Below are 112,855 nucleotides of genomic sequence, written 5' to 3'. Positions count from 1 at the left end.
CTTGGCGAGGCTCTTGCCGACGGCCGGCAGCTCCACGAACACGACGTCGCCGAGCTGCTGCTGGGCGTAGTCGCTGATCCCCACCGTGCCGATGTCGCCTTCGACCCGGATGTATTCGTGGTCCTTGGTGAACTTGATGGTCATGGGCGGCTCCTGAGGGTGGCGGTGGGTGCGGGATCTCGGGTCGTCAGGGACGGGTAGCTGGGCGCGAACTCTCTCCCGCGCAGCGGGGGAGATGTCGGCGCAGCCGACAGAGGGGGCGGTCGTGCGTCACGATGGACGTCGAAGCGCTCGGCCGCCCCCTCCCTGCCCTCCCCCGCTGCGCGGGAGAGGGTTCCGGATCGCGGAATGGGGCAGGCGCCCGTCCTCACGACGCGGCCTTGCGCACGTAGCGGTGCGGCACGAAGGGCAGCGCGACGACGGTGGCGGGGAGCGCCTGGCCGCGCACCATCAGGGCCAGCGCGGTGCCGGGCGCGGCGTGGGCGGGCGCGACATACCCCATCGCGATCGGGCCGCCGACCGTGGGGCCGAAGCCGCCGGAGGTGACCTTGCCGACGGGCTGGCCCTCCGGCGTCACGATCTCGGCGCCCTCGCGGGCCGGAGCGCGGCCTTCCGGCAGGAGGCCGACGCGGATGCGGGACGGGCCGTCCGCCAGCTCGCGGCTGATGCGCTCGAAGCCCGGGAAGCCGCCGTCCTGGCGCCGGCGCTTGCCCATGGACCACACGAGGGCGGCCTCCACCGGCGAGGTGGTTGGGTCTATGTCGTGGCCATAGAGGCAGAGCCCGGCCTCGAGCCGCAGCGAATCGCGGGCGCCGAGGCCGATCGGTTTCACCAGCGGGTCGGCGAGCAGCGCGCTCGCGACAGCGTCGAGCTTTTTCGCGGACACCGAGATTTCGTAGCCGTCCTCGCCCGTGTAGCCCGAGCGCGAGACCTGCACCGGAATGCCGTCGAAGCTGGTCGAGATGGCGGTCATGAACGCCATCTCGGCGACGCCGCGGGCGTGGCGGTCCAGCGCCTCGGCGGCCTTGGGCCCCTGCAGGGCCAGGAGCCCGCGCCCGTCGGCGCGCAGCAGGCGAACGCCGGCGGGCAGGTTGCGCTCCAGATGGGCCCAGTCCTGCGCCTTGCCGGCGGCGTTGACGACCAGCATCAGCACGCCGTCCTCGTCCGGGTCGGCCGGGCGGGTGATCATGAAGTCGTCGAGGATGCCGCCATCGTCGGCCAGGAACTGCGAATAGCGCTGCTGGCCGGGCTTGAGGCCCAGCACGTCTGCCGGGCACAGCGCCTCGAGTGCGCGGGCGGTGGTCTCGTGGTCGGGGCCGATCAGGAAGCCCTGGCCCATGTGCGACACGTCGAACAGGCCGGCGCTTTCGCGCGTCCAGGCGTGCTCGGCCAGGATGCCGGTCGGGTATTGCACCGGCATCTCGTAACCGGCGAACGGCACCATGCGGGCGCCGAGCGCACGGTGGCGCGCATGAAGAGGGGTGACGGCGATCGGGGCATCGGAGTCGGCGCTGGGCTCGGCCATTCGGGTCTCCCGGACAGGATTGCGCGGCCGGGCCCCATCGGCCCGGTTCGCGCCCCCTCTGTCCGAAGACCTGAGAGATTTCCCCCGGCCGCTATCGAAGGGCCGAGGTTACCCCCGTCGGTGGGCGTTTCGCTCGCGCGAACGCCGCTTTCCAGAGCGCCAGCTCTCCGCGGTCCATTGGGCCTGAGCGTTTCCGGGGCGGTTGCGCCTTCGGCGCCGACCGGGTGCAAAGACGACCCTGCCGGACTCTTCCGCGGAGATCAGAAGCACCACTTTGGTAGGCGAGCCGCGGGGGTGAGTCAACGCGGGCGGACCGGCTCCGGCCAAGGGCCGCTTCAGCAGGCCGTGACCTCAAGATCCTCGGGCCCCACGCTCCTCGCCTCCAACCGCAAATCCAGCGCGCGGAGCACGCAAAGGACGGTCGAAAGACGCGGGTCGCCCTCGCTGAGCTCCCTTGCGAGCTTGTCGACGGCTAAGCCAGCCTTCTCGGCGAGTTCCGCAATTCCTTGCGCCTGGGCCACGACGCTGAGCGCGGCGGAAATGTACGCCGCATCGCCAATTATAAATGAGGCGCTGACCAGATCGCGCTGATAAGCGGCAGTCACCGACGTAGTCGGCGGGATTGAAGGAAAATTCCACCAGCATCGTCGAAACTCGGGTTCAGGCTCGCAGAAGCGACCCGCCCTCACCCCCGCTTGCGCTTCTTCACCGGGGCGCCGCGCCCCTGGGGATCGAAGCCGATATAGATCTCGAGGTCGCCGGGGCCATCCTTGGGAGCCGTCAGGCCATCCTGCACCATCACGAAGCTGGCGCGCACGTCGCCTTGCGGGATGGTGACGCTGCCGCGCTGGAGCACCGACGAGACCACCTTGTCGCCCTTCTTCACCACGAAGCGGATGGGCGCCACATAGGTCCCCGGCGATCCGCCGGCGCCGAGCACGGCCGCGCCTTCCAGCCCGACCTTGATGGAGATCTGGTTGCCGACAACCCGGCACTCGCGCGCCGTCTGGCCGATGGAGAGCTGGCTGCGGACGTCGCCGCCGGCTTCCTGGCGCAACGCCGCCGCGCCGTCGAGGATCTGCACGGAGGGGCAGTCCACCTCTTCCTCGGGCGGGTTCATGGACGGCGGAACCGTGGTGCCGCCATAGCGAAAGATGTTCATGAAGCTGGAGCCGCCCGACGCCGAGGCCGCCTGCGGCTCAGCCGATCCGCCGAAGGTGTTGCAGCCGGCCAGCAGGCCCGCGGAGCCCAAAAGGGCGGCCAGACGGAGAACGCGCGATACGGACCGGATCATCGAACACTCCAAGCAAGCGCAACCGTGGCGGTGCGGCGGCAGGTGCTTAACACACGAGACCCCGACGGGGCGAGGATGGCGCGAGACGGAAGGCGAGTCGCCGCAACCGTCAAGGCAGGGATTCGAAGGCCTTCGGGAAGCCGTTGAGCGACACCGGGATGCCGATGCCCTCCTCGGGCGTCTGGAACACGATGAAGGTGGCGGCCTTGCCGCTCTTCAGCTTGCCCAGGAGCTCGTCCTCCATGATGACCTCGGCGACGCAGCCGGTGGGCAGGCAGCGCACGAAGCCGGCGCGGCCGACATCCGCCTGGTCGATCTTGAGGCCGAGCCCGGCGGGCAGCAGCACGCCGAGGGGCGCGATGACGCGCAGGAGGCGGCTCTTGCCGTCGGCGGTCTTCAGCACGATCACCACCAGGGTGACGTTCGGCTTGTCCTCGGCCTGGACGCTCTGCACGAGAGCGCACTGTTCGACCTTGGCGCCGGCCGGCGTCTCGCACCGCATCTGCCAGTCGCCGAAGCTGTTCTTCACGGGACCCTGCGCGGCCGCCGGGGCGATAAACGCCAGCGCGGCGACAAGGCCCGCCGCGAGGCTCGCGGAAAGGCGGGGCGCCATCCGGGCCAGCATGTCGGTCAAGACCTTCGGCATGGGGACCGCTCCTGTTCTCGGGCCAAGCAAAAAGTTCGCCCGCGCCTCATATGATGAGACATTGCGGGGGCACGCGATGGTGGGACCATGGCCGCAAACGCGTGTCAAGGCGCGGTCCCCGATCCGACTTTGGTTTATAGGATGGGCGAAAGCGCCATTCTCGCGTGCTTATGACGCACAAAAAACGCGGACCGCTGCGGTTGCGGTGGTGGCGCCTTCGTGGTCTTTGCGCTAGATCAAGCTGCGCGAGGTTCAGGTCTGCGCGTCCAAAGCGGCTCCGTTCTCCCCCTCCCCCGTGGGGAACGCCGCCTTCGGAAAGACGCGACGCGCCGATGGGCCGGGCACATTCAGGTCAGGAGATTCGCAGGTGACGATTCGTTTCTGGAACCGTTCAGCGCTCACGGCGCTCGGTCTCAGCATCCCCGGCCACGCCTTCGCGGCGGCCGGACATCCCGAACCCTGGCAAATGGGTTTCCAGGACGCCGTGTCTCCCGTCGCGGAGTTCGTCCACGACTTCCACACCGCGCTGGTCTGGATCATCACGATCATCACGCTGTTCGTGCTGGGCCTGCTGATCGCCGTGGTGGTGAAGTTCAACGAGAAGGCCAATCCGGTCCCCTCGCGGACGACGCATCACACCGGCCTCGAGATCGCCTGGACGATCATTCCGGTGCTGATCCTGGTTGGCATCGCGATCCCGTCCTTCAGGCTGCTGAAGTACCAGATCGAGCTGCCCAAGGCCGACATCACCGTGAAGGCGATCGGCAACCAGTGGTACTGGTCCTACGAGTACCCGCAGGACCAGGGCGGCGGCTTCAAGTTCGACAGCTACATGCTGACGCGCGAGGACGCCCAGAAGGCCGGCCAGCCGGCGCTGCTGGCGGTGGACAACGAGGTCGTGCTCCCGGCCGGCAAGACGGTGGTCTTCCAGGTGGTGGGCGCGGACGTGATCCATTCCTTCTCGGTGCCGTCTCTGGCCTTCCGCATGGACGCCATTCCGGGCCGCATGAACCAGACCTGGTTTAAGACGGACCGCGAGGGCGTTTATTACGGCCAGTGCTCGCGCCTGTGCGGCCAGAACCACGCCTACATGCCCATCGCCATCCGGGTGGTGAGCCAGGACAAGTACACGGCGTGGCTCGCGGACGCGAAAAAGAAGTTCGCCTCCAACGACGCCGGCGCGGCCGTGAAGGTCGCCTCGCGCTCGGCTCCGGTCGAGTGACGGCCTGAGGCCTTTCGAAGCTTAAACTGCGAACAGGACAGCGGAAGCTTGGCTTCCAGCGATCTGGGACACGACACAATGGCAACTGCTGCGGCACACGCGCACGACGACGCGCACGCACATCACCCGACCGGCTGGCGCCGCTGGGTGCTGTCGACGAACCACAAAGACATCGGGACGATGTACCTGATCTTCGGCCTCATGGCCGGCCTGATCGGCGGCGCGCTCTCGATCGCGATGCGCCTCGAGCTCCAGGAGCCCGGGCTGCAGTACTTCACCAATCCGCAGACCTACAATGTGTTCGTGACGGGTCACGGCCTCATCATGGTGTTCTTCCTGGTGATGCCCACCCTGATCGGCGGGTTCGGGAACTGGTTCGTGCCGCTCATGATAGGCGCGCCCGACATGGCGTTCCCGCGCATGAACAATATCTCGTTCTGGCTGCTGCCCTCCTCCTTCGCGCTGCTGCTGATCTCGCTGTTCGTGGAAGGCGCGCCCGGCTCCAACGGCTTCGGCGGCGGCTGGACGGTGTATCCGCCGCTGTCGACCTCGGGCCACCCGGGCCCGGCGCTGGACTTCGGCATCCTGTCGCTGCATCTGGCCGGCGCTTCGTCGATCCTGGGCGCGATCAACTTCATCACCACCATCCTGAACATGCGCGCGCCGGGCATGACCCTGCACAAGATGCCGCTGTTCGCCTGGGCGATGCTGGTGACCGCGTTCCTGCTGCTGCTGTCGCTGCCGGTGCTCGCGGGCGCCATCACGATGCTGCTGACGGACCGCAACTTCGGCACGACCTTCTTCGACCCGGCCGGCGGCGGCGACCCGATCCTGTACCAGCACCTGTTCTGGTTCTTCGGTCACCCCGAAGTGTACATCATGATCCTGCCGGCCTTCGGCATCGTCAGCCACATCATCTCGACCTTCTCGCGCAAGCCCATCTTCGGCTATCTCGGAATGGCCTACGCGATGGTGGCGATCGGCGCGGTGGGCTTCGTGGTGTGGGCTCACCACATGTACACGGCCGGCCTGTCGCTCGACACGCAGCGCTACTTCGTGTTCGCCACCATGGTGATCGCGGTGCCGACGGGCGTGAAGGTGTTCTCCTGGATCGCCACGATGTGGGGCGGCTCGCTGCGTTTCCCCGCGCCGATGATCTGGGCGATGGGCTTCATCTTCCTGTTCACGGTCGGCGGCGTCACGGGCGTCGTGCTGGCGAACGCTGGCGTCGACCGGCAGCTGCACAACACCTACTACGTGGTGGCGCACTTCCATTACGTGCTGTCGCTGGGCGCGGTGTTCGGCATCTTCGCGGCCTGGTACTACTGGTTCCCGAAGATCTCCGGCTACGTGATCCCGGACTGGATCGGCCGCCTCCACTTCTGGATCGCCTTCGTGGGCGCGAACCTGCTGTTCTTCCCGATGCACTTCACGGGTCTGGCCGGCATGCCGCGTCACTACGTGGACTATCCGGACGCCTTCGCGGGCTGGAACCGCATCTCGTCCTTCGGCTCGTACATCTTCGCGCTCGGCCTGATCGTGTTCTTCTACGGCGTGTTCACGGCCTTCAGCCGCAAGGAAAAGGCCGGCGACAACCCGTGGGGCGAAGGCGCGACCACGCTGGAGTGGACGCTCTCGTCGCCCCCGCCCTTCCATCAGTTCGAGACGCTGCCGCGCATCACCGGCTCGGATCACTGATCGAGGCGAGACGTTTTCACCGGAGCCGGCTTCGGCCGGCTCCGGACTTTGTTGAAAAGCCCGATCCTTCGCCTGTCCGCCCCGCCGGGACGGAGACGCCGAGGACCGGTTCGCACCCGAACCGACCACCCACACGGAGCCTTTGACGCGTACATGTCAGCGGTCAGCGACAGCATCGTTCAAGACAGCATCGGGCAGAGCCAGTCCGGCCTCTCCAACGGCATGGCGGGCGATTTCTTCGCCCTGCTGAAGCCGCGGGTGATGTCGCTCGTGGTGTTCACCGCGCTGGTCGGCATGATGCTGGCCCCGCACGTGAACCCGGTGATCGGCTTTGCGGCCCTGCTCGCCATCGCGGTGGGCGCCGGCGCGTCCGGCTGCCTCAACATGTGGTACGACGCCGACATCGACGCCCTGATGCGGCGCACCGCCAAGCGGCCGATCCCGGCCGGCAAGGTGACGCGCGACGAGGCGCTGGGCTTCGGCCTGACGCTGTCGATCGGCTCGGTGGTCACGCTCGGGCTGATCACCAACTGGGTCGCGGCCGGCTTGCTGGCCTTCACGATCTTCTTCTACGTCGTGATCTATTCGATGTGGCTGAAGCGGGCGACCGCGCAGAACATCGTGATCGGCGGCGCGGCCGGCGCCTTCCCGCCCATGATCGGCTACGCGGCCGTCACCGGCACGGTGTCGATCGAGACGGTCGTGCTGTTCGCCATCATCTTCCTGTGGACGCCGCCGCACTTCTGGGCGCTCGCGCTGGTGAAGTCCGACGACTACCGCCGCGCCGGCATCCCGATGCTGCCCGTGGTGGCGGGCGACGACCACACCCGCCTGCAGATCCTCATCTACACGCTGATCGTCGTCCCGGTCGCGATGCTGCCCTTCGTGATGGGCTTCGCGGGGCTGCCCTATGCGCTCACGGCCGGCGTCACCGGCGTGATAATGCTCGTGCTCGCCTGGCGCATCTTCACGCGCCGCGAGGGCGAGGCGGCCCGCAAGGCCGCGTTCGGGATGTTCGGCTTCTCGATCCTCTACCTGTTCCTGCTCTACGCCGTGCTGCTGGGCGAGTTCATGGTCGGCCATGACCGCGTCGCCGCGCTGGGCTCCTTCGCAGCCCGCCTCCTTTCGGGAGCCGCGTCGTGATCGAGCAGAAGCCCGGCATCGTGCTGACCGCCGAGGAGGCCAAGCGCCGCCGCTCGCGTTCGGTCGCGCTCGGGCTCGTGCTGGGCGGCCTCGTGCTGTTGTTCTTCGTCGTCACCGTCGCCAAGCTGGGCGGCAACGTCCTCAACAGGCCGATGTGATGGAACAGGATCGCCCCTCCCCACCCTCTCCTGCCACGTCGCGTGCGACGCGCCGCACGCTGTTTGCGTGCGTGTTCACGGTGGTGGGCATGGTCGGGCTTTCCTATGCGGCCGTGCCGCTCTACCGCATGTTCTGCCAGGCCACGGGCTTTGGCGGCACGCCGCTGATCGCCACGCAGGCGTCCAAGACCACGGGCGAGCGCGTGTTCAAGGTGCGGTTCGACTCCAACGTGTCGACTGGCCTTGGCTGGCGCTTCGAGCCGGAGCAGCCGAGCATCGACGTGAAGGTCGGCGAGACCGCGACCGTGTTCTACAAGCTCATCAACGGCAGCACGAAGCCCGGGACCGCGATCGCGTCCTTCAACGTCGCGCCCGAGATGACCGGAGCCTATTTCAACAAGCTCCAGTGCTTCTGCTTCAACGAAATCACGCTGGCGGCGGGCGAGACGCTCGAAGCGCCGGTGGTGTTCTATGTCGACCCCGAGATCGTGAAGAACCGCGATCTGGCGAGCGCGACCGAGATCACCCTGAGCTACACCATCTTCCCGACCAAGGGCTCCGCAAAGCCCCTGGCCGAAAATGCCGACCCCACACGCAAACCTAAGCTATAAGCGGCACGCGGGCGCCAGAATCGCCCGTGGATCGTATCGGAGAGCGACCCTGATGGCCGACGTCCACGCCAAGAACCACGACTACCACCTCGTCGACCCGAGCCCCTGGCCGTTCGTCGGATCGATCAGCGCCTTCGTGATGGCGCTGGGCGCGATCATGTGGATGAAGAACATGGCGCTCGGCGGCCTGCATGCAGGCCCGGTGCTGTTCGGCGCCGGCTTCATCGGCGTGCTCTACACCATGCTGGCCTGGTGGTCGGACGTCATCAACGAGGCCGAGCACAAGGGCGACCACACCCGCGTGGTGCAGATCAGCCACCGCTACGGCATGATCATGTTCATCGCCTCCGAGGTGATGTTCTTCGTGGCGTGGTTCTGGGCCTATTTCGACGCCAGCCTGTTCGCCAACGAGGCCAAGCAGTTCGCCCGCTTCGAGCTGACGGGCGGTCACTGGCCGCCGAAGGGCATCGAGGTGTTCGATCCCTTCCACCTGCCGCTGCTGAACACCCTGATCCTGCTGACCTCCGGCACCACGGTGACCTGGGCCCACCATGCCCTGCTGCACAATGACCGCCAGGGCCTGAAGTGGGGCCTGATCCTCACCGTGATCCTGGGCGCGCTGTTCTCGGTCGTGCAGGTCTACGAGTATTCGCACGCCCACTTCGCCTTCAAGGGCTCGATCTACGGCGCCACCTTCTTCATGGCGACGGGCTTCCACGGCTTCCACGTGCTGATCGGCACCATCTTCCTGCTGGTCTGCCTGATCCGCGCCCTGAAGGGCCACTTCACCCCGCAGCGTCACCTCGGCTTCGAGTTCGCGGCCTGGTACTGGCACTTCGTGGACGTGGTGTGGCTGTTCCTGTTCGTCGCCATCTACCTGAAGGGCTCCAACTGGGGCGCCGCCGTAGGCGCCGCCGCCGCGCACTGACGGGAGAGGGTCTCTCTTCACCCTCCCCTTGAGGGGGAGGGTCGACGGCCGCAGGCCGGCGGGGTGGGGTGAAGCCGGGGACGAGCTCCGACTCCGGCAACCACCTGAGCAGACAACCCAGGTTCCGTACAACGCCCGGCAGCACCCCACCCCGCCGCTTCGCGGCGACCCGCCCCCTCAAGGGGAGGGTGGGAGCTGCGGCCTCGAATTCCGGATCAGGCGGCCCCCGGGCCGCCTTTTCGCTTTCAGAGAAAGTTTGCATCCTTGGATCGTCGCCTCACCCGTCTCATCGCGCCGGCCATCGCCACGCTGGTCGGCTTCGCCATCCTGGTCGGGCTCGGCTTCTGGCAGATCGAGCGCCTGGGCGCGAAGCAGCGGCTGCTGGCGCGGGTCGAGGCGCGGATGCACGCCGAGCCCGGGCCCCTGCCGCCCGAGGCCGACTGGGCGGGGCTCAACTCCAAGAACGTCGACTACCAACGGGTGCGCGTCACCGGGCGCTTCCTGCATGACAAGGAAGCCCACCTCAACGGCTTCATCGCGTTGCCGACCACCGGCCCGGCCCCGGCCAACACGCTGATGGGCTTCTTCATCCTCACTCCGTTGCAGCTCGCCGATGGCTCGGTCGTGATCGTCAACCGCGGCATCGTGCCGACCGAGCTGCGCGATCCGGCCAAGCGGGCCGAAGGGCAGCCGGCGGGGGACGTCACCGTGACGGGGCTGCTGCGGATGCCCGAGCACCCCGGCGTGTTCGTGCCCAACAACGACCCTGCCAGGAACAACTGGTTCTCGCGCGATCCGGTCGCGATCGGCCAGGCCAAGGGCCTCACGCGCGTCGCCCCCTTCGTGGTGGACGCGGACGCGACGCCCGTTCCGGGCGGCTGGCCCCGGGGCGGCAACACGGTCGTGAGCTTCCCCAACAACCACCTGCAATACGCCTTCACGTGGTTCGCGCTGGCGCTGTGCATCCTGGGGGTGTTCGGCTTCTGGGCACGTCAGCAGTTGAAGGACGGCTCTGCGTGAACCTGCGCTTGTCAGGCCCCGACCGGGCTCCTACCCTCGCGTCGCACTGAAGAGGTCACCCGTGATCCATGTTTCCACCCGGGGCGAAGCGCCCGCCCTCGGTTTTTCCGACGCGCTGCTGACCGGCCTCGCCCGAGACGGCGGCCTCTACATGCCGGAAACCTGGCCGACTCTTACGCATGACGCGATCGCGGATCTCGCCGGCCTCTCCTACCCGGAGGTCGCGCGGCGCATCATCGGTCCCTTCGCGTCGGACATCGATCCCGCCGCTTTCTCGGCCATGGTGGACGCCGCCTATGCGACGTTCCGGCACCCGGCCGTGTGCCCGCTGGTGCAGCTCGGCGACAACCTCTTCGTTCTGGAGCTCTTTCACGGCCCGACGCTGGCGTTCAAGGACGTGGCCATGCAGCTCCTCGGCCGCATGATGGATCACGTGCTGGAACAGCGCGGCCAGCGCGCCACCATCGTGGGTGCCACGTCGGGCGACACCGGCGGCGCGGCCATCGACGCCTTCAAGGGCCTTAAGCGGGTCGACGTGTTCATCCTCTACCCGCAGGGCCGGGTGAGCGAGGTACAGCGCCGGCAGATGACCACCGTGGACGCCGAGAACGTCCACGCGGTCGCGGTGGAGGGCGACTTCGACGACTGCCAGGCGCTCGTGAAGGCGCTGTTCAACAACCACGCGTTCCGCGACGAGCTGATGCTGTCCGGCGTCAACTCCATCAACTGGGCCCGCATCGTCGCCCAGGTGGTCTACTATTTCACGGCCGCCGTGAGCCTCGGCGCGCCACACCGGCCGGTGAACTTCTCCGTGCCGACCGGCAATTTCGGCGACGTGCTGGCCGGCTGGGTGGCCAAGCGCATGGGCCTGCCGATCGGCGGTCTCAATGTCGCCACCAACGCCAACGACATCCTGGCCCGCGCCATCGCGACCGGCCGTTACGAGGCGACCGGCGTGGTGCCGACCTCGTCGCCCTCCATGGACATCCAGGTCTCGTCCAATTTCGAGCGCCTCCTGTTCGAGGCGCATGGCCGCGACGGCGCTACCGTCCGGCGGCTCATGCAGGGCCTTTCGCAGAGCAAGTCCTTCACGATCGAGCCCGCCGCGCTCGACCAGATCCGGGCCGAGTTCTCGGCCAGCCGGGTCGACGAGGCCGGCGTCCGGGCCGAGATGGCCGGCACGTTCCAAAGCAGCGGCTACACGCTCGATCCGCACACGGCCGTGGGCGTCGCCAGCGCCCGCACGGTGCTGGCGCGCGAGCCCAAGACTCCGATGGTGGTGCTCGGCACCGCCCATCCGGCCAAGTTCCCGGACGCCGTGGAAGCCGCCACGGGACAGAGGCCGGCCTTGCCGGCGCATCTCGCGGATCTTCTCCAGCGTCCCGAGCATTTCACCGTGCTGCCCAATGATCAGGCAGCGATCGAGACATTCGTCCGTCACAAGGCCAGGGCCGCCGGGTCCCGGCAGGGAGCCGCCGCATGAATGCGCCCCCGCGCAACAAGGACCTGAAATTCGGCGCGCCGCGGCAGGAGGCGGTGCGCATCACCACGCTGCCGAACGGGTTGCGCGTCGTCACCGAAACCATCCCGCAACTCGCCACCGCGTCGCTCGGCGTCTGGATCGGCGCGGGCGCGCGGCACGAGCGCGACGGCGAGCAGGGCCTCGCGCACCTGCTGGAGCATATGGCCTTCAAGGGCACGCGCCGGCGCTCGGCGCTCGAGATCGTGGCCGAGATCGAGGCCGTGGGCGGCGACCTCAACGCCGAGACCAGCGTGGAGCGCACCTCCTACTACGTGCGCCTGCTGGGCGAGGACGTGCCGCTGGCGCTCGATATCCTGTCCGATATCCTCACCGAGCCGGCCTTCGACAAAGGCGAGCTCCGGCGCGAGAAGGGCGTCGTGCTGCAGGAGATCGGCGCCTGCGAGGACACGCCGGACGAGATCGTCTTCGACATGTTCATGGAGACCGCCTATGGGGGCGCGCCTATCGGGCGGCGCATCCTGGGCACGCCCAAAACCGTGCGGGCGCAGACGCCCGAGAGCATGAGCGGCTTCCTGGAGCGGCAATATCGCGGCCCCGACATGGTGGTGGCGGCCGCCGGCGCGGTGGACCACGACGCCGTGGTGGACGAGGTCTCGCGTCGCTTCGCGAAGTTCGGAGCCGAAGTCGCGCCCGAGCCCGTGGCGGGCGTCTACACGGGCGGCGACCAGCGCAAGATCCGCAAGCTCGAGCAGGCCCACATGGTGGTGGGCTTCGCGGGCGCCTCCTTCAACCATCCCGATCACTACGCCCTGCATGTGTTCTCGAACCTGCTGGGCGGCGGCATGTCGTCCCGCCTGTTCCAGGAAATCCGGGAGAAGCGCGGCCTCTGCTACGAGATCTACTCGTTCCACCAGCCCTTCTCGGACACCGGCACCTTTGCGGTGTATGGCGGCACCGGCGAGGACAAGCTGGCCGAGTTCATGCCCGTGATGCTCGACTGCCTGCGCGAGGCGGCGGAGCGGCCCACCGAGGAGGAGGTCGTCCGCGCCAAGCAGCAGATCAAGGTCTCGCTGCTGATGGGGCTCGAGTCCTCCGCCCGCCGGGCCGAACAGATGGCCCGCCACGTGCTCGCCTTCGGGCGCGTGATGCCGCGCGAGGAGATCGTGGCCGCCATCGAGGCGATCACGCTGGACGACGTGAAGCGCGTCGCCGCCGCCACGCTGGCGAGCGCGCCCACGGTCACGGCCGTCGGGCCCGTGCGCAAGCTCATGGACACGTCGCGGATCGCCGCCCATCTGGGCTCGGCGAAGCCGGCGGCGTAAGGCCGCCCCGGTGGCGTTCTTCCGCCTGCCCATCGCCGCCGAGGAGCCCCCCGGCATCCGCGGCAAGGGGCTCGCGCTGCGCCCGCCCCGGCTGGAGGATTTTGACGCCTGGGCGGCGCTGCGCGAGGCGAGCCGCGACTTCCTGAAGCCGTGGGAGCCCGTGTGGCCTTCGGACGACCTGACCAAGCCGGCCTTTCGCCGCCGGCTGAAGCGCTACGCGCGCGAGATCGAGGACGATTCGGCCTACCCGTTCTTTCTGTTCCGCGAAGCCGACGGCGCGCTGCTGGGCGGCCTGACGCTCGGCATGGTGCGCCGCGGCGTGTCGCAGGCGGCGACGCTGGGCTACTGGATGGGCCAGCCGCATGCGGGCGCCGGCGCGATGACGACCGGCGTGCGCCTCGCCTGCACGTATGCGTTCGAGACGCTGCGGCTGCGGCGCATCGAGGCGGCCTGCGTGCCCTACAACATCGCGTCGACGCGGGTTCTCGAGAAGGTCGGCTTCCAGCGCGAGGGCTACGCCCGGCAATATCTGTGCATCGACGGGCTGTGGCAGGACCACCTGCTCTTCGCCCTGCTGCGGGCCGAGTTTGCGGCGGACACACCCTCGCCTTGATGGGCGGCGAGAACCACGCCGTGTTCCTCCCGATGGGGCGAGCCCGCCTTGCCCTCCTCCCTTCCGACAGCTACCACTGCTGACGCTTCGCCGCCCGCCCGGGAGGTTCGGCGCCGATTCCCCAGGACGTCCTCGTTGCGTTTTCTCAGGTTCATTTTCGCCTTGGCCGGGCTCGTCCTCGCGCTGGCGGCCGTCCCCGGGACGGCCCTGGCGCTCGATCCCGTGTCGGTGCGGACCGGCAGCGCGGCTGTGGACCTGCTGCCCTTCGTGGAGCGCTCGCGCTCCGACGGCGACCTGATCCAGATTTCCACAGCTCCCGGCGCGGACGGCATCGTCCGGCGCATCGCCATCAAGGCGAAGGAGGCCGGCACGCGGCCGGACTGGATCGTCTTCGCGCTCAAGAACGACACCAACGAGCAGCTCACCCGCTGGCTCGTGGCCCCGCATTTCCGGCTGGTGAACTCCGGCGTGGTGTCGCCCGACCTCGGCGCGACGCGCATCACGGCCGTGACGGCGAGCCAGGGCGAAAGCCCGGACCGCGAGGACAACGCCGAGGCCGACATCTTCGAGATCGTGCTCGATCCCGGCTCGACGGTGACGTACATCGCCGAGCTCGCCAATCCGAAGCTGCCGCAGCTCTATCTGTGGAACCCGGACGATTACAAGGAGAAGGCCAACGGCCTGACCCTCTACCGCGGCATCGTGATCGGCATCGCGGGGCTGCTGGCGCTGTTTCTCACCATCGTGTTCGTCGTGAAGGGCGCGGTGATCTTCCCGGCCGCCGCGGCGCTTGCCTGGGCGGTGCTGGCCTATATCTGCATCGATTTCGGCTTCTGGCAGAAGATCGTCCCCACCACGCCGCAGGGCGAGCAGGTCTACCGATCGGCCGCTGAGGCCGTGCTGGCCGCCACCCTGCTGGTGTTCCTGTTCGCCTACCTCAACCTCAACCGCTGGCACGTGCGCTACAGCCACGTGACGGCCGGCTGGCTGGTGTTCCTCACTGCCCTGATCGGGCTCGCGGTGTTCGACCCCGTGATGGCGGCCGGCGTGGCGCGCATCTCGATCGCGGCCGTGGCGGCCGTGGGCTTCCTGCTGGTCGTCTACCTTTCCACCCACAATTACGACCGCGCCGTGATGCTGGCGCCGACCTGGTTCCTGCTGCTGGTGTGGGTGATCGCCACCGCGTTCGCGATCTCGGGCCAGCTCACCAACGACTTCGTGTCCCCGGCCCTGCTGGGCGGCCTGGTGCTGATCGTGATGCTGATCGGCTTCACGGTGATGCAGCACGCCTTTGCGGGCGGCGCGCTGGCGCAGGGGCTGGTCAGCGACGCCGAGCGCAAGGCGCTGGCGCTGGCGGGCTCCGGCGACACCGTGTTCGACTGGGACGTGACGGCCGACCGCGTGTTCGTGAGCCCCGAGGTGGAGGCGCAGCTCGGCCTGAAGCGCGGCGCGCTGGAGGGGCCCGCCGCGAACTGGCTGGAGGTGATGCACCCCTTCGACCGCGACCGCTTCCGGGCCACGCTGGACGCCGTGCTGGAGCAGCGCCGCGGGCGCGTCTCGCTGGACTTCAGGTTGAAGACCTCGGACGGCCACTACTACTGGTACGCGCTGCGCGCCCGCCCGGTGGTGGGCTCCGACGGCGAAGTGGTGCGCGTGGTCGGCACCCTCGGCGACGTCACCGAGATGAAGACCGCCGAGGAGCGCATCCTCCACGACGCCGTCCACGACAATCTCACCGGCCTGCCGAACCGCCGCCTGTTCCTGGACCGGCTCGACAACGCCCTGACGCTGGCACGCACCGACGACGACGTGCGCCCCACCGTGATCGTGCTCGACCTCGACCGGTTCAAGCAGATCAACGAATCGGTGGGCCTGCCGGCCGGGGACTCGATCCTGCTCGCGGTGGCGCGCCGGCTCGGGCGGCTCCTGAAGCCGCAGGACACGCTCGCGCGCGTCACCGGCGACCAGTTCGGCCTGCTGCTTTTGTCCGAGCGCGAGCCCGACCGGATCACCATGCTGGCCGACACCATTCGGCGCGTCGTCACCACCCCGGTTGTGTTCGGCGACCGCGAGATATTCCTCACCGCGTCCACCGGAATCGCGCTGCCGGATCCGAGCTCCCAGTCGCGCGGCGAGGACGTCTTGCGCTCGGCCGAGATCGCGATGATGCACGCCAAGAAGCTCGGCGGCGACCGCATCGAGGTGTTCCGCCCCGCCATGCGGGCGCAGCGCACCGACCGTCTGGCGCTGGAGATGGACCTGCGTCGCGCCGTCGAGCGCAACGAGATCAAGATGCTGTTCCAGCCCATCGTCCGGCTGGAGGATCGCACCGTCGCGGGTTTCGAGGCGCTGATGCGCTGGGACCATCCCAAGCATGGCCGCCTCGCCCCGGCGGAGTTCATCTCCATCGCGGAGGAGAGCGGGCTCATCATCGAACTTGGCGTCTTCGCGCTCGATCGCACCGCCCAGGAGCTCGCCGCCTGGCAGCGCGCGCTGGAGGTGGACCCGCCCATCTTCGCCAGCGTCAACGTGTCGAGCCGCCAGCTTTTGCGCCACGACCTCCTGCAGGACGTCAAGATGGTGCTGTCGCGCTACCCGGTGCAGCGCGGCACGCTGAAGCTCGAAATCACCGAGAGCCTGGTGATGGAGAACCCGGAATACGCCACCCAGATCCTGACCCGCATCGCCGATCTCGGCGCCGGGCTGTCGCTGGACGATTTCGGCACCGGCTACTCGTCGCTCTCCTACCTGCAGCGCTTCCCGTTCGACACCATCAAGATCGACCGCTCCTTCGTGAAGCCGGACGGCAAGGGCGCCCGCCCGGTGATCCTGCGCTCGATCATCACGCTGGCGCACGACCTCGGCATGGAAGTGGTCGCCGAGGGCGCGGAAACCGAGTCCGACGCCATCGAACTCTACCAGCTCGGCTGCGAGCACGCGCAGGGCTACGCCTTCGGCCCGCCCATGACGGCGCTGGAAGCGCGCAAGCTGGTCGGGGCGGCGGCGGAGGCGGCGTGAGCTAGCGGGGGCGGTTCTGGGCGTTGTGGTAGACGGCGACAATCTCGATCCAGCGTGTTGCTGGGCTCGCGCGATACACCGCGACGTAAGGCAAGCCGGGGATGATCCACTCCCGCAGACCGGGTGTAACGCTGCGACGGCCAATCTCGGGAAAACTAATCAGAAGCGTTAACGTTGCATAGATGTCGTCAATAACTTTGATCGCTGCGGTTGCATCGTTTGCAGCGATGTAGTCGTGGATGCGGTCCAGTTGGCGGAGGGCCCGCCTTCCGAACCTGAGCCTCACGATTTGTACTTGGCCCGGAAGCGCTCGACCTCGTCGTCAGTGGCGAATTCGAGGGTCCCGGCCTCGAGCTGCGCGGCCAGTTCCTCAACTTCGGCGCGCTGCTCAGCAGACAGCAAATCGCCTTGTGGCAGCCGCTGATTGTAGATGATCGCCTCGAACGCGTCCTTCTCGGACTCGTCCAGATCTTCCCAAGCGCGGAGAGCAGCGTCGATTTTTCCCATGCGGGTCATCTTAGCATATATCACGCAGCTGTCTAACGCTCACGCGTGCCCGGCCTCGGTCGACAGCATCGCGGGATCGACGCCGATCTTCCGCAGCGCGCGGTCGTATTTCGTCTCGAAACCGCCGTCGAACAGCAGTTGCGGGTCGGCCTCGCAGTGCAGCCAGCCGTTCTCGTTGATCTCGGTTTCGAGCTGGCCCGCGCCCCAGCCGGCGTAGCCCAGCGCCAGGATGGCGTCGCGCGGGCCGCCGCCTGTCGCGATGGCGCGCAGGATGTCGACGGTCGCGGTGAGGCAGATGCCGTCGTCGATCGGCAGGGTCGACTTGTCGATGAAGAAATCGGACGAGTGCAGCACGAAGCCGCGGCCGGTCTCCACCGGGCCGCCCTTCAGCACCTTGAAGCGCTCGGCGCGTTCCGGCAGCTTGATGCCGCTGTCGGCCGTGATGATCTCGAGCTGCTCGAGAAGATGCGGGAATTCGATGTTCGGCGCCGGCTGGTTGATCACCAGCCCCATCGCGCCCTCGGGCGAGTGCGCGCAGACATAGATCACCGTGCGGGCGAAGCGCTCGTCCGGCATGCCCGGCATTGCGATCAGCATCTGCCCGTCCAGGAAGCCGCGGGACGTCATCGCGACGGAATTCTCGATGGTTTCAAGGAACATGATCGTATGCCCATTTGCCTCCGAAGCCAACGCGGGCCCGGGCGCGCCGTTCCAAGGGCCCATCACCGTCTCGTCACTTTGCGAGCGCGGGCGGCTCTGGCATGAGAGGCGGATGACGCTTTTTCGCTCCGCCTCCGCCCTGCTGCTCGCCTGCGCATGCGCGGCTGCTCCGTCGCTGGCCGCCTCGCCGGGCGCGTCGGACTGGCAGTCTGGCTTCCACGCCTCGTTCCGTCTCGTGGACGGCGGCGCGGGCGACAAGCCCGGCCAGCGCCTCGCCGGCGTCGAGATCCGGCTCGATCCCCACTTCAAGACCTATTGGCGCATGCCGGGCGACTCCGGCCTGCCGCCGAGCTTCGACTGGGCGCGCTCGGAGAACGTGAAGCACGTCGAGGTGCTCTGGCCCGCGCCGACGCGTTTTCAGGACGTCGCCGGGTCGTCGATCGGCTACAAGGACAACGCGCTCCTGCCCGTGCGGGTGACGCTGACCGATCCCGCCAAACCCGCGAAGCTCGACCTCAAGCTCGACTATGCGGTCTGCGAGCAGATCTGCATTCCGGTGAACGGCGAGGCCACGCTGCCGCTGGGCGGCCTGCTCGCCCCCTTCGCGTCGAGCGTCCGCGACGCCGTCGCGCGCACGCCCAAGCCCGGCAAAATCGGCGACCGCGAGGCCCCGGCGATCGCCGGCCTTGAGCCGACGCCGGACGACAAGGCAGTGCTGGCCACCACGCTGACGCCCGCCGGCGCGGCCACGGACATCTTCGTCGAGGGCCCCACGGCCGACTGGCTGTTCGGCGTTCCGGCGCTCACAACCGAGACAGTCGAAGGCGATGTCCGTCGCGCCACGTGGCGGCTTTCCGTGGAGGCGCGGCCGGCGGACGCCAGGCTGGCGGGCCAGCCGCTCACCGTTACGCTGACGGCGAGCGACAAGGCCGTGGAAGCCCATCTCGACGCCACGATCAAGCCGCACTAGATCTAGGCCGTCATGACGCAGGGCGGGTTCCCCGCCCGGCCCCTGCGCTGAGCATCATGTCCGGGCCGCGCCCGAGATCCCCAGGAGAGTTTTCGATGAGCATCGCAGTCGGCGATACCCTGCCCCAGGCCACGTTCCGCGTCATGACCGAGAACGGCCCGGCCGCCAAGACCACCGAGGAGATCTTCTCGGGCCGCAAGGTCGTGCTCTTCGCCGTGCCGGGCGCCTTCACACCTACCTGCCACAAGAACCACCTGCCGGGCTTCATCGAGAAGGCCGACGAGATCCTCGCCAAGGGCGTGGACGCCATCGCGGTGACGGGCGTGAACGATGTGTTCGTGATGGACGCCTGGGCCAAGTCCACCGGCGGCTCCGGCAAGATCGAGTTCCTGTCCGACGGCAACGGCGACTTCGCCAAGGCCCTCGGCCTCGCCCTCGACGGCACGGGCTTTGGCCTCGGCACTCGCTCGCAGCGCTACTCCATGATCGTCGACGACGGCATCGTGCGCGCCGTCAACGTCGAGGACTCGCCCTCCAAGGCGGACGTCTCGGGCGCCGAGAACCTGCTGAAGCAGCTCTGAGCTGAGTGTCCGGCCCAACTCTCTCCCGCGGGGCGGGAGAGAGTTGTACGCACGACAACTAGGCCACAGCGCGGAACACGATAGCTTTAGCGCTGCGACGATCGCTCAATCCACACTCGCCGGCCACGACAGCACGGGACGGAGTTTCGCATTACGGGCTTCGAGAAAGTGGGCTCATAAAAACCTTCGGAGCATGCGTGACTGTGTCTGCTGAGCCGAACGTGGAACTGCCAATCTGAAATTTGTTCACAGATTTTGATACATGCTAGCTTTAAAGTTGTTCTTTTTAAATATTTCAGTGTTATCATATGGTAGTCAATTGTGAGGACCTAGTTTTGCTGGAAACTGTTCATAGCCAAGTTGCCAAATTTGGGGCCGTTGCAGCGATGATGTTGTTAACCGCATGCGAGACGGTGAAAGAGCCGCCGCCGCCACTAACGCCCTGCGAGGCAGGCGCTCGGTTGCTATCCAATAGGTACGCGACGCTTGCACAGCAAATGGCAGTGCTGGAGATAATGCGTAATCGTGGATGCCTCGGACAGCGTCAGACGACGAGCATTGACCTTAATATTAGAACCCAGCCCTAAGTTTGCACTGGCAGATTGTAAACGAACGAGCCGGAGGCGAAGCAATCCAGTCTAGCTGCCCCGCCTCTAGACTGGATTGCTTCGCTGTCGCTCGCAATGACGGGAGGGCGGCCCCGCCGTCGCAAGTCCTTGCTCCCGCTATGGGCCGTCATCCCCGGCGACCTGCGCAGCAGGTCGGGAAGGGGATCCAGAGCAAAGGCGCGGCTGCCCTGGATCCCCTTCCCGGCGCTTCGCGCCGCCGGGGATGACGGAAAGAGTTGAGCGTAATGCGATTGAACCGATGACGGCCCCGGCCGGCACGGCCTCAGCCGCCTGCCGCGCCGCGTTTCTTCGGCAAAAACGGCGCCATGCCCTCGCGCGCCAAGCCGTCGACCATCTCGTTCTCGGTGTGGCCGGCGTGGCCCTTCACCCAGTGGAACTGCACGGTGTGCTTGCCCCGCGCGGCGTCGAGTTGTTGCCAGAGCTCGGCGTTTTTCACGGGCTTCTTGTCGGCGGTTTTCCAGCCGTTGCGCTTCCAGCCGTGGATCCAGGTGGTGACGCCCTGGCGGACATATTGGCTGTCGGTCCAGAGGTCGACCACGCAGGGGCGCTTCAGGGCTTCCAGCGCCATGATGGCGGCCATCAGCTCCATGCGGTTGTTGGTGGTGAGCGGCTCGCCGCCCTTCATCACCTTCTTCTTGTCGCCCGCGACCAGCAGTGCGCCCCAGCCGCCGGGGCCGGGGTTTCCGCTGCAGGCGCCGTCCGTGTAGATGGTGACGCGGTCCGGGGTGGCGGCGGCGTCCGTCATGGCGTGCGCCCGTAGTCGGTCGCGCAGGCGGCGCGCTCGTGGAAGCGGAGCTTGCGGTAGTATTCCAGCGGGTCCTTGGGGCGCACCAGCGCGCCGGGCGGCACGTTGAGCCAGTCCACCAGCCGGGTGAGCATGAAGCGCAGCGCGGCGCCGCGGCAGAGCGTCGGCAGCGCCTCGACCTCGGCGGGCTCCAGGCGGCGGATGCGCTCGTAGCCGGTGATCATCGCGCGGCCCTTGGTCATGTTGTAGGAGCCGTCATTCTCGAAACACCAGGCGTTGAGGCCGATCGCGAGGTCGTAGGCCAGCGCGTCCGTGCAGGCGAAGTAGAAGTCGATCAGGCCGGACAGCTGCGGGCCGAGAAAGAACACGTTGTCGGGAAAGAGATCCGCGTGGATCACGCCCTCCGGCAGGCCAGTGGGCCAATCGCGCTCAAGCGCGGCCAGCGCGGCGGCGGTGTGCTCGCGCAGGCCAGGGGTCACCGTGTCGGCGCGCGCCTCGGCGGCCTCGAACAACGGCCGCCAGCCGCCCACCGAGAGCGCATTGGCGCGGCGCATGGGGAAGTCGGCGCCTGCGAGATGCAGGCGGGCCAGCGCCTCGCCCACCGCCATGCAGTGGCCGACGCCGGGGCGGCGCACGCCCATGCCGTCCAGGAAGGTGACGATGCAGGCGGGGCGGCCGGCGAGCCGGCCCAGCGCCTCGCCGTCACGATTGCGCACCGGCACCGGGCAATTGAGGCCGCCCGCCGCCAGGTGCTGCATCAGGCCGACGAAAAAGGGCAGGTCCTCCTCGCGCACGCGCTTCTCGTAGAGCGTGAGGATGTAGAAGCCCTTCTGCGTGTGCAGCAGGTAGTTGGAGTTCTCGACGCCCTCGGCGATGCCCTTGGCGGCCAGGAGGCCGCCGATGTCGTACTTCGCCACGAAGGCCGAGAGTTCCTCGTCCGAGACGTCGGTGTAGACCGCCACCAGCCTACTCCGCGGCTGCGCCGCGCAACTCGCGCGGCAGGGGAAAGAACACGCTCTCGTCGGCCGTCGAGACGGTCTCGACCGTGACGTCGTAGCGCTCCGCGAAGGCGTCGATGATCTCCTCCACCAGCACCTCGGGGGCGGAGGCGCCAGCCGTGACGCCCAGCGCGCCGATGGCGCCGAAGAGTGTCCAGTCGATGTCCTCGGCGCGCAGCACGAGGCGCGACACCGGGCAGCCGGCCCGCTCGGCGACTTCCTTGAGGCGCTGCGAGTTGGAGGAGTTGGGCGAGCCGACCACCAGCATGGCGTCGACCTTGGGGGCCACCACCTTCACGGCTTCCTGCCGGTTCGTGGTCGCGTAGCAGATGTCTTCCTTGTGGGGTGCGACAATGGCCGGGAAGCGGGCGCGCAGCGCGTCCACGATCTCGCGGGTGTCGTCCACCGACAGCGTGGTCTGCGTCACATAGGCGAGCGTCTGCGGGTCGGGCGGCGCCAGGCTGGCGACGTCCGCGACGGTTTCCACCAGCAGCACCGCGCCGGGCGGCAACTGCCCCATGGTGCCGACCACCTCGGGGTGGCCCGAATGGCCGACCAGCACCACGGTGCGGCCGCGCTTCCAGTGCACCTCGGCCTCGCGGTGCACCTTGGTGACCAGCGGGCAGGTGGCGTCCACGGCGAAGAAGCGGCGCTCGGCGGCCTCGGCCGGCACCGCCTTGGCGACGCCGTGGGCGGAGAAGATCACGGGCGCGGTCGTCTCGGGAATTTCGGAGAGCTCGTCCACGAACACCGCGCCTTTGCGGCGCAGGCCCTCCACCACATATTTGTTGTGCACGATCTCGTGGCGCACATAGACGGGCGGGCCATAGAGCCGCAGCGCCTGCTCCACCGCGTCGATGGCCCGCACCACGCCGGCGCAGAAGCCGCGCGGGGCGCAGAGCAGCACCGTGAGGGGCGGCTTGGGGGACAGGCTGGTCAGGGGCGGGGTGTCGGCGGCCATGGGGCTCTTGTGGGGGCGAGGCGGGGCGAGGTCAAGGCGGGACGCTAGCGCGCGCGCCAGCGCCGGGCGGCTGCGTCGAGCGCCAGCGCCAAGAGGCCGGCCGCGAGGCCCCAGAAGGCCGAGCCGATGCTGAACGCCGCGTAGCCGGAGGCCGTCACCACCAGGGTCAGCACGGCCGCGAAGCGGCGCTGCTCGTCGCCCAGCGCGGCCGCGAGCGCGCCCATCAGCGGACCCAGCAAGGCGAGGCCCGCGACGGTCTTCACGAGATCGCCCGGCAGGGCCGCGAAGATCGCCACCAGCGAGGCACCGAAGGCCGCGAAGACGAGGTAGGTCGCGCCGTAGAACGGCCCCGTCATCCAGCGCTTGTCGGGATCGGGATGCGCGTCCGGGCCGGTGCAGAGCGCGGCCGTGATGGCGGCGAGGTTGCTGGTGTGCGCGCCGAGCGACGCGGTCAGCACCGAGGCGAGGCCGGTGACGCCCAGGATGGAGCGGGCCGGCGCGGCGTAGCCGGCGGCCTTCAGCACCGCGAAGCCCGGCAAGTTCTGCGACGCCATGGTGACGATGAAGAGCGGCAGGCCGAGCCCGACCAGCACGGCGGGCTCGAAGCTGGGCGCGATCCAGGTCACGCTGGTGAAGCCGAGCCCGGCCGGCATCGGCCCGGTGAGGCCGAGCACGTAGCTCAGCGCTCCGCCCGCCGCCAGCACGGCCAGCACCGCCCAGGAGGGGTTCACCAGCCGGGCGACCAGGAACAGCCCGACCAGCGGCCACACCAGCGCGGGCGCGTGGCCGGCGCTCTCGAACACGGCGAGCACGAAGCGGATCAGCACGCCGGCCAGCATGGCGGCCGCCACCGCGGTGGGGATGCGGCCTATGAGATCGCCCAGCGGCCGGAACGCCGACGTGAGCAGGATCAACCCGCCCGCCAGCAGGAAAGCCCCCACGGCCGCGTTCATGCCGACCGGAACCGTGGAGGCCGCGATCAGCGCCGCGCCGGGCGTCGACCAGGCGGTGATGATCGGGATGCGGTGGCGGATGCTCAGAAACGCGCTGGTCGCCGCCATGGCGAGGCATAGCCCCGTCACCCAGGACGACGTCTGCGCGGCGTCCGCGCCCGCCGCCCGGGCGGCCTGCACGACGATCGCGAGCGTGCCGCCAAAGCCCACCAGAGCCGCCACGACGGCCGAGATCACGACGGAAGGGCGCATCTCAGGCGGTCAGAAACGGCAGCAGCGCCGCGAGAGCGCCCTGCGGGTTCTCCTCGGCTAGGAAGTGCCCGGCGTCCACGGCCTCGCCCACGGCCTTCGGCGCGAAGGTCTCGCGCCAGGCGTCCAGCGGGCTCGCGCCGGCGGCCGGGATGCCTGCGGCCCCCCAGATCACCGCGACCGGGCAATCGATGGTCTTGCCCGCCGCCCTGTCCTCGCGGTCCTGCGCGAGATCGGTGGTGGCGCCGGCGCGGTAGTCCTCGCAGCAGGCGTGGATGCGGTCGGGATTGTTGAAGAAGGCCCGGTAATTCGCCAGTGCGCGCGGGTCGAAGCCGTCCAGCGACTTGGATTTGGTCCAGCTCGCCAGCGTGTGGTCGAGCCAATGGATCGGATCGCCGCCGATCGCCTTTTCGGGCACCGGCTCGGGCTGGGCCAGGAAGGTCCAATGGTACACCTGCATGGCGCTCTTGGCGTCCATGCGGTCCCACATCAGCAGCGTCGGGATGATGTCGAGCAGCGCCAGCCGCTCAACCCGGCCCGGATGGTCCAGCGCCAGCCGGTAGCCGACGCGCGCGCCGCGGTCGTGCCCCACGGCGGCGAAGCGCACATGGCCGAGCTCCTGCATCACCGCCACCACGTCGCCCGCCATGGCGCGCTTGGAGTAGACGTCCCGCCCGCCATCGCCCCGCGGCGCGGTGGACCAGCCATAGCCGCGCAGGTCCATCGCCACCACGGTGAAGCGCTTGGCCAGCTCCGGCGCGATGCGATGCCACATCACATGCGTCTCCGGGAACCCATGGATCAGCGCCAGCGGCGGCCCCTCGCCACCCACCCGGGCGAAGATCTTGCCCGCCTCCGTGTTGATCCACTTGGAGGCGAAGCCGGGGAAGAGATCGGCGAGATCGGACATTGGGGGCCTCCGGTGGACCGCGAGCCTCCGGCTCGCTTCGGACGACGGAAAGGATGCGAGCCAGGAGGCTCGCGGTCCAGCGCCTACACGGCGCGCCAGCCGATATCGGTGCGGTTGAAGCCGCCGGGCCAGTCGATCCGGGCGACGCCCTCATAGGCGCGGGCCTTCGCCTCCGCCACCGTGGCGCCCAGCGCCGTGACGGCGAGCACGCGCCCGCCGGCGGCGACCAGCGAACCGTCCGGCTGCGCCTTCGTGCCGGCGTGAAACACGCGCACGCCCTCCAGCGCTTCGGCGGCCTCGATCCCACGGATCGGCGTGCCGGTCTCGGGCTTGGCTGGATAGCCCTTCGCGGCCATCACGACGGTCAGCGCCGCGTCCTTGCTCCAGCCGACGCTCACGTCGCCCAGGCGCCCCTCCGCGGTGGCGAGCAGCAGCTCCACGAGGTCGCCCTCGAGGCGCGGCATCAGCACCTCGCATTCGGGGTCGCCGAAGCGGCAGTTGTATTCGATCAGCTTCGGCCCCTCGGCGGTGATCATCAGCCCGGCGAACAGCACGCCGCGAAACGGCGCGCCGCGGCGCTTCATGGTCGCCACCGTGGGCTCGATGATCTCGGCCATCACGCGCGCCGCCACGGCGTCCGTCACCACGGGCGCGGGCGAATAGGCGCCCATGCCGCCCGTGTTGGGGCCCGTGTCGCCGTCGCCGACGCGCTTGTGGTCCTGCGCAGAGGCCAGCGCCAGCGCGCGCTCGCCGTCCACCAGGGCGAAGAAGCTCGCCTCCTCGCCCACCATGCATTCCTCGATCACGACCTCCTCGCCGGCGGCCCCGAGGCCACCCGAGAACATCATGTCGATCGCGCCCTCGGCCTCCGCGACGGTGGCGGCCACCACCACGCCCTTGCCGGCCGCCAGCCCGTCCGCCTTCACGACGATGGGCGCGCCCTGGGCGCGGATGTAGTCCTTGGCGGGCCCCGGCTGGGTGAAGCGCGCGAAGGTGGCCGTCGGCACCCCGGCCTCGCGGCACATCTCCTTGGTGTAGCTCTTGGAGCCTTCGAGCTGCGCGGCCACGCGCTCCGGCCCGAAAGCCGTGATCCCGGCCGCCTTGAGGTCGTCCACGATCCCGGCCACCAGCGGCGCCTCGGGCCCCACCACCACGAAGCCGACGCCCATCAGCCGGCAGAAATCCACCACGGCCTTGTGGTCAGCGACGTCCACCACAACGTTCTCGCCGCATTGCGCCGTGCCGGGGTTGCCGGGCGCGATGAACAGTTTCTCGCAACGGGGGCTCTGGGCCAGCTTCCACGCCAGCGCATGCTCGCGACCGCCGGAGCCGATGAGCAGGATTTTCATGAGGGCCTCCGCCGGGTTGGATCGTGCCGATGCTTTAGAGCAAGCCGCCCGGGAGGGGAAAGAGCGCAAAAGCAATGAGAGGCCAATAAGCGCAAGTTCCCCGCCGTCATCCCCGGCGGCGCGCAGCGCCGGGAAGGGGGATCCAGGCGACTGGGCGCCATCGACGGCGGTGGCCCTGGATCCCCTTCCCCTCCGCGGCTGTGCCGCTCCGGCCGGGGATGACGGAGAGAGTTGCGGCTTTTCTTTCGCCCCGGAACGGGGAGGCGGCAGCCGAGCTGAGGGAGGTCGAATCAGGGGACCGGCCGGGCCGTCCCCCATTCCGCAACCGGCGACTCTCTCCCGCGCAGCGGGGGAGATGTCGGCGTTAGCCGACAGAGGGGGCGCTGGGGGCGCACTCAGAATGCGACCAATGCGGCGCGGCGCCGCCCCCTCCCTGCCCTCCCCCGCTACGCGGGAGAGGGGGCGCATCGCGGCGCGGGGCCGCCGCCCCCTTCTCCCCCCGGGAGAAGGTGTCTGCGCAGCTGACGGATGAGGGCCTAAAAGCCAGCCGATAAGCACTGGCGAGGAGCAGCAATCCCCGCCGCTAGTCCCTCATCCGGCCCTTCGGGCCACCTTCTCCCGGGGGGGAAGGACCGCGGCTGCGCCCGCACTGCCCCCACCCTACCCGCCCGCTGATTCGCCCCTTATGCTCCCGCGCATGAGCGAACCCGTCTCCAATGTCCCCGAATGGTCCGTCAGCGAGCTCTCCGGCGCCCTCAGGCGCACGCTGGAGGATGCCTATGGCCATGTCCGCGTGCGGGCCGAGCTCGGCAAGGTCACGGTGCATGGGAGCGGCCATGTCTATCTCGACCTCAAGGACGACAAGTCCTGCCTCGCGGGCGTGATCTGGCGCGGCGCGGCGGGCAAGATGCGGTTCAGGCCCGAGATGGGCATGGAGGTGATCGCCACCGGCAAGATCACGACCTTTCCGGGCCAGTCCAAGTACCAGCTCATCATCGACACGCTGGAGCCCGCCGGTGTCGGCGCGCTGCTGGCGCAGATCGAGGAGCGCAAGAAGCGGCTCGCCGCCGAGGGGCTGTTCGACGAGGCGCGCAAGCAGCTGCTGCCCTATCTGCCGGGCGTGATCGGCGTCGTCACGTCGCCCACCGGCGCGGTGATCCGCGACATCCTGCATCGCTTGGCGGACCGCTTTCCGCGCCACGTGGTGGTGTGGCCCGTGCGCGTGCAGGGCGAGACCAGCGCGGCCGAGGTCACGGCAGCCATCCGGGGCTTCAACGCCTTGCCGGAGGGCGGCCCGATCGCGCGGCCGGACCTGCTGATCGTGGCGCGCGGCGGCGGCTCCATCGAGGATCTCTGGGGCTTCAACGACGAAGCCGTGGTGCGCGCCGCCGCCGACAGCATGATCCCGCTGATCTCGGCCGTGGGCCACGAGACCGACTGGACGCTGATCGACTACGCGTCGGACCGGCGCGCGCCGACGCCGACCGGCGCGGCCGAAATGGCGGTTCCGGTTCGCGCCGAGCTCATGGCCAATGTCGGCGATCTCGGCCGTCGCGTGCTGGCCGCGCTGCTGCGCCATCTCGACCGGCGAAAGGCGGATTTGCGCTCCGCGTCCCGCGCTCTGCCCGGCCCCGAGGACCTGCTGGCCCTCCCCCGCCAGCGGCTCGACCTCGCCGGCGGCAAGCTCGCGCATGCGCTCGCCGCCAACGCCCGCCGGCACGAGGCGCGGCTGTCTGACGCCGCCCGGCGGCTGGCCGGCCTCTCGCCGCAAGCCCGCCTCGCCGGCATGCGGGCCAAGCTGGACGGGCTGGAGAAGCGCCTCGCGGCCGCCCGCGACGCCAACCTCCGCGCCGAAAAGCAACGCCTGGCGCAGCGGCTGGAGCGCATCGCCGCCCTGGGCCAACGCGCCGACCGCGCCCTGCTGGTGCTCGTCGCCCGCCGCCGCGAGCGGCTGGAGCGCCTTGACGGCCGGCCCGGCCGCGCCGTGGCGGCCACCGTGGAGCGCCGCCGCGAAACCCTCGGGCGCGTCGTGCAGCTCCTCGACAGCTACGACTACAAACAGGTCCTGCGCCGCGGCTACGCGCTGGTGCACGGCCCGGACGGTCTGGTCCACGAAGCCGCCCACCTTGCAGGCGGAACCGCCGTAGAGCTCGAATTCGCCGATGGCCGAATCAAGGCCGTCACGGGCGACAACCCGCGCCCCCGCGCCGCCAAGCCCAAGACGCCCGAACCCGCCGGCCAAGGCAGCCTGTTCGGCGGTTAGAGGGCGCTAATCCTTCAAGGGTTGATGGGCTCCCCACCTTCTCACCACCGCCTCGCTGTCATTGCGAGCGCAGCGAAGCAATCCAGACCTAAAGGCCAGGCTTTTAGACTGGATTGCTTCGCCTCCGGCTCGCAATGACGGCAGGGAACGGCAGGCAGGGCAGTCTTCTCGGCGGTTGATCGCAGTCCAGTGAGCTGGCCAAAACAACAATCCCCTCATCCTGAGGAGCATCGCCCCTTGGCGATGCGTCTCGAAGGACGAGGGACTCCCGCAAGCTCAATCTCGGTGCGCTCTGGATCTCCCTCGTCCTTCGAGACGCAGCCTTCCTGCGGGGAAGGCGCGCGCCGAGCTAAGCTCACGCCTGCGAGGTCATCTCGCGATTGCGGTGAACCACCGGGCGGTCGGGGAGGCAGGTGGTTTTGCGGCGCTGGAGGAAGCGCGGGCGGCGGTTGCGCAGCAGGGCGGTGCGGCGGCGGTAGCGGAAGAGGCCCATCGCGACGGGGCCGCAATGTTCGTAGGGCTGCAGCACCGAGCCGTCCTGGCGCTGCACCATCAGGGGCAGGCCGAGATCCAGCGCGGTGCGGCGCCACAGCGCCACCACGGCGGCGTCGTCCTGCGCCGAATAGAGGATCTGCATCGGCCTGCCGTCAGCGTAGCAGAGGTGGATGTCGTAGAAATCGCCCGGCACGTCGCTTTGCGCCAGCAGCACGCCCGAGGCGTCCCGCGCGACCGTGCGGCTGCGCGCCGCCGGGCCGTTGAGCGGCGCCATGCCGGCGAGCGGACCCTTGACGAGGCAGCGCACCGGGCGTGTTTCGTCGGGGCCTGTCCCTGCGAGCCGCACGCGGCGGCCCGCAGGGCTGGCCTGCTCCTGCATCCATGTCATCGACGTCTCCCAAGACGCTGGCGGCCCATTGTTTTTCGGGTCCGACCACTTGCCGACGATCATGCTCCCCAGCGTCTCGGAATCGCTTAAAAGGGGTGGTTAACGGGGTTCTGCGAGCCGGTTAACGGCCGTTTTCCCTACCGGTCCCTTGCAGCGTGGCCTGAGCTTGCCGCATTGCAGCATCGGGGCTAGAAGACAGCGCTCCCCCGAACTGGAAACCAGCATGGCCCCCAAGCCGAGCCACATCCCGGAAGGCGCGCTCGAAGCCGCCCGCGCGGCCGCGATCGAGGGCGGGAAACTCGCCCTTTCGTTTTTCCGCCACGGCGCCAAGACGTCGGCCGACGTCAGCTACAAGGACGGCGGCTCGCCCGTCACGGAGGCCGACCTCGCGGTCGACCGCTTCCTGAAGGAGCGCCTGATGGATCTCGCGCCCCATTTCGGCTGGCTGTCGGAGGAGACCGCCGACGATCCGTCGCGCCTCGAGCGCCGGCATGTCTGGGTGGTGGACCCCATCGACGGCACTCGTTCCTTCGCGCGCGGCGACACGGACTGGACGATCGCGCTCGGCCTCGTCGAGGACGGGATCGCGGTGGCGGGCTTTGTGTACGCCCCTGTGCAGGACGTGATGTACGAGGCGCTGCCCGGCGGGCCGGCGCTGCGCAACGGCGCGCCGATCCGGGCCTCCGGCCACGGCGCGATCGCGCAGGCCCGCATCGCCGGGCCGGGGCCGATCCTGGACGCCATGGAGGCAGCGCGGACGCCGTTCCGGCGCATGCCGCGGATCCATTCGCTGGCCTACCGGCTCGTGCACGTCGCCGACGGCTCGGTGGACGGCGCACTGGCGAGCGGCAGGGCGCATGACTGGGACCTGGCGGCCGCGCACGCGATCGTCACCGCCGCCGGGGCCGTGATCGAGACGCCGTCCGGCGCCACGCCGACCTATAATCGCGCCAGCACCATGCACGAGCCCATCGCGGTCGCGGGCGCGGCGCTCGCGGGCGATCTCGCGCGGCTCCTGTCGGGCGGCCCCATCGCCAAGGCGGCCGGCCACAAGGACGCCATCGCGGGGCTTTGAGCACCGTCTGGAAACCGTTTGGCGGGCAAAGATGATGCTCTAGAAACGAGAGCGGTCGGTCTGGGAGCATCAGCTCGACGGCGCTCGCCGCCCCGTGCGACCGACAACCAGTCCGACACCCCGTTCCCTGCAGCGCAACCAGCGTCGAGGACCCGACCGATGACCGATACGCCCGCCAAGCAACTGCCGCATCTCGTGTTCGGCGGCGAACTCGTGACCCTGGACGGAACCGAGTTCCGGGATCTTACCAAGCTCGACATCGTGGGCGTTTTCCCGAACTATGCGTCGGCGCACGCGGCCTGGAAGGCCAAGGCCCAATCCACGGTCGACAATGCCCACATGCGCTACTTCATCGTGCACCTGCACCGGTTGCTCGATCCGTCGGAGACGGCTGCGGCGCGCTGAGGCGGGCCGGCGCCAGACACGCCCATGTTGAAGTCGATCGGACGATCGCCGGCCGTGCAGGGCGCCATCGGGCGCATGCTCGCCGGCTATCTGCGCCTCGTGAAGCGCACGAACCGGTTCACCGTGGACCCGCCGGACCTGTACGGCCGGCTCGACGCCGAGGCGCCCTACATCTGCGCGCTCTGGCATGGGCAGCATTTCATGATCCCGCTCGGCAAGCGGCCGCAGGACCGCTACGCGGTGCTGATCTCGCGCCACGGCGACGGCGGCATCAACGCGGCCGCGTGCGAGAGCTTCGGCATCCGGCCGATCAGGGCTTCCGGCGGCAATCCCTCCAAGATGCACAAGCGCGGCGGCGTCTACGGCCTGCGCGAGATGCTGCGGGCGCTGGCGGGCGGCGACAGCGTCACGCTCACGGCCGACGTCCCCAAGACGGCCCGCGTGGCCGGGCTCGGCGTCGTCACGCTGGCGCGCATGTCGGGCCGGCCCATCATCCCGGCCGCCGTTGTCACCAGCCGCCGCCTCACCCTCGCCAACTGGGATCGGACTTCGATTGGGTTGCCGTTCGGGCGCGGGGTGGTGGCCGTGGGCGAGCCCATCCGGGTGGCCGCGGACGCGGATGCGGCGGCGCTGGAGGCCGCGCGGGCGCGGCTGCAGCGCGCGCTCGACGACTTGCACGCCCGCGCCTACGCGCTGGTGGGCGGACACGACCCCGGGGCCGCGCTGCGCCCGCAGGAGCACGCCGCGTGAGCACGCCCCTGAGCCTGCGCGCCTACATGGCCGGCACGCGCCTGCTGGGCCCGTTCACGCGCCTGCTGCTGCAGGCCCGCGCCCGCCGGGGCAAGGAGGAGCGCACCCGCGTGGGCGAGCGCCGGGGCGAGCCCTCCCTCGCGCGCCCGCGCGGGCGCGTCGCCTGGCTGCACGGCGCGAGCGTGGGCGAGACGCTCTCGCTCCTGCCCGTGGTGGAGCGCCTGACGCAGCGCGGGCTCGCCGTGCTGGTGACCTCGGGCACGGTCACGTCCGCGCGCCTGCTGGAGCGCCGCCTGCCCGCCGGCGCCTTCCACCAGTTCGCGCCCCTGGACGTGCCCGCCTACGTCCGCCGCTTCCTCGACCACTGGCAGCCCGACCTGGTGCTGATCGCGGAGTCGGAGATCTGGCCCAACATGCTGGTGGACGTGGACCGCCGCGGCATTCCGCTGGTGCTCGTGAACGCCCGCATGTCGGAGCGCAGCTTCCGGCGCTGGCAGCGCATGGGCGGGATGATCGAGGCCGTGCTGGGGCGCTTCGACCTGTGCCTGGCGCAGTCGCCCGGCGACGCCGACAGGCTCGCGCGGCTGGGCGCGCCGCGCGTCGGCGTGGTCGGCAACCTGAAATTCGACGTGCCGCCGCCCCCCGCCGATCCGCTGCGGGTGTCGGCCCTGAGCGGGCTGATCGCGGGCCGGCCGTGCTGGATCGCGGCCTCCACGCATCCGGGCGAGGACGAGATCGTCGCGGCCGTGCACCGCGCCATCGCGCCGCATTTTCCCGGCCTCCTCACCATCATCGCGCCCCGCCATCCGCAGCGCGGCGACGAGATCGCGGCCGTGGCGGGGGATTTCGAGCTGCGCGCCGCCCAGCGCTCCAGGGGGCTGGAGCCCGACAGCAGCGTCGACCTCTACATCGCCGATACCATGGGCGAGCTCGGGCTATTCTACCGCGTGGCCCCGGTGGTGTTCGTCGGCAAGTCGCTGGTGGGCGACGGCGGCCAGAACCCGATCGAGCCGGCCAAGCTCGGCGCCGCCATCCTGCACGGCCCGCACGTGCAGAACTTCGCGGACGTCTATGCGGCGCTGGACCGCGACGGCGGCGCGCTGGCGGTTCCGGACGCGCAGCAGCTCGCCAACACGCTGATGCGCCTGCTCGGCGACGGCATGCGGATGCGCAAGATGGCGCGCGCCGCCTCCGCCACGGTGGATTCGTTCGGCGGCGGCGTGGACCGCACCATGGCGGCGGTGGAGCCCTACCTCATGCAGATGCACCTGGAGGAGCGCTGATGCGCGCTCCCGCCTTCTGGCGGGACCGGGGGCCGGCCGCGCGCCTGCTCGCCCCGCTCGGGTGGATATACGGCGCGGCGACCGTGGCCCGGATGAAGCGCCCCGGCGAACGCGTCGGCGTTCCGGTGGTTTGCGTCGGCAATTTCACGGCCGGCGGCGCCGGCAAGACCCCGACCGCGCTCGCGGCGGCGGACCGCCTCGCGGCTCTCGGCCGGAGCCCCGCCTTTCTGTCGCGCGGCTATGGCGGCAAGGTGCGCGAGCCGACCCGGGTCGACCTCGCCCGGCACCGTCACGATTTCACCGGCGACGAGCCGTTGCTGCTGGCGCGCCGCTCCCCCACGGTGGTGTCGCCGGACCGCGTCGCCGGCGCCCGGCTCGCCGCGGCGCTGGGCGACGTCGTGATCATGGACGACGGGCTGCAGAACCCCTCGCTCGCCAAGGACCTCCGGATCGCCGTGGTGGACGGCGCGGCGGGGGTCGGCAACGGGTTGTGCCTGCCGGCCGGGCCGTTGCGGGCGCCGCTCGCCGCGCAGCTGGGCCAGGTGGACGCCGTGCTGGTGATCGGGCCGGGCGCGCCCGGCGAGGCCGTCGCGGCCGAGGCCGCGGCGCGCGACGTGCCCGTGCTGTTTGCCGATCTCGCGCCCGATCCGCGGGCGGTCGCGGCCCTGAAGCGCAAGAAGGTGCTCGCCTTCGCGGGCATCGGCCGGCCGGAGAAGATGTTCGCGACGTTGCGCGACGCCGGCGTGCGGGTGGTGGAGGAACAGCCGTTTCCCGATCACCACGCCTTCACGCGCGGCGAAGTGGCGCGGCTGCTCTCACGGGCGCGCCGCAAGGACTTTCTGGTCGTGACCACCGCCAAGGACGAGGTGCGCCTCGCGGGCCTGCTCGCGCCCGGCGAGGAACGCGAGATCCACGTCCTGCCGGTGACGCTTCGGTTTCGCGATCCCGCGGCGGCCGACCGGCTGTTCGCCACGGCCCTGGAGCGCTGGGCGCTCAGCTCTTCCGGGTGACGCCGAGCCGCTCCAGCGCGGCCTCGCGGGTGGCGTAGGCCTCCTGCAGGTCGACATCCCAGTAGCGGAGCTCGTCCACGGGGATCTGCTGGCGCGTGACGGCGCAGCGCACGAAGGCGCCCGGCTTCACGACGCGGAAGTCCCCGTCGAGATATTCCACGACCGCCTCGCCCTGCACGGGCCCACGGCGTTCGAAACGGTTCAGCACAGGCATCACTCCTGCTCGATCTTGCGGACGCCGCCGGGACCGGCGATGCTGGCGTCAAGGGTCCGCGCTGTGTACCGCAGCGCGAGGTCCCATCCAAGCCTCCCGTCCGAAACCCGGTGTTCGTTGATGCGTCTCGCCGCCCTGCTCCCGGCGCTGTTGTGGATCACGGCCGCGGCGGCCCACCCGGCGACGGTCCGTGCGGCGGCGCCGGAGCGCATCCGCCTGGCGGGATCTGACGTGGTGCTGGCCGCCGCCCTCTACAAGCCCGCCGGCCTGGGGCCGTTCCCGGCCGTGGTGGCCCTGCACGGTTGCGGCGGGCTCTTCCTGCGCAACGGCGCTATCGCGCCGCGCGACGCCGACTGGGCCGAGCGGCTTGTCGGCCTCGGCTTCGTGGTGCTGATGCCCGACAGCTACGGCCCGCGCGCGCAGGGGCCGCAGTGCCGCAACCGCGAGCGCGTCGTGCGTCCCAACCACCAGCGGCAAAGCGACGCCCATGCGGCCCGCCGCTGGCTGCAGGCGCAGCCCTACGTGAAGCCGGAGGCCGTCAACATCCTCGGCTGGTCCAACGGCGCCTCGACCACGCTCTACGCCATCCGGGACGCCAAGACGGACCGCGCCGCCATGGGGGACGGCCCGGACTTCGCCCGCGCGGTGGCGTTCTATCCCGGCTGCCGCACGCTGGCGGCGACCGGCCACTACAAGCCGCGCCTGCCGTTGCTGATCCTGGTCGGCGAGGACGACGACTGGACGCCCCCGGACGCCTGCCGCCGCCTGGTCGAACAGGCCAAGGCGGCCGGCCGCAACGCCGCCCTGGTCACCTACCCGGACGCCGTGCACGATTTCGACCACCCCGACCTCGCCGTCGTCACCCGCCGCGGCCTCGCCTACACGGCCTCCGACAGCGGCGAAGCGCGCGCCGGCACCAACCCGGCCGGCCGCGAAGACGCCATCCGGCGCGTCCCGGCGTTTCTGGCGAGGTGACCGGGGGCTTCGGCGTTTTGACGTGAATGGCGGCCTCCCCTCCCGTCATTGCGAGCGCAGCGAAGCAATCCAGTCTAGCGCTGGGCCTTTAGGCTGGATTGCTTCGCCTCCGGCTCGCAATGACGGCGAGGAGAACCGCGCCGCTTCGAGCCGTCGCGACGGTTGACGAGACCTCTCCGCCGTCATCCCCGGCGACCTGCGCAGCAGGTCGGGAAGGGGATCCAGGGGCAAAGGCGCTCACTCCTGGATCCCCTTCCCGGCGCTGCGCGCCGCCGGGGATGACGGAGAGAGTTGAGCGACTTCCGGTTTTCGCGCTTTTCCCCGGCTGCGCATGACCCCGCCGGGCTGCGCCTGGGTGAGTGGCGGGACAGCGGCTGAACCTGGACCGCGAGCCTTCAGGCTCGCAGGCTCTCCATTGTCGCGAAGATGCGAGCCTGGAGGCTCGCGGTCCGGCAGCGTTCTCCGCCGTCGCTCGAGGCGCTCAGAGGGTGCGGAAGGCAGCGTCCAGGGCGAGGCCGGCGAAGAGGAGGAGGCCGGCGTCGCGGTTGGAGCGGAAGAGGCGGAGGGCGACGGCGCCGTCGGCTTTGCGCAGGACGCGGACTTGCCAGAAGAGGTGCATGGCGAAGGCCATGAGGCCCAGATAGGCCCAGACGCCCAGATGGGCGCTGCGGATGGCGGCGGCAGCGAACACGATGGCAAAGAGATAGAGCGCCCCGATGGCCTCGCGCGCATGGGCGCCGAACATGCGGGCCGTGGACTTGATGCCCGCGATGACGTCGTCTTCGAGATCCTGGATGGCGTAGACCGTGTCGTAGCCCATCGTCCACGCGATGGCGGCCGCATACAGAAACACCGCCGGCCAGCCCAGCGCGCCGTAATGCGCGGCCCAGCCCATGAGACCGCCCCACGCGAAGGCGAGGCCCAGCACGGCCTGCGGCCATGAGGTGATGCGCTTCATGAAGGGGTAGATCAGCACGAAAACGAGCGACGCGAAGCCGGTCGCGATCGCGAAGCGGTTGAACTGAAGCAGAACCGCGAGGCCGACGCCGCATTGGGCGAGAAGAAACCACGCCGCCTGCCGGGCCGTGACCTGCCCGGATGGGATGGGTCGGTTGCGGGTGCGCTCAACCTGGCGATCGAGGTCGCGGTCGACGATGTCGTTGTAGGTGGAGCCGGCGCCGCGCATCGCCACGGCGCCGATCCAGAACAGCGCCAGCGTGAGAATGGACGGCGGGCCGGAGCCGTCGGCGCTCGCCGCCGCTGCTGCGGACCACCAGCAGGGCAGCAGCAGCAGCCACCAGCCGATGGGCCGGTCAATGCGGGCGAGACGCAGATAGGGCCGCCACGCGGCCGGCGCGTAGTTGTCGACGAGGTTGCCGCGCGGCGCGTCCGGGAGGACCGGGCCGGCCGCGGACGGGCTGCCTGTCACAGAGCGCCCTGGGGCATCTTGATGGGACCGCCGACCACGTCGTCGCCGCCGCCGAAGAGGCCGGGCGCCTGCGGTCCGCCGCCGCCGCGCTTGGCCTGGGCTTCCATCTTCTTCTGCATGGCGGCCGCCTGGCAGGCGTTGGCCTTGGCCTTGTTCACCTGGGCCGACTGCTGGCTGATCGTCTCGGTGACCTGCGGGGGCACCTGGCACCAGTCCGCGTTGGTCTTCAGCCAGGGCAGCACCTTGGCGCCATTGGCCGCGAGGCTCGTGAACACGCTGCAGGCTTCGGCCGCGGTCGGCTTCTTCTTGGCGAAGTTGGTGGCGCGCTGCAGGAGCGCCCCGCGCTGCTGGAGCAGCGGGCCGATCGACGCGCAATCGGACGCGGCCGCCTGCGCGTGAGCCTGCGAGCCGAACGACGCCAGCGCGGCGCCGCCCATCATCGCGGCGAGCGCGAACCTGACCGCCAACCGCGCACGCACATCCGCCGAGACCATGCTTCGTCCCCTGTTTACCATCGAGGTTCCTTACCAGCATGAGGCGAAGCGGCGCAACGTCCGCGCGCAGCCTCACGCGATTTGCGGTTGGTCCAGCGTTTCTCAACGCTGCGAGCAACCAACATGCCCCTCATCCTGAGGAGCAGCCCCATTTGGGCCTGCGTCTCGAAGGACGAGGGGTCCAGTGCGCTCAATCTCGGTGCGTACTGGAGTCCTTCGTCCTTCGAGACGCATCGCCGAGGGGCGATGCTCCTCAGGATGAGGGGATAGTTGATTTCCAGCCAAAGAGCTTTCGTCCTTTGCCCGGCTCCAATGGCTGCCTAGCGCGAGAAAACGGCTGAAATCCGGACGGCGCGGCTTTATGAGGGGCGCTTCCAGGAGAGCCGCCGTGGCTGCTTATGATTTTCGCGCGCACCGCATTTTCGTCGACGCCGCGCTGGCGGCTGGCCAGACGCTGGCGCTGGAGCGCGATCCCTCGCACTACCTTTTGAACGTGCTGCGCATGCAGGAGGGGGACCGCTTTCTCCTGTTCAACGGCCGCGACGGGGAGTTCCTGGCCCGCATCGACAAGGGCTCCAAGAAGGCCGCGACCGCCGAGATCGCCGAGCAGACGCGGCCGCAGCCTGCGCCGGGCGACCTCCACTACCTGTTCGCGCCGCTGAAGCATGCGCGCCTCGACTACATGCTGCAAAAGGCCGTGGAGATGGGGGCGAGCCGCATCCAGCCGGTGCTCACACGTCACACGCAGGTGTCGCGGGTGAACATCGAGCGCATGCGCGCCAATGTCGTGGAGGCCGCCGAGCAATGCGGCGTGCTGTGCGTGCCGGACGTGGCTGACGAGATCCGGATCGACCGACTGCTGGCCGAATGGGATCCATCACGATTGATGATCTTTTGCGACGAAGACGCGGAGGTCGCTGACCCGCTTTCGGCGCTGAGGGGCGTCGAGCCCGGACCGGCCGCGATCCTGATCGGGCCCGAGGGCGGGTTTTCACCGGAAGAGCGCGCGCAGCTCATGCGCCTGCCGCGGCTTCTGCGGCTGTCGCTGGGCCCACGCATCCTGCGCGCCGACACGGCCGCGGTGGCCGCGCTGGCGCTCGTGCAGGCGACGCTCGGCGACTGGCGCGCATAAAAAAGGGCCCCGCCGTGAAGCGGGGCCCCAGGAGCGGCTGCGGGAGGGGGTCGCGCAGCCGCTAAACGGGGGATGGGTCAGGCGGCGTGGCCGACCTGGGCCATGGGAGCCGCTACGGCGGCTGCGCCGGGCTGGAGCTCGGCTTTCGGGAGATTCAGAATCCGAGCCGATCGAAGGCTTTCCCGCAGCCTCATCGTCTCCTCCTGCCGCGCCCGGGCGGCGGACGCCCCCAGGGAGGCGGAGCAGTCGCGGGCCGGCGGATGGGACAGGGCTTCGAAAACGTCGCCGCGCGCCACGCCGAGATCGGCGAGCAGGTGGTCGTCCAGCGCAAGAAGCTCGGCGATCTGTTGACGATTGCGCCAGCGCTTCCAGGCGACGGCCACGCGCGCCACGAGCGCGCCGGCGCCGGTGAACGAGGGTGCGAGGGCCTGCTGGGCGGGGGCGGTCATCGTGATCTCCTGCGTGTTTCGCGCCATTCCGGCGGGTGCGGCCGGAACGTCGACCGTGCGACAGATCTACGCAACGGCAGATCATAAGTGAAACGAATGTTCATGATGGACTGCATCAGTAAAAACGATCATTGTCACGGAGCCGTCACGCGCGCCCGGGTGAAGTCATGCACCTTCTCGACATCGATCAGCTGAAGACTTTCGTGGCGATCTGCGACACGGGGTCGTTCACCAAGGCGGCCGAGGTGGTGCACAAGACGCAGTCGGCCGTGTCCATGCAGATGAAGCGGCTGGAGGAGCGGCTGGGCAAGCCGGTGTTCGAGCGCGACGGCCGGGCCTCGCGCCTCACCGAGGACGGCGAACGGCTGCTCGACTACGCGCGGCGCATCCTGCGGCTCAACGTGGAGTGCCTGGCGAGCTTCGCGGACGCCGAGCTGGCCGGCCGGGTGCGGCTGGGCGTGCCGGACGATTACGCCGACCGGTACCTGCCCGAGATCCTGGCGCGCTTTTCGCGCTCCAACCCCAAGGTGGAGGTGACGGTGGTGTGCGAGCCGACGCCCATGCTGGCGGACCGCATCCAGACCAGCGACCTCGATCTCGCGATCATCACGCATGTGGAGAGCCGCGGCCCGGCCGAGGTGATCCGCAAGGAGCGGCTTTTGTGGGTGGCGTCGCTGCGCCACGCCGTGCACGAGGAAGGGCTGTTGCCGCTGGCGCTGGGGCGGCCGACCTGCAACTGGCGCCAGGCCGCGACCGAGCGGCTGGACGCAATGGGGCGGCCCTATCGCATCCTGTATTCGAGCTGGAACTCCAACGCCGTGGGGGCCGCCGTGCTGGCCGGGCTCGCGGTGGGCGTGCTGCCCGAGAGCGCGGCGCGGCCGGGCATGCGCGTGCTGGGGCCGTCGGAGGGCTTCCCGACGCTGCCGTCCTGCAAGATCGGCCTGATGCGCAACCGGCACGAGCGCTCGGCGCTGGCGGACGCGCTGGCGGGGCACATCGTTTCCAGCCTAGACAATTTGAAGGGGGCCAGCATCGCGCCGGACGACGACGCGGTCGCGGCGGAGTGAGCCGGGCTGGCCGTCAGGTTGCGGACGCCATGTTGCTCAGGATGGAGTTGAAGAGATCCCACAGCGCGCTGCGGATGGAGCCCGAGCCGCCGATGATCACCAGCGAGATGATGGCGGCGATCAGCCCATATTCGATGGACGTCGCGCCGGTTTCGTCTTGGCAAAAGTCGTTCAGGGCGCGGATCATCAGGGGGTCGCCAACCTCAGTTCATACAACTTACGCGTGTGTCTTTTAATGGAGCGTGATCATGGCGGTGAAAAAGCTCGCTATGGTTGTGTTCCTGGGCGAAAAGGGCGCCGTGGCGGCTCTTTTGCGCGTTGGTTCGGGTCCGGCTCCGGTGAGCGCCGGCTTGATTCTCGTCACTTGCTGGTCACGCCAAGGCGTGTAACCTTGAATTGGTGAAGCGCGTAGGCCAGAACTCCCGGCTCAGGCGGCCGTTGCGGAACAGTGATTTGCAGCAGGCGTTTTCACCTGCCGATTCGATTGCCGACCTGGGGGCCTGGGCCCTTGCGAGCGGGAGTGCGACACGATGTTCCAACCCGTTCCAGGCGCATTCAGCGCTCCCTGGGGCGCCGGCGTGAAACGCGCCCCGCGGGTCCTGATCTATAGTCACGACACGTTCGGCCTCGGGCATCTGCGCCGGTCGCGCGCCATCGCGAACGCGCTCGTGCAGGCCGCGCCGGACGCCTCCGTGGTGATCGTGACCGGCTCGCCCGTGGTGGGGAGCTTCGATTTCGGCAACGGCGTCGACTTCGTGCGCGTGCCCGGCGTGGTGAAGCTGCCGGACGGCGACTACACGACGCTGAACCTCAAGATCGGGCTCGACGAGGCGGTGGCGCTGCGCGAGGCCATCATCCGCAACACCGCGCTGGCGCTCGACCCGGACCTCGTGATCGTCGACAAGGAGCCGACCGGCTTCCGCGGCGAGATCCTGCCGACGCTGCAGCTGATGAAGCAGCGCGGGGCCAGGCTGGTCCTCGGCATCCGCGACGTCATGGACGAGCCGGCGCTGCTCGCGCCCGAGTGGGAGCGCAAGGGCGCCGTGCAGGCGCTGGTGGATTTCTACGACGACATCTGGATCTACGGGCTGCGCCGGCTCTATGAGCCGCTGGCCGCGCTCGACCTGCCGGAGGCGGTGCGCGAGCGCATTACCTATACGGGCTATCTGCGGCGCGAACTGCCGGATCCGCCGCAGTTCTCGCGCTATCCCAAGCTGACGCGCGGGCCGTTCGTGCTGGTCACCACCGGCGGCGGCGGCGACGGGCCGGCCCTGCTGGACTGGGTGGTGTCGGCCTATGAGCGCGACCCCGACATCCCGATCCCGGCCCTGGTGGTGTTCGGCCCCTTCGTGTCGCGCGGGGCGCGGCAATCGCTAATGGGGCGCATCGCCAAGCTCGAGAAGGTCGACGCCATCGCGTTCGATTCCAAGATCGAGCACCTGATGCAGAAGGCCTCCGCGATCGTCGCGATGGGCGGATACAACACGTTCTGCGAGATCCTCTCGATGGACAAGCCGGGCCTGATCGTGCCGCGCAAGACGCCGCGGCTCGAGCAGGCGATCCGGGCGCAGTTCGCCGAGGAGGCCGGGCTGGTGCGCCAGCTCGACGGGCTCGACAACCCGCCGTCGACGCACGACCCGCTCGAAATGGCGGCCGCGATCCGAGCGCTGATGAGCCAGCCGAAGCCCTCGCAGGCGGTGATCCCGGACCTGCTGGACGGGCTGGAGCGGATCGGCGCGATGACGCGGCCGTGGTTCGAGGACGCACGGACCGGCCGCGGGCGCTCCGGCGTCGGCATGGCGGCCGAGTGAGCCGGCGTCCATGACGCTCGATCCTGCGCCGGGACGCGCGGCGCTGCCGGCCGTGGCCGTGGTGGTGAAGGGTTATCCGCGCCTCTCCGAGACCTTCATCGCGCAGGAGATGCTGGGCCTGGAGCGCGCCGGGTTCCGACTCGCCATCTGGGCGCTGCGGCGGCCCACCGACAAGGCCGTGCACCCGCTGAACCGGCAGATCAGCGCTCCGGTCGATTACCTGCCGGAATATCTCTACCAGGAGCCCCTGCGGGTGCTGGCGGGCGCGGCGGCCGCGCTGCGCAGGCCGACGCTGGGCGCCCTGCTGCGCCTCTTCTGGCGCGACCTGAAGCGGGACTTCACACCGAACCGGGCCCGGCGGCTCGGGCAGGCGCTGGTGCTGGCGCGTGAGCTCGACCCGGCCATCCGGCACGTCCATGTGCACTATCTCCACACGCCGGCCTCGGTGGTGCGCTACGCGTGCCTGTTGAGCGGCCGGACCTTCAGCTTCTCGGCGCACGCCAAGGACATCTGGACCACGCCGGACTGGGAGAAGCGCGAGAAGATCGCGGACGCCGCGTGGGGGGTCACGTGCACCCGGATGGGGCTGGATGAATTGCAGCGCCTCGCGCCCGCCGATCACCCGGAGAGGGTCGCGCTCGTCTATCACGGCCTCGACCTGGGCCGGTTTCCGGCGGCGCCCTCGTCGCGCCCGGCGCGCGACGGGTCCGATCCGGGCGATCCGGTCCGCATTCTCTCGGTCGGGCGCGCGGTGGCCAAGAAGGGTTATGACGACCTGCTGGACGCGCTGAGCCGCCTGCCGGCCGGCCTCCATTGGCGGTTCACCCATATCGGCTCGGGCGAGCTCAAGGATGCGCTGCGCGCCCGGGCCACGACGCTTGGCCTCGCAGACCGCATCGAGTGGCTGGGCGGCCAGGCGCAGGACGCCGTGGTGGCGGCGATGCGCGACGCCGACATTTTCGCGCTGCCCTGCCGGGAGGGCGACCACGGCGACCGCGACGGACTGCCCAACGTCATCATGGAGGCCTCCACGCAGGCGCTGCCCATCCTGTCCACCGCGTTCGCGGGCGTGCCCGAATTTGTTCGCGAAGGCGTCGAGGGCGTGCTGACGCCGACGCGCGATCCCGTTGCGCTGGCTGATGCACTGGAGAGGTTGATCCGCACGCCGGCGCTTCGCGCGCGCCTCGGCGAGGCGGCGGCGCGCCGGGTTCGGGCGTTTTCGTTCGAAGCAGGCGTCGACGCCGTTGCGCACAGGCTGGATGCGTCGCTCGGGGCGGAGCCTCCCCTCGCCTCCCCGGGCGCGCTCGTCGCAGCGGCGTCCTGATGCGGGTCGTATTCCACGCGCCCCTGAAGCCGCCGGAGCACCCCGCCCCGTCCGGCGACCGGGAGATCGCGCGGCTGCTGCTGCGGGCGCTTGAGCAGGCGGGCATCGCGGCCGAGCGGCCCTGCGGGCTGCGCATGTTCGATCCGCGCGGCGACGCGAGCCTGATGCGCCGTCTCGCCGCCGAGGCGCGCGACGCTGCCGGGCGCTTCGTCGAAGAGGCGCAGCGCCGCCCGCCGGCCGAGCGGCCCGGCGCGGTGCTGACCTATCATGTGCACTACAAGGCGCCGGACGTGTTCGGCCCCGCGGTCGCGACCGCGCTGGGGCTGCCTTACGTTGTCGTGGAGGGCTCGCGCGCACCCAAGCGCGCCGGCGGACCGTGGGCGCTCGGGCATGCGCTGGCCGAGGCGGCGCTGGACCGGGCCGACGCCGTGCTGATCATGAACGCGCGGGACCGGCAGATTCTGGAGCAAGCCCGGCCGGCCGCGCAGAGGCTCCTCGATTTCCCGCCCTTTCTGGACGCGGCGGCATGGCCGCAGTCGGAGCGGCGCGGCACGTCGGCGGCCGAACCGTCCCGCTTGCTGGCGGTCGGGATGATGCGGGCCGGCGACAAGCTGGCATCGTTCCGCGTGCTCGCCGAAGCGCTTGCCATGCTTGGGGAGCGGCCGTGGACGCTGGACGTGGCAGGTGACGGCCCTGCCCGGCCGGAGGTCGAGGCGGCCTTCGCGCGTTTTGGCGACCGGGTCCGTCTCCATGGCGAGCTGGACCGGGCCGGGCTGGCCCGGCTTTACGTGGGCGCCGACCTGCTCGCCTGGCCGGCCGTGAACGAAGCCTTCGGCATGGCCTTTCTGGAGGCCGCCTTGTTTGGCTGCCCTGCCCTTGCGGGCGCGTATGGCGGCGTCTCCGGCGTGGTGGAGGATGGCCGCACGGGCGTGCTGACGCCGCCGGGCGACGCCGCGGCGTTCGCAAGCGCGCTGGCGTCGCTGCTGGACGCCCCCGACCGGCTGCGTGCGCTGGGCGTCGCGGCCCGGGAGCAGGCGCTCGCGACGCGCACGCTGGAGGCCGCCGCCACGCGGCTCCAAGCCGCGCTGGCCGAGGCCGGCCGGTCTTTCGCGGAGCGCGCCGCATGAGCCTCTCGGCGCTGTTCGTCGTCACGCATCTGCTAGGCACCGGCCATCTCGCCCGCACGGCCGCGCTGGCCCGCGCCATGGCTCGGCGTGGCCACCGGGTCACGCTGGTCAGCGGCGGCCGGCCGGCCCCGATGGTGCGGCTCGACGGGGTGGAGCTCGTGCAGTTGCCGTCGGCGCATTGCGTCGGCACGGATTTCGCGACGCTGCTCGGGGCGGATGGCGCGCCTCTCACGGCGGAGACCTTGGCCGAGCGTCGGGCGCTCACTCTGGCGACCTTCGAGCGCACGCGCCCCGACCTGCTGGTGACGGAGCTGTTTCCGTTCGGACGCCGCCAGCTCGCGGCCGAATTCCTGCCGCTGCTCGAAAGCGCGCGCGGCCGCGACCCGCGCCCGGCGGTGGTGTGCTCGGTGAGGGACATCCTCCAGTCGCCGTCGCGGGCTAGCCGCGCGGAGGAGACGCTGGAGCGGCTCTGCGCCTTTTACGATCGCGTGCTCGTGCATGGCGACCCGGAGGTGGTCCCGCTCGACGCGTCCTGGCCGGTCGGCGACGAGCTGGGGCGCCGGCTCGCCTATACGGGCTATGTGGGCGACCCGCCGCCGGAGGCTCCCCCCGCCGGGGAGCCCGGCCCGGCGCAAGCCTGCCCGGCGCAGGCCGGCGCGATCGTGGTGTCGGGCGGCGGCGGCGCGGCCGGCTTGCCGCTGCTGAGCGCCGGCGTCGAGGCCGGGCGCGTCGATCCACTCTGGCGATCCTGGCGCATCCTGGCCGGGCATGGGGTGGCGGAACGCGACTTCGAGGCGCTGCGGGCGCGCGGGTCGGAGCGGGTCATCGTGGAGCGGGCGCGGCCGGATTTCATCCCGCTGCTCCGCGAGGCCGCCGTGTCGGTGAGCCAGGCGGGCTACAACACCGTGATGGATATCGCGGCGGCCGGCGCGCGGGCCGTGCTGGTTCCTTTCGAGCAAGGCGACGAGCGCGAGCAGCGCCTGCGGGCGGAGGCCCTGGCCGAGCGCGGGCTCGTCGTGACGCTGCCAGAAGCGGGCCTCACCCCGGAGGCGCTTCTGCGCGCCGTGCACGAGGTTTCGGCCGGGCCACGGCCGCACTGGCCGGACTGGGGCGACGGGGCCGAGCGCGCCTGCGCGCTTCTGGAAAGCGCCGCCGCGGCGGCGACGCAGCGGGCCCTTTCCTGGCGCGCACTGGACGATGCGCTCGCGGCCCTGCGATCGGCAGGGCGCAGCATGACGTTGTGGTGGCGGGACGACGACTGCGTCGCCCCCTCGCCGGCGCTGGACCACATGCTCGCGCTGGCCGAGCGCGTCGGCTGCCCGGTCGCGCTGGCGGTGATTCCCGAGGCGGTGCGGCCGGAGCTTGCCGACCGGCTGCGGACGGCCCCGCTCGCCAGCGTGCTGCAGCATGGATGGGCGCATCGCAACCACGCGCCCGAGGGCGCCAAGAAGCAGGAACTCGGCCACGCGCCGGGCGACCTGGTGCTGGCCGAGCTCCAGTTCGGCCGGGACCGCCTGGAGGAGATGTTCGGCGCGCGCGCCCTACCCGTGCTGGTTCCGCCCTGGAACCGCATCGATCCCGCACTCTTGCCGGCGCTGCCAGGGCTCGGTTTTCGCGGCCTGTCGACCTTCAAGGCCCGCCGAGCGCCCGATGCGGCGCCGGGACTGCGGCAGGTCAACACGCATCTCGACCCCGTCGATTGGCGCGGCGACCGTGGCCTTGCTGACGAGGCGGCGCTGATCGGGCTCGTCGCCGCCCATGCGCGGGCGCTGGCGGCAGGGATCGCGGACCCGGACGAGCCCTTCGGCCTGCTCACCCACCACCTTGTTCACGACGGCTGGATCTGGGGTTTCGTGGAAGAGCTTTTCGCCCGGCTGGCAGCCACGGGGGCCGTTCGTTTCGTGTCGGCCGAGGAGGCGTTTGAGCTACCGCATGGCTGAAGCAGGAGTTTCATGCCAGCGTCGCCTTTATCCCGGAGTTGTGCGTTAGGGACAGGTGAGGCCAAGATGCGGGACGGACACGAAAACTCGTCGACAGGCTCGTCCGCTCCGGCTCTTCTGGTCCGGACGGTCGACGACGAGCGGGACCGCGGGAGCGAAATGGCGCCGAACACCGAACCGCTGGTCAGCATCCGGGATCTCGCGGTGGATTTCACCGCGGACGCCGGGCTCGTGCATGCGGTGCGGGGCGTGTCGTTCGATCTCTATCCCGGCCGCACTCTGGCGGTGGTGGGCGAGTCCGGCTCCGGCAAGTCCGTGACCGCCAACGCGATGCTGCGCCTGCTGCCCAAGCGCGGGCGCATCGTCAACGGCTCGATCCTGTTTCGCGATCCGCTCGGCGGCGGGCCGGTGGACATCGTCAAGCTCGATCCCGATAGCGAGAAGATGCGCCAGCTGCGCGGCGCGCGGCTCGCGATGATCTTCCAGGAGCCGATGACGTCGCTGTCGCCGCTGCACACGGTGGGCGACCAGGTGACGGAGGCGCTGCGCATCCATGACGGCGTGAGCCAGGAGGACGCCGAGGCGCGCGCCATGGCGGTGTTCGAGCGGGTCGGCTTCCGCGATCCCAAGGGCATGCTCACCACCTATCCGTTCGAGCTTTCGGGCGGCATGCGCCAACGCGCCATGATCGCGATGGCGCTGATCTGCCGCCCCGCTTTGCTGATCGCCGACGAGCCCACCACGGCGCTGGACGTAACCACGCAGGCGCAGATCCTGGCGCTGATCAAGGAGCTGCAGGCCGAGACCCAGATGGCGGTGCTGCTGATCACGCACGACCTCGGCGTGGTCGCCAACATGGCCGACGACGTCGTGGTGATGTATCGCGGCCAGGTGATGGAGCGCGGCGAGCGCGAGGACATCTTCCGCCGGCCGCAGCACCCCTATCTGGTGGCGCTGATGCGCGCCGTGCCGCATTTCGACATGAAGCAGGACGAGCGCCTGACGCCGCTGCGCGAGATCAAGATCGACGCCGCCGCGGCCGCGGCCGCCGCCCATTGCGGGCGCGAGCCCGTGCCGGCGGGGCGCACCGTGCTGGACGTGACCGGCGTCAGCAAGACGTTCACGCTGCGCTCGGGCGGGCTTTTCGGGACGCCGCAGCGGATCGCGGCGCTCTCCAACGTGAACCTGACGCTGCGCGCCGGCGAGACGCTGGGGTTGGTGGGCGAAAGCGGCTCGGGCAAGACCACGCTGTCCAAGGTGATCATGCGCGCCATGGCGCCTGATTGCGGCAGCGTGTGCTTCGACGACGGGACCGGCGCGCGCGACGTGTTCAAGCTCAAGGGCTCGGAGCTGAAGGATTATCGCCGGGCCGTGCAGTTCGTGTTCCAGGACCCGTTCTCGAGCCTCGACCCGCGCATGACGGTGTACGACATCCTGGCCGAGCCGCTGCGCATCCACCGCATCGGCAACGAGGACCAGCGTTTCCAGCGCGTGAAGGACCTGCTCGAGCTCGTCGGCCTCGACCAGCGCTCCATGCGGCGCTATCCGCACTCGTTCTCGGGCGGGCAGCGGCAGCGCATCGGGCTGGCGCGGGCGCTGGCGCTGAACCCGGCCGTGATCCTGTGCGACGAGCCGACCTCGGCGCTCGACGTCTCCGTGCAGGCGCAGATCCTGAACCTGTTGAAGGACCTGCAGACCGCGATCGGACTCTCCTACCTGTTCGTGTCGCACAACCTCGCGGTCGTGGACTACATGGCCAACGACATCGCCGTGATGTGCCGGGGCGTCATCGTCGAGCAGGCGCCGCGCGAGACGCTGTTCCGCTCGCCCAAGCACCCCTACACGCAGGCGCTGCTGGCCGCCGTGCCGAGCCCGGACCTCGACCACCTGCTCGATTTCTCGCGCCTCACGGGCGGCGGGTTCTCCAACCCGGCGGACTGGCCGGAGCCGTTCCGGCTCGTGCCGGGCGAGACCCGTCCCGAGATGGTGGAGGTGGAGCCCGACCACCGCATCGCGCTGGCGCGGCCGTGCGAGCCCGTGGCGCAACAAGAACCGCTGAGGGCCGCGTCATGACGATCACGCGCCGTGGCGTACTCCAGACCGGGCTGGCGGCGGCGGCCGTCGCGGCGGCGCCCGGCGCCCTGCGGGCCGAGGGCTTCTCCTTCCAGGAATCGCCCATGCTGGCCGAGCGGGTGAAGAAGGGCCTGCTGCCGCCCGTGATCGACCGCCTGCCGACCACGCCGCTGATCGCCGATTTCGCGTCGCGCAAGCGCACGGTGGGGCGCTATGGCGGCGAGATCCGCACCCTGATCGCGAAGACGCGCGACCTCCGCTACATGTCGGCCAACGGCTACACCCGCGTGGTCGGCTATGACGAGACGCTGACGCTGCAGCCGGACCTGGCGCAGAGCTACGAGGAGCAGGACAACCGCGTCTTCACGTTCACGCTGCGGCGCGGGCATCGCTGGTCCAACGGCCAGCCCTTCACGAGCGAGGACTTCCGCTACTATTGGGAGGACGTGGCGCTCAACAAGGATCTGAGCCCGAGCGGGCCGCCCGAGCTCTTCATGGTGGACGGCAAGCTGCCGCGCTTCGAGATCATCGACGACCTGCGCATCCGCTATTCCTGGGACGCCCCGAACCCGCGCTTCCTGCCCGCGCTCGCGATGCCGCGTCCGCTGCGGCTGTTCTCGCCGTCGCAATATCTGCGGGCGTTCCACAAGCGTTACGCCGAGAAGGGCGTGATCGAGAAGGCCATCGCGGCCGCCAAGCTTCGCAACTGGGCGGCGCTGCACAACCGGCTCGACGATGACTACGAGTACAGCAACCCCGACGCGCCGGTGCTGACGCCATGGCGGCTCATCACGCCGCCGCCGGCTAACCGGATGGTGTTCGAGCGCAACCCCTATTTCCACCGGCTCGACCCGGAGGGGCGGCAGCTGCCCTATGTCGACAAGGTGCTGGTGGACGTGGCCTCGCCCGGGCTGTTTCCGGCCAAGAGCAACGCCGGCGAGGTGGACCTGCAGGCGCGCGGCCTCTCGATGAACGACGTGCCGGTGCTGAAGGAAGGCGAGGCGGCGCAGAACTACCGCACGCTGCTTTGGCCCTATGCGCGCGGGTCGATCTACACGCTCTATCCCAACCTCAACACGGCCGACCCGGAGTGGCGGCGGCTGAACCGCGACATCCGCTACCGGCGCGCGCTGTCGGCCGCCATCGACCGGCGCATCCTCAACAACGCGCTGCTGTTCGGGCTGGGCGTGGAGGGCAACAACACCGTGCTGGCGACCAGCATGCTGTATTCGGACGTGTTCCGGACCGACAACGCCGGCTACGACCCGGAGCTCGCCAACCGGCTGCTCGACGAGGTGGGGCTGACGGGCCGCGATTCCTCCGGCTTCCGCACCCTGCCGGACGGGCGGACGCTGGAGATCGTCGTGGAGGTGGACGGCGAGTCGACCGACATCGTCGACGCGCTGCAGCTCATCACCGAGTTCTGGCGCGATGTCGGCGTGAAGCTGTTCATGAAGCCGCAGGACCGCGGCATCCTGCGCCAGCGCTCGTTCTCGGGCCAGACCGTGATGGTGGCGGCGACCGGCCTCGACAACGCCGTGCCGACCGCCATGATGCCGCCCACCGAGCTCGCGCCGGTGCGGCAGGAGCATTACAGCTGGCCCAAATGGGGCCAGCACTTCGAGACGCAGGGCCACGCCGGCGAGGAGCCGGACACGCCCGGCGGCAAGCGCCTCCTCGCGCTCTACAAGGAGTGGCTGACCGCCACCGAGGACACGCGAAACACCGCGATCTGGCGCGAGATGCTGGCCTTGCACGCCGAAAACCAGTGGACGATCGGCACCATCGCGGGCGAGCTGCAGCCCGTGGTGGTCAACAAGCGGCTGCGCAACGTGCCCGAAAAGGCGCTGTTCTCCTGGGAGCCGACCTCGCTGATGGGCGTGTACCGCATCGACGAATACTACTACGCGGCGGGCGCCTGACATGGCGATCGCGCTCTACATCCTGCGCCGGGCCGTCACGATGCTGCTGACGCTGGTCGCCATCTCGGCGCTGGTGTTCGTGGTGATCAAGCTGCCGCCCGGCGACTATCTCAGCAACCAGATCGCCGAGCTGCGCTCGCAGGGCGACCCGGCCGCCGCCGCCAAGGCCGAGTTCCTGCGCGCCCAATACGGGCTCGACCGGCCGGTGTGGGAGCAATACCTGATCTGGATCGGCGCCTGGTCCGGCCCTAACGGCTTCTCGGGACTGCTGCAGGGCGACTGGGGCTGGTCCTTCGAGTTCCAGCGCCCGGTGAACGAGGTCGTGGGCGGCGCGCTCGGGCTCACGCTGCTGGTGAATGTCGCGGTGGTGATCTTCGTCCACGTGATCGCGATCCCGATCGCGATCTATTCGGCGACGCGGCAATATTCGTGGGGCGACTACGCGGCCACGCTGCTGGGCTATATCGGGCTGGCGACGCCGAACTTCCTCCTCGCCCTGATCCTGCTGTTCTACCTCAACCGCTGGTTCGGCATCTCGATCGGCGGCATGATGGACGCGCGCTACGACAGCGAGCCCATGAGCATGGCCAAGCTCGGCTCGATCGGCTCGCACCTGATCGCCCCCGTGGTGGTGATCGGGCTCTCGGGCACGGCCGCGATGATCCGGCGCATGCGCGCCAACCTGCTGGACGAGCTGCAGAAGCAATACACGATCACCGCCAAGGCGAAGGGCATGCGGCCCATGCCGGCGCTGATCAAATATCCGTTCCGGATGGCGCTGAACCCCTTCGTGGCCGACATCGGCAACCTGCTGCCGCACCTGATCTCCGGCTCCGTGCTGGTGTCGCTCGTGTTGAGCCTGCCCACCGTCGGGCCGGTGCTGCTGCAGGCCCTGAAGCAGCAGGACCAGTTCCTGGCCGGCTTCATCCTGATGTTCGTCGCGGTGCTGACGGTGGTGGGCATGCTCCTGTCGGACCTGCTGCTCGCCACCATCGACCCGCGCATCCGCTTCGGCGGGCGAAAGAGGTGAGATGAGCGCCAGCCTCGCCCCCATCACGCATGACCCGAACGCCCCGGGCCACTACGTCAACACGGCCCCGTTCGACCCGAGCGCGGCCGAGAAGATGAGCGCGCATGAGGAGGCGTTCTATCGCGCCTCCTCGCTGCAGCTCATCTGGTGGAAGTTCAAGCGCCACCGGGTGGCGCTGGCCTCGGCGATCTTCCTCGCCGCGCTCTACCTGATGCTGCCCTTCGTGGAGGTGATCGCCCCCTATGGGCTGGCGACGCGCAACGCCGAGCACCTGTCGGCGCCGCCGCAGGGCGTGCACATCATGCACGAGGGCAGCCTGCGGACGCCCTTCGTCTATCCCTACGCGTTCAAGTTCAACCTCGACACGTTCCGGCGCGAATACGTCGTCGACCAGACCAGGCCGCAGCCGCTGCGCTTCTTCTGCGAGGGCGCGCCCTATGCGTTCTGGGGCGTGATCCAGTCTCGCTTCCACCTGATCTGCCCGCCGGAGGGCGGCACGTTCTTTCTGGTCGGCACCGACAAGCTCGGCCGCGACCTGTTCTCGCGCATCATCTATGGGGCGCGCATCTCGCTGACCGTGGGCCTGCTCGGCATCGCGGTGTCCTTCGTTATCGGCCTGACGCTGGGCGGCCTCGCGGGCTACATGGGCGGCTGGGTGGACGCCACCGTGCAGCGCATGATCGAGGTCCTGCGCTCGTTGCCCGAGCTGCCGCTGTGGCTCGCCCTGTCAGCCGCCCTCCCGGCGAACTGGAGCCCCGTGCTGGTGTTCTTCGCCATTACGCTGATCCTCGGCCTGCTGGACTGGCCCGGGCTGGCGCGCGCGGTGCGGTCCAAGCTGCTGGCGCTGCGCGAGGAGGAATTCGTGCGCGCCGCCGAGCTCATGGGCGCCTCGCGGGCGCGCATCATCGCGCATCATCTCGTGCCCAACTTCATGAGCCATCTGATCGCCAGCGCGACCCTGTCGATCCCGTCCATGATCCTCGGCGAAACGGCGCTTTCGTTCCTCGGCCTCGGCCTGCGCCCGCCCGTCACCAGCTGGGGCGTTCTCTTGAACGAGGCGCAGAACCTCGCGGCCGTGAACCTCTACCCCTGGCTGCTCGCCCCCATGATCCCGGTGGTGCTGGTGGTGCTCGCCTTCAACTTCATGGGCGACGGCCTGCGCGACGCGGCGGACCCGTATAGCTGAGCGGCGCTCCGTCGTCGCCGCCATCAGGAAGAGCCCTGTCTCTTCGTCATTCCCGGCGGCGCGAAGCACCGGGAAGGGGATCCAGGAGACCGGGCGCCAATCCGAGCCGTGGCCCTGGATCCCCTTCCCGCCCTGCTTCGCAGGTCGCCGGCGATGACGGCTGAGACGGTGCGGCATCTCCCGTTCAAACGACGGGATCAAACCCTCCCGTCATTGCGAGCGCAGCGAAGCAATCCAGGCGTCGGGGCCGTGCTGGATGACGCAGCATCGAGCGCGTGGCCCCTGGATTGCGTCGCTACGCTCGCAATGACGGCGAGGCGTTTCGATAGGGTGGGCGCCCCATGCGATTTCTCCGCAGGGCGTCCGGGATGGCGGCGCGAGAGAACGCAAAATGTCCTGCTTTCACGGCCAGCGATAACACCCTCCCCTCATTGCGAGCGCAGCGAAGCAATCCAGGCGTCGGGGCCGTGCTGGATGCCGCAGCATCGAGCGGGTGGCCCCTGGATTGCTTCGCTACGCTCGCAATGACGGCGAGGGGTTGCGATGGGGTGGGCGACGGCTGACATGGAACTCCGGACATCCCGCCCTCGCCACGTCCGGAATCTCGCCCTATGATCCCGCGATCCCCCTCCCCGGCCCGGAAACATGCCTGAAACACACGGAACGACGAGCTTCATCGCGCCCATCCTGATTTTCTGCCTCAGCGCCGTGCTGGCGGTGCCGATCTTCAAGCGGCTCGGGCTGGGGGCCGTGATCGGTTACCTGGTGGCGGGCGCGGCCATCGGGCCGGCGGGGCTCCGGCTGTTCAACGACGCGGATTCGGTGCGGGGCGTCGCCGAGGTCGGCGTCGTGATGCTGCTATTCGTGATCGGGCTGGAGCTGAAGCCCTCCAAGCTGCTGGCCATGCGGCGCGACATTTTCGGGCTCGGGGCCGCGCAATTCGTCGTCACGGGCGTGCTGATCGCGCTGGCCTGCATGGCGCTGGGGCTGACGGCGCGCGCGGCCGCGCTGCTGGGCGTCGCCTTCGCGCTGTCGGCCACCGCGATCGCGCTGCAGATCCTGGACGAGCGCGGCACGCTGCAAACGCATCATGGCCAGCGCACCTTTGCGGTGCTGCTGTTTCAGGACATGGCGGTGGTGCCGATCCTCGCCATCGTGCCGCTGCTGGCGCCCGGGACGGCGGCGGCCGGGCCGGACCTCTGGCAGGGGCTTCGCTCCACCGGCGTCGCGGTCGGGTCGATCACCGCGATCGTGCTGGCCGGTCTCTACCTTCTGAACCCGCTGTTCCGGGTGTTGGCCTGGACGGGCGCGCGAGAGGTGATGACGGCGGCGGCGCTGCTGGTGGTGCTGGGCGCGGCCATCATCATGGAGCATGCCGGCATGTCGATGGCGCTCGGCGCCTTCCTGGCCGGGCTGCTGCTGTCGGAATCCAACTTCCGCCACCAGCTCGAGGCGGACATCGAGCCCTTCCGCGGCCTTCTGCTCGGCCTGTTCTTCATGAGCGTCGGCATGGGAATGGACGCGACCGTGATCCTGTCGCGCGCGCTGCCGCTGGCGCTGGCCGCCGTGGGGCTGATCGGGCTCAAGATCGCGGTGGCCTACGCGCTGGAGCGCTGGATGGGGTCGCAGCCGCGCGATGCGCTGCGCAGCGCGGCCTTGCTGGCCCCGGCGGGCGAATTCGCCTTCGTGCTGGTGCCCATGGCGGGCGCGCTCGCGATCCTGGACGCGCAAACTGCGAGCCTTGCCTCGGCGTTGGCGGCGCTCACCATGGTGCTGGGCCCGATCACCGCCAAGGGCATCGAGATCGGATTGGAACGGCGCGACGCGGCCCGGCCGGAGCCGGATTTCGACCCGTCCAGCTTCGACGGCGCGCAGGGCAGCGTGCTGGTGATCGGCTTTGGCCGCTTCGGCCAGCTGACCACGCAGGTGCTGCTGGCTGACGGCGTGGACGTAACCGTGATCGATAACAACGTCGACCGCATCAAGGCGGCCGGCAAGTTCGGCTTCAAGGTCTATTACGGCGACGGGGCGCGGCTCGACGTGCTGCGGGCGGCCGGGGCCGGGCAATCGCGCGTGATCGCGGTGTGCGTGGACGACCGGCAGGCGGCGCTCACCATCGTGGAGCTCGTGCGGGAGAACTTCCCGCTCGCCCAGGTGCATGCCCGCGCTTACGACCGCATCCATTCCATCGACCTCATCAAGGCCGGCGTCGACTACCAGATGCGCGAGACGCTGATCTCGGCGCTGGAGTTCGGCCGCGAGACGCTGATCGCCCTGGGGGCCGAAGCCTCCCGCGCCGAGGAAGTGCGTCTTGGCGTGCGCGAGCGCGACGAGCAGCGCCTGGCGCTGCAGCAGGTGGAGGGCAAGCTGCGGCCGGCGGACTACAGCAAGCTCGTTCCTCGCCTGACACCCGAGCCGCTCACGGCGCCGAAAGCGCGCTCCAAGGCGCTGACGGCGGAGACCCAGGACGTGATGGACACCCCCACGATTGAATGAGGGCGCCACCCCACAGGCGCATTGGAAAAAGCCACAACCCGTGAGACCTTGCGCTTGCAATGTCATGAACCGGTTTTCCGGGGATCGCTTGCGGGCGCAGGTCTGGGATCGGGATGATCAATCTGTTCGACATGATGCAGAAGGCGCAGGGCGGGAACGCCCTCGACGCATTTTCCCAGCAGTTCGGCCTGACGCCGCAGCAGAGCGAGGCGGCCGTCGATGCGCTGCTGCCGGCCTTCACGCTGGCGCTGCGCCAGCAGCTGAAGAACCCGCAGGCCTGGCCCTACCTGATGGCCGCCCTGTCGATTCCGCCGACGCAGCAGCCCGGCGCCATCCAGCCGTTCTCGCCGCAGGGCATGCAGCAGGGCCAGCAGGTGATGGCGGCGCTGTTCGGCTCGCCGCAGCTCGGCCCGCAGATCGCCCAGCAGGCCGCGACCGCCACCGGCATGAGCTCGGCCGTGATGCAGCAGATGATGCCCGCCATGGCGGCCATGCTGACCGGCGGCGCCTGGCAGACCTTCGGCGGCGCGATGGCGAGCGCCATGGAGGCGTTCTCCAAAGCCATGGGCGGCAAGCCCGAACCCAAGCCCGCCGCCTTCCCGATGGGCGTGCCGGAGAACTGGGGCGAGATCCTGGGCGAACTGGTGGGCGGCCCGCCGCCGCCCAAGCCCGAGCCCGCCAAGGCTGACGAGCCCAACATGTTCGACCCAGCCGGCCTCGGCGCCATGATGGCCGGCATCATGGAGCGCGCCGCGACGCCGCAGGTCGCGACGCCCGGCGAAGCGCCCGCACCCGCCGCCGACGCTCCCCCCGCGCCCGATGCGGCTGATCAGACCCCCCCGGCCGAGGCCCCGACCGCGCCGGATTTCGACGCCTTCACGCAGCTGGTTGAAACCGGCCGCGAGGTGCAGCAGCAGCACCTGCGCAATCTCCAGAATGTGATGGCCCAGGTGTGGGGCGGCGAGAAGCCCGAGACGACGCCCTCTAAGTGAGAAGCCGTCCGCGTGCAGCGCCGCGGTTCTCCGCTCGTCATTGCGAGCCGAAGGCGACGCAATCCAGTCTGAAAGCCCGGCGTTAGGCTGGATTGCTTCGCTGGCGCTCGCAATGACGGCGAGGGGTGGCCCGTGATGGCGCAAGGCTTGTCTGGCTTTGGGGCCGTCATCCCCGGCGACCTGGGCAGCAGGTCGGGAAGGGCATCCAGGGGCAACGGCGCGCACCTCCTGGATCCCCTTCCCGACGCTGCGCGCAGCCGGGGATGACGGAGAGAATAAGGCTTTGCCTGCCAAGGCTCCCGTGCCGAAAACAAATCCCGACGCCCTGACCTTTGCGTTTGCGCAAGCATCGGACCCGTTCCTGTCATTGCTTCGTTGCGCTGGGCGCTTTAATGAACGTGTCCCGCGCACCCCTCGCGCCGGCATTCAGGATCTCCCATGGCCCGTGACCAGTCCGACCCGACGCCGATTGAAAGCCGCGCCGAGCTGGTCGCCTGGTTTGAACAGGGCAATAAACCCGCGTCCGAGTTCCGCCTCGGCACCGAGCACGAGAAGTTCGGCTTCTACGCGCATGACCACGCGCCAGTGCCCTATGCGGGCGCGCGCGGCGTGGAGGCGATCCTGAAGGGCCTCGAATCGCGCATCGGCTGGGAGCCGATCATGGATGGCGAGGCCATTATCGGGCTCGCGGACCCCATGGGGGGCGGCGCGATCTCGCTGGAGCCCGGCGGGCAGTTCGAGCTCTCGGGCGCCCCCGTGGAGACGCTGCACGAAACGCGCTCCGAGCTGGTGCAGCACATGGAGGCCGTGAACTCGGTGGCGGGCCAGATCGGCGTGCGCTTCCTGGGGCTGGGCCACAGCCCCGTGTGGACGCGCGAGCAGACGCCCGTGATGCCCAAGCAGCGCTACGGCATCATGCGGCGCTACATGCCGCAGGTGGGCACGCGCGGGCTCGACATGATGTTTCGCACCTGCACGGTGCAGGTGAATCTCGACTTCGCCTCCGAGGCCGACATGGTGAAGAAGCTGCGCGTCTCGGTGGCGCTGCAGCCGATCGCCACCGCGCTGTTCGCCAACTCGCCGTTCACGGAGGGCAAGCCCAACGGGTTTCGGACCGTGCGCTCGGAGATCTGGCGGGACACCGACAACAACCGCTCGGGCATGATCCCGTTCGCGTTCGAGGACGGCATGGGCTTCGAGCGCTATGTCGACTACGCGCTCGACGTGCCGATGTATTTCGTGAAGCGCGGCGACCACTACCACGACGTGGCCGGCGCCTCGTTCCGCGACCTGCTGGACGGCAAGCTGGCGCAGCTGCCGGGCGAGCGGGCGACGATTTCGGACTGGGCCAACCACCTCTCGACGCTGTTTCCCGAGGTGCGGCTGAAGCGCTACCTGGAGATGCGCGGCGCCGACATGGGCACGTCCGACATGGTTGTGGCGCTGCCGGCCTTCTGGGTGGGGCTGCTGTATGACGCCGCCGCGCTTGACCAGGCGTGGCAGCTCGTGAAGGGCTGGACCGCCCACGAGCGGCAGGCGCTGCGCGACGCGGTTCCGCGCGAGGCGCTGGACGCCACCGTGGCGGGCCGCAGCGTGCGCGAGGTCGCCCGGGACGTGCTGGCGCTCTCCCGGCAGGGGCTCGCGCGCCGGGCCCGGCAAGAGGATGGGCAGGACGAGACGCGCTATCTCGCGCCGCTGGACGAGGTGGTGGCGTCGGGGCGCACCCGCGCGGACGTGCTGCTGGAGCAGTTCCACGGCCCTTGGGGCGGCTCGGTCGACCCCGTGTTCGACCAGAACGCGCTCTGAACCCGCGACGGCGGCGCGCATGACCGCGGCGGCGCGCTTGCGCTATCGTGCGGCATGACCTCCGCCCCGCCCTCCTCTCCCCGCATCGCGCTCGCCCTCGGCGGCGGCGGCGCGCGCGGCCTCGCGCACATCGCCATGCTGGAGGCGCTGGACGAGCTGGGGTTGCGTCCCGCCGCCATCGCGGGCACCTCCATCGGGGCCATCGTGGGGGCGGCCTATGCGAGCGGCGTCCCGGGCAAGGACCTCCGCGCCTATGCGCTGTCGCGGCTGCGCGACCGCGCCCAGGTGATGTCGCGCGTGCTGCAGGCGCGGGTGGGCAAGCTCACGGACCTGTTCTCGGGGCTCGGCAACCCGGTGCTGGTGGACGGAGAGAAGCTGCTCGACCTGTTCTGGCCCGACGCCGTGCCGGATGCGATCGAGGACCTGGCGATCCCGTTCCAGGCGGTGGCGACGGACTATTATGGCCGCGTCGAGCACCGCTTCGCGAGTGGGCCGCTGGTGAGCGCAGTGGCGGCCTCCATGGCGATCCCCGGGCTTGTGCGGCCGGTGCTGGCCGGCGGGCGCGTGTTCATCGACGGCGGCGCCGTGAACCCGCTGCCGTTCGAGGGCATGGACGGCCCCGGAACCGTGGTGATCGCCGTGGACGTGACGGGCGGGCCCGTTCCCGACAACAAGGCCGCCCCGGAGGCGTTCGAGGCCATGCTGGGAGCGTCGCAGATCATGCAGGGCGCGATCGTGGCCGAGAAGCTGAAGGCGCGCGCGCCGGACATCCTGGTGCGTCCGGCCGTGGACGGCTTCCGGGGGCTCGACTTCTTTCGCGCCAAGGCCATCCTGCAGGCAGCCGAGCCCGCCAAGGAGCAGTTCAAGCGCGACCTCGACGCGGCGCTCGCGCCGGCCAGGGTCAGCGCCGCTCGGCGAAAAAGGCCCTGAGCATCGTGGCCGCCTCGCTCTCGCGCAGACCGCCATAGACCTCCGGGGCGTGGTGGCAGGTGGGCGACGCGTAGAGCCTGACGCCATGCTCCACGGCGCCGCCCTTGGGGTCGCCCGCGGCGAAATAGAGCCGCCGGATGCGCGCGAACGAGATCGCGCCGGCGCACATCGGGCAGGGCTCCAGCGTGACGTAGAGATCGCAGCCGACGAGCCGCTCGGAGCCTATCGCCGAGCAGGCCTGCCGGATGGCCAGCATCTCGGCATGCGCGGAGGGATCATGGTCCGCCAACGTCCGATTTCCCGCCGCCGCCAGAACGACGCCGTCGCGCACCACCACGGCGCCCACCGGCACCTCGCCCCGCGCGGCGGCGGCGCGCGCCTCGTCCAGCGCCATCGCCATGGGGTCGGGACGGATTTCGGGCACGGCGAGGTCCTCGTCGGCAAGGAAGTTTCGTGAAGCCGATACCACTTCGGCACGAAATGCTCTATCAGCGGCCAATGAACGACAGAACGAATGATCGCGGCGGCGGCAAGGGCCGGCCTCCATCCCGTGGCGGCGCCGGCGGCGGCGACAGCCGCGGCGGCAAGAGCTTCGGCCCACGCTCGGGCGGACCCGCAAAGGGTCGCGGCGGCGACGACCGCCCCGCGCGCGCTCCGCGCGCCGAGGGCGACGCCCGGCCGAGGCGCTTCGACGGCGACCGACCGGCGCGCTCCGAGAGGCCCGCGACCGGCGACCGGCCGCAGCGCAGCGCACGCCCCCAGGGTGACCGTCCGCAGGGTGATCGTCCGCAAGGCAGCCGGCCCGCGCGCGCCGAGGGCGGCGAGCGGCCGTTCCGCGCCCGCCCCGAGGGCGGTGAGCGCAAGAGCTTCGGCGGGGGACGCGGGGCGCCGCGCGGCGACGCTGGCGGTCGCGGCGACGCTGGCGGTCGCGACTTCAAGTCCCGCAAAACCGTCGAGGCGGCGCCGCGCAAGGAGTTTTCCGAGCGCATCGCCAAGGTGATCGCCCGCGCGGGCCTGTGCTCGCGCCGCGACGCCGAGGCCTGGATCGAGGCGGGGCGCGTCGCCGTGAACGGCGTGACGCTGACCAGCCCGGCGCTGGACGTGAACGCCAACGACAAGGTCGTGGTGGACGGCGCGCCGCTGCCGACGCGCGAGCGCACGCGGCTGTTCATGTTCCACAAGCCGCGCGGCGTGGTGACGACCGTGCGGGACCCCGAGGGTCGCCGCACCGTGTTCGACGCGCTGCCGCCCGGCCTGCCGCGCGTGATCACCATCGGGCGCCTCGACATCAATACCGAGGGCCTGCTGCTGCTGACCAACGACGGCGGGCTGGCGCGCGTGCTGTCGCTGCCCGAAACCGGCTGGCTGCGCCGCTACCGCGTGCGCGCCTATGGCGAGATCACCCAGCCGCAGCTCGACGCGCTGCGCGACGGCGTCACCGTCGAGGGCATGAACTACGGCCCCGTGGAAGCCACGCTGGACCGCGCCCAGGGCGACAACGCCTGGCTGACGCTGGGCCTGCGCGAAGGCAAGAACCGCGAGGTCAAGAAGATCCTCGAGCATCTGGGCCTCCAGGTGAACCGGCTGATCCGGCTCTCCTTCGGCCCGTTCCAGCTCAACGAGCTGCCGGAAGGCGCGGCCGAGGAGATCCCCACCCGGGTGCTGCAGGACCAGCTCGGCGTCGATCTCGCCGCCCAGGCGGAGGTCGACTTCGACGCGCCGGTGTTCGTGTATGACGAGGACGATTTCCGGCCCAAGGCCAAGACGGCGCGCGACGCCGTGACGGGCGACGACCGCCCGAAGCGCCGCAGCCGCGACGACGCGCCCGAGCGCGGCGCCGGCCGCAGCTGGGGCCAGGATCATCACGACCGGGGCGGTCGTGATGATCGCGGCGGCCGGGACGACCGCAGTGGCCGCTTCGGCGAGACCGAAGGCGACGAGAAGCCCAAGCCCAAGCGGCGGCATCCGATGGAGCCGCTGACCAGCATCTGGCGCGCCGACGACGCCGAGGCCAACGTGCCGCGCGGCAAGGTCCCGCGCCGGGGCGCAGACCCCAAGCTGGCCCGGGTCGAAAGCGCCGACAAGGTGCGCTCGCGCGCCGGCGCGGTGAAGGATCCCAAGGGCCGCGCCGTGAAGGTGGAGCGGATCAAGGCCGATCCGGCCGCCTTCGAGCGCGAGGCGCCGCGTGAGGACAAGCCGCAGCGGCGCGGGCCGCCGCGCCCGCGCGACGATGGCGCGGAGCGGCCGCGGTCTGACAGGCCCTTCCGGGCCCGCCCCGAGGGCGACCGCCCCGAGCGGCGCGAGCGCCCGGCGGGCGAGCGCGGCGAACGCCGCAGCTTCGGCGACCGGCCCACGGGCGGCCCCAAGCGCAGCTTCGGCGGCGACCGGGCCGGCTCAGGCGAGAAGCGTAGCTATGCGCCCCGCGAACGCGACGAGCGGCCGCGCAGCGGCGGCGATGACCGGCCCAAGCGCGACCTCTGGTTCGAGGGACGCAGGGCCGAAGGCGAAGGCGGGGCGCGGAAGCCGCGCACCTTCAAGCCGCGCGACGATCGCGCCGGCGCGGGCTTCAAGCCTCGGGGCGATCGGCCTGACCGTGGCGACCGTCCGGCGCGCGGCGACCGGCCTGAGCGGACCGGCGATCGACCCGCGCGCAACGACCGGCCCGAAGGTGGGTTCAAGGCGCGTGGCGACAGGCCGAGCGGTCCTGGCGGTTCGCGGGGCGGTCCTGGCGGATCGCGGGGCGGCCCGGGCGGCAAGCCGGGCGGCTTCTCGAAGGGTCCCGGCCGTGGTGGCTCCGGCCCCGGCCGCGGCGGTCCCGGCGGCGCGGGCGGACGTCCGCCCCGGCGTCCGCGCGAAGGCTGACCCATGCGGATCGTCGGCGGCCGGTTCAAGGGCCGGGCGCTCGCGAGCCCGAAGACGCAGGCCGTGCGGCCGACCTCCGATCGGCTGCGCGAAACGATCTTCAACATCCTGGCGCACGCGCATGAGGACCCGGTCCACGGCGCGCGCGTGCTCGACCTTTTCGCCGGCACGGGCGCGATGGGGCTGGAAGCGCTGTCGCGCGGCGCCGCCTACGCGCTGTTCGTGGACGATTCCGCCGAGGGTCGCGGACTGACGAAGAGCAACATCGAGACGCTCGGCGCGGCCGGCCTCAGCAAAGTATTCCGCCGCGACGCCACCAAGCTGGGCGCCGCGCACCCGAACGCGCCTTTCGGCCTCGTGTTCTGCGATCCGCCCTACGGCAAGGGCCTCGCCCCCCTGGCGCTCGCCTCGGCCCGCGACGGCGGCTGGCTGGCGCCCGGCGCGCTGCTGGTGGTGGAAGAACACGCCGAAGCCGAACTCACGCTCCCGGACGGCTTCACGCTGCTGGAGCGTCGGGACTACGGGGACACGCAGGTGGTTTTCGCGCGGGTGGGGTGACTGACGGGATCGTCGTTGCGGGGCACAACCGGAATGTCGCAGCCCGTTTTGGATGACAGTTCAACCAGCCATCGTCCGTCGTGATCCGCGTCCGACACGTGTCTTGATCGGTCGAGCGAGATGGCGCTGCAGGGTTCCTGCGCGCCGATGCCTCGAGCTGCGCCGCTGCGGGCCTTGGCTAACAATTCCGACAGGTGAGCTTTGGCGTCGGCAAGAGACCACATGATCGCCCCCTCAGGTTGCGCTAGTTTGGGCTAGGCTCGCTCTGAGACTATCAATTTGCCACGTCCGATAAGCTGCCCCTTTTTTCCTCCCAGATCCGCCGCTTGATGTTGGACCTTAGAAGGCGAACAACGCTTGCAACGAAGTGGCCAAGCGGCGCGCCGTGATTGGGTCGAGGACGCCGAGAAAGCGTCCTAACCGCTCCCGGCTGACAGCCCGCAACTGCTCGGTGCAAAGTTCGCCGCGGACGCCGTCAAACAGCAACGCCACCCGGTGCTCCCAGCCGCGACGGCGTGAGGTCAGAGGCACGATGAGAGCTGTCGCAAGCGACACGTTTATGCGATCGGGAGAAACGACGACGCAGGGTCTAGTTTTGGCAATTTCCGACCCGACAACCGGATCGAGCGTTACGAGATAGGCTTCGAAACGACCGGGAGCCGGTGGTTTTCGAAGTCGTTCGGCCATTCCCATTCCTCATCATCGAAATTCTTTTTGCCCGTCCGGCTCAAATCATCGCGGCCAGCCCCGTTCGAAACGGCGTCACCACCGAGGCGCTGGTCATCAGCCGCGGTCAGAACAACTTCTGCTCCGCGCAGCTCGACATTCACGGCGTGAGTAACCCCAGCCGCGTCCAGGATCTCTTCAGGCAAGCGCACCCCGCGTGCGTCGCCGATGTTGATGATCGTAGACTTCATGCTGAAAAGACTAGGCGCAAACTTGCCAAACGACAAGCGCTTCACCGCCGCCCGAACAGCCGCTCGATGTCGGCGAGCTTGAGCTCCACATAGGTGGGCCGGCCGTGGTTGCACTGGCCGGAGAGCGGCGTCGCCTCCATCTCGCGCAGGAGGGCGTTCATTTCCTCGGGCTTGAGGCGCCGGCCGGCGCGCACGGAGTGGTGGCACGCGAAGGTCGCCAGCACGTGGTCGAGGCGGTCTTCCAGGGCCAGTGCGCCGCCCCATTCCTCCAGCGAGTCCGCGAGGTCGCGCACGAGGGCGGCGACGTCAGCGCCCGCGAGGGCGGCCGGGACTTCGCTGACCGCGACCGCGCCGGGGCCGAACGGCTCGATCACGAGGCCGAGGGCGGCGAGCAGGTCGGCCTTTTCGGCGAGGCGGTCGACCTCCACGGGGTCGAGGTCCACCACGGCCGGGATCAGCAGCATCTGGCGGTTGACGCCGGCGGCGGCGCGCTCGGCCTTCAGACGCTCGTAGACAAGGCGTTCATGGGCGGCGTGCTGGTCGACGATCACGACGCCGTCGCGCGTCTGCGCGACGATGTAGGTGTCGTGCAGCTGCGCCCGGGCGGCGCCGAGCGGGCGCTCCAGCAGGTCGGGCGCGGGCGCAAACGTCGCCGCGCGGGCGTCGGCGGCGGGGTCGGCGAGAGCCGAGAAAGCGGCCTGCGCGGCTTCGGCGAAGCCGAAGGATGGGGCGGGGCCAGAGTCGTAGCTTGGCGGGCCGGGTGGCTCGTCCGGAGCGGCCGGGCTGGCGCGCCAGTTCCAGTCAACATTGCGGGTGGCCGGCGAGGCGAGCCAGGAGCGGGGCGCTTGGGCGCCCGTGTGGGCCCGCAGCGCGTCGATGACAGAGGCGCCCACGGTGTTGGAGGCGCGGTGGCCGGCGCCGCCCAGCACCTGCTTCAGCGCGCCCACGACGAGGCCACGGACAAGGCCGGGATCGCGGAAGCGCACCTCGCTCTTGCCCGGGTGGACGTTGACGTCCACGAGCCGCGCCGGGCAGGTCACGAACAGCGCCAGCGCGGGGTGGCGGCCGCTCGGCACAACGTCCGCATAGGCGCCCTTCACGGCGCCGAGCAGCAGCTTGTCGCGCACCGGGCGGCCGTTGACGAAAAGGTGGATGGCCGCGCCGGTCGGCCGGTGCGCGGTCGGTAGGCCGGCGAGGCCGGCGAGGCCGACCTCCTCGCGCCAGGCGTCCACCGGCAGGGCGTTGTCGACGAAGTCGCGCCCCATCACCTGCGCGAGGCGCCGAGCCGTCGCGGCGGCGGGGTCGAGGTCGGAGGCCGCCGGGTAGTCCAGCGCCGGCGCGCCCTCCCCGCCCAGCTCGAAGCGCACGCCCGGGTGCGCCATGGCGAGGCGCTTCAGCATGTCGGCGACAGCCTGGGCCTCCGCGCGGTCGGTTTTCAGGAATTTGAGGCGCGCCGGCGTGGCGTAGAACAGGTCGGCGATCTCGACGCGGGTGCCGCGATCGATGGCGGCGGGGCGGACAGCGTGCTTCAGCCCGGCGTCCACCAGGATGGAGGAGCCATGCGACGCGCCCGCCTGCCGGGTGGCGATATGCAGGCGCGCCACCGCCCCGATGGAGGGCAGCGCCTCGCCGCGAAAGCCCAGCGTGTCGATCGCGAAGAGGTCGCCGTCCGGCAGCTTGGAGGTGGCGTGGCGCTCCACCGCAAGGTCGAGATCCTCCGGCGTCATGCCGAGCCCGTCGTCCACGACGCGGATGAGCCGGCGGCCGCCGCCCTCGATCACGACCTCGATACGGCCGGCGCCGGCGTCCAGCGCGTTCTCGACGAGCTCCTTCATGGCCGAGGCGGGCCGCTCCACAACCTCGCCGGCCGCGATGCGGTCCACCAGCACGGGATCGAGGCGGCGCACCGTCATGCCGGGACCGACGCTTGGCGCCGGGCGCGGCGGAGAATGATTCCCGTTTCGGACATGGCCGGACGATAGGGCGCGGGAGCCCGGCGGGCTAGGGCCGGCGGCTGCGCGCGGCCTCCTCTCCACCGGGAAGGCCGCGCCGCATATGCGGGGCTGCTACTCGAAACCGGCCGCCTTGAAGGCCGCCTTGCCGTCCGGGCCGGTGATATAGGCCAGAAACGCCGCCGCGGCCTCGTTCTTCGCGCCCGCCGGCGTCACCCCGGCCGTGTAGGTGCTGACGAGCTGCTGCGCCTCCGGCAGGTAGCCGGCGAGATCGACGCCCGCGACGGCCTTCACCTCGCTGGCCTGCGTCACCCCGATGGCGGCGCGGCCCTCGGCGACTTCCTTCATGACGTCGAGGCCGTCCTTCTGCAGGTTGGCCTTGCTGTTCACGGCATCGGCGAGGCCCATCTGCTCAAGCATCTTGGCGAAGTGCACGCCCGTGGTGGCTCCCGTCTTGGGATCCCCGTAACCCACGCTGGGCGCAGCCAGGAGGGCGGCTTTCAGCGCCTCCGGGGTGGAGAGATCTGGCTTTGCAGCGCCGGAGCGCACCGCCACGGCCATGCGGACCTGCCCGAGGTCGCGCGCTTCGCCCGAAACCTTGCCGGCCTTGGCGAGCGCCGCGATGCTGGCGCGGCTGGAGGCGACGATGTCGGCCGCCTCGCCGTTCTCGATGCGGCTCGTCACTACGCCGGCGGTGGCGTAGGAGCCGCGGACCTCATGCCCGGTGCGGCGGCGAAAATCTTCCGACAGCTTCTCGATGGTGTGTTTCACCGCGCCGGTGCCGAGCAGGCGGACCTCGCCCGCGCCGGCCGAACCGGCGCCGAGCCCCACGGCTCCGGCGACGACCAATGCTGCAACCTTCATGCGTTCCTCCCGGGCGCCGCACGCGGGCGCTTTCCGGCGCAGCTTCGGGCGTGCGGGCGCGCCGTTCAAGCCTTTGCGAGGCGCGATCACGCAGCGTTGACAAGATTGGCATCTGGCACGCCAGATAGGGCGCCGGCGCGAAGCCCGGCCCACGAAGAACGAAGAGCCGAAGAGGAAACGTCATGGAGCAAAGCCGTCGTGAGATGTTGAGCCTCGCGGCCCTGGCGGGCGCTGGCGCGGTGCTGGCGTCCGAGGCGCAGGCGCAAGTCACCGCCGCCCCGAAAACGCTGTTCAGCGTGCCGCAGACCACGATCCCGATTGTCGGGACGGACCAGGTGTTTCCGGTGCGGCGCATCTACTGCATCGGCCGAAACTATGCGGCGCATTCGCGCGAGATGGGCTCGGACCCGAATCGCGAGCCGCCGTTCTTTTTCCAGAAGCCCAGCGACGCCATCCAGAACGTGAAGGTCGGCGAGGTGGCGGACCACCCCTATCCGAGCCTGACCAAGAACTACCATTACGAGGTGGAGCTCGTGGCGGCGCTGAAGAGCGGCGGCCGCAACATCCCGATCGATAAGGCCCTGGAGCACGTCTACGGCTACGCGGTCGGCCTCGACATGACGCGCCGCGACCTGCAGCGCGCCATGGGCGACGAGAAGAAGCCGTGGGAGATCGGCAAGAGCTTCGACCGCTCGGCCCCGATCGGGCCGCTGCATCCGGCCGACAAGACCGGGCCATTCGAAAAAGGCGCGATCTCGCTGGCCGTGAACGGGACCGTGAAGCAGTCCAGCAATCTCTCCAATATGATCTGGAGCGTGGCCGAGCAGATCTCCAAGCTCTCGGAGGCGTTCGAGCTGCAGGCCGGCGACATCATCTATTCGGGCACGCCCGAGAATGTCGGCCCGGTGGTGAAGGGCGACGTGCTCCTGTGCAAGATCGAGGGACTGCCGGACATGTCGATCAAGATTGTCTGAGCGTACGGGGCGCGGTTTCCGACGCGCGCTTGCGCGTCATCGAGCCGCGCCTCAGCCCTGGCGTCTGGCATCCCACTTGCAAAGTGGCGGGCTCCTTGGAGGGAGCCCGCAATGCACCGCAGATTGCTGTCCGCCGCGTTTTTCACCGTTCTGGCCGGTTCGGCCGCCGTGTCTTCGATCGCCTCCGCCGAAACCGTCGTGCGCTACGGCATGTCGCTGGCCGACATCCCGCTGACCACCGGCCAGCCCGACCGCGGCGCGGGCGCCTACCAGTTCACCGGCTACACGTTGTATGACCCGCTGGTCGCGTGGGAGATGGACGTGGCCGACCGGCCGGGCAAGCTCGTGCCGGGCCTCGCGACCGAGTGGACGGTGGACGCCGCCAATCCGAAGGTCTGGCGGTTTGCGCTGCGCAAGGGCGTGAAGTTCCATGACGGCAGCGACTTCAACGCCGATGCGGTGATCTGGAACCTCGACAAGGTGCTGGACGACAAGTCCGCCCAGTTCGACAAGCGCCAGAGCGCGCAGGTGCGGCCGCGCCTCCCCTCGGTGGCGAGCTGGCGCAAGGTGGACGACGCCACGGTGGAGATCACCACCAAGGACGTGGACAGCTTCTTCCCCTACCAGATGCTTTGGTTCCTGGTTTCGAGCCCGGCGCAGTTCGAGAAGGTCGGCAAGGACTGGGACAAGTTCGCGTCGCAGCCCTCCGGCACGGGGCCGTTCCGGCTCACCTCGTTCCAGCCGCGCCAGCGCGCCGAGATGGTGAAGAACGAGGCCTACTGGAACCCCAAGCGCATCCCCAAGGTCGACAAGCTCGTGCTGGTGCCGCTTCCTGAGGCGCTGAACCGCACCAACGCGCTGCTTTCCGGGCAGGTGGACATCATCGAGGCGCCGGCGCCCGACACCGTGCCGCAGATCAAGAGCGGCGGGTTCAAGATCGTCGACAACGTCACCCCGCATGTGTGGAACTACCATCTGAGCGTGCTGCCCGGTTCGCCCTGGACGGACATCCGCCTGCGCAAGGCCTTGAACCTCGCGATCGACCGCGCCGGCCTCGTGGAGCTCCTGGGCGGTCTGGCGAGCCCCGCCAAGGGGCAGGTCGACCCGTCGAGCCCCTGGTTCGGCAAGCCGAGCTTCGACATCAAGTACGATCCCGAGGCCGCCAAGGCTCTCGTCAAGGAAGCCGGCTACTCGCCCGAGAAACCGCTGAAGGCGACCTTCGCGATCGCGACCGGCGGCACGGGGCAGATGCAGAGCCTGCCGATGAACGAGTACATCCAGCAGAACCTCAAGGAGGTCGGCATCGAGCTCTCGTTCAAGCCGGTGGAGCTCGAAGTGCTCTACACGCAGTGGCGCAAGGGCGCGAAGGACGAGATGAACGCCGGCGTGTCGGCCAACAACGTCGCGTATGTGACGTCGGATCCGCTCTACGCGCTGGTGCGCTTCTTCCATTCGGGCCAGGTCGCGCCGGTGGGGGTGAACTGGGGCTACTACGCCAATCCCAAGGTGGATGCGCTGATCGACCAGGCGAAGAAGAGCTTCGACGTGGCCGAGCAGGACAAGCTGCTCGCGCAGGCGCACACGCTGATCGTCGACGACGCCGTGCTGGTCTGGGCCGTGCACGACACCAACCCGCACGCGCTCTCGCCCAAGGTGAAGAGCTTCGTGCAGGCGCAACACTGGTTCCAGGACCTGACCACCATCGGCATGCAGTGAGCCCGAGCGGCGGCGCAGCGATGCGCCGCCCTCCCCCGCGTTGAGCGTCGGCGAGCCTGTGGCGCGTTGTCGCTGCGCGGCGAATTCTCCACACGTGGCGGGCGCCGGTCAGGCGTTCGGGCGACCGAGGCGAGGCTCCGCGATAGTCGTCACATTGAGCGAAGTGAAATGCCGGGGAGTTTCCGAACCCTCTCGGCCAAGGGGCCCGCGATGGGCGACCGAGCTTCCGGTTGTTGTACGACTCTACATTCCTCACAACTTCAATGACTTATTAGATTTCCGACGTCGCTTTTCCGGACTCGCGCCCGAAACTTTGGACTGCCGCCGCCACGAGACGGTCGAACCCGCCAGCCGCCCAGTGCATGGTGTTGCTATAATCGATGTAACCGCCTGATAATTGTGGACTTAATTGGCTCTTCAGATATCCGCGCCAGAAAAGAGAAGTCTTACAACTCTCGGACTATCTTCGTGCTCCCTACACCTCTTGCGAGCGCCATCGCGATCCCCCGAGCGACTGGCGAAAAATGGCGCACGATCCCGGCGCGCTGCGCCGAAGCGCTTGGGATTGCGGGGGCGATCACGGCCATCCTGGTCCCGCTGCTGATGCTGGAGCTGGGCGCGCGGGGCCCGGGGCCTTACGCGGTGGTGGTCAATCCCTTCGGGGCGGAAGACGCCGCCTCGCTGGTGGCGCGCAGCGACGGCCAGATCGTGCGGGCCGCGAGCTGGTCCTGGATCGTCGTCGCGACTGCCGACGACGACGGTTTCCGGGTGCGGCTGCGCCGGGCCGGCGCACTGCTGGTTCTCAGCCCGTTGTCTTCCATCGCCTGCGCCCCTCCGTCCAAGAGCTGACCCATGACCACGCTGCAACAGTTTCGTGCGTGGGTCGCGCCACGGTTTCTCGCGTTTCTCTGGTTCAACGCCGCCCTGGTCGCCGCCCTTGCGCTGCTGGCCGGGCACGAGCAGGCCGCGCTGCTGATCGCAGTCAGCCTTACGCTGACGCTGGCGTGCACGGCTGCTTATCGGGTCTGGGGCACCGCCCTGCCGGCGCGGATCGTGACCTCCATCGCGGTGGTGGCGTATGGCGCGCTCTATCTGCTCTGCGCCGAGGGCTCGAGCGTCATCCTGGACGTCCACATGACGTTCTTCGCCGCGTTGGCGATCGCGGCGGCGTGGTGCTGCTGGCGATCGCTCATGGCGGCGGCCGGCTTCGTGGTCGTGCACCACCTCGTGCTGAACGCCGTGTATCCGGGCGCCGTGTTCCCGGCCGCGTCCAGCATGGCGCGGGTGCTGCTGCACGGCTTCGTGGTGGCGGTGGAAGTAGCGGCCCTGTCGCTGCTCACGAGCAAGCTCGCCGAGGCTTTCGGGGCCACCGAACGCTCGCTCGCCCAGGCCGAGGAAGCGCGCGCCGAAGCCGCCAGGCTGGCCGCCGACTACCAGCTCGTGGCCGAGCGCGAGAGCCGCGCGCATCGGCACATCGTCGACATGGCCAAGGCCTTTCCGCAGACCATCGCGGAGCTGCGCGGCTCGTTCGACCAGGCCGCGCGCGAGATGCACGACACCAGCGGGTCGCTGGCCACCATGTCGACCAGCGCGTCGGAGCTCGCCACCCAGGTGGAGGACTGCGCGATGTCGACGGCCGAGCGCGCCCCCATGGTGCACATGGCCACGCAGGAGCTCACCAGCGCGATCGGCGAGATCGCCAACCGGATGAGCGAAACCGCAATGCTGACCTGCCAGGGCCGCGATCGCGCCGCCGAAGCGCAGGCGCTGGCGGACGAGCTCTCGGGCTCCATCGACCGCATCGCCTCCTTCGTGGACATGATCCGCAACGTCGCCCAGCAGACCAACCTGCTGGCGCTCAACGCCACCATCGAGGCGGCGCGCGCCGGCGAGGCCGGCCGCGGCTTCGCGGTGGTGGCCAACGAGGTGAAGTCGCTCTCGGCCCAGACCGCCACGGCGGCTGTCGCGATCGAGCGGCAAGTGGACGAGGTGGTGAGCATCTCCAAGCGCACCGTGGACGGCGTGCGCTTCTTCGCGTCGGCGCTGGACAGCATCGACGAGAGCGCCATCGAGATCGCCGCCTCGGTGGAGCAGCAGCACGCCGCCATCGAGGAGATCGCCACCGCGGTGAGCTTCATCTCGCGCGGAGCGGAGAACATGCGCGAGTTCTCGACCCGGGCGGCGGGCGCGGCGGACCGCACCAAGGGCAGCGCGATCACGGCGGGCAGCGCCGCCACGTCGGTGCAGCTCGCGGCGGACCGGCTCAACACGGACGTCGAGCGCTTCCTGCACAAGCTCGTGCAGGAGGTTTGACGGCGGGCGCTCCTACTTGGTGAGGCGGGCGACCACCACGGCCTGCTTGAACAGCGCCGCCATGGCCTCGGCGATGCCCTGGGACGGGCTGACCTCGAAGAACAGGCCGGGGCTGGCGCAGGCCGACATCCGGGGGCTGATCGCGCCCGCGAAGGGCGCCAGCCAAGCGTTGTACCAACCGTTTGTCGGCAGCGGCAGGTAGGTGGTGTAGAGCACCGCGATCCGGACGCCGCGCGCCTTGATCGCGTCGCACTGCGACACCGTGATGGGCGCCTGGCAGCGGCCGCCGCCGGCGGTAGGGCGGCTGCAGCCGGTGGGGTTGTACTCGTCCGCCACCCCGTCCGAGACCAGGAACATCACTTTCTGGGGCATGGACGGGCCGGAGCCGTCGCCCGGGTCCGAGATGGTCTGGTTGGCGGCCTGCATGATCGCGGTCAGCGGCGTCAGCATATCGTTGTTGTAGTTCTGGTACGGCACCGTCATCAGGTCGATCGTGCCCGCCTTGGCTTTTGCATTGGCCAGGATGGGGGTGAGCGGCGTGATCTCGGTCAGCTTGGCGTTGGCGGCGTCGGCGCCGAAGTCATAGATGCCGATGCGGAACTGGTTGGGCATGGCGGCGAGGCTGGCGGCCGTGTCCATCAGGCTCTGGGTGGCGGAGCGCAGCACGTCGATGCGGGTCGTGACGCCCAGCTTCTTGGCGAGGTCGTAGTAGTTGTTGGCGTTCGACATGTCGTGGCACGCGAAGGCGCACTTGTCGCTCGTGTTGGCCACCATCTTGGCGATGTCGGCCGTGGTCGCGCCCACGCCCATGGAGGGCGAGTTGTCGAGCACGAGGTAAAAGTCGATATAGGGCGCGCGGCTTTGCGCCGAGGTGGCGTAGCCGTTCGCGGTCATCCACTCCATGCCCATGACGCCGCCCAGGCTGGTGCGCATGCGGGCCGTGTACGAAAGCTGCGCCGTGCGATCGACGCCCTTGTCGCTCACCGTGACGGTCAGCCCGTCGACATCCAGCGGACGCGCGTTATCGGCGAGGCTGGAGAACAGGTCCTGCGCGATCTTGCGGGCCGCCTCGGCCGAGGCCGTGTTGGTGGAGTTGCTGGTGGCGGCCAGCACGGCCGCGTCGGCGGCGGCGTCGAGCTTGGCTTTCGCGGACGCGAAACGCGTGTAGTCGATCGCGACGCCGGCGAAGAGCACCATCGGGATCAGCACGAACGCGAAGATGACCGCGACGGCGCCGCGCTCATCGGCTCGAAGACGTCTGGCGCAGGCTTTGATCATCGAACTCTATCATCTGATCGAGCAACCATATGCGCCCGTGTTCAGAACAATAGTCTTCGACTCTCTAAAAATATGTTATTTCAGCGGCAGAAAGACGTCTGTTACTTAAAGTCGATGTTTTTTGACTTGTGGTATCTTCCAAGCTGCCAAAGTATAGGCAGGTCAGACGCCGACGGGGCGTCCAACCACAGTGACCAGCAGCTTGCCCTCGCCGAGCAGGCGCTTGGCGACGCGGGCCGTGTCCTCGAGCGAAACGGCCTGCACGAGGCCGTTGCGCCGGTCCATGTAGTCGATCCCGAGATCGTCGAGCTGGATGCGCACGAGCTGGCCGGCGATCTTGGTGGAGGTGTCGAAGTTCAGCGCGTAGGAGCCGATCAGGTACTTCTTGGCCTTGTCGAGTTCATCCGCGGTGGGCCCATGCTCGGCCATGCCGAGGATCTCGCTCTCGATCAGCGCAATGGATTCGGCCGTGCGCTCGTTCTTGGTCGAGGTGCCGCCCATGAACATCGCGGCGTGCTGCAGCGGCGCCAGGTGCGAGTAGACCGAATAAGCGAGGCCGCGCTTCTCGCGGACTTCGCGGAACAGGCGGGCCGAGAAGACGCCGCCGCCCAGGATGTGGTTGACCACGAGCGCGGGGATCCAGTCCGGATCGCGGCGCGCCAAGCCGGGACCGCCGAAGCGCACGGAGGATTGCGGGATGTCGAGGTCGATGACCTTGCGGGTCCCGATCGCGGCCGGCTTCACGTCGGCGACCGGCGCGCGCTCGGCCTTGGCCGGGAGGTCGCCGAAGATGCGGTCGAGCGCCGCCGCCAGCGTCGCGGCGTCGATGGCGCCGACGACGCCGATCCGGATGGCGTCGCGGGCGATCACGCGGCGGCGGTAGTCCAGCAGGTCCTCACGGCCGATCGTCGGCAGGCTTTCGAGCGAGCCGTGCACGGCGCGGCCGTAGGGGTGGCCCGGAAACGCGGTTTCGAAGAAGGCGCGGCTCGCCATGCTGTCGGGATCGTTGATCTCGTGCCGGATGCCGGCCTCAATCTGGTGGCGCACGCGCTCCATCGGCTCGTCGTCGAAGCGCGGCTCCGCGAGGCAGAGGCGCAGCATGTCGAAAGCCTCGTCCTTGCGCTTGGCGAGCGTGCGCAGGTGGCCGGAGAACACGTCGCGGTCGGTGTGGAAGCGCAGCTCGATCGCGAACTCGTCCAGCCGCTCATGGAAGGCGGCCGAGTCGTAGGGGCCCGCGCCCTCGTCCAGGATGCCGGAAAGGAAGTAGGAAACGCCCGGCTTGCCGGCCGGATCCTGCGAGGAGCCGCCCAGCGCGGCGAACTCCAGCGCCACCAGCGGCACCGTGTAGTCCTCCACCAGCCAGGCCTCGACGCCGCAGCGGGTGGCGACGCGCTGGATGCGCGAGGCGTGGGAGGTTCTCTCGGGCTGGACGGGCGCGTTCATGGCGATGCTCGATTCTCGACTGCGCGACGCCCGGGTCGGCCGGGTGTGCGCGGAACAACAGGGTCAGGCGGACGGGACGACGCGGCTCAGGCCGCCTCGTCCTTCACCAGATAGCCGCTGACGCAGCGGCGCGGCGGCAGCCAGCGCGCGGCGGCCTGCCGCACGGCCTCGGCCGTGACCTTCTCGATGTCCTGCGGCCAACGCGCCACATCCTGCACGCGGCCGCCGGTGGCGAGCGTGGAGCCGTAGATGCGGGCCAGCGAGGCCTGGCTGTCCTGGGCGTAAACGGTGTCGGCGATCAGGCGCGTCTTGGCGCGCTCGAGCTCCTTCGCTTCCACCCCGTTCGCGACCAGGTCGGCGACCGCCGCCTCGATCTCGGTCTCGAGATCCTCGAGCTCGACGCCCGGGCGCGGCACGGCGTAGAGCACCACCCGGGTGCGGTCCACGGCCGTGCCCTGGTACCAGGCGCCGGCCGCGACGGCGACGCGCTTCTCCATCACGAGGCGGCGATGCAACCTGCCGGTGGCGTGGGCGCCCAGGATCTGCGTCAGCACGTCCAGCGCCTCGGCGTCGCCGGGCTCGGCCGTGGAGTAGGACGGAGCCAGGAAGGCCTGCTGCAGCGAGGGCTGCTCGACCTTGGGATCCGCGAGGCTGACGCGCCGGTAAGCGCGCGTCTCGGGCTCCTGCGGCCGCTGGCGCTGGGGGGCGCTGCCAAGCGCGGGCACGCGGCCGTAGGTGGTCTCGGCAAGAGCCTTGACCTCGTCGGGCGTCACGTCGCCGGCCACCACCAGGATGGCGTTCTCGGGCGTGTAGAAGCGCTTGTAGAACTCCAGCGCGTCCGTGCGGTCGAGCTTCTCGATCTCATGCATCCAGCCGATGATCGGGATGCCGTAGGGATGATGCGTGAACAGCGCCGAGGCGACCGACTCGCCGAGCTGGGAGCCCGGGTCGGTCTCGACCCGCATGCGGCGCTCTTCCAGCACCACGTCGCGCTCGGGCGCGACCACGTCGTCGGAGAGCACAAGGTTGCTCATCCGGTCGGCCTCGAGCTCCATCATGGTCCCAAGGTGCTCCTTGGCGACGCGCTGGTAATAGGCCGTGTAGTCGAGCGACGTGAAGGCGTTCTCCTGCCCGCCGAGCTCCGCCACGATGTTGGAGAACTCGCCTTGCGGGTGGCTGGCCGTGCCCTTGAACATCAGGTGCTCGAGGAAATGCGCGATGCCGGACTTGCCGATCGGATCATCCGCAGAGCCGTTGCGATACCAGATCATGTGCGTGACCACGGGCGTGCGGTGATCGGGGATCACCACCACTTCGAGGCCGTTGGCGAGCTTGAAATCGGAGACCTGGGGGCCCTCGCCGTGCGCGGGTGCGGAAGAGGCGGCGGGAGCGTCGGCGACTGTCATGATGATCCTCGACCGGAGGGCTCGGCGTCTGATGCAAGGATGACGCGACGCCCGGCTGTGGCTCCAAATATAGAGAGGGGCCCTGCCTTTCGACAGGGCCCCTCGGGTCGGCTTCAGGCGCTCGCTTATTCGACGGGCTTGGGCTTGCGCCACATTTCGTACGGGCTGCCTTCCTGATTGTCGCTCAGCTTGGGCTCCACCGGAGCCTTCGGCAGCGCCATTGCGCCGCGGGCCGAGGGCGCGCGGTAGCCGATGGGCGGGTCGGTCAGGAACTGGCGCTCGGGCTCGACGCCGGCGAGCATCTCGTCCTTCTTTGGCCCGCTCAGCTTGCCGCGGTTCTGCATCTTCTCGGGGCCGGCCCAGAACTCGGCGCGCAGGTCATCCTTGTAGGGATTGGCCGGGCCGGTGTTGAGGCCCGCGCCCTCCTGGCGGCCCGCCCGCATCTCGTAGACGCTGAGCGGCTTGCCCTCGTTGAGCTTGTAGGTCTGCGTGTCGTGCACGGGCACGCGGGCCTCGGCGGCCTTCTTGCGCGCCTTCACGACGTCCGGGTCGGTCGGCCAGTTGGCCCCGCGATTGGCGGACTGCTGCGGCTGGCGCAGCTCGATCTTCGGCGGCACGACCAGCGGGGCGCGCTCGCGATACTCGATCTCGGGCTTTTCGTCGCTCTGCAGGCCCAGGAAGCCCATCAGGCTGTTGAGCGTCTCGCTCTGCGCCATGGCGGGCGTGCCGAAGGACAGCGAAGCCGCCATCGCGGCGGCCGCGAGGGCCAGTTTCGTGGAAAGCTTGAACACCATGGAACGCGATCCCTTTCGCCGGCAGCCCTGCAACTCTTGCGAGCTGATGCCCACCTAACGCGGCCAATTCAAGGCGCTGCGCCGAACCTCAGATGCCTGCGCCCGGGTCTGCCCCGGCGGCGTCCTGCCCGGCCGGCCGCGCCTTGCGGCCTTCGACGACGACGGAGTCATACAGAAGCAAGGCCACTCCCGCAACGATAGCCGAATCGGCGACGTTGAACACGTAGGGGAAAAACGGGATCCAGAAGAGCAGCACGAAGTCCGCCACGGCCCCATAGGCCACCCGGTCGACGGCGTTGCCGAGCGCGCCGCCGATGAGGAGCCCCAGCGCGATCGCGACCAGCCACGAGCCCGCGCGCCGCAGCCAGATCGCGAGGCCGATCGCGGCGACAACCGACAGGGCGACCAGCAGGTAGCGGCCCCAGTCCTCGTGCTGCTGAAACAGGCCGTAGGACACGCCCCGGTTCCACACCATCACGAGTTCGATTGGCCCCACCCGCACGGGCGGCCGCTCCGGCAGCCGGAACACGTGCAGGATCCAGGCCTTGGATGCCTGGTCCATCAGCAGGGCCACGACGGCCACGAGGGCGCCGGCCCGGGCGTAGCGTCCGGCCGTCACGCGGCGGTCTGCGCGGCGTGGGCGGCGTCCCATTCGCGCAGCGCCGCGGCGTCGCGCGGGGTCACGTCCGGATAATCCGGATCGGCGCCGATCTCGGTGGAGAACTTCCACGAGCGGGCGCATTTGGTTCCGGGCGCGGAGCGGGACACCACCGCGACGCCGGGCGCGTCCTCGACCTTGAACGCGCCTTCAGGCGCCTCGCCCTCCATCAGCGCGAGGCCGGATGTGATGCAGACCTCCGCCATGTCGACGGTGGCGAGCAGCGCGCGCAGCTCGGGGTCGGCCACGTAGAGCTCCGGCGCGGCCTCCAGCGAGGAGCCGATGCGCTTCTGCGCGCGCTCGATCTCCAGCGCGCCGGTGACGACGCGGCGCACGCGGCGGATGCGGGCCCATTTCTCGGCCAGCGCGTCATCGCGCCAGGCCGCCGGCGTGTCCGGGAAGAGCTCCAGATGCACGGAGCCGCCGGAGCCCGGATTGCGCGCCAGCCAGGCCTCCTCGGCGGTGAACACCAGGATGGGGGCGAGCCAGCCATTGACGCGGCGGAACACGGCGTCGACCACCGCCAGCGCGGCGATACGGGTCTCGCTGGAGGCCGGGTCGCAATACAGCACGTCCTTGCGGACGTCGAAGTAGAAGGCCGACAGGTCGCTCGTCATGAAGCTGCTGAGCAGCGCGATGACGCGCTTGTAGTCGAACTCCGCATAGGCCTCGCGCACCTGCGTGTCGAGTTCGGCCAGGCGGTGAAGGACGAAGCGCTCCAGCTCGGGCATCTGGGTCGGCAGCGGCGCATCCGGGTCATAATGCGCCAGCGTGCCGAGCATCCAGCGCAGGGTGTTGCGCAGCTTGCGGTAGGTCTCGACGAAGGTTTTCAGGATTTCCTTGCCGATGCGCAGGTCGTCCGAATAATCGGCCGCCGCCACCCACAGGCGCAGGATGTCGGCGCCCGCCTCCTTGATGACGTCCTGCGGGGCCGTGACGTTGCCCTGCGACTTCGACATCTTCTGGCCCTTCTCGTCCAGAACGAAGCCGTGGGTGAGCACCACATCATAGGGCGCGCGGCCGCGAGTGCCGCAGCTTTCCAGCAGCGAGGAATGGAACCAGCCGCGATGCTGGTCCGAGCCCTCGAGATACATCACGGTGTCCTGGCCGCCATCCACCACGCGGCGGATGCCCGCGAGGCCCGGGAACTGCTCGGGATCCTCCAGCGTGAACGCGTGGGTAGAGCCGGAGTCGAACCAGACGTCGAGCACGTCATAGACGGGCGTCCACGCGGAGGGGTCGTCCACGAGGCCCTCCAGGAAGCGCCGGGGGTCGCCCTCGAACCAGGCGTCCGCGCCCTTTTCGGCGAAGGCGTCCTTGATGCGGGTGGTGAGAGCCTCGCTGGCCGCGAAATCGGGGCCGGGCGCGAGCTCGACGACATTGCCGCTATCGTCCTCGCGGGTGAACACCGTGATGGGCACGCCCCAGGCGCGCTGGCGCGAGATGACCCAGTCGGGCCGGTTCTCGATCATGCCGTTGATGCGGTTCTCGCCGGCGGCCGGCACCCAGCGGGTGTGGCTGATCGCCGTGAGCGCGACTTCGCGCAGCGTACGGTTGCCCAGGGCCGAGACGCCCTTGTCCATGGCGATGAACCATTGCGGCGTGTTGCGGAAGATCAGCGGCGCCTTGGAGCGCCAGGAATGCGGGTAGCTGTGCTGCAGGCGCCCGCGCGCCACCAGCGCGCCGACCTCGACGAGCTTCTCGATGACGCGCTTGTTGGCGTCGCCATCCTTACCCTTGTCGTCCAGCACCCGCGCGCCGGCGAACAGCGCCACATTGGGATAGTAGGCGCCGTCCGGCCCGACCGTGTGCGGCACCTCCTGGGTGCCGGCCGCGGCGAAGACCTGCCGGTTGTTGATGAAGGTGATGTAGTCGTCCGCGCCGTGGCCGGGCGCCGTGTGGACGAAGCCCGTGCCGGCGTCGTCCGTGACGTAGTCGGCCGCCACCATGGGGACGCCGAAATCATAGAAGCCGTTGGCGCCCGCGACGCCGGCGAGCGGGTGCGAGCAGGTTTCGACAAAGGCGGGGTCAAGTTCGCGGATGCGCTCGAAGGCGTCGACCTTCGCGGCCTTCATGACGCTGTCGGCGAGCTTGTCGGCCAGCACGTAGAGGTCGCCCACCTTGGCCCAGTTGCCCTCGGGCGCCTCGGTGACCTTGTAGAGGCCGTACTCCACGGTCTTGGAATACGCGATGGCGCGGTTGGCCGGGATCGTCCAGGGCGTGGTGGTCCAGATCACCACGGAGGCGTCGCTGAGCGACACGTCGGACGTGTCCCGCACCGGGAACTTCACGAAGATCATGGTCGACTGGTGGTCGTGATACTCGACCTCCGCCTCGGCGAGCGCGGTGCGCTCCACCACGGACCACATCACCGGCTTGGAGCCGCGATAGAGCTGGCCGGTGGCGGCGAACTTCATGATCTCGTGTGAGATCTGCGCCTCGGCCGGATAGGCCATGGTAAGGTAAGGGTTCTCCCAGTCGCCCGTGATGCCGAGGCGCTTGAACTCCTCGCGCTGCACGCCAAGCCAATGCTCCGCGAAGGCGCGGCATTCCTGGCGGAACTCGACGACCGGCACCTCGTCCTTGTTCTTGCCCTTGGCGCGGTACTGCTCCTCGATCTTCCACTCGATCGGCAGGCCGTGGCAGTCCCAGCCGGGCACGTAGTTTGAGTCGTAGCCCAGCATCTGCTGCGAGCGGGTGACGAGGTCCTTCAGGATCTTGTTGAGCGCGTGGCCGATGTGGATGTTGCCGTTGGCGTAGGGCGGGCCGTCATGCAGCACGAATTTCGGCCGCCCGGCCGCGCTCTCGCGCAGCAGCCGGTAGAGCTGGTTGCTTTCCCAGCGCTGCAGCAGCTTGGGCTCGGCCTGCGGCAGGCCGGCGCGCATCGGGAACTCCGTCTGCGGCAGAAACAGCGTCTTGGAATAATCGCGGCCGGCGGTTTCGGCGGGAGTGGAGGCGGCGTCGTTCATCGAGGTGCAACCGGATTGGGCCGGCCGCGAGGCGGCGGGCGAGAGACGATCGGGCGAAAGAAGCGCGCATGCGCCGAAGTCCCGGACCCTCGCGAAGCAAAACGCCTCACCCGAGGGCCGGGCCGGTAATTCGCAAAAATGGGGCAAGCGCGCGTTGCGCCGCTGCGGTCATGGCCGGGTTCTAGCAGCGCAGGCGCGGGGAAGAAAGGGCTGGCGCGTCAAACCAGTCGCAACGGCAACGCCGACGGCGCTGGACAATCCGCCGGGCGCGCCAAGGCGGCGCGGGCTTCGGCGCTGTCCTGGTCCATGCGGGCGATAAGCGCCTCGGCCGAGTCGAACTTCGCCTCGCCGCGGATCCAGGCCGCGAACTCCACGTCCACGGTGCGACCGTAGAGATCGCCGCTCCAGTCGAACACGAAGACCTCCAGCAGCGGCGCGCCGTCGTCGAAGGTCGGGCGGCGGCCGAAGCTCGCGACGCCGTCGTGCACCGCCCCGTCGATGGCGATGCGCACCGCGTAGATGCCGTGCCGCAGGGCGCAGCCCGGGGCCATGCGCAGGTTGGCGGTGGGATAACCCAGCGTGCGGCCGCGCTTGTCGCCGTGCTGCACGGTGGAGCGCACCACCCAGCGGTAGCCCAGCAACCGTGCGGCCTGCTCGACGTCTCCCTCCGCCAGCGCGCGGCGGATGGCCGTGGACGAGACCGGGCCGCCCGCCAGCGCCAGCGGCTCGACGATGTCGACCGCGAGGCCGAGCGCCCTGCCCTGCTCGGCCAGAAAGGCCGGCGTGCCCTGCCGGTTGGCGCCGAAGTGGAAGTCGTAGCCCGCCACCACGCCGGACAGGCCGAGGCGGCGCAGGAACAGGTCGGCCAGGAAATCCTGCGCCGACATGGCCGCCAGGGCGGCGTCGAAGGGCAGCACGATCGCGCCGTCGAGGCCCATGCGGGCCATCAGGGCGAGCTTCACGGGCTCGGGCGTGAGCGGGAAGATCGGCTCGTCGGGGCGGAAGAAGGCGCGCGGGTGCGGGTCGAAGGTGAGCACGCAGGCGGGCCGCCCGAGCCGCGCCGCGAGCGCCTGGGCGCGGCCGATCACGGCCTTGTGGCCGAGATGGACGCCATCGAAATTGCCCACCGCCGCCACCGCGCCGGCGAGCGCGCCCACATCCGGGGCCGCGCCGCGCACCACCGTGAAGGGGCGCTCATGGGAGAGGGTTGATCCGGGAGCGGGCACGCGGCGTGAGGCCTTTTCGGGAGGCTGGAGGGCGGAGGGGCGCCGGGGCGGCGCGAACCGCGCGCAAACTGGCGCGCAGGGCCGGCCGGGTCAAGCGCCCGCGACGGCCTCGCCGGCCACGGGCTTGGGCCGGGCCGAAGCCGGGGCCATCACCCAGGCCTCGCCTTCCAGAACGGGCTTTCCGTCCACTAGGCAGTGGCAGTCCAGCCGGACGCGGCGGCCCTTCTCAATGATCTCGGCGACCTCCACGACGGCCGCCACCACGTCGCCGATCCGCACCGGCGCGACAAAGCGCAGCGTTTGCGACAGGTAGACCGCGCCTGGGCCCGGCAGCCGCGTGCCGATCACGGCCGAGATCAGGCTGGCGGTGAACATGCCGTGCGCGATACGCTGGCCGAAGCGCGTCGAGGCTGCGTAATCGGCAGACAGATGAACCGGATTTATGTCGCCGGACAGCTCCGCGAAGGTGTTCACGGTGCTCTCCATCACGGTGCGGAGCAGCGTTTCGCGCATGCCGACCTTGAGTTCATCGATCGTGTAAGTGCGCAACGTCATCGGTTTCCTTGTATTTTCAACCGCCGGTTGGCCCTGTTTGTGTAGGCCACGCTGGCCAACTTAGCCAAAACGTTAGGAAGCAGGCTATTGGACTTTCCGCGATTCAACTCAAACCCTTGGCATTAACAGGTTTGAAAGCCGCGCCCGCTAGGGTGTCGGTCGGTAGTGCGGCTGCCACTTGCGATCCAGAAGCTAGACGTCGGTCAAGGACCCACGTTTGAGGGGGACAGTTCATGGGCTTCGAAACTTCGATGCCGATCCTCGTTGTCGATGATTACCAGACGATGATCCGCATCATTCGCAACCTCCTCAAGCAACTCGGCTTCGAGGACGTGGACGACGCCACGGACGGCGTGCAGGCCATGGCGAAGCTGAAGCAGCGCCGCTACGGGCTCGTGATCTCGGACTGGAACATGGAGCCGATGACCGGCTTCGAGCTCCTGAAGACCGTCCGGGCCGACGACGGCCTGAAGGACACCCCCTTCATCATGGTGACGGCCGAGTCGAAGACCGACAACGTCATCGCGGCCAAGAAGGCGGGCGTGTCGAGCTACATCGTCAAGCCGTTCAACGCCCAGACCCTGAAGGCGAAGATCGACGCCGTTTGCGGCCCCTGAGCGGTTTCGCGTCGCACCCCCGCGACGCCGAAGCCGTGCGCTCGAGACCAGACCCATGACCGACAGCGCCGCCCGCCCATCCCCCGCCCACGCCGCAACGCCGGCGCGCGGCGTCCACCACCGGCCGATGCGCCCGCTCGAGGCGCTGGCCGGCGAGGCCGCCGGATCGCGCACGCCGCTCGTGCGCGAGCTCAACGCAGCCGCCGACTACCTGCGCTTTCTCCGCCAGGAGGTCGCCCGCCTGGGCGCGGACGAAATCGCCAAGGACCGCATCCCGGCCACCATCCGCGAGCTCGACTGCATCATCGAGGGCACCGAACGCTCGTCGCAGTCCATCATGGGGGCGGCCGAGGAGGTCGTGGCCGCCGCCGGCGCGATGGATCCCGCCGCCTACAAGGCCTTCGTGGGCGAGAAGATGACCGCCATCTTCGTGGCCTGCGCGTTTCAGGACCTGGCGCGCCAGCGGGCCCAGCGCATCCGCTCCACCATGCAGACGCTGGAGCGGCGCCTGTCGCGGCTGGCCACCATGGTGCACACCCGCACCACCCCCGACCTGATCGACTATGCGCCCATCGGCGCCGACGGCTTCGACCCGATCGGCCCCGCCGCGCCCGGCGAGGGCAACGACCAGCAGCGCGTCGACGAGATCTTCGACGACCTGAACGACATCGCCTGGAAATAGGCGCTTCGCTCGCCGCGCGCCTTTTTCGCGGCGCCGGATACCGCTCGGGCCAAAAATGCTCTAGGACGCGGGCAGTTTTGCAAGTTCCGGGCGCCCCATCATGGCCGACACTGACGACACATCCGCCCGCGTGAAGGCGCGGCTGCCGCGCGGCTTCGCCGACCGCGGCCCGGCCGAGATCACCGCCACCGAGCGCATGCTCGCGGCGATCCGCGACACCTTCGAGCTGTACGGCTTCGAGGCGGTGGAAACGCCGTTCGTGGAATACACCGAGGCGCTGGGCAAGTTTCTGCCCGACCAGGACCGGCCCAACGAGGGCGTGTTCTCGTTCCAGGACGACGACGACCAGTGGTTGTCGCTGCGCTACGACCTCACGGCCCCGCTCGCCCGCTCGGTGGCGGAGCGCTTCGATAGCCTGCCGAAGCCCTATCGCAGCTATCGCTGCGGCTGGGTGTTCCGCAACGAGAAGCCCGGCCCCGGCCGCTTCCGCCAGTTCATGCAGTTCGACGCCGACACGGTGGGCGCGCCCTCGGTGGCGGCCGACGCCGAGGCCGCCATGCTGATGGCGGACACGCTCGAGAAGGTCGGCGTGCCGCGCGGCCAGTACGTCGTGAAGGTCAACAACCGCAAGGTGCTCGACGGCGTGCTGGAGGCCATCGGCCTCGCGGGCGACGAGAACGCAGGGCGGCGGTTGATCGTGCTGCGCGCCATCGACAAGCTCGACAAGGTGGGCTCGGACGGCGTGCGCGACCTGCTCGGCCCGGGCCGCATGGACCCAAGCGGCGATTTCACCAAGGGCGCGGGGCTACGGGACGAAGAGATTGAGTCGCTGATTTCAGTTTTAGAGATCTCGAAGCTGTTTGAAGAAGCCCGCGAAACGCCCGCAGTGGGTGACGCCGAGGCTGCATTGGACGCGATCCATGACAAACTGGCCAACCTAAATATCGGAGTCCATGAGAGCGAGATCCGTCGAGAACATCGCGTTCGCGCAAACACGATTTTTTCTGTCCTCGGGGAACTACTAAGCGAATCGGAACAAGGTAGAACCGGCGTTGAAGAGCTTCAGCAAATCTGGAACTTGGTCTGCGCTGGCGGTTACAATGACGGCCGCGTCATCATCGACCCCTCGGTGGTGCGCGGCCTCGAATACTACACCGGCCCGGTCTACGAGGCCGAGCTCACCTTCGAGGTGAAGGGCGACGACGGCAAGCCGGTGCGCTTCGGCTCGGTGGCGGGCGGCGGGCGCTATGACGGGCTCGTGGCGCGCTTTCGCGGCGAGCCGGTTCCGGCCACGGGCTTCTCGATCGGCGTATCGCGCCTCCTGGCGGCGCTAAAGGTGCTCGGCAAGATCGAGGACAAGGCCGGGCTCGGGCCCGTGGTCGTGCTGGTGATGGATCGCGACCAGATCGCCCACTACCAGGGCCTCGTCGCGCAGCTGCGGCGGGCGGGCATCCGCTCCGAGCTCTATCTCGGCGGCGCCGGCATGAAGCCGCAAATGAAATACGCCGACAAGCGCGGCAGCGTCTGCGTGGTGATCCAGGGCTCCAACGAGCGCGAGAAGGGGGCCGTGCAGGTCAAGGACCTCGTGCTCGGCGCCAAGCTCTCGGGCGCGCCCGACCGCGAAACCTACCTCGCCATGCAGGCCGAGGCGCAGTTCGAGGTTCCGGAGGGCGAGTTGGTCGAGGCCGTCCGCAAGGTGCTGGCGCGCCACGCCGGCTGAGCGGCGACGCGGAAGGCCGGGCTCAGCGCCCGGCGCCGTTCTTCAGGAATGAGCGAAGCGACTGGCGCAGCCCGTCGCCCGCCGCGGCCGGGTCCGCGACGGTGGGCTCCGGCGAGGGTTGCGGCGGCTGCGGCGCCGGGCGGGACGCGCCAAGCTCGCGCACCAGCGCGGCGAGCGCCGAATCCGGCGGCGGCATCTGGGTTTCGGGGCGAGGAGCCGGCGTCGCGGCCGTGCGCGCACGTGCGGCCGCCGAAACCGGCTCGGGGCGGAACGCCTGCGAGGCAGGCGAAGCCTGCGGGGCAGTCGGGGCTTGCGCGGCGGGCGCTGCTTGAGGCTCGGGCGCGGCCCGGCTTTCGGCCACGGGCCGCTCGGCCAGCACGTCTGCCCGCACCGGACGCGGAGCGCCGAAGATGTCGCCGCGCGCGAGCGCGATGCTGAAATCCGCCAGGTCGATCATGACGTCGTCGGCGTCGACGCCCTCGACGATCAGCGCCAGGCCATGCCGCGCCATGAGGCCGGCAAGGTCGGCGGGATGGATGTCGGTCGGCACCGCGCCGCTTTGGGCCGCCAGCAACAGCTCGGCCGAGACGCTGACGAAGCGGAACCCGCGCTCGAACAAGGGCCGGGCATCGAGCTTCAGGTCCGAAACGCCCGATATCGCGAAACGGAAACCGAGCTCGCGGATCGCCTCCAGCCCCTCCAGCTCCAGCGCGCCGAAAGCGCGCACGTCGGCGAGCGGGAACTGGAAGACGATGCGGCCGACGAGTTCACGCTCCGCCGCCCCGAGCGCCGTCAGGGCCTGGAAGAAGGTCTGGTCCACCAGCGCGCGCGTGGTGAGGCCGCACAGGATCGGCACGTCGCGGCCGCGCCCAAGCAGGTGGCGGGCGATCTTCACCACATTGGCGAGCAGATAGGCGTCGAACTGGGCCGCGAGGCCGCGCTGCTGGGCGATGGCGGCGACATCGGGCATCTCCACGAAGGCGCCGGACGGCAACCGCACGCGCGCCATGGTCTCGTAGAGCGTCACCTTGCGGTGCGGCGCGGCCATCACGGGCTGCAGAAACAGGTCGAGCCGCTCCTGCGTGATTGCCTTGGCGACGAAGTTCCGGTCATCCCGCGACTGGCCGGGCCTGGGAGCCGGCGGCTCGTTGTGAGGCGCAGCCTCGGCGGCGCGCGGGGCCTCGGGCGGCGCCTGAAACGCGGAACGCGCCACGTCGGCGGCCGAAGCGTCGGCGGGCAGGTTGGGGGCGTCCGTGCGGGCAAACAGCTCGGCGTCGTGCATCGCGACCGCCTGGGCGAGGTCGCGCACCACGGAGCCCACCATGTCGAGCTCGTTGGCGACGGCCGTCACGGTCTTGCGGCTGTATTCCACCATGGCGCGATCCAGCACGCCCATGCGCTCCTCGACGGCGGCCAGGCGCTCGCGCGTCGCCGCCAGCTCTTCCAGCACGGCCGCGACTTCGCTCGTGTTGATGGGCGCCGGCGCGCCGCCGCGGCGCGACCAGGCGGCGATCGCCAGCAGCGCCACCGCGGTCGCCATGCCGGCCAGCGCCGAAATCGGCCAGGACAGGCCAACGCCGCTCCACAGCGTGAGCGCGCTGGCGCCCGCCAGAATGACGACGCCCGCGAAGATGGCGATGGGTTCGAACCTGCTGGTCACGGCGGAACGGTTGCCCGGTTGATGCTGCCCCGACGGCCGCCGCGCGTGCGAATCACCGCACGATGCCCGACGAAACCGCCTTTGGGCCGGAGAGTGTCGCATCCACCCGCGCCCGAAAAGCCGTTTCCCCTTTTGCGCCCGCGCTTTCCCGGCCTTTTTCGCGCGACGGCGGCCTTTGAGGCTGGCTTGAAGGGTGGCCGGCCAGTGGGGTTCTTGCAGCGCGGGTTCTTGGCGTGGGGCGTGCACGCGCCTATCTGAATCCGGAATGGCGGACGCCCCGTGTGCGGCGCCACGCCCGGAGACCATCATGAGCGAAGCACTGAACACCACGCCCGACGTCGTCCTGGCCGTGAAAGGCATGACCTGCGGCGGCTGCGCCAACGCAGTGACCCGCGTGGTGAAGCGGCTCGACCCCGGCGCCGAAGTCTCGGTCGACCTCGACAACGCCCGCGTCAACGCCCGCACCAGCGCCGACCCGCACGGCCTGGCGGAGGCCATCACCAAGGCCGGCTACGAGGCCGTGCCGCTGGCGTGAGGGCGCGATCGCTCGCGCCGCGTTGACGGGAAAGCAGTCTAGCCGCCCCACAACGCCCCTCATCCTGAGGAGCAGGCCCGCTTGGGCCTGCGTCTCGAAGGACGAGGAGTCCAGAACGCGGAATTGCCGAGCGCCCTGGAGTCCCTCGTCCGTCGAGACGCATCGCCAAGGGGCGACGCTCCTCAGGATGAGGGGATGGTGGAACGCTCCCGGGCCGGGGCCACCCTCCCGTCATTGCGAGCGACAGCGAAGCAATCCAGACTAAAAGCCCGGTCATTAGACTGGATTGCTTCGCCTCCGGCTCGCAATGACGGCGAGGCGCTGGGTCGCTCTCGACAGCCTCCCAGCATCCGACACACCCTGCCTTCTCGCATCTTCTGCCAAAAAGCTGCGGCGGACGGCCGCAGTTTCGCAGGGGCCACGCATGGGGGCGGCTTTCGCGCGGGCTGGCGCCCTGCTAGGCTTTTCCGACACGTTCAGCTTCGTCGCCGACCGCCCGGAGGCCCCATGTCACTTGCTCACGATCACCTGTCCGGCCGCGACGTCGCACCGAACGACCTCGACGCGTTCTGGCTGCCGTTCACGGCCAACCGCTCCTTCAAGCAGAACCCGCGCATGATCGCGGGCGCGAAGGACATGCACTACATCACCCCCGAGGGCCGCAAGATCCTGGACGGCGTGGCGGGCCTGTGGTGCTGCAACGCCGGGCATGGCCGCCAGCCCATCGTGGAGGCGATCCAGAAGCAGGCCGCGGAGCTCGATTTCGCGCCGACCTTCCAGTTCGGCCACCCCAAGGCCTTCCAGCTCGCCTCGCGCATCGCCGCGCTTGCGCCGGCCGATCTCGACCACGTGTTCTTCGCCAATTCGGGCTCCGAGGCCGTGGACACCGCGCTGAAGATCGCGCTCGCCTACTGGAACGTGAAGGGCCAGGGCTCGCGCACCCGCCTCATCGGCCGCGAGCGCGGCTACCATGGCGTCGGCTTCGGCGGCATCTCGGTGGGCGGCATCGTCAACAACCGCAAGTTCTTCGGCTCGCTGCTGGCGGGCGTCGACCACCTGCCGCACACCTACAATCGGCAGGAGCAGGCCTTCACCAAGGGCGAGCCCGAGTGGGGCGCGCATCTGGCCGACGACCTCGAGCGCATCGTCACCCTGCATGACGCCTCCACGATCGCGGCCGTTATCGTGGAGCCCATGGCGGGCTCCACCGGCGTGCTGCCGCCGCCGAAAGGCTACCTGAAGCGCCTGCGCGAGATCTGCGACAAGCACGGCATCCTGCTCATCTTCGACGAGGTGATCTCGGGCTTCGGCCGGCTGGGCTGCGCCTTTGCGGCCGAGCGCTACGGCGTGGTGCCGGACATGATCACCTTCGCGAAGGCGGTGAACAGCGGCACGGTGCCGATGGGCGGCGTGATCGCCCGCAAGGGCATCTACGACGCCTTCATGAACGGGCCCGACAACGCCATCGAGCTCTTCCACGGCTACACCTATTCGGGCCACCCGCTGGCGGCTGCCGCGGGCCTCGCGACCCTCGACCTTTATCGCGACGAGAACCTGTTCGAGCGCGCCAAGGCGATGGAGCCGAAGTGGATCGACGCCATCATGACGCTGAAGGGCCTGCCCAACGTGCTCGACATCCGGGCGGTGGGCATGGTCGGCGCCATCGACCTCGCGTCGCGGCCCGACGCTGTGGGCAAGCGCGCGTTCGAGGCCATGGACCGGGCGTTCCGCGACCATGACCTGATGATCCGCATCACCGGCGAGACCATCGCGGTTACGCCGCCGCTGATCATCTCCGAGGAGCAGATCGGCGAGCTCGTCGACAAGCTCGGCAAGGTGATCCGGGCGGTCGCGTAAGCGCCGCCGCTCGCCCTACCAGGCGAGCTTGTCGATGGCGGCGGTGGGCTTCACCGTCGCGGTCGCCATGAGGCGTCCGAGGCCCTCGGCATGCAGCGGGCGGTCCGCGATGCCGAGCTCGTGCGTGTGGATGCCGCGCGCAACGAACAGCGAGTCGCAGCCGAGCGCGTTGGCGCCCGCGATGTCGGTGCGCAGCGCGTCGCCGATGGCGAGGATGCGGCTCTCGGGCGTGCGCTCGCGCCGAATGGACGCGCCGATGTCGCGCGCCGCCGCATACACGGCCGGATAGGGCTTGCCGGCGTAGATCGTCTCGCCGCCGATCTCCTCATAGGCCTGCGCCAGCGCGCCCGCGCAGTAGATCAGGTCCTGCCCGCGCTCCACCACGAGATCCGGATTGGCGCACACGAACGGCAAGGCGCGCGCCTTGGCGGCGGCGAGCAGCTGGGCGTAGTCGGCCGGGGTCTCGTGTTCGTCATGCAGGAGGCCGGTGCAGACGATGAGCTGCGCCTCCTCGAGCGGGACCTGGCGGGCCGAGAGGCCGTCGAACAGGGGCGCGTCGCGGTCCGGGCCGAGCCAGTAATAGGCCGTGCCGGCCCGCTCCTCCAGCATCGCCCGGGTGACGTCGCCCGACGTCACCGCGCCGTCCCAGGCCGAGCGCACGACGCCGAGCTGGTCGAGATGCGGAACCACCGACAGCGCCGGCCGCGGCGCGTTGGAGACGAGCACCACCGTGCCGCCGGCCTGCCGGAAGCGCGTGAGCGCGTCGCCCGCGCCCGGGTGGGCCTTCAGCCCGTCGTGCAGCACGCCCCAGATGTCGCACAGGATGAGGTCGTAGCGGCCGATCCAGCCCTCGACGCCGGACAGGATCTCGGGCAGCGCTGTGGTTTCAGTCATCGGGTCACCGCTGGCGCGGCTCGGCCGCTGAATGGGAACGGGAAGGAGCCCCGCCGCTACCGGCGCGGCGGGCGCGTGTCAAGGCGGCGGCGCCGCGCGGGCGCGGCGGCTCTACGGAGCGTTCACCCTCCACGGCAAAGAAGGTCGCGCCCCGCGCCCTCGCCTGCTATGGGATCGACGCCGCAGGATGCGAGGCAGGACTAGGGACGCAGGGCAGAGGACATGGACCGCACGCCACAGGATCTGGCCGACGCGCTGGTCGCGAGCTTCGGCGATTCCGGCTACGGCCGGGTCGAACCGCCCGTGCTGCAGCCCGCCGACGTGTTCCTGGACCTCTCGGGCGAGGACATTCGCGCCCGCATGTTCGTCACCACGGACGCGGCCGGGCGCGAATGGGCGCTGCGGCCCGAATACACGATCCCGGTCGCGCGCGCCTATCTGGCCTCGCCCGGCGCGGCCGAGCCGGCGGCGCTGTCCTATGGCGGCCCGGTGTTCCGGCTGCGCGCCGGCGAGAGCGGCGAATTCTGGCAGGCCGGCATCGAATCCTACGGCCGCGACGACGCCGAGGCGGCGGACGCGGAAGTGCTCGCCATCGCGTTCGACGCCGTGAATGCGCTGGGCCTGCGCCGCCCCGAGATCCGGCTCGGCGACGTCGGCCTGTTTACCGCTCTTCTCGACGCGCTGGCGTTGCCGCCGGCCCGCGCCCGCCAGCTGCGCCGCGCCTATGCGCAGGGCGGGCTCGCCGCCGCGCTGGGCGAGGATCTCGCGACCGCACATGCGGTGGGGGGCGAGCACGCCGGCCTGCTGCGCGCCGTGCAGGGGCAGGACCCCAAGGCGGCCCGCGCCTTCGTGGAGGACGTCCTCAACATCGCGGGCATCTCGACCGTGGGCGGGCGCACCGCCGCCGAGATCGCCGAGCGTTTCCTGGCCCGCGCCGAAGCCGAGGCCGACGCCGGCGTCTCGCCCGAGGCGGTCGCGGTGCTCCAGCGCTTCGCCGCCATCGCGGGCGATCCCGACGCCGCCTCGTCCCAGCTGCGCGCGCTGGCGGTCGAGGCCCGGCTCGACCTCGGCGCCGTGCTCGACAGCTTCGACGCCCGCACGGGCTTCATCGCGGCGCGCGGCGTGGACGTCGCGCAGATCGCGTTTTCCGCCGCCTTTGGCCGCAACCTCGACTACTACACCGGCGTGGTGTTCGAGATCCGCGACGGCGGTGAGGCGGACGCCCGGCCGATCGTCGGCGGCGGCCGCTACGACCGGCTGATCCAGACGCTCGGCGCTTCCCACCCCATCCCGGCCGTGGGCTGCTCCATCTGGCTCGATCGGCTCGCAGGAGCGCTGGCATGACGACCCACTCCGCCGACGCCCCGCTGATCCTGGCCGTCCCGTCCAAGGGCCGCCTGCAGGAAAACGCCTTCGCGTTCTTCAAGCGCGCCGGCCTGCCGCTGTCGCAGGGTCGCGGCGCGCGCGACTATCGCGGCGTGATCGCGGGCGTGCCGGACGTGGAGGTCCTGTTCCTTTCCGCCTCCGAGATCGCCCGCGAGCTGTCGCAGGGCGGCGCGCACTTGGGCATCACGGGCGAAGATCTCATCCGCGAAAGCCTGCCGGACGCCGACCAGAAGCTCGAACTGCTGACCCCGCTCGGCTTTGGCCACGCCAATGTGGTGGTGGCGGTGCCGCAGGCCTGGATCGACGTGCGCCGCATGGCGGACCTGGAGGATGTCGCCTCGGTGTTCCGCACCCGGCACGGCCGCAAGATGCGGGTCGCGACCAAATACGTGAACCTGACGCGCGCGTTCTTCGCCCAGCACGGCGTCGCCGACTACCGCATCGTCGAGAGCCTCGGCGCCACCGAGGGCGCGCCGGCCTCGGGCGCGGCGGAGCTCATCGTCGACATCACCACCACGGGCGCGACGCTGGCCGCCAACGCCCTGAAGGTGATCGACGACGGCGTGATGCTGAAGAGCGAGGCCAATCTGGCGGCCTCCACGCAGGCGCCCTGGGGCGAGCGCGCCCGCCGGGCCGCCCGCTCCATCCTGGCCCGCATCGCCGCCGAGGAAGAAGCCCGCACCACCCGCGAGGTCACCGCCACCCTGCCCCGCGCCGCCCTGGGCGCGGATGCGCTGGCGCCGTTCTCGGCCCGCCTCCTGCAGCGCGACGAAGCCGCCGGCGTGGTGACGCTGCAATGCCCGGCCGGGCAGATCTTCCCCCTCTCGGAAGCGCTCGTCGCCCTTGGCGCCACCCGCGTGGCGGTGCGGCAGAACGACTACGTGTTCTCGGCCTCCAACCCGCTGATCGAGAAGCTGGAACGCCGCATCGGCGGCTGAGGGCGCGCTACACCCTCGCGTCATTGCGAGCGTCAGCGAAGCAATCCGGCTGATGCTGGGCCACCATGCGCCAAGGCCTTCGCCCCGCGCCTGGATTGCCGCGTCGCTTCGCTCCTCGCAATGACGGCGAGGCGCGGAGCCGGCCGTGACACCCTCCCGTCATTGCGAGCGACAGCGAAGCAATCCAGCCTAAACGCCCGGCCTTCAGGCTGGATTGCTTCGCCTCCGGCTCGCAATGACGGCGAGGCGCTGAAACAGCGCAGAAACGCACCCGTCAAACCAGACGCTCGCCATTGCGAGGGCGCCTTTGGGTGACTATGCTCCGCCGCCGTTCCACAAGGGGTCTGCCATCATGCTGCGTCGTTCGTCCTCCATGCGTCTTGTTTGCGCCGCCGCGGTTCTCGCCTCGCTGGGCGCCGGGCAGGCGCTCGCGCAGCAGAAGGGCAGCCGGGCGCCGCAGCAGGGCGAGGTGGTTGTTCCCAAGGCCCAGAAAGTGTTCCCCACCGACGTGCAGTGGACGCTGGCGAGCATGAACGGCAAGACGTTCACGTCGGGCGAGCGCCCGTCGATCATGCTGGACGGCCAGTTCCGCGCCCGCGGCTTCGGCGGCTGCAACAATTTCTCGGCCACCGCCTACCCGCTGCAGCAGCAGCGCTTCGCGGTGGGGCCGATCGCGTCCACCAAGAAGGCCTGCGACAAGGGCGTGATGGACCTCGAGAAGGCCTTCCTGGTCGCCTTCCGCACCGCCCAGGTGTGGGACGTGAAGGACGGCTACCTGATCATCCAGAGCCAGCACGGCGAGCTGAAGTTCCAGCGCTCGATCTGAGCTGGCGACGCACCCCTTCTCCCTCCGGGAGAAGGTGGCCCGAAGGGCCGGATGAGGGTCTAACGCAGATCCAGCAAGCTCGATCATCGAGGTGACTGACCAGCGTCAGTCCCTCATCCGTCAGCTTCGCTGACACCTTCTCCCGGGGGGAGAAGGAGAGCCCGCGTCGGACGCTCGTCTCACCTGATCATCAGCGAAAAATGCCGCAGCCCACCCTCCCCTTGAGGGGGAGGGTCGACGGCCGGAGGCCGGCGGGGTGGGGTGCAGCCGGGGAAGAACTCGGTCCCATCGGCTCGGCCAACGCCCGGCGTCACCCCACCCCGCCGCTGCGCGGCGACCCTCCCCCTCAAGGGGAGGGTGGCGCTTCGCGCCGGCGTGAACTCCTCACGCGCTCGCCTTCCGCTCCACCTCCTCGGTGGTGAACAGGTCGCCCTTCGGGGCCATCTGCAGGTGGCGCTTGTGCATGGCGATCAGGGTCGAGCGGTGGCCGATGGACACGATGGTGGCGCCGGGCAGGCGCTCGGCCAGCATCTTGTAGAGCGCGGCCTCGCCGAGTTCGTCCAGCGCCGAGGTCGCCTCGTCCAGGAACAGCCAGTCGGGCTTGGCCAGCAGCGCGCGCGCGATGGCGAGGCGTTGCTGCTCGCCGCCCGAGAGGCGCTGGGGCCAGATGTCTTCCTCGTCCAGCCGATCCACCAGTGCGGGCAGGCGCGCGGCCGTGAGCGCGTCGCGCAGGGCCGCGTCGTCATAGGCGCCGCTGAGCTCCGGATAGGTGACGGCGCCGCGCAGCGTGCCCATCGGGATATAGGGGCGCTGCGGCAGCAGCATCACGCTCTGGCCCTCGGGCACGCTGATGCGGCCGTCGCCATAGGGCCAGATGCCCGACACGGCGCGCAGCAGCGTCGACTTGCCGGAGCCCGACGGGCCCGTGACCAGCGTCGACTCGCCCGGCCGCAGCTTGAGGTCGTCGATCGTCACGATGGTCTTGCCGTTGGGCAGCGCGAGCTCCAGCGCGTCCACGCGCACGTCGGTCTGCCCGGCCTTCTGCACCAGCTCGACGCAGGGCGGCTTGGTTCCGATGGAGCCCGCCGTCTCGATCGCGTCGTTGAAGGTGGTAAGGCGGTCGATGACGGACTTGTACTCGGCCAGGCTGACGTAATAGCTGACGAAGAAGTTCAGCGCGCCTTCCACATTGCCGAAGGCGCCGGCCGTCTGGCTCATCTGGCCGAGCTGGATCTTGCCCGCGAAGTAGAACGGCGCGGCGATCACGTAGGGGATCAGCGGGCTGATCTGCCCATAGGACGCCGTGAAGGCGAGCAGCCGCTTGCGGACGCCGACGATCTGCCAGAAATTCGCCAGCACGGAGCCGAAGCGCCCCATCACGATGCCGCGCTCGGCGCGCTCGCCGTCCAGCAGGGCGACCTGCTCGGAATATTCGCGCAGGCGCGCCAGCGAAAAGCGGAAATCCGCCTCGTAGCGCTGCTGCGTGAAGTTCAGCGGCACCAGCGTCCGGCCGATCAGGTGGGTAATCAGCGTGCCGATGCCCGCATAGAGCAGCGCCACCCAGAACAGGAAGCCCGGGATCACGATCTCGGTGCCCGGGATCGTGAAGTTGGCTGAAATCGTCCACAGGATGATCGAGAACGACACCAGCGAGCTCACGGTCGCGAGCAGGCGGATCGAGAAGCTGTAGGTGGAATCGATGAAGCGATCGATGTCGACCGCGATGCGCTGGTCGGGGTTGTCGGCGCCGACGCCCGCGAGGTTCATGCGGTAGTGGCGGTGGTCGCCCAGCCAGTCGCTGACGAAATGATCCGTGAGCCAGCGCCGCCAGCGGATGCTGAGGCCGGACTGCACGACGTATTCGACGATCGCGCTGGCGATGTAGACGGCCGCCCAGACCAGGAACACGGTGAACAGCAGCGACCAGAAGGCGTCGGCGTTCTTCTCCTGGATGGCGTTGAACCAGTCGCGGTTGAAGAAGGACAGCCGCACCGAGATGCCGACCTGCGCCTGGTTGATGACGATCAGGAACGTGATGGCGGCGGCCGCGAGACGGTTCTCGCGCACCTGCACGGTTCCGAAGGGCCAGATGCGGGCGACGCCGACTTCGCGGGTGGCGAAATAGAGATCCGCGATGCGCGTGATGGTGCGGATCACGTGCAGGTGCGACGCCCCGTACACGATGAGGCCGAAGACGCCGACCGTGATCGGCAGGCTTGTGGGAACCGCGAGGTCGGCCAGGGCGTCCGGCCAGAGCCCGCCGCGCACCAGCAGCACCACCGCGCTCGCGAGCACGTATTCCACCGCGAAGATCGCGACGAAGATGCGCAGGAACACCGAGATCACGGCCGAGCGCCAGGTCGCGCCCGCCAGCAGCAGCCCCACGAAGGCGAGGCCGAGCGCGGCGGGATCGCCCCGCACGGCCCCGACCACGCCCGCCGCCAACGCGGCGGCCAGAACCACGAGGGCCAGCGGCTTCAGCTTCGATCCATGCATGGGGCTGCGGTCTCTCGGAAAGGGCGCGACGCGCGCGAACGGCGCGAAGGCTTAACACGCGGCGACGCCGAACCGAAGAGCCTGCAACTCGTCCGGAGTTTATGCAGCGTTGAGGCGCCTCGCCGTCATTGCGAGCCGGAGGCGAAGCAATCCAGTCTAAAAGCCCGTCATCAGGCTGGATTGCTTCGCTCGCGCTCGCAATGACGGGAGGGTGTCCCAGCTATCGCAACGCCTCGCCGTCATTGCGAGCCGGAGGCGAAGCAATCCAGTCTAAAGGCCCGGCGTTAGACTGGATTGCTTCGCTCGCGCTCGCAATGACGGGAGGGTGGCGCGGCCGTTCTCACCAGCTCCGTCCGCGCCGCGGCCCACCCTCCCCTCGAGGGAGGGTGCGCTTTTGGCGCTGTCGCACGCCGGCGCAAATGCAAAAGGGCGGCCTTGCGGCCGCCCTTCACTACTCTGTGGCTCGGAGAACCGAGCGGCGTTGGACTTAGAAGTCCATGCCGCCCATGCCGCCGCCGCCGCCCATGGGCATGGAGGGCTTGTCCTTCGGGATCTCGGCGACCATGGCTTCCGTGGTGATCAGCAGGCCGGCGACCGAGGCCGCGTCCTGGAGAGCCGTGCGGACGACCTTGGCCGGATCGACGATCCCGGCCTCGAGCATGTCGACATACTTCTCGGTCTGGGCGTTGAAGCCGAAGGTCTCGGACGGGTTCTCGCCGATCTTGCCGACCACGATGGAGCCTTCGACGCCAGCGTTCTCGACGATCTGGCGAAGCGGAGCCTCGAGGGCCTTCATCACGATGTTGATGCCGGCCTGGACGTCGGCGTTGTCCGACTTCAGCTTGGAGACGGCGCCCTTGGCGCGCAGCAGCGCGGTGCCGCCGCCGGGGACGATGCCTTCTTCCACCGCAGCGCGGGTGGCGTTCAGGGCGTCGTCGACGCGGTCCTTCTTTTCCTTCACCTCGACCTCGGTCGCGCCGCCGACGCGGATCACCGCGACGCCGCCAGCGAGCTTGGCCAAACGCTCCTGCAGCTTCTCGCGGTCGTAGTCCGAGGTGGTCTCCTCGATCTGCGCCTTGATCTGCGACACGCGCGCCTCGATGTCGGAACGCTCACCGGCGCCGTCGACGATCGTGGTGTTTTCCTTCTCGATGCGGATGCGCTTGGCGCGGCCCAGCATGTTGAGGGTGACGGACTCGAGCTTGATGCCGAGGTCCTCGGCGATCATCTGACCCTGGGTCAGGATCGCGATGTCCTCCAGCATGGCCTTGCGGCGATCGCCGAAGCCCGGAGCCTTCACGGCCGCGACCTTCAGGCCGCCGCGCAGCTTGTTGACCACCAGGGTGGCGAGAGCCTCGCCCTCGATGTCCTCGGCGATGATGACGAGCGGCTTGCCGGTCTGCACCACGGCCTCGAGGATCGGCAGCATCGCCTGGAGCGACGACAGCTTCTTCTCGTGGATGAGGATGTAGGGGTCCTCGAGCTCGGCGACCATCTTCTCCGCGTTCGTGATGAAGTACGGGGAGAGGTAGCCGCGGTCGAACTGCATGCCCTCGACGACGTCGAGCTCGGTCTCGGCGGTCTTCGCCTCCTCGACCGTGATCACGCCTTCGTTGCCGACGCGCTGCATGGCCTGGGCGATCATCTCGCCGATGGCGCTGTCGCCGTTCGCCGAAATGGTGCCGACCTGCGCGACCTCAGCCGAGGACGCAACCTTGCGGGCGCGGTTCTTGATGTCCTCGAGGGCCGCCGTCACGGCGAGATCGACGCCGCGCTTGAGGTCCATCGGGTTCATGCCGGCCGCAACGGCCTTGGCGCCTTCCTTCACGATCGCCTGGGCGAGGACCGTGGCGGTCGTGGTGCCGTCGCCGGCGATGTCGTTGGTCTTCGAGGCCACTTCGCGCACCATCTGGGCGCCCATGTTCTCGAACTTGTCCTCGAGCTCGATCTCCTTGGCGACGGTGACGCCGTCCTTGGTGATGCGGGGAGCGCCGAAGCTCTTCTCGATGACGACGTTGCGGCCCTTGGGACCGAGCGTCACCTTCACGGCGTTGGCGAGAATGTCCACGCCGCGCAGCATCTTGTCGCGGGCGTCGGAGGAAAAGCGAACGTCTTTGGCAGCCATGACGTCTAGCTCCTATGAATTGAAATCAGGAAAGGCGGGGTAGGTCCGAGATCAGGCGACGACGCCCATGATGTCGGACTCCTTCATGATCAGGAGGTCCTGACCGTCGATCTTGACCTCGGTGCCCGACCACTTGCCGAACAGGACGCGGTCGCCGGCCTTCACGTCGAGAGCGACGAGCTTGCCGCTTTCGTCACGGGCGCCCGGTCCAACGGCCACGATCTCGCCCTCCTGGGGCTTCTCCTTGGCGCTGTCGGGGATGATGATGCCGCCCTTGGTCTTCTCCTCCGACTCGAGGCGGCGGACGACGACGCGGTCGTGCAGGGGACGGAATTGCATGAGTGTCTTCCTCTTCGCGACGCGCACGAAGCGCTGAAGCTGGCAAGAAACGATGGCCTGCTAGCACTCTCACCAAGAGAGTGCCAATCAGGATGACGCGGAGATAAGCGGCCCGGGCGGGACTGTCAAGATTTGTCGCAGCGCGAGCTTCGCGGTTTTTCGCAAACGGCCGGGACTGATGTCGCCCGGGCGGGGCTCTTGCGCCCCGATCCGCAGGCTGACCATACCCCGAAACGCCTCCGGCCGATACCCCGGCGCCGCCGATCAGGCCGTGGCGGGCTTGCGCTTCACCATCAGAACCAGCGAACCGCAAACGATCAGGGCCGCGCCGGCCGTGGCGGAAGCGGTCGGGATCTCGCTGAACGCCAAATAGCCGATGGCGGTCGCCCAGATGAAGTTGGTGTATTCCACCGCGCCGATCTTGGCGGCTGGCGCGCGCTTGAAGGCCCCGGCGTAGAACAGGTGGCCGATGGCGCCCAGCGCACCCGCGAGCAGCAGCCACGGCCAGTGCGCCTCCAAAAGCGCCAGCGGCTGGCCGAACGCCAGCGACAGCGGCAGCACATACGCCATCGCGATCACGTTCTGCAGCGCCACGATGCCGACGATGGGATCGCTGCCCGTGCGCGCCCGCAGCATCACCATCGCGAGCGCATAGGTGAACGCCGCCGCCACGGCGGCCAGCACGCCCCAGAGGTCCCGGCCCATGCCGGCGACGCTGATCCCCTTGCCGACCGCGATCACGAGGACGCCCGCGAACGACACCGCGATCGCGACCGCCACGGCCGGCGCGACCTTCTCGCCCAGCATCACGCGGCCGAGCAGCGCCATGATGACGGGCGACAGGTAGCTGAACACCACCGCCTCCACGAGCGGCAGGATGGACAGCGAGTAGAAGAACAGCCCAGCCGTCACCACCACCACGAAGGTGCGCACCAGATGGGCGCGCAGCATCGCCCCATTCGGGAGCGCCGGGCGCACCGCGAGCGCGATCGGCACGGCCACCAGCGCGCCGAACACGTAGCGCCCGGCCACGAGATCCAGCGTCGAGAACCCGGCCGAGAGCCCCTTCATCACCGCGTCCATGACGGTGAGCAGGATTGCGCCCGCCATCGCCATGCCGATCGGCAGCAGTGAAACGTCGTGCCGGAGAACCGGCTTCACGAGGCGTCCGCCAGATCCCGCGCGAAGCCGAGCTCCAGCGTGACGCCCACGTCGTGCAGCGCCCGGATGCCCGGCGTCGGCTTGAAGCCGTGCTTGCGATAAAACGCATGCCCGCGCGTGAAGCGGCTGTCGGACCACAGCACGAGGCGCCGCCCTCCCCGCTCGGCCGCATACGCGACTGCGTCGGCGAGCAGCCGCGCCGCAAGCCCGCGTCCACGTTCACTGGCGGCGGCGTAGACCTTCAGGAGTTCGAAGTCGCCCGGGTCCACGGCCGGCGCGATCGCGAGCGAGCCGACCAATTGCGCCTCCCCGCCCGCCCCCTTGCGCTCCGCCACCCAGAGAACGCCGCCGCGCGCCGCGTAGCTGCTCGCCGGGGCGGCCAGTTCCGGAAACTCGTCCGAGACGTAGGGGCAGTTCTCGTATTCGGCGAAGACGGTGCGGATCAGGTCCGCCAGCCGTGGCCCGTCCGAGTCGACGGCGGGGCGGATCGAGAGGCTGGCGTCGAGCGGAGCGGTCATGGTGGGCGGCCCGGTCACACAAGGGCGGCCCTTCTCGCACGACGCGGCCGCGTCGTGAAGCCGTCAGGACAGCAGCCGGTCCACGTCGGCCTGCGTCAGGTGCCCGGCGTCGGACTGCAGGCGCGGGCCATTTTCGAGTTCGGTGGCGCGGGCGTTGCCGCCCCAGCCCGGGATCGCGCCGCCGGTTCCGGTGGCCGCCTTGGCGGCGGGCGCGGCGCCGAAGCGCCAGGTCACGATGCGGCGGTCGAGTTCATCGAGAAGCCCCCGCACATTGGCGATCCGCTGGCCGGCGAGGTCCTGGAAATCGCAGGCCTGGAACACGAGCACGAGCCGTTCGGAGAGGTGGTCGGCGTTTTCGGCCGAAAGCGCGCCCTCGGCCTTGAGCCGGTGAATCGTGGCGTCCAGCTCCTCGCAGATGCCAAGGATAGCGTGGACGCCGCGCCCGACGTCGCTGGTGACGGCGGTGAGTTCGGCGGAGGCGCGCGCCAGCCCGGCTCCCGCCTGAACCACCGCGACTGCGGCCGCCTGGTGGCCGGCTCCGCCCTGCGGCGACGCGGCCCCGGCCGGCTCCGCCGTCGCGTTCTCAGCGCCGCGCGCCGTCGCGGGCCCGGGCGGCGCGGTGCGTTCGAGGCGATAGGGGCGGGTCGTGCGGTTCAATCCACGATTTTCCCAACAGGGGCCGCAAGGCGGCCAGGCTCCGCCGAGCACCATGCCTGCCCTTTCTTAAGGGATAAACAACGCCTTACCAAAACCGCTCAAGCTCTCGTAAACCATTCGGATGGAAAGAGAATTGAATGAAACGCAAAGCACTTTGTTAACGTTGATTGTTCAGCAAGCTTCTACCTGCGGGCGAATATTTTCCGGCTGACATCGTTCGAAGTATTCAGCCTGGAGCCGCGGCCTCCCATGCGCAGATATTTGTTGCCCCTCATCGCCCTCGTGGCCGTCGCGCCGTCGGTGGCGCGCGCCGGCTCGCCCGACATGGGCGGCGGCTTCATCGAGTTGCTGATGACGGGGCGCAACCCCTCGCCGCGCGAACCCGCCGTGGCGGCCCCCGTCCCGGGCGCGCCACTCGGCGTGCGCCGCCCCATCTGGCCCGCCGAGCCCGGCTACGCGCCGGAGCCTCGCTACGCCTCCCTGCCCATGAACGGGCCTCCCGAGCCGATGGGCCGCATCGAGCGCGGCCTCGACCCGCGCTACGAGCGCCAGGTCGTGGATTATGACGGCCGCCACGCGCCGGGCACGATCGTGATCGATTCGCCCAACAAGTTCCTCTATCTCGTCCAGCCGGGCGGCAAGGCCCTGCGCTACGGCATCGGCGTCGGCCGCCCCGGCTTCACCTGGGCGGGCGTGAAAACCATCACCCGCAAGGCCGAGTGGCCGGGCTGGACGCCTCCGCCCGAGATGATCAAGCGCCGGCCGGACCTGCCGGCCCACATGGAAGGCGGCCCCGACAACCCGCTCGGCGCCCGCGCAATGTATCTCGGCTCCACGCTTTATCGCATCCACGGCACCAACGAGCCCAACACCATCGGCCAGAACGTCTCCTCCGGCTGCATCCGTCTGCGCAACGAGGACGTGACCGATCTTTACGAGCGCGTGCGGGTCGGAACGACGGTCGTGGTGATGTAGGGGGCCAACCCTCCCCTTGAGGGGGAGGGTGGCGCTTCGCGCCCTTCTGACATGTCGCTCTCACGGACGAGGTCGGGCTCAACTCTCTCCGTCATCCCCGGCGGCGCGTAGCGCCGGGAAGGGGATCCAGCGGTGCGCGCCTTTGCTCTGGATCCCCTTCCCGACCTGCTCCGCAGGTCGCCGGGGATGACTGCGGCAAAACCTTCGCCGGGCCGGCGGCTTCCAGAAACGTCCCAGCGCCTCGCCGTCATTGCGAGCCGGAGGCGAAGCAATCCAGTCCAGGGGCCCGGCGTTAGCCTGGATTGCTTCGCTGCGCTCGCAATGACGGCGAGGCGCATCGAATGCCCAGCCACAAGCTCGCTACCCTTTCCGGTGGGGCAGCGGCAGGCCGCGCTCCACCAGGGCGGCCCAGATGTCCTCGGCGTCGTCGGCGAAGTCGAAGAGGTCGAGGTCCTCGCGCTTCACCATGCCATTGTCCACGAGGGCGTCGAAGTTGATCACCGACGTCCAGTAGGCGCGGTCGGCCAGCACGATAGGGATGGCCGGGGCCTTGCCGGTCTGGCGCAGCGTTAGGATTTCGAAGAGTTCGTCGAAGGTGCCAAAGCCGCCGGGAAACACCACGAGGCCGTTGGCCCGCATGGCGAGGTGCATCTTGCGCATCGCGAAATAGTGGAAGCGGAAGGTGAGGTCCGGCGTCGAGTAGGCGTTGGGCTCCTGCTCGTGCGGCAGGGTGATGTTGAAGCCGACCGAGGGCGCGCCGGCCTCCGAGGCGCCGCGGTTGGCTGCCTCCATGATGCCGGGGCCGCCGCCCGTCGCGATGACGTTGTCGCGCTGGCCGCCGTCCGACATCAGCGCGCCGCCGCGTTGCGAAGCGATCATGCCGAAGCGGCGCGCCTCCTCGTACCAACGCGCGCCATTGGGCCCGAACGTCGTCGGGACGCCGGCCGGCCTGGCGCGGGCCGAGCCGAACACCACCACGGTGGAGCGCACGCCCCAGGCGCGCAGGCGCTCCTCCGCCTTGGCGTATTCCAGAAGAAAGCGCACGCCGCGCATCGAGTCGCCGAGCAGGAACTCCTGGTCCATGGCCGGCAGGCGAAACGCGGCGGACGCCATTTGGGCGCTGTTGTCGGGCGAATCTGTCACCCGACGAACCTATCAGGCCCAGCTGTCGCCGTCGTCCACGCCGCCGTCGTCGAAGCTGGCGTCGTCGATCGGGCTGTCGGCCCCGGGATCGTCATACCCGGCCGACTGGTAGTTGGCGCTGTCGCCCATCGGGTCGGCGGCCGCCGATCCATAATTGTTGTTGATGATGGTCTCGCCGGAGCCGCCGCCGAGCGCGGCCGGGTCGGCCAAGCTGTTGGCCTGCCCGCCAAACAGGCCGCCCGAGCCGTGGTGGCTGTTGAACAGCGACGAGACGCCCTGGAACAGCAAGGCGCCGCCGGCCACGCCGGCCGCGGTCGTCATGGCGTTGCGCAGGAAGCCGCCGCCGCCACCGCCGCCCATCGCCCCCATGGCCCCGCCGGGACCGGCGCCTTGGCCACCGCCAAAGAAGCCGCCGCCACCCTGAGGCGGCTGGGCCTGTTGCGCCGCGCCCCACGGGCCCGCGGCGGGCGGGGGAGCGGCTTGCGGGGCGGCTTGGCCCCACGGGCCTGCGGGACGGCCGGGCTGGGGCGGACGACCCGCCTCCTGGCCGCCGAAAATGGTTTTGCCGAGCCCGCCCAGGAAGCTGGTGGAGCCGGCCTCCCGGTTCTTCTCATGCTCGGCCGCCTGGGCCTCCAGCTCCTGGATCCGGCTGGCGGCGGCCTTCAGCGCCTCCTCCTGCACGATCACGGTCTGGGCCATCAGGTAAGGCGCATAGGGCTGCTGGCCCACCGCGTCGCTGATGAAGGCCTCGGCCTCCTTGTCGCGCGGCGCGTTGGCGGCGCCCTTCACACGCTCGAACAGATTCGCGAGCAGCTGGCGTTCCTCGGGACTCATGGTCGCTCCTCGTGTGCGTGACTCAACGGCGTGGCGGCCGAAAGAACCCTCGCGGGCGCCGCAATCGCCACCGTGCGGCCCGTGAGATGTGGTGGCGGCCAAGCCGGCCTCCAAGGCCTCGCAACATGAATTCGCGGAAAGGTCGGGCGTTCCGTGCGGGGGGCTCGCCATACCTGCCGCTGAGATGAATGGCGATGAGATGCATAAAACGTCCTCCTCGCCGTCATTGCGAGGAGCGAAGCGACGAAGCAATCCAGACGCCGGGCGAAAGGCTTGAGCTCCATGGCCCTGCCTCAGCTGGATTGCTTCGCTGTCGCTCGCAATGACGGGAGGGCGGCAGGACGGTTTCGCGCATCGACGCCGCCCCACGCCGTCATCCCCGGCGACCTGCGGGAGCAGGTCGGGAAGGGGATCCAGAGGCCAGGGGCGCTCACCCCTGGATCCCCTTCCCGGCGCTTCGCGCCGCCGGGGATGACGGAGAGATTAGCGCTGATAACGCCAGGGCCAGCCCGGAATTGCCGCTCAGGCGGCCAGCATGTCGTAGGCCGAGAGGGTGAGGAAGTCGGGCACGTCGGGGGCCAGCGTCATGGCGCGGAACAGGTCCACGGCCTCGCGATGGCGGCCCGCCGCGAAGCCGGCCTCGCCGAGATCGGCCCGGAGGCGCGCGACTTCGTTGTCGAGGATTTCGCCGAAGAGCTCGGGCGTGATCTTTCGGCCGTCCGAGAGCTTGGCCTGATGGTACACCCACTGCCAGACCTGCACGCGCGCGATCTCGGCCGTGCCGGCGTCCTCCAGCAAATCATGCATCGGCAGCGCGCCCAGACCGCCGATCCAGGCCGCCAGATAGTGGATCACCACCCGGATGTTGCCGCGCAGGCCCGCCTCGGTGCGGCGGCCGGGGTGCATCGAGAGCATGTCGTCGCGGATGATGTCCATGTCGGCATGCAGGAGGCCGAGCTGGTTGGCCTCCGGCACGAGCCCGTGGAACACCTCCTGGGCGATCGGCACCAGATCGGGATGGCCGACCCAGACGCCGTCCAGCCCCTCCAGGGCGGCGCGCTGCTTGTCGGCCTTCACCATCGCGATGGACTGGCGATGGGCGCGGCGGTCGCCCTTCACGGGCATGTTGGCGATCTTGCCGCCGAGCGCCAGCGCGCCGCGGCGATGGCAGGTCTTCACCAGCAGGTAGGAGCAGGCCGCCAGGAAATTCGAGCCCATCACCATGGAGGCGCGATCCGGCGTGACGAAGCGGGCGTGCTTGCCCAGGCACTTGATGAAGCTGAAGATCAGGTCCCAGCGGCCGCAATTGAGGCCGAGCACGCGCTCGCGCAGCTCCCACAGGATCTCGTCCATCTCGAAGGCGGCCGGCATGGTCTCGATCAGCACGGTGGCCTTGATGGAGCCCGCCGCGAGATCGAGCTCGCGTTCGACGAAATCCAGCATGTCGTTCCAGAGGCGGGCCTCGCGCGCGCCCTCCACCTTCGGCAGATAAAGCGCGACGGTGCGGCCCTGCGCCTGGATCGCGCGGGCGTTGTGGAAGAGGTAGAGCCCGACGTCGAACAGCGTGGCCGCCAGCGGGCGGCCGTCGACCTGCACGTGTTTTTCGGGCAGGTGCCAGCCGCGCGGGCGCATCATCACGGCTGCGCCATCGGGACGAGGCGCGGTCTTGCGGCCCTTGGGGGAGCCGGCCTGGAGCCGCCCGGCCCAGAAGTCGATCAGGTTCGCCTGGCCGTCGATCAGGTTGGTCCAGCTCGGCGAGGACGCGTCCTCGAAATCGGCCACGAACACCTTTGCGCCGGAGTTCACGGCCGCCACGATGGCGGCGCGCCCGGGCGGCCCGGCGATCTCGATGCGGCGGTCCACGAGGTCGGCCGGGATGGGGCTCACCCGCCAGTCGGCGTCGCGGATGTGCTGGGTCTCGGCCGGAAAGTCCGGCATCTCGCCGCCGTCAAAGGCGCGCCGGCGCTCGGCCCGGTGGGCCAGCGCCGCCTGGCGGGCGGTCTCGAACCGGGCGTCAAGACGGGCCAGGAAGGCCGTCGCGGCGGCGCACAGGATCACGGGCGCACGCCCGTCCATGACGGCGCTGATCGCCAAGCCTTCGTTCCGGACCGTCATCGAGCAACCCTACCCCAGCGTGCTTTTTTGCGTGACGCACTCTGGACGAGCATGCCTTTTCGAGTGGTTGCCAGGGCGGCCCGGTTTCTCCCTATGGTGAACGGAGTTCTACCGCTTCCGCGCGGAGCGGGCCGAAACGGCGCGATTGCGTGCATTTGGGTTGCGGCGCCGGCCCATCGCGCCCGCTTCCGGGGGATCTCTATCCCTGATTGTTTACGAACGCCCCGCATACTCCAGGTCGTACCGCCACGAGTCACCGAGCCGTTTGTGAACCTCGTCCGCCTCTTCAAGCGCCCCAGGTCCGCCGCGGACCAGCAGGACGCCCCCTCCCCGGCCGTCGAGGCGCCGACGGTCCCGCCGTCGGAGTCGCCCGACGGCGGCGACGGCCTGCGCGAGGTGCTGCGGCAGCTCGAGGACGACGTTCTCCTGACCATGCGGGTGATCGGCTACTCGGCCGACGACGTGCAGTCGCAGGTGACCGAGACGCTCACCCTTATGGACGGCCTGCGCGACGCCAGCCTCGAGCTCTCCAGCCTCTCCGACACCGCCTTCAAGGCCACCACCAGCCTCGCGGAGACGACGCAGCAGCTGTCGCGCACGGGCGTCGCAATCGAGAGCCATATCGCGGGCACGGATGAGTTCGTGGACGACGCGCGCAACCTCGCGGGCGACGTGACGCAGCGCATGCAGCAGCTCACCACCGCGGTCGACCGCATCGCGGGCGTGGTCGCGGTGATCGGCGCGATCGCGCGGCAGACGAACCTGCTCGCGCTCAACGCGAGCATCGAGGCGGCTCGGGCCGGCGCGGCCGGGCGCGGCTTCGCGGTCGTGGCCACGGAGGTGAAGCAGCTGGCCGGGCAGGTGCAGGCGGCCACGAGCGACATCGGCGCGCAGATCGCGACCCTGCAGACGGTGGCGCGCGAGAGCGGCGCGTCCATCGGCGCGATCGCGCGCCTGCTCGCGCGCGTAGGGCCGGTGCTCGGCAGCGTGCGCGACGCCGTGGGCGCCCAGATGGACGCCGCCCGCGAGGTCGCGCACCGCGCGTCCGACAGCCTGCAATTCGTGCGCGTGGTCTCGCAGAAGAGCGAGGCCATGACGCAGATAGCCGCGGACGCCGCGGGGGCGTGCCGCAACGCCGGCGAGGCCGCGAACATGACCGTGCCCGCCCTGCACCGGCTGACGCAGCGCGCGTCGGCGGTGTTCAGGCACGCGGAGGCGGGCGACCAGCGCAAGTACCGGCGCGCGCCGCTGCGGCTGGACGGCTACTTCCGCAAGGGCGACGCGCTCTCGGCCGTGCCCATCGTGACGCTCGACATCTCGCGCGGCGGCGTGCTGGCGCTGCCGGACCCGGAGCTGCGCGTAGGCGGCCGCGGCCGCCTCGACCTACCCACGCTGGGCGTGTTCGCGGCCACGATCCTGAGCGCGACCGAGGACGGCGTGCGCTTCGTGTTCGACGCGCTCCCGCAGGCCGTGGGCGACGGCATCGACCAGATCGTGGCCGACACGGAGCGGCGGTTCCAGGGGTGGATCAAGACCGCGCAGGCGGCCGCCACCGAGGTGACGCTGCAGTTCGAGCTCGCCGTGCAGCAGGGCCAGGTCGCGGTGACGGACCTGATCACGGTGGACTACCGGCGCATCGAGGGCACGAACCCGATCCAGTACACCACGCGGGCGACGCCGTTCTACGACGCCGTGCTGCCGCCCATCCTGGAGCGGTTCCGGGCCGAGAACCCCGAGGCCTTCCTGGTGATGGCGGCGGACCGCAACGCCTACATGCCGGTGCACCATCCCGAATGGTCCAAGCCGCAGCGGCCGGGCGAGATCGAGTGGAACGACGTCAACTGCCGCAACCGGCGCATCCTGGAGCGCTCCAAGCTGCTCGTGATCGCCCGCAGCCGCACGTCCTACTCGCTCACGGCATTCATGCGGCACAATGGCGGGACGAACTGGGTGCCGGCCACCATGGTGGCGTCGCCCGTGTTCGTGCAAGGGCAGCTCTGGGGCAACGTCATGTTCGCGGTCGCGATCGAGCCCCGGAACATGAAAACGCCGTCGCTCACCGCGACGGCGTCTTTAGCTCCGAAATAGAATCCTGAAGCTCAGGCCGGGGTGCAGCACACCACGAGGCTGATGGTCTTGTGGCCGGCGCGCACTTCCATGCGGTCCCAGGCTTCGCGGCTCTCGTCGCCGAACACGCCAGCTTCCTCGGCCGGATAGAGGCGGTTCTCGGCGTCGGCCACGTGGATGTGGAAGCCTTCCGGAACCTCGAAGCCGTTGATGCCGCGAGCCGTGCCCTCGGGATCCTGCTCGAAGGCGTCGAGCAAGGAGCGGTCCTCATGGATCGCCTTGGCGATCTCACGCATCTTGGCGTAATCGACGCGAGCAAGGCTGGCGGCGCTGGTGGTCACGAATTCGCGGGTGTCAGTCATTGAAGCGCTCTCCCTGAGTGCGTTGGACGACCCATTAGCGCCACAGACTCACTCACGTTCAAGCTGTATTTTTAACCTTCTGTTTACCATAACTTGCAGCAACGCGCGTAACCGCAAAGATCAGGCGCCCTGCCCTTTTCTATTCAGCGGCGGCCGGAAACAGCCCGTCCTGCGCCTCGCGATGGCCGAATCCGGCGTCCTCCAGCGCTTCGGGCATGGGACCGCCGGTGGCCCAGTCCAGCAACTCCACCGTGTGGACGATCGGGGTGCGCACGCCGCGGTCGGCGAATCCCTTTCCGATCTGCGTCATGCAGCCGATGTTGCCGGTGGCGACGATCTCGGGCCGGGTCTTCTGGATGTTGTCGACCTTGCGCTCGCGCAGCTGCCCGGCGAGCTCCGGCTGGAGAATGTTGTAGGTGCCGGCCGAGCCGCAGCAGATATGCGCCTCGGGCACGTCCTTGACGACAAAGCCCGCGGCCTTGAGCAGCTTCTTGGGCGCGTCCGTGATCTTCTGGCCATGCTGCATCGAGCAGGCCGAATGGTAGGTCACGACGTCGCCGGTGCGGCGCACGGGCGCCTTCCATTCGATGGAGCCGAGATACTCGGTGATGTCCCTGGCGAGCGCCGACACTCGCGCGGCCTTGTCCGCATAGGCGGGGTCCTCGCGGAACATGAAGCCGTAGTCCTTCACGGTGGTGCCGCAGCCCGACGTCGTCACGATGATGGCGTCCAGGCCCTCGCCCTCGATCTCGCGCGTCCAGGCGTCGATCGCGCCCTTGGCCAGCGCGTGGCCCTGCTCGTTGCGGCCCATGTGGTGGACCAGCGCGCCGCAGCAGCCCTCGTCGCGCGGGATAACGACCTCGACGCCATTGCGGTTCAGGATCCGGATGGCGGCGTCGTTGATGGAGGGCTGCAGCACGGGCTGGGCGCAGCCGTTCAGCAGCGCGACGCGGCCGGTGCGCGGCCCCTCGGGGCGAAACACCGTGAGCTTCTCGGCGTCCGAGCGGGCCGGCAGGCGCGACGGGGCGAGCGCCAGCATCGCTCCCATGCGGGCGCCGATGCCCGGGATGCGGCGCAGCAGTGGCGCGAGGGGCTTGGCCAGCATCGCGCCGGCCAAGGCCAGGCGGAAGCGGCCTCGATAAGGCAGGATCGCGGCCAGCAGCGACCGCATGGCGCGGTCGAGCGGCGGGCGCGCGTAGGTGTCCTCGATATAGGAGCGGGCATGGTCGACGAGGTGCATGTAATGCACGCCGGACGGGCAGGTCGTCATGCAGGACAGGCAGGAGAGGCAGCGATCGATGTGCTTCACCACCTGCGGGGTGGCGGGCCTGTCGTTCTCCAGCATGTCCTTGATGAGGTAGATGCGCCCGCGCGGGCTATCCAGCTCGTCGCCGAGCAGGAGGTAGGTCGGGCACGTGGCGGTGCAGAAGCCGCAATGCACGCAGGTGCGCAGGATCTTCTCGGACGTGGCGGTGGCCTGGTCCTTCAGCCGCTCGGGAGCAAAATTGGTCTGCATGATCTGACTTTCAGAGCCCCGCCGTCATTCGGCCGGGGTTGAGGATGCCGGCTGGATCGAAGCTGGCCTTGATCCCGGCCGAAAGCGCGGCGATCGGGGCCGGTTGCGGCTCGAAAACGGAGACGGCGGCGCGAACCTCCGCGGGGGCGCGCACCAGCGTGGCATGGCCCCCGGTTCCCGCGAAGGCGCCCCGGATGGCGGAGGCCCCGGCGTCGCCCGCCGGCGCGGCGGCGATCCACACGAGGCCGCCGCCCCAATCGTAGAAGCTGCGCACCGGCAACGTGCGGTGCAGCGCCGCCATCGCGGCCGCGGCCCTGGATGGCGCGACCGACACGCGCCAGACCGCCGCGTCGCGCGGCTCGGCCAGGAACGACGCGTCGCGGATCTGGCGCCAAAGCGCGGCGGCGGTTTCGCCCTCAATTATGTCGGCTGCGCCGAAGCTCTTCAGCACGGTGCGCAACTCGCCGGCCCGGTAGGCGATGGATTCGCGGAAGCCCTCGAGGCGCAGCAGCGTCTTGGGCACGCGCTCCACGGCGGAGGGCAGGTGCGCGGCGCCGTTCACCTCGAAGGGGGAGCCAAGGCCGGCCGCCATGGCCTCGATGGCGCGGTGGTCGTCCAACCCGTGCAGCACCACCGTCATCACGTGGGCGGGCGCGGGCAGCACCTTGAAGATGACCTCGCTCATCACCCCCAGCGTACCCCAGGAGCCCGCCATCAGCTTCACGAGATCGAGGCCGGTGACGTTCTTCATCACCCGGCCGCCGGACTTCACGATCTCGCCCTTGCCGTTGACGAGGCGCACCCCGATGAGGCTGTCCCGGCAGGCGCCCGCCATGATGCGGCGCGGGCCGGAATTGTTCGACGCCGCCAGCCCGCCCATCGTGGGCTCGCCGCTCGTGCCCAGCAGGCCGCGATAGTCGACGGGCTCGAAGGTGAGCGCCTGGCCCTTTTCGGCGAGCGTGGCCTCGACCTCCCGCAACGGCGTGCCGGCGCGCGCGCCGATCACCATCTCGGAGGGCTCGTAGAGGGTGACGCCCGTCATGCCGCGCGTGGTGAGCGTGCGCTCGGTCTGAAGCGGCCGGCCGAAGCCGTTCTTGGTGCCCGCGCCCTCGACGGCCAAAGGCGTTTTCGCCGCTTGCGCGGCCTTGATGGCCTCCGCGAGTGCGGCTTCGTCGGCGGGCTGGAGAAGGTCGGTCATGCGGGTTGAAACTCAATCGTGGTGCGCCCCTTCTCCCCCGGGAGAAGGTGGCCGCGGAGCGGCCGGATGAGGGTCTGGCGCCGGGCGAGTTGCTGGCTGCCGACCCTATTCGTCGACCGCCAGTCCCTCATCCGGCCCTTCGGGCCACCTTCTCCCGGGGGGAGAAGGGCGCGCCCGCAGGTTGGCGCGTCAAGCCGCCTCGCTGTCGGGGAGCCAGCGGCCTTCCAGGGGGAAGACCTTGGCGGGGTTGAGCAGCCACTGGCGGTCGAACACGGCGCGGACGCGCATCTGCTGCTCGAGGTCGACCTCGGTGAACTGATGGCGCATCAGGTCGCGCTTCTCGATGCCGACGCCGTGCTCGCCCGTGAGGCAGCCGCCGACCTCGACGCAGAGCTTGAGGATGTCGTTGCCGGCCTCCTCGGCCTTGTGGGCCTCCACGGGGTCGTTGACGTTGTACATAATCAGCGGATGGAGGTTGCCGTCGCCGGCGTGGAACACGTTGGCGACGCGAAGATCATAGCTCTTCACGATCTCGTCCATGCGCTTCAACACGTAGGGAAGCTGGCCGGTCGGGATGGTGCCGTCCATGCAGATGTAGTCGGCGATGCGGCCCGTGGCCCCGAAGGCCGATTTGCGGCCCTTCCAGATCGCGGCCGTCTCCATGGCGGACTTGGATTCGCGCACCGTCTGGACGCCGTGCTCCTTGGCGATGTCGACGATGCGCGCCAGCGTGGCGTCCATCTCGGCGTCCGAGCCCTCGACCTCGATGATCAGCAGGGCCTCGGCGTCCATCGGGTAGCCGGCCTTGGCGAAGTCCTCGCAGATCTGGATGGCGGGCTTGTCCATGAACTCCATCGCGACCGGGACGATGCCGGCCGCGATGATGGCGGCCACGCACTCGCCGGCGCTCTCGCTGGACGCGAAGCCGAACAGCACCGGGCGGGCGCCCTCGGCGGCGCGCAGGATGCGCAGGGTCGCCTCCGTGACGACGCCGAGCTGGCCTTCCGAGCCGATCACGAGGCCGAGCAGGTCGTAGCCGGGCGCGTCCAGGGCGTCGCCGCCGATGTCCACGATCGTGCCGTCCAGCAGCACCATGCGGACGCCGAGGATGTTGTTGGTGGTGACGCCGTATTTCAGGCAGTGGGCGCCGCCCGAGTTCATCGCGATGTTGCCCGCGATCGTGCAGGCGAGCTGCGACGAGGGGTCCGGCGCGTAGAAGAAGCCCTCGTAGGACACCGCGCCGCTGACCGCCAGATTGGTGATGCCGGACTGCACCCGCATGGTGCGGTCGCCGAAGTTCACGTCCAGCACGCGGTTCATCTTGGAGACGCCCAGGATGATGGCGTCCTCCTGCGCGATGGCGCCGCCGCACAGCGACGTACCGGCCCCGCGCGGCACGACCTTGACGCCGTGCTGCTTGCAGAACTTCAGCACGGAGGCGACCTCCTCAGTGGTGGAGGGCAGCACCACGGCGAGCGGCAGGCGGCGATAGGCCGTGAGGCCGTCGGTCTCGAACGCGCGACGCTCGTCCTCGGTGGTCACCAGAGCGTCCGGGGCGACGAGGCGCGCGAGGCCGGCGACGATCTCGTCCCGGCGGGCGACCACGCCCGCATCGGGGATCGGAAAAGCGATGCCGCTCATGGGTCCTCCAGGCGTTCCGGCGCAGGGCGGCCGGCTTGAACGCGTGTGTTCAGATTTCAGCATAGCGGATTGCGCGGGGCCTTGCAGGATGCCGCGTCGATCAGGATTATTTCTCCCAGGGCACAAATGTCCATGCCCTTGTGCTTATCTGACGCTGCCGCCCTTCGTCCCTCCAGACCTCGCCTCCCGAGCCTCTTCATGAACACCCTCGCCGATCTCGACATCTTCGCCCGCGTGGTGGCGGCCGGCTCCATGTCCGGCGCGGGGCGGGAGCTCGGCTTTTCGCCCGCCGTGATTTCGAAGCGCATCCGCCGGCTCGAGGAGCGGCTGGGAACGCGGCTGCTGCACCGCACGACCCGGCAGATCGCCCTGACGGAGGCCGGCCAAGGCTTTCACGAGCGGGTCGTCGCCATTCTGGCCAGCGTCGAGGAGGCGGAGGCCTGGGTGTCGCGGCGCTCCTCGGCGGTGCGCGGCGTGCTGCGGGTCTCGGCGCCGACCTCGTTCGGGCGGCTGCACATCGCCCCGCACCTGACGGGCTTCCTGGACGCGCATCCCGAGCTCACCGTCGACCTCGTGTTGTCGGACGCCTTCGTGGACATTGTCGGCGAAGGGTTCGACCTCGCGGTGCGGATCGCAGACCTGCAGGATTCCAGCCTCGTGGCGCGCCGGCTGGCGCCCAACCACCGGGTGCTATGCGCCGCGCCGCAATACCTCGCCGCGCATGGCGTGCCGGAGCGGCTGGTTGATTTGTCGCGGCACCGGCTGCTGGCGCACAACACCGACCAGTGGCGGCTGGATGGGCCGGACGGGCCCGTGACGGTGCGGGTGGAGAGCCCGCTGAAGACCAACTCCAGCGAGGTGGTGCGCGAGTCGGTGATCGCCGGCGCGGGCATCGCGCTGCGGTCGACCTGGGACGTGGGCCCCGAGCTGCGCGACGGCCGGCTCGTGCGGGTGTTGCCGGGGCTGGGCGGCGCGCGCAAGGTCGCGATCCACGCCGTTTATCCCTCGCGCCGGCACCTCGCCCAGAAAGTGCGGGCCTTCATCGACCACTTGGCCGATCTCTACGGCCCGACGCCGCCCTGGGACGAGGGCTTGGCCTTCCTGGCCGGCGCGTAAATGGAGGCCGTGGCGCCGTGACGCCGGAACCACCCGCATGCGGGAGGCGTCTAGCGGGTGCGACCTAGGTTCACTGCAACGACGCCCGCCATCCATGCTATGGCCAAGTTGCAGCCAACGCGGGCATGCGCCTCAAGGGAGATTTCGTCCATGACCAAGTTCACCGTCATCCTCGCCGCCGGCGCGGCGCTCGCGTTGTCGGCCGGTTCGGCCTTTGCGCAGGACGCCGCGGCGGGCGAAAAGGTCTTCCTGAAGTGCAAGGCCTGCCACCAGATCGGCGAAGGCGCCAAGAACGGCGTCGGCCCGCAGCTGAACGGCCTGATCGGCCGCCATTCGGGCGCGGTGGAAGGCTACAGCTACTCCGAGGCCAACAAGAACTCGGGCCTGACCTGGGACGAGGCGACGTTCCGCGAGTACATCAAGAACCCGAAGGCCAAGATCCCGGGCACCAAGATGATCTTCCCGGGCATCCAGGCGCAGGGCGACATCGACAACCTCGTGGCCTACCTGAAGCAGTTCGACGCGACCGGCAAGAAGAGCTGACGCGACGCCGGGGGCGCGGCGGCGCGCTTGAAACGAAGTCGGCGCCGGTGCACTGTCGCGCGCCGGCCGGCCACAAGGCCGCGCTCGTGTTGGAGACGTCCTGAGCCGTGCCCTTGACCGCCCGCCCCCAGCGGCCCCGCGTGGGGCTGTTCGTCACCTGCCTCGTCGACCTGATGCGCCCCTCCGTGGG

The 112,855-nt window shown here is 69.6% G+C and carries 102 protein-coding genes and 2 riboswitches (2 of these 104 only partly in view); of the genes, 54 read left to right on the top strand and 48 right to left on the bottom strand.

What is annotated here, in order from left to right; translation table 11 throughout:
* The 5 genes from gcvH to AC1DSZ_RS20915 form a co-directional block, all read right to left on the bottom strand.
* A protein-coding gene (gene gcvH / locus AC1DSZ_RS20935) for a glycine cleavage system protein GcvH (protein WP_476840273.1) crosses the window boundary here: on the bottom strand, positions 1-144 show its 5' portion. 228 nt of this gene lie to the left of the window's left edge; the window shows 144 of its 372 coding nt (coding positions 1-144); it begins with the start codon at positions 142-144; its stop codon lies beyond the left edge, outside the window.
* 223 nt (positions 145-367) lie between these two features.
* Positions 368-1,525, bottom strand: coding sequence for a glycine cleavage system aminomethyltransferase GcvT (gcvT, locus tag AC1DSZ_RS20930; RefSeq protein WP_476840272.1), 1,158 nt, complete (start codon positions 1,523-1,525; stop codon positions 368-370).
* A gap of 56 nt (positions 1,526-1,581) precedes the next feature.
* Positions 1,582-1,682, bottom strand: a riboswitch (glycine riboswitch).
* Positions 1,683-1,685: 3 nt separating this feature from the next.
* Positions 1,686-1,789, bottom strand: a riboswitch (glycine riboswitch).
* A gap of 71 nt (positions 1,790-1,860) precedes the next feature.
* Positions 1,861-2,130, bottom strand: a complete 270-nt coding sequence (locus AC1DSZ_RS20925; RefSeq protein ID WP_476840271.1) for a helix-turn-helix domain-containing transcriptional regulator — start codon at positions 2,128-2,130, stop codon at positions 1,861-1,863.
* Between the two features lie 80 nt (positions 2,131-2,210).
* A complete protein-coding gene (locus AC1DSZ_RS20920) occupies positions 2,211-2,819 on the bottom strand; it encodes a hypothetical protein (protein ID WP_476840270.1) in 609 nt (202 codons plus the stop codon).
* 109 nt (positions 2,820-2,928) lie between these two features.
* Entirely contained in the window at positions 2,929-3,465 is a 537-nt protein-coding gene (locus AC1DSZ_RS20915) for an invasion associated locus B family protein (protein ID WP_476840269.1), read from the bottom strand.
* A 373-nt stretch (positions 3,466-3,838) separates the two neighbouring features.
* Between AC1DSZ_RS20915 and coxB the strand changes: the two genes are divergently transcribed.
* The 11 genes from coxB to AC1DSZ_RS20860 all read left to right on the top strand — a co-directional run bounded on the left by coxB (position 3,839) and on the right by AC1DSZ_RS20860 (position 16,681).
* Positions 3,839-4,687: a cytochrome c oxidase subunit II gene (gene coxB / locus AC1DSZ_RS20910; protein WP_244643769.1), complete on the top strand. Its 849-nt coding sequence runs from the start codon at positions 3,839-3,841 to the stop codon at positions 4,685-4,687.
* A gap of 78 nt (positions 4,688-4,765) precedes the next feature.
* Complete coding sequence (gene ctaD / locus AC1DSZ_RS20905) at positions 4,766-6,385, top strand: cytochrome c oxidase subunit I (protein ID WP_188516559.1); 1,620 nt, start codon at positions 4,766-4,768, stop codon at positions 6,383-6,385.
* Between the two features lie 153 nt (positions 6,386-6,538).
* A complete protein-coding gene (locus AC1DSZ_RS20900) occupies positions 6,539-7,528 on the top strand; it encodes a heme o synthase (RefSeq protein WP_476840268.1) in 990 nt (329 codons plus the stop codon).
* On the top strand, positions 7,525-7,686 hold the full coding sequence (locus AC1DSZ_RS20895) for a hypothetical protein (protein ID WP_476840267.1): 162 nt from the start codon (positions 7,525-7,527) through the stop codon (positions 7,684-7,686). The genes AC1DSZ_RS20900 and AC1DSZ_RS20895 overlap by 4 nt, the downstream gene beginning before the upstream one ends.
* Complete coding sequence (locus AC1DSZ_RS20890; protein WP_476840266.1) at positions 7,686-8,297, top strand: cytochrome c oxidase assembly protein; 612 nt, start codon at positions 7,686-7,688, stop codon at positions 8,295-8,297. Before AC1DSZ_RS20895 ends, AC1DSZ_RS20890 begins: the two co-directional genes overlap by 1 nt.
* Before the next feature lie 52 nt (positions 8,298-8,349).
* Positions 8,350-9,225, top strand: coding sequence for a cytochrome c oxidase subunit 3 (locus AC1DSZ_RS20885; RefSeq protein ID WP_476840265.1), 876 nt, complete (start codon positions 8,350-8,352; stop codon positions 9,223-9,225).
* A 264-nt stretch (positions 9,226-9,489) separates the two neighbouring features.
* On the top strand, positions 9,490-10,245 hold the full coding sequence (locus tag AC1DSZ_RS20880) for an SURF1 family protein (protein WP_476840264.1): 756 nt from the start codon (positions 9,490-9,492) through the stop codon (positions 10,243-10,245).
* A gap of 61 nt (positions 10,246-10,306) precedes the next feature.
* Positions 10,307-11,728, top strand: coding sequence for a threonine synthase (thrC, locus tag AC1DSZ_RS20875; protein WP_476840263.1), 1,422 nt, complete (start codon positions 10,307-10,309; stop codon positions 11,726-11,728).
* A complete protein-coding gene (locus AC1DSZ_RS20870) occupies positions 11,725-13,050 on the top strand; it encodes a M16 family metallopeptidase (protein WP_476840262.1) in 1,326 nt (441 codons plus the stop codon). The genes thrC and AC1DSZ_RS20870 overlap by 4 nt, the downstream gene beginning before the upstream one ends.
* A 10-nt stretch (positions 13,051-13,060) precedes the next feature.
* The gene (locus AC1DSZ_RS20865; protein ID WP_476840261.1) at positions 13,061-13,663 is read left to right on the top strand and encodes a GNAT family N-acetyltransferase; all 603 of its coding nucleotides are present in this window, start codon (positions 13,061-13,063) and stop codon (positions 13,661-13,663) included.
* Between the two features lie 135 nt (positions 13,664-13,798).
* Positions 13,799-16,681, top strand: a complete 2,883-nt coding sequence (locus AC1DSZ_RS20860; protein ID WP_476840260.1) for an EAL domain-containing protein — start codon at positions 13,799-13,801, stop codon at positions 16,679-16,681.
* Position 16,682: 1 nt separating this feature from the next.
* Here AC1DSZ_RS20860 and AC1DSZ_RS20855 read toward each other — a convergent pair whose 3' ends face one another.
* Genes AC1DSZ_RS20855 through AC1DSZ_RS20845 form a run of 3 tightly spaced genes read right to left on the bottom strand, consistent with a single transcriptional unit; the run spans position 16,683 to position 17,848 of the window.
* Complete coding sequence (locus AC1DSZ_RS20855) at positions 16,683-16,967, bottom strand: type II toxin-antitoxin system RelE/ParE family toxin (protein WP_476840259.1); 285 nt, start codon at positions 16,965-16,967, stop codon at positions 16,683-16,685.
* Positions 16,964-17,188, bottom strand: coding sequence for a hypothetical protein (locus tag AC1DSZ_RS20850; RefSeq protein ID WP_476840258.1), 225 nt, complete (start codon positions 17,186-17,188; stop codon positions 16,964-16,966). Before AC1DSZ_RS20850 ends, AC1DSZ_RS20855 begins: the two co-directional genes overlap by 4 nt.
* Before the next feature lie 39 nt (positions 17,189-17,227).
* The gene (locus AC1DSZ_RS20845) at positions 17,228-17,848 is read right to left on the bottom strand and encodes a YqgE/AlgH family protein (RefSeq protein ID WP_188516548.1); all 621 of its coding nucleotides are present in this window, start codon (positions 17,846-17,848) and stop codon (positions 17,228-17,230) included.
* Between the two features lie 112 nt (positions 17,849-17,960).
* Between AC1DSZ_RS20845 and AC1DSZ_RS20840 the strand changes: the two genes are divergently transcribed.
* Positions 17,961-18,818 carry a protein-disulfide reductase DsbD domain-containing protein gene (locus AC1DSZ_RS20840; RefSeq protein ID WP_476840257.1) on the top strand — a complete coding sequence of 286 codons (858 nt, stop codon included), beginning with the start codon at positions 17,961-17,963 and terminating at the stop codon, positions 18,816-18,818.
* A 95-nt stretch (positions 18,819-18,913) separates the two neighbouring features.
* A complete protein-coding gene (locus AC1DSZ_RS20835; RefSeq protein ID WP_476840256.1) occupies positions 18,914-19,399 on the top strand; it encodes a redoxin family protein in 486 nt (161 codons plus the stop codon).
* A gap of 891 nt (positions 19,400-20,290) precedes the next feature.
* Here the strand turns inward: AC1DSZ_RS20835 and rnhA are convergent.
* The 6 genes from rnhA to purD form a co-directional block, all read right to left on the bottom strand.
* The gene (gene rnhA / locus AC1DSZ_RS20830) at positions 20,291-20,773 is read right to left on the bottom strand and encodes a ribonuclease HI (protein WP_476840255.1); all 483 of its coding nucleotides are present in this window, start codon (positions 20,771-20,773) and stop codon (positions 20,291-20,293) included.
* A complete protein-coding gene (thrB, locus tag AC1DSZ_RS20825) occupies positions 20,770-21,735 on the bottom strand; it encodes a homoserine kinase (protein WP_476840254.1) in 966 nt (321 codons plus the stop codon). The genes rnhA and thrB overlap by 4 nt, the downstream gene beginning before the upstream one ends.
* 4 nt (positions 21,736-21,739) lie before the next feature.
* Complete coding sequence (ispH, locus tag AC1DSZ_RS20820) at positions 21,740-22,732, bottom strand: 4-hydroxy-3-methylbut-2-enyl diphosphate reductase (protein ID WP_476840253.1); 993 nt, start codon at positions 22,730-22,732, stop codon at positions 21,740-21,742.
* 44 nt (positions 22,733-22,776) lie between these two features.
* On the bottom strand, positions 22,777-23,937 hold the full coding sequence (locus AC1DSZ_RS20815; protein WP_476840252.1) for a benzoate/H(+) symporter BenE family transporter: 1,161 nt from the start codon (positions 23,935-23,937) through the stop codon (positions 22,777-22,779).
* Position 23,938: 1 nt separating this feature from the next.
* Positions 23,939-24,844, bottom strand: coding sequence for an alpha/beta fold hydrolase (locus AC1DSZ_RS20810; protein WP_476840251.1), 906 nt, complete (start codon positions 24,842-24,844; stop codon positions 23,939-23,941).
* A gap of 83 nt (positions 24,845-24,927) precedes the next feature.
* On the bottom strand, positions 24,928-26,193 hold the full coding sequence (purD, locus tag AC1DSZ_RS20805) for a phosphoribosylamine--glycine ligase (RefSeq protein ID WP_476840250.1): 1,266 nt from the start codon (positions 26,191-26,193) through the stop codon (positions 24,928-24,930).
* 697 nt (positions 26,194-26,890) lie between these two features.
* Here purD and xseA point away from each other — a divergent pair.
* On the top strand, positions 26,891-28,456 hold the full coding sequence (gene xseA / locus AC1DSZ_RS20800; protein WP_476840249.1) for an exodeoxyribonuclease VII large subunit: 1,566 nt from the start codon (positions 26,891-26,893) through the stop codon (positions 28,454-28,456).
* A 355-nt stretch (positions 28,457-28,811) separates the two neighbouring features.
* Here the strand turns inward: xseA and AC1DSZ_RS20795 are convergent, their stop codons facing one another.
* Complete coding sequence (locus AC1DSZ_RS20795; RefSeq protein WP_476840248.1) at positions 28,812-29,339, bottom strand: DUF6101 family protein; 528 nt, start codon at positions 29,337-29,339, stop codon at positions 28,812-28,814.
* Positions 29,340-29,562: 223 nt separating this feature from the next.
* On the opposite strand from AC1DSZ_RS20795, the gene AC1DSZ_RS20790 reads away from it, so the two are divergent.
* The 5 genes from AC1DSZ_RS20790 to lpxK all read left to right on the top strand — a co-directional run bounded on the left by AC1DSZ_RS20790 (position 29,563) and on the right by lpxK (position 33,862).
* A complete protein-coding gene (locus AC1DSZ_RS20790; protein WP_476840247.1) occupies positions 29,563-30,414 on the top strand; it encodes a 3'(2'),5'-bisphosphate nucleotidase CysQ in 852 nt (283 codons plus the stop codon).
* 159 nt (positions 30,415-30,573) lie between these two features.
* Positions 30,574-30,819 carry a DUF4170 domain-containing protein gene (locus AC1DSZ_RS20785; RefSeq protein WP_188516536.1) on the top strand — a complete coding sequence of 82 codons (246 nt, stop codon included), beginning with the start codon at positions 30,574-30,576 and terminating at the stop codon, positions 30,817-30,819.
* 24 nt (positions 30,820-30,843) lie between these two features.
* On the top strand, positions 30,844-31,569 hold the full coding sequence (locus AC1DSZ_RS20780) for a lysophospholipid acyltransferase family protein (protein ID WP_476840246.1): 726 nt from the start codon (positions 30,844-30,846) through the stop codon (positions 31,567-31,569).
* On the top strand, positions 31,566-32,852 hold the full coding sequence (locus tag AC1DSZ_RS20775) for a 3-deoxy-D-manno-octulosonic acid transferase (protein WP_476840245.1): 1,287 nt from the start codon (positions 31,566-31,568) through the stop codon (positions 32,850-32,852). The genes AC1DSZ_RS20780 and AC1DSZ_RS20775 overlap by 4 nt, the downstream gene beginning before the upstream one ends.
* Positions 32,852-33,862, top strand: coding sequence for a tetraacyldisaccharide 4'-kinase (gene lpxK / locus AC1DSZ_RS20770; RefSeq protein ID WP_476840244.1), 1,011 nt, complete (start codon positions 32,852-32,854; stop codon positions 33,860-33,862). The genes AC1DSZ_RS20775 and lpxK overlap by 1 nt, the downstream gene beginning before the upstream one ends.
* Here lpxK and AC1DSZ_RS20765 read toward each other — a convergent pair.
* Positions 33,846-34,067 carry a DUF2093 domain-containing protein gene (locus AC1DSZ_RS20765; RefSeq protein ID WP_476840316.1) on the bottom strand — a complete coding sequence of 74 codons (222 nt, stop codon included), beginning with the start codon at positions 34,065-34,067 and terminating at the stop codon, positions 33,846-33,848. The two genes, lpxK and AC1DSZ_RS20765, sit on opposite strands and share 17 nt — an antisense overlap.
* 129 nt (positions 34,068-34,196) lie before the next feature.
* Between AC1DSZ_RS20765 and AC1DSZ_RS20760 the strand changes: the two genes are divergently transcribed.
* Positions 34,197-35,051: a dienelactone hydrolase family protein gene (locus tag AC1DSZ_RS20760; RefSeq protein ID WP_476840243.1), complete on the top strand. Its 855-nt coding sequence runs from the start codon at positions 34,197-34,199 to the stop codon at positions 35,049-35,051.
* 481 nt (positions 35,052-35,532) lie between these two features.
* Here the strand turns inward: AC1DSZ_RS20760 and ubiA are convergent, their stop codons facing one another.
* Together ubiA and AC1DSZ_RS20750 are read right to left on the bottom strand one after the other, a co-directional pair.
* Complete coding sequence (gene ubiA, locus AC1DSZ_RS20755) at positions 35,533-36,480, bottom strand: 4-hydroxybenzoate octaprenyltransferase (RefSeq protein WP_476840242.1); 948 nt, start codon at positions 36,478-36,480, stop codon at positions 35,533-35,535.
* The gene (locus tag AC1DSZ_RS20750) at positions 36,477-36,947 is read right to left on the bottom strand and encodes a hypothetical protein (RefSeq protein WP_476840241.1); all 471 of its coding nucleotides are present in this window, start codon (positions 36,945-36,947) and stop codon (positions 36,477-36,479) included. The genes ubiA and AC1DSZ_RS20750 overlap by 4 nt, the downstream gene beginning before the upstream one ends.
* Before the next feature lie 415 nt (positions 36,948-37,362).
* Between AC1DSZ_RS20750 and AC1DSZ_RS20745 the strand changes: the two genes are divergently transcribed.
* Positions 37,363-38,106, top strand: coding sequence for a 16S rRNA (uracil(1498)-N(3))-methyltransferase (locus AC1DSZ_RS20745; protein WP_476840240.1), 744 nt, complete (start codon positions 37,363-37,365; stop codon positions 38,104-38,106).
* A gap of 77 nt (positions 38,107-38,183) precedes the next feature.
* Here the strand turns inward: AC1DSZ_RS20745 and AC1DSZ_RS20740 are convergent, their stop codons facing one another.
* Positions 38,184-38,555, bottom strand: a complete 372-nt coding sequence (locus tag AC1DSZ_RS20740) for a YjiS-like domain-containing protein (RefSeq protein WP_476840239.1) — start codon at positions 38,553-38,555, stop codon at positions 38,184-38,186.
* 167 nt (positions 38,556-38,722) lie between these two features.
* Between AC1DSZ_RS20740 and AC1DSZ_RS20735 the strand changes: the two genes are divergently transcribed.
* Positions 38,723-39,622 (top strand): LysR substrate-binding domain-containing protein, encoded by a 900-nt coding sequence (locus AC1DSZ_RS20735; RefSeq protein ID WP_476840238.1) that lies wholly within the window; start codon positions 38,723-38,725, stop codon positions 39,620-39,622.
* A gap of 13 nt (positions 39,623-39,635) precedes the next feature.
* On the opposite strand, the gene AC1DSZ_RS20730 is transcribed toward AC1DSZ_RS20735, so the two are convergent.
* Positions 39,636-39,809 carry a Flp family type IVb pilin gene (locus tag AC1DSZ_RS20730; protein WP_476840237.1) on the bottom strand — a complete coding sequence of 58 codons (174 nt, stop codon included), beginning with the start codon at positions 39,807-39,809 and terminating at the stop codon, positions 39,636-39,638.
* Positions 39,810-39,870: 61 nt separating this feature from the next.
* Between AC1DSZ_RS20730 and AC1DSZ_RS20725 the strand changes: the two genes are divergently transcribed.
* From AC1DSZ_RS20725 to AC1DSZ_RS20665, 13 genes are all read left to right on the top strand, one after another.
* The gene (locus AC1DSZ_RS20725) at positions 39,871-40,011 is read left to right on the top strand and encodes a hypothetical protein (protein WP_476840236.1); all 141 of its coding nucleotides are present in this window, start codon (positions 39,871-39,873) and stop codon (positions 40,009-40,011) included.
* A gap of 141 nt (positions 40,012-40,152) precedes the next feature.
* The gene (locus AC1DSZ_RS20720) at positions 40,153-41,433 is read left to right on the top strand and encodes a glycosyltransferase family protein (RefSeq protein WP_476840235.1); all 1,281 of its coding nucleotides are present in this window, start codon (positions 40,153-40,155) and stop codon (positions 41,431-41,433) included.
* A 10-nt stretch (positions 41,434-41,443) separates the two neighbouring features.
* Positions 41,444-42,757 (top strand): glycosyltransferase family 4 protein, encoded by a 1,314-nt coding sequence (locus tag AC1DSZ_RS20715; RefSeq protein WP_476840234.1) that lies wholly within the window; start codon positions 41,444-41,446, stop codon positions 42,755-42,757.
* On the top strand, positions 42,757-43,884 hold the full coding sequence (locus tag AC1DSZ_RS20710; RefSeq protein WP_476840233.1) for a glycosyltransferase family 4 protein: 1,128 nt from the start codon (positions 42,757-42,759) through the stop codon (positions 43,882-43,884). The genes AC1DSZ_RS20715 and AC1DSZ_RS20710 overlap by 1 nt, the downstream gene beginning before the upstream one ends.
* Positions 43,881-45,824 (top strand): glycosyltransferase, encoded by a 1,944-nt coding sequence (locus AC1DSZ_RS20705; RefSeq protein ID WP_476840232.1) that lies wholly within the window; start codon positions 43,881-43,883, stop codon positions 45,822-45,824. Before AC1DSZ_RS20710 ends, AC1DSZ_RS20705 begins: the two co-directional genes overlap by 4 nt.
* A 159-nt stretch (positions 45,825-45,983) precedes the next feature.
* Positions 45,984-47,897, top strand: a complete 1,914-nt coding sequence (locus tag AC1DSZ_RS20700) for an ABC transporter ATP-binding protein (protein ID WP_476840231.1) — start codon at positions 45,984-45,986, stop codon at positions 47,895-47,897.
* Positions 47,894-49,819, top strand: a complete 1,926-nt coding sequence (locus AC1DSZ_RS20695) for an ABC transporter substrate-binding protein (protein ID WP_476840230.1) — start codon at positions 47,894-47,896, stop codon at positions 49,817-49,819. Before AC1DSZ_RS20700 ends, AC1DSZ_RS20695 begins: the two co-directional genes overlap by 4 nt.
* Before the next feature lie 7 nt (positions 49,820-49,826).
* On the top strand, positions 49,827-50,849 hold the full coding sequence (locus tag AC1DSZ_RS20690; protein ID WP_476840315.1) for an ABC transporter permease: 1,023 nt from the start codon (positions 49,827-49,829) through the stop codon (positions 50,847-50,849).
* Positions 50,850-50,871: 22 nt separating this feature from the next.
* Entirely contained in the window at positions 50,872-52,035 is a 1,164-nt protein-coding gene (locus tag AC1DSZ_RS20685) for an ABC transporter permease (RefSeq protein WP_476840314.1), read from the top strand.
* 645 nt (positions 52,036-52,680) lie between these two features.
* On the top strand, positions 52,681-54,531 hold the full coding sequence (locus tag AC1DSZ_RS20680; RefSeq protein WP_476840229.1) for a monovalent cation:proton antiporter-2 (CPA2) family protein: 1,851 nt from the start codon (positions 52,681-52,683) through the stop codon (positions 54,529-54,531).
* Between the two features lie 113 nt (positions 54,532-54,644).
* Positions 54,645-55,523 (top strand): DUF937 domain-containing protein, encoded by an 879-nt coding sequence (locus AC1DSZ_RS20675; RefSeq protein WP_476840228.1) that lies wholly within the window; start codon positions 54,645-54,647, stop codon positions 55,521-55,523.
* Between the two features lie 438 nt (positions 55,524-55,961).
* On the top strand, positions 55,962-57,329 hold the full coding sequence (locus AC1DSZ_RS20670) for a glutamate--cysteine ligase (protein WP_476840227.1): 1,368 nt from the start codon (positions 55,962-55,964) through the stop codon (positions 57,327-57,329).
* A 54-nt stretch (positions 57,330-57,383) separates the two neighbouring features.
* The gene (locus AC1DSZ_RS20665) at positions 57,384-58,259 is read left to right on the top strand and encodes a patatin-like phospholipase family protein (RefSeq protein WP_476840226.1); all 876 of its coding nucleotides are present in this window, start codon (positions 57,384-57,386) and stop codon (positions 58,257-58,259) included.
* On the opposite strand, the gene AC1DSZ_RS20660 is transcribed toward AC1DSZ_RS20665, so the two are convergent.
* Complete coding sequence (locus AC1DSZ_RS20660; RefSeq protein WP_476840313.1) at positions 58,231-58,659, bottom strand: nucleoside deaminase; 429 nt, start codon at positions 58,657-58,659, stop codon at positions 58,231-58,233. The two genes, AC1DSZ_RS20665 and AC1DSZ_RS20660, sit on opposite strands and share 29 nt — an antisense overlap.
* Before the next feature lie 98 nt (positions 58,660-58,757).
* Here AC1DSZ_RS20660 and AC1DSZ_RS20655 point away from each other — a divergent pair, with 98 nt between their 5' ends.
* Entirely contained in the window at positions 58,758-61,121 is a 2,364-nt protein-coding gene (locus AC1DSZ_RS20655) for a pseudouridine synthase (protein ID WP_476840225.1), read from the top strand.
* A gap of 3 nt (positions 61,122-61,124) precedes the next feature.
* Positions 61,125-61,679 (top strand): 16S rRNA (guanine(966)-N(2))-methyltransferase RsmD, encoded by a 555-nt coding sequence (rsmD, locus tag AC1DSZ_RS20650; protein ID WP_476840224.1) that lies wholly within the window; start codon positions 61,125-61,127, stop codon positions 61,677-61,679.
* Positions 61,680-62,018: 339 nt separating this feature from the next.
* Here rsmD and AC1DSZ_RS20645 read toward each other — a convergent pair whose 3' ends face one another.
* From AC1DSZ_RS20645 to AC1DSZ_RS20630, 4 genes are all read right to left on the bottom strand, one after another.
* Positions 62,019-62,366 (bottom strand): type II toxin-antitoxin system PemK/MazF family toxin, encoded by a 348-nt coding sequence (locus tag AC1DSZ_RS20645; protein WP_476840223.1) that lies wholly within the window; start codon positions 62,364-62,366, stop codon positions 62,019-62,021.
* The gene (locus AC1DSZ_RS20640) at positions 62,309-62,632 is read right to left on the bottom strand and encodes an AbrB/MazE/SpoVT family DNA-binding domain-containing protein (RefSeq protein WP_476840222.1); all 324 of its coding nucleotides are present in this window, start codon (positions 62,630-62,632) and stop codon (positions 62,309-62,311) included. Before AC1DSZ_RS20640 ends, AC1DSZ_RS20645 begins: the two co-directional genes overlap by 58 nt.
* 5 nt (positions 62,633-62,637) lie before the next feature.
* Positions 62,638-64,509, bottom strand: a complete 1,872-nt coding sequence (gene mutL / locus AC1DSZ_RS20635; RefSeq protein WP_476840221.1) for a DNA mismatch repair endonuclease MutL — start codon at positions 64,507-64,509, stop codon at positions 62,638-62,640.
* Between the two features lie 153 nt (positions 64,510-64,662).
* Positions 64,663-65,412 carry a molybdate ABC transporter substrate-binding protein gene (locus tag AC1DSZ_RS20630; RefSeq protein ID WP_476840220.1) on the bottom strand — a complete coding sequence of 250 codons (750 nt, stop codon included), beginning with the start codon at positions 65,410-65,412 and terminating at the stop codon, positions 64,663-64,665.
* 182 nt (positions 65,413-65,594) lie between these two features.
* Here AC1DSZ_RS20630 and AC1DSZ_RS20625 point away from each other — a divergent pair, with 182 nt between their 5' ends.
* The 4 genes from AC1DSZ_RS20625 (at position 65,595) to AC1DSZ_RS20610 (ending at position 70,415) form a co-directional block, all read left to right on the top strand.
* Positions 65,595-66,386, top strand: coding sequence for a fumarylacetoacetate hydrolase family protein (locus AC1DSZ_RS20625; protein WP_476840219.1), 792 nt, complete (start codon positions 65,595-65,597; stop codon positions 66,384-66,386).
* A 111-nt stretch (positions 66,387-66,497) separates the two neighbouring features.
* The gene (locus tag AC1DSZ_RS20620; RefSeq protein WP_476840218.1) at positions 66,498-68,102 is read left to right on the top strand and encodes an ABC transporter substrate-binding protein; all 1,605 of its coding nucleotides are present in this window, start codon (positions 66,498-66,500) and stop codon (positions 68,100-68,102) included.
* A 468-nt stretch (positions 68,103-68,570) separates the two neighbouring features.
* The gene (locus AC1DSZ_RS20615; protein ID WP_476840217.1) at positions 68,571-68,951 is read left to right on the top strand and encodes a hypothetical protein; all 381 of its coding nucleotides are present in this window, start codon (positions 68,571-68,573) and stop codon (positions 68,949-68,951) included.
* A 3-nt stretch (positions 68,952-68,954) separates the two neighbouring features.
* A complete protein-coding gene (locus AC1DSZ_RS20610; protein ID WP_476840216.1) occupies positions 68,955-70,415 on the top strand; it encodes a methyl-accepting chemotaxis protein in 1,461 nt (486 codons plus the stop codon).
* 12 nt (positions 70,416-70,427) lie between these two features.
* Here AC1DSZ_RS20610 and AC1DSZ_RS20605 read toward each other — a convergent pair whose 3' ends face one another.
* From AC1DSZ_RS20605 to AC1DSZ_RS20570, 8 genes are all read right to left on the bottom strand, one after another.
* The gene (locus tag AC1DSZ_RS20605) at positions 70,428-71,693 is read right to left on the bottom strand and encodes a TadE/TadG family type IV pilus assembly protein (RefSeq protein WP_476840215.1); all 1,266 of its coding nucleotides are present in this window, start codon (positions 71,691-71,693) and stop codon (positions 70,428-70,430) included.
* Between the two features lie 162 nt (positions 71,694-71,855).
* Positions 71,856-73,136, bottom strand: coding sequence for a M16 family metallopeptidase (locus AC1DSZ_RS20600; protein ID WP_476840214.1), 1,281 nt, complete (start codon positions 73,134-73,136; stop codon positions 71,856-71,858).
* Between the two features lie 86 nt (positions 73,137-73,222).
* Positions 73,223-74,542 carry a M16 family metallopeptidase gene (locus tag AC1DSZ_RS20595; protein WP_476840213.1) on the bottom strand — a complete coding sequence of 440 codons (1,320 nt, stop codon included), beginning with the start codon at positions 74,540-74,542 and terminating at the stop codon, positions 73,223-73,225.
* 125 nt (positions 74,543-74,667) lie between these two features.
* Positions 74,668-75,336, bottom strand: a complete 669-nt coding sequence (locus AC1DSZ_RS20590; RefSeq protein WP_476840212.1) for a hypothetical protein — start codon at positions 75,334-75,336, stop codon at positions 74,668-74,670.
* 88 nt (positions 75,337-75,424) lie between these two features.
* The gene (lspA, locus tag AC1DSZ_RS20585) at positions 75,425-75,988 is read right to left on the bottom strand and encodes a signal peptidase II (RefSeq protein ID WP_476840211.1); all 564 of its coding nucleotides are present in this window, start codon (positions 75,986-75,988) and stop codon (positions 75,425-75,427) included.
* Positions 75,952-78,963: an isoleucine--tRNA ligase gene (gene ileS, locus AC1DSZ_RS20580; RefSeq protein ID WP_476840210.1), complete on the bottom strand. Its 3,012-nt coding sequence runs from the start codon at positions 78,961-78,963 to the stop codon at positions 75,952-75,954. Before ileS ends, lspA begins: the two co-directional genes overlap by 37 nt.
* A gap of 218 nt (positions 78,964-79,181) precedes the next feature.
* The gene (locus AC1DSZ_RS20575; protein ID WP_476840209.1) at positions 79,182-80,189 is read right to left on the bottom strand and encodes a bifunctional riboflavin kinase/FAD synthetase; all 1,008 of its coding nucleotides are present in this window, start codon (positions 80,187-80,189) and stop codon (positions 79,182-79,184) included.
* A gap of 90 nt (positions 80,190-80,279) precedes the next feature.
* Entirely contained in the window at positions 80,280-80,744 is a 465-nt protein-coding gene (locus AC1DSZ_RS20570) for a MaoC family dehydratase (RefSeq protein WP_476840208.1), read from the bottom strand.
* A gap of 233 nt (positions 80,745-80,977) precedes the next feature.
* Here AC1DSZ_RS20570 and AC1DSZ_RS20565 point away from each other — a divergent pair, with 233 nt between their 5' ends.
* The 3 genes from AC1DSZ_RS20565 to hisS all read left to right on the top strand — a co-directional run bounded on the left by AC1DSZ_RS20565 (position 80,978) and on the right by hisS (position 83,763).
* Positions 80,978-81,361: a response regulator gene (locus AC1DSZ_RS20565; protein ID WP_188516500.1), complete on the top strand. Its 384-nt coding sequence runs from the start codon at positions 80,978-80,980 to the stop codon at positions 81,359-81,361.
* A gap of 55 nt (positions 81,362-81,416) precedes the next feature.
* A complete protein-coding gene (locus AC1DSZ_RS20560) occupies positions 81,417-82,043 on the top strand; it encodes a hypothetical protein (RefSeq protein ID WP_476840207.1) in 627 nt (208 codons plus the stop codon).
* A gap of 100 nt (positions 82,044-82,143) precedes the next feature.
* The gene (hisS, locus tag AC1DSZ_RS20555) at positions 82,144-83,763 is read left to right on the top strand and encodes a histidine--tRNA ligase (RefSeq protein WP_476840206.1); all 1,620 of its coding nucleotides are present in this window, start codon (positions 82,144-82,146) and stop codon (positions 83,761-83,763) included.
* Positions 83,764-83,785: 22 nt separating this feature from the next.
* Here the strand turns inward: hisS and AC1DSZ_RS20550 are convergent, their stop codons facing one another.
* On the bottom strand, positions 83,786-85,423 hold the full coding sequence (locus AC1DSZ_RS20550) for an EAL domain-containing protein (RefSeq protein ID WP_476840205.1): 1,638 nt from the start codon (positions 85,421-85,423) through the stop codon (positions 83,786-83,788).
* 307 nt (positions 85,424-85,730) lie between these two features.
* Here AC1DSZ_RS20550 and AC1DSZ_RS20545 point away from each other — a divergent pair, with 307 nt between their 5' ends.
* Both AC1DSZ_RS20545 and aptA read left to right on the top strand, forming a co-directional pair.
* A complete protein-coding gene (locus AC1DSZ_RS20545) occupies positions 85,731-85,958 on the top strand; it encodes a heavy-metal-associated domain-containing protein (RefSeq protein ID WP_188516496.1) in 228 nt (75 codons plus the stop codon).
* 507 nt (positions 85,959-86,465) lie between these two features.
* Positions 86,466-87,815 carry an omega-aminotransferase AptA gene (aptA, locus tag AC1DSZ_RS20540; protein WP_476840204.1) on the top strand — a complete coding sequence of 450 codons (1,350 nt, stop codon included), beginning with the start codon at positions 86,466-86,468 and terminating at the stop codon, positions 87,813-87,815.
* Between the two features lie 15 nt (positions 87,816-87,830).
* Here the strand turns inward: aptA and AC1DSZ_RS20535 are convergent, their stop codons facing one another.
* Positions 87,831-88,709, bottom strand: coding sequence for a TIGR01459 family HAD-type hydrolase (locus tag AC1DSZ_RS20535; protein ID WP_476840203.1), 879 nt, complete (start codon positions 88,707-88,709; stop codon positions 87,831-87,833).
* A 222-nt stretch (positions 88,710-88,931) separates the two neighbouring features.
* Here AC1DSZ_RS20535 and AC1DSZ_RS20530 point away from each other — a divergent pair, with 222 nt between their 5' ends.
* From AC1DSZ_RS20530 to AC1DSZ_RS20520, 3 genes are all read left to right on the top strand, one after another.
* Positions 88,932-90,053, top strand: a complete 1,122-nt coding sequence (locus AC1DSZ_RS20530) for an ATP phosphoribosyltransferase regulatory subunit (RefSeq protein WP_476840202.1) — start codon at positions 88,932-88,934, stop codon at positions 90,051-90,053.
* A complete protein-coding gene (gene hisG / locus AC1DSZ_RS20525) occupies positions 90,050-91,033 on the top strand; it encodes an ATP phosphoribosyltransferase (protein WP_476840201.1) in 984 nt (327 codons plus the stop codon). Before AC1DSZ_RS20530 ends, hisG begins: the two co-directional genes overlap by 4 nt.
* Positions 91,034-91,385: 352 nt before the next feature.
* Positions 91,386-91,859: an META domain-containing protein gene (locus AC1DSZ_RS20520; protein WP_476840200.1), complete on the top strand. Its 474-nt coding sequence runs from the start codon at positions 91,386-91,388 to the stop codon at positions 91,857-91,859.
* Positions 91,860-92,243: 384 nt separating this feature from the next.
* Here AC1DSZ_RS20520 and AC1DSZ_RS20515 read toward each other — a convergent pair whose 3' ends face one another.
* The 6 genes from AC1DSZ_RS20515 to AC1DSZ_RS20490 all read right to left on the bottom strand — a co-directional run bounded on the left by AC1DSZ_RS20515 (position 92,244) and on the right by AC1DSZ_RS20490 (position 99,155).
* On the bottom strand, positions 92,244-94,355 hold the full coding sequence (locus AC1DSZ_RS20515) for an ABC transporter ATP-binding protein/permease (protein ID WP_476840199.1): 2,112 nt from the start codon (positions 94,353-94,355) through the stop codon (positions 92,244-92,246).
* A gap of 487 nt (positions 94,356-94,842) precedes the next feature.
* The gene (gene groL, locus AC1DSZ_RS20510; RefSeq protein ID WP_188516489.1) at positions 94,843-96,480 is read right to left on the bottom strand and encodes a chaperonin GroEL; all 1,638 of its coding nucleotides are present in this window, start codon (positions 96,478-96,480) and stop codon (positions 94,843-94,845) included.
* A 51-nt stretch (positions 96,481-96,531) separates the two neighbouring features.
* Positions 96,532-96,819 (bottom strand): co-chaperone GroES, encoded by a 288-nt coding sequence (gene groES / locus AC1DSZ_RS20505; protein ID WP_188516488.1) that lies wholly within the window; start codon positions 96,817-96,819, stop codon positions 96,532-96,534.
* A 264-nt stretch (positions 96,820-97,083) separates the two neighbouring features.
* A complete protein-coding gene (locus tag AC1DSZ_RS20500) occupies positions 97,084-97,980 on the bottom strand; it encodes a DMT family transporter (protein ID WP_476840198.1) in 897 nt (298 codons plus the stop codon).
* Entirely contained in the window at positions 97,977-98,498 is a 522-nt protein-coding gene (locus AC1DSZ_RS20495) for an N-acetyltransferase family protein (RefSeq protein WP_476840197.1), read from the bottom strand. The genes AC1DSZ_RS20500 and AC1DSZ_RS20495 overlap by 4 nt, the downstream gene beginning before the upstream one ends.
* Positions 98,499-98,561: 63 nt before the next feature.
* On the bottom strand, positions 98,562-99,155 hold the full coding sequence (locus AC1DSZ_RS20490; RefSeq protein WP_476840196.1) for a protein phosphatase CheZ: 594 nt from the start codon (positions 99,153-99,155) through the stop codon (positions 98,562-98,564).
* Positions 99,156-99,404: 249 nt separating this feature from the next.
* On the opposite strand from AC1DSZ_RS20490, the gene AC1DSZ_RS20485 reads away from it, so the two are divergent.
* On the top strand, positions 99,405-100,130 hold the full coding sequence (locus tag AC1DSZ_RS20485) for a L,D-transpeptidase (RefSeq protein WP_476840195.1): 726 nt from the start codon (positions 99,405-99,407) through the stop codon (positions 100,128-100,130).
* 360 nt (positions 100,131-100,490) lie between these two features.
* On the opposite strand, the gene AC1DSZ_RS20480 is transcribed toward AC1DSZ_RS20485, so the two are convergent.
* From AC1DSZ_RS20480 to aceB, 3 genes are all read right to left on the bottom strand, one after another.
* Positions 100,491-101,243 (bottom strand): LOG family protein, encoded by a 753-nt coding sequence (locus AC1DSZ_RS20480; RefSeq protein ID WP_476840312.1) that lies wholly within the window; start codon positions 101,241-101,243, stop codon positions 100,491-100,493.
* A 42-nt stretch (positions 101,244-101,285) separates the two neighbouring features.
* Positions 101,286-102,107 (bottom strand): DUF2076 domain-containing protein, encoded by an 822-nt coding sequence (locus AC1DSZ_RS20475; RefSeq protein ID WP_476840194.1) that lies wholly within the window; start codon positions 102,105-102,107, stop codon positions 101,286-101,288.
* 522 nt (positions 102,108-102,629) lie between these two features.
* The gene (aceB, locus tag AC1DSZ_RS20470; RefSeq protein ID WP_476840193.1) at positions 102,630-104,201 is read right to left on the bottom strand and encodes a malate synthase A; all 1,572 of its coding nucleotides are present in this window, start codon (positions 104,199-104,201) and stop codon (positions 102,630-102,632) included.
* 288 nt (positions 104,202-104,489) lie between these two features.
* On the opposite strand from aceB, the gene AC1DSZ_RS20465 reads away from it, so the two are divergent.
* Positions 104,490-106,310: a methyl-accepting chemotaxis protein gene (locus AC1DSZ_RS20465; protein ID WP_476840192.1), complete on the top strand. Its 1,821-nt coding sequence runs from the start codon at positions 104,490-104,492 to the stop codon at positions 106,308-106,310.
* Positions 106,311-106,321: 11 nt separating this feature from the next.
* On the opposite strand, the gene AC1DSZ_RS20460 is transcribed toward AC1DSZ_RS20465, so the two are convergent.
* From AC1DSZ_RS20460 to AC1DSZ_RS20445, 4 genes are all read right to left on the bottom strand, one after another.
* On the bottom strand, positions 106,322-106,651 hold the full coding sequence (locus AC1DSZ_RS20460) for a hypothetical protein (protein ID WP_188516480.1): 330 nt from the start codon (positions 106,649-106,651) through the stop codon (positions 106,322-106,324).
* Between the two features lie 139 nt (positions 106,652-106,790).
* Complete coding sequence (gene glcF / locus AC1DSZ_RS20455; RefSeq protein WP_476840191.1) at positions 106,791-108,167, bottom strand: glycolate oxidase subunit GlcF; 1,377 nt, start codon at positions 108,165-108,167, stop codon at positions 106,791-106,793.
* Between the two features lie 10 nt (positions 108,168-108,177).
* A complete protein-coding gene (gene glcE, locus AC1DSZ_RS20450; RefSeq protein ID WP_476840190.1) occupies positions 108,178-109,365 on the bottom strand; it encodes a glycolate oxidase subunit GlcE in 1,188 nt (395 codons plus the stop codon).
* Between the two features lie 189 nt (positions 109,366-109,554).
* Entirely contained in the window at positions 109,555-111,006 is a 1,452-nt protein-coding gene (locus AC1DSZ_RS20445) for an FAD-linked oxidase C-terminal domain-containing protein (RefSeq protein ID WP_476840189.1), read from the bottom strand.
* Positions 111,007-111,204: 198 nt separating this feature from the next.
* On the opposite strand from AC1DSZ_RS20445, the gene AC1DSZ_RS20440 reads away from it, so the two are divergent.
* The 3 genes from AC1DSZ_RS20440 to AC1DSZ_RS20430 all read left to right on the top strand — a co-directional run.
* Complete coding sequence (locus AC1DSZ_RS20440) at positions 111,205-112,122, top strand: LysR family transcriptional regulator (protein WP_476840188.1); 918 nt, start codon at positions 111,205-111,207, stop codon at positions 112,120-112,122.
* 150 nt (positions 112,123-112,272) lie between these two features.
* Positions 112,273-112,665, top strand: coding sequence for a c-type cytochrome (locus tag AC1DSZ_RS20435; protein ID WP_476840187.1), 393 nt, complete (start codon positions 112,273-112,275; stop codon positions 112,663-112,665).
* A 113-nt stretch (positions 112,666-112,778) separates the two neighbouring features.
* Positions 112,779-112,855: the 5' end (the start) of a (Fe-S)-binding protein gene (locus tag AC1DSZ_RS20430; protein WP_476840186.1), read on the top strand. Its footprint extends 703 nt past the window's final position; only the first 77 of its 780 coding nucleotides appear in the window; the start codon lies at positions 112,779-112,781; its stop codon lies beyond the right edge, outside the window.

The organism is Alsobacter sp. P4_H11 (assembly GCF_056400925.1).
This window is presented reverse-complemented; position numbering and strand designations above follow the sequence as displayed.

What these genes read in the sequence shown, in the direction of transcription:
- gcvT (WP_476840272.1), bottom strand. Translation starts at nt 1,525, where the DNA reads ATGGCCGAGCCCAGCGCCGACTCCGATGCCCCGATCGCCGTCACCCCT.
- AC1DSZ_RS20920 (WP_476840270.1), bottom strand. Translation starts at nt 2,819, where the DNA reads ATGATCCGGTCCGTATCGCGCGTTCTCCGTCTGGCCGCCCTTTTGGGC.
- AC1DSZ_RS20915 (WP_476840269.1), bottom strand. Translation starts at nt 3,465, where the DNA reads ATGCCGAAGGTCTTGACCGACATGCTGGCCCGGATGGCGCCCCGCCTT.
- ctaD (WP_188516559.1), top strand. Translation starts at nt 4,766, where the DNA reads ATGGCAACTGCTGCGGCACACGCGCACGACGACGCGCACGCACATCAC.
- AC1DSZ_RS20900 (WP_476840268.1), top strand. Translation starts at nt 6,539, where the DNA reads ATGTCAGCGGTCAGCGACAGCATCGTTCAAGACAGCATCGGGCAGAGC.
- AC1DSZ_RS20890 (WP_476840266.1), top strand. Translation starts at nt 7,686, where the DNA reads ATGGAACAGGATCGCCCCTCCCCACCCTCTCCTGCCACGTCGCGTGCG.
- AC1DSZ_RS20885 (WP_476840265.1), top strand. Translation starts at nt 8,350, where the DNA reads ATGGCCGACGTCCACGCCAAGAACCACGACTACCACCTCGTCGACCCG.
- AC1DSZ_RS20870 (WP_476840262.1), top strand. Translation starts at nt 11,725, where the DNA reads ATGAATGCGCCCCCGCGCAACAAGGACCTGAAATTCGGCGCGCCGCGG.
- AC1DSZ_RS20850 (WP_476840258.1), bottom strand. Translation starts at nt 17,188, where the DNA reads ATGGGAAAAATCGACGCTGCTCTCCGCGCTTGGGAAGATCTGGACGAG.
- AC1DSZ_RS20845 (WP_188516548.1), bottom strand. Translation starts at nt 17,848, where the DNA reads ATGTTCCTTGAAACCATCGAGAATTCCGTCGCGATGACGTCCCGCGGC.
- AC1DSZ_RS20840 (WP_476840257.1), top strand. Translation starts at nt 17,961, where the DNA reads ATGACGCTTTTTCGCTCCGCCTCCGCCCTGCTGCTCGCCTGCGCATGC.
- AC1DSZ_RS20835 (WP_476840256.1), top strand. Translation starts at nt 18,914, where the DNA reads ATGAGCATCGCAGTCGGCGATACCCTGCCCCAGGCCACGTTCCGCGTC.
- rnhA (WP_476840255.1), bottom strand. Translation starts at nt 20,773, where the DNA reads ATGACGGACGCCGCCGCCACCCCGGACCGCGTCACCATCTACACGGAC.
- ispH (WP_476840253.1), bottom strand. Translation starts at nt 22,732, where the DNA reads ATGGCCGCCGACACCCCGCCCCTGACCAGCCTGTCCCCCAAGCCGCCC.
- AC1DSZ_RS20815 (WP_476840252.1), bottom strand. Translation starts at nt 23,937, where the DNA reads ATGCGCCCTTCCGTCGTGATCTCGGCCGTCGTGGCGGCTCTGGTGGGC.
- AC1DSZ_RS20810 (WP_476840251.1), bottom strand. Translation starts at nt 24,844, where the DNA reads ATGTCCGATCTCGCCGATCTCTTCCCCGGCTTCGCCTCCAAGTGGATC.
- purD (WP_476840250.1), bottom strand. Translation starts at nt 26,193, where the DNA reads ATGAAAATCCTGCTCATCGGCTCCGGCGGTCGCGAGCATGCGCTGGCG.
- xseA (WP_476840249.1), top strand. Translation starts at nt 26,891, where the DNA reads ATGAGCGAACCCGTCTCCAATGTCCCCGAATGGTCCGTCAGCGAGCTC.
- AC1DSZ_RS20795 (WP_476840248.1), bottom strand. Translation starts at nt 29,339, where the DNA reads ATGACATGGATGCAGGAGCAGGCCAGCCCTGCGGGCCGCCGCGTGCGG.
- AC1DSZ_RS20790 (WP_476840247.1), top strand. Translation starts at nt 29,563, where the DNA reads ATGGCCCCCAAGCCGAGCCACATCCCGGAAGGCGCGCTCGAAGCCGCC.
- AC1DSZ_RS20785 (WP_188516536.1), top strand. Translation starts at nt 30,574, where the DNA reads ATGACCGATACGCCCGCCAAGCAACTGCCGCATCTCGTGTTCGGCGGC.
- AC1DSZ_RS20780 (WP_476840246.1), top strand. Translation starts at nt 30,844, where the DNA reads ATGTTGAAGTCGATCGGACGATCGCCGGCCGTGCAGGGCGCCATCGGG.
- lpxK (WP_476840244.1), top strand. Translation starts at nt 32,852, where the DNA reads ATGCGCGCTCCCGCCTTCTGGCGGGACCGGGGGCCGGCCGCGCGCCTG.
- AC1DSZ_RS20760 (WP_476840243.1), top strand. Translation starts at nt 34,197, where the DNA reads ATGCGTCTCGCCGCCCTGCTCCCGGCGCTGTTGTGGATCACGGCCGCG.
- AC1DSZ_RS20740 (WP_476840239.1), bottom strand. Translation starts at nt 38,555, where the DNA reads ATGACCGCCCCCGCCCAGCAGGCCCTCGCACCCTCGTTCACCGGCGCC.
- AC1DSZ_RS20735 (WP_476840238.1), top strand. Translation starts at nt 38,723, where the DNA reads ATGCACCTTCTCGACATCGATCAGCTGAAGACTTTCGTGGCGATCTGC.
- AC1DSZ_RS20730 (WP_476840237.1), bottom strand. Translation starts at nt 39,809, where the DNA reads ATGATCCGCGCCCTGAACGACTTTTGCCAAGACGAAACCGGCGCGACG.
- AC1DSZ_RS20725 (WP_476840236.1), top strand. Translation starts at nt 39,871, where the DNA reads ATGGCGGTGAAAAAGCTCGCTATGGTTGTGTTCCTGGGCGAAAAGGGC.
- AC1DSZ_RS20720 (WP_476840235.1), top strand. Translation starts at nt 40,153, where the DNA reads ATGTTCCAACCCGTTCCAGGCGCATTCAGCGCTCCCTGGGGCGCCGGC.
- AC1DSZ_RS20715 (WP_476840234.1), top strand. Translation starts at nt 41,444, where the DNA reads ATGACGCTCGATCCTGCGCCGGGACGCGCGGCGCTGCCGGCCGTGGCC.
- AC1DSZ_RS20710 (WP_476840233.1), top strand. Translation starts at nt 42,757, where the DNA reads ATGCGGGTCGTATTCCACGCGCCCCTGAAGCCGCCGGAGCACCCCGCC.
- AC1DSZ_RS20705 (WP_476840232.1), top strand. Translation starts at nt 43,881, where the DNA reads ATGAGCCTCTCGGCGCTGTTCGTCGTCACGCATCTGCTAGGCACCGGC.
- AC1DSZ_RS20700 (WP_476840231.1), top strand. Translation starts at nt 45,984, where the DNA reads ATGGCGCCGAACACCGAACCGCTGGTCAGCATCCGGGATCTCGCGGTG.
- AC1DSZ_RS20695 (WP_476840230.1), top strand. Translation starts at nt 47,894, where the DNA reads ATGACGATCACGCGCCGTGGCGTACTCCAGACCGGGCTGGCGGCGGCG.
- AC1DSZ_RS20680 (WP_476840229.1), top strand. Translation starts at nt 52,681, where the DNA reads ATGCCTGAAACACACGGAACGACGAGCTTCATCGCGCCCATCCTGATT.
- AC1DSZ_RS20675 (WP_476840228.1), top strand. Translation starts at nt 54,645, where the DNA reads ATGATCAATCTGTTCGACATGATGCAGAAGGCGCAGGGCGGGAACGCC.
- AC1DSZ_RS20670 (WP_476840227.1), top strand. Translation starts at nt 55,962, where the DNA reads ATGGCCCGTGACCAGTCCGACCCGACGCCGATTGAAAGCCGCGCCGAG.
- AC1DSZ_RS20665 (WP_476840226.1), top strand. Translation starts at nt 57,384, where the DNA reads ATGACCTCCGCCCCGCCCTCCTCTCCCCGCATCGCGCTCGCCCTCGGC.
- AC1DSZ_RS20660 (WP_476840313.1), bottom strand. Translation starts at nt 58,659, where the DNA reads ATGGCGATGGCGCTGGACGAGGCGCGCGCCGCCGCCGCGCGGGGCGAG.
- AC1DSZ_RS20655 (WP_476840225.1), top strand. Translation starts at nt 58,758, where the DNA reads ATGAACGACAGAACGAATGATCGCGGCGGCGGCAAGGGCCGGCCTCCA.
- rsmD (WP_476840224.1), top strand. Translation starts at nt 61,125, where the DNA reads ATGCGGATCGTCGGCGGCCGGTTCAAGGGCCGGGCGCTCGCGAGCCCG.
- AC1DSZ_RS20645 (WP_476840223.1), bottom strand. Translation starts at nt 62,366, where the DNA reads ATGGCCGAACGACTTCGAAAACCACCGGCTCCCGGTCGTTTCGAAGCC.
- mutL (WP_476840221.1), bottom strand. Translation starts at nt 64,509, where the DNA reads ATGACGGTGCGCCGCCTCGATCCCGTGCTGGTGGACCGCATCGCGGCC.
- AC1DSZ_RS20630 (WP_476840220.1), bottom strand. Translation starts at nt 65,412, where the DNA reads ATGAAGGTTGCAGCATTGGTCGTCGCCGGAGCCGTGGGGCTCGGCGCC.
- AC1DSZ_RS20625 (WP_476840219.1), top strand. Translation starts at nt 65,595, where the DNA reads ATGGAGCAAAGCCGTCGTGAGATGTTGAGCCTCGCGGCCCTGGCGGGC.
- AC1DSZ_RS20620 (WP_476840218.1), top strand. Translation starts at nt 66,498, where the DNA reads ATGCACCGCAGATTGCTGTCCGCCGCGTTTTTCACCGTTCTGGCCGGT.
- AC1DSZ_RS20610 (WP_476840216.1), top strand. Translation starts at nt 68,955, where the DNA reads ATGACCACGCTGCAACAGTTTCGTGCGTGGGTCGCGCCACGGTTTCTC.
- AC1DSZ_RS20605 (WP_476840215.1), bottom strand. Translation starts at nt 71,693, where the DNA reads ATGATCAAAGCCTGCGCCAGACGTCTTCGAGCCGATGAGCGCGGCGCC.
- AC1DSZ_RS20600 (WP_476840214.1), bottom strand. Translation starts at nt 73,136, where the DNA reads ATGAACGCGCCCGTCCAGCCCGAGAGAACCTCCCACGCCTCGCGCATC.
- AC1DSZ_RS20595 (WP_476840213.1), bottom strand. Translation starts at nt 74,542, where the DNA reads ATGACAGTCGCCGACGCTCCCGCCGCCTCTTCCGCACCCGCGCACGGC.
- AC1DSZ_RS20590 (WP_476840212.1), bottom strand. Translation starts at nt 75,336, where the DNA reads ATGGTGTTCAAGCTTTCCACGAAACTGGCCCTCGCGGCCGCCGCGATG.
- lspA (WP_476840211.1), bottom strand. Translation starts at nt 75,988, where the DNA reads ATGGGACGCCGCCCACGCCGCGCAGACCGCCGCGTGACGGCCGGACGC.
- ileS (WP_476840210.1), bottom strand. Translation starts at nt 78,963, where the DNA reads ATGAACGACGCCGCCTCCACTCCCGCCGAAACCGCCGGCCGCGATTAT.
- AC1DSZ_RS20570 (WP_476840208.1), bottom strand. Translation starts at nt 80,744, where the DNA reads ATGACGTTGCGCACTTACACGATCGATGAACTCAAGGTCGGCATGCGC.
- AC1DSZ_RS20565 (WP_188516500.1), top strand. Translation starts at nt 80,978, where the DNA reads ATGGGCTTCGAAACTTCGATGCCGATCCTCGTTGTCGATGATTACCAG.
- AC1DSZ_RS20560 (WP_476840207.1), top strand. Translation starts at nt 81,417, where the DNA reads ATGACCGACAGCGCCGCCCGCCCATCCCCCGCCCACGCCGCAACGCCG.
- hisS (WP_476840206.1), top strand. Translation starts at nt 82,144, where the DNA reads ATGGCCGACACTGACGACACATCCGCCCGCGTGAAGGCGCGGCTGCCG.
- AC1DSZ_RS20545 (WP_188516496.1), top strand. Translation starts at nt 85,731, where the DNA reads ATGAGCGAAGCACTGAACACCACGCCCGACGTCGTCCTGGCCGTGAAA.
- aptA (WP_476840204.1), top strand. Translation starts at nt 86,466, where the DNA reads ATGTCACTTGCTCACGATCACCTGTCCGGCCGCGACGTCGCACCGAAC.
- AC1DSZ_RS20535 (WP_476840203.1), bottom strand. Translation starts at nt 88,709, where the DNA reads ATGACTGAAACCACAGCGCTGCCCGAGATCCTGTCCGGCGTCGAGGGC.
- AC1DSZ_RS20530 (WP_476840202.1), top strand. Translation starts at nt 88,932, where the DNA reads ATGGACCGCACGCCACAGGATCTGGCCGACGCGCTGGTCGCGAGCTTC.
- hisG (WP_476840201.1), top strand. Translation starts at nt 90,050, where the DNA reads ATGACGACCCACTCCGCCGACGCCCCGCTGATCCTGGCCGTCCCGTCC.
- AC1DSZ_RS20520 (WP_476840200.1), top strand. Translation starts at nt 91,386, where the DNA reads ATGCTGCGTCGTTCGTCCTCCATGCGTCTTGTTTGCGCCGCCGCGGTT.
- AC1DSZ_RS20515 (WP_476840199.1), bottom strand. Translation starts at nt 94,355, where the DNA reads ATGCATGGATCGAAGCTGAAGCCGCTGGCCCTCGTGGTTCTGGCCGCC.
- groL (WP_188516489.1), bottom strand. Translation starts at nt 96,480, where the DNA reads ATGGCTGCCAAAGACGTTCGCTTTTCCTCCGACGCCCGCGACAAGATG.
- groES (WP_188516488.1), bottom strand. Translation starts at nt 96,819, where the DNA reads ATGCAATTCCGTCCCCTGCACGACCGCGTCGTCGTCCGCCGCCTCGAG.
- AC1DSZ_RS20495 (WP_476840197.1), bottom strand. Translation starts at nt 98,498, where the DNA reads ATGACCGCTCCGCTCGACGCCAGCCTCTCGATCCGCCCCGCCGTCGAC.
- AC1DSZ_RS20485 (WP_476840195.1), top strand. Translation starts at nt 99,405, where the DNA reads ATGCGCAGATATTTGTTGCCCCTCATCGCCCTCGTGGCCGTCGCGCCG.
- AC1DSZ_RS20480 (WP_476840312.1), bottom strand. Translation starts at nt 101,243, where the DNA reads ATGGCGTCCGCCGCGTTTCGCCTGCCGGCCATGGACCAGGAGTTCCTG.
- AC1DSZ_RS20475 (WP_476840194.1), bottom strand. Translation starts at nt 102,107, where the DNA reads ATGAGTCCCGAGGAACGCCAGCTGCTCGCGAATCTGTTCGAGCGTGTG.
- AC1DSZ_RS20460 (WP_188516480.1), bottom strand. Translation starts at nt 106,651, where the DNA reads ATGACTGACACCCGCGAATTCGTGACCACCAGCGCCGCCAGCCTTGCT.
- glcF (WP_476840191.1), bottom strand. Translation starts at nt 108,167, where the DNA reads ATGCAGACCAATTTTGCTCCCGAGCGGCTGAAGGACCAGGCCACCGCC.
- glcE (WP_476840190.1), bottom strand. Translation starts at nt 109,365, where the DNA reads ATGACCGACCTTCTCCAGCCCGCCGACGAAGCCGCACTCGCGGAGGCC.
- AC1DSZ_RS20445 (WP_476840189.1), bottom strand. Translation starts at nt 111,006, where the DNA reads ATGAGCGGCATCGCTTTTCCGATCCCCGATGCGGGCGTGGTCGCCCGC.
- AC1DSZ_RS20440 (WP_476840188.1), top strand. Translation starts at nt 111,205, where the DNA reads ATGAACACCCTCGCCGATCTCGACATCTTCGCCCGCGTGGTGGCGGCC.
- AC1DSZ_RS20435 (WP_476840187.1), top strand. Translation starts at nt 112,273, where the DNA reads ATGACCAAGTTCACCGTCATCCTCGCCGCCGGCGCGGCGCTCGCGTTG.